Below are 115,343 nucleotides of genomic sequence, written 5' to 3' on the forward strand. Positions count from 1 at the left end.
CAGCTGGGACAAGATCACGCCGGAATTCCCGCGTGCGCCCATCAACAGGCCTTTGGATAAAGTGGCTGCTCTGCTGCCCAAACCCCCGGTTCCGTGATCTTTCAATTCCGTTACGCCGGCGGTCATCGTCAAATTCATATTCGTTCCGGTGTCCCCATCGGGTACCGGGAATACGTTCAGGGAATTGACGTGCTCAGCATGCTCTGTCAGCCGCTTTGCGCCTGCCAATACCATAGCGGTGAAATCTGTTCCAGTTAAAGAACGCTTACTCAATGAAAATTCCCCTTCCTAGCTTGATACGCGTACACCTTGGACTACGATATTCACCTGATCCACTTCGAGTCCAACGATTTCACTTAGTACGTATTTCACTTTGAGCTGTATGTTGTGTGCGACCTCGGAAATTTTCGTGCCATAACTGACTATAATATAAAGATAAATAGCTAATCGATGATTATCCAGGTTCACTTCCACACCCCGGGCCAAATTCTCGCGCCCCAGCAATTCGGCAATGCCGTCCTTCAACTGCTTTCGGCTTGCCATTCCAACCAGTCCATAACACTCCATGGCGGCCGATCCGGCGATCACCTTAATGGCTTCCTCCGAAATATCGATTCGTCCATATTTGGTCGTAAGATTTACAGCCACGCCTATCTCACTCCTTCCATAGAAATTATTATGGACTAAACTATATTGTACTATAAGACCAGAGAGAAATAAATAAAAGAGTCGAACGTCAATAGCTGTTGACGGAGCTTTTTTTACTGTGATATTATATTTAAGTATTGTCAATAACCGTGATATTGTATTGTTAGTGTTATTTTCAAGACAGGTGTATCTGGAACAGGAGGTGTAATGAATGGCTCGCAAATGTTATGTGACTGGCAAGAAGCCAGGCAGCGGTAACCATGTATCTCACGCAAACAATCGCAATCGGCGCTCTTGGGGCGTAAACGTGCAGAAGGTCCGGATCTTGGTAGACGGCAAACCGAAACGCGTATACGTTAGCACTCGGGCTTTGAAATCCGGTAAAGTGACCCGCGTGTAACAGACGGGACGAATTATAGACAAAAAGCACCTTTTCCTATGGAGGTGCTTTTTTACTGCGCTTTTTCCCTTGAAGTCAGCGGCCCAAGCAATCCTTGATGGCGGGAACCGTCAGGCGCGCTCTTCCGCTGCTTGGGGCGGGTTCTCAGGCCCCGCCCGCTAGTTCTTGTGAAACGTGTTCAGTACCGCCTTAACGAATCCTCCCAAAAACTTAGGCAGCTTGAATGTGTAAAATTTCATCGTTCACCCTCCCCATCGTGCTCATGCCTTCACCCATATTCTATGTTTGATGTCATTTACTCGTGTATTCCCGCCACAAAAAAAAAGGCTACATGAGAACCTTCGCTCATGTAACCAATGTATGCGCATCTTGAAGCGCCTATGCCAATCCGGCCAGGCTCTCGCGGATTTCTGCCATCGCAGCACGCCGGTTCACTTGGCCAAACACCGCATTGCCGGCAACCAGCACATCCGCTCCCGCTTCTACAACCAGCGGCGCCGTCGCAGCGGCGATCCCGCCGTCCACTTCAATCCGCAAATCGTTTAAGCCCAGCTCATCCTTCCAGGCCTTCAGCTGCCGAATTTTGCGCAGCGTTCCCGGAATAAACGCCTGTCCGCCAAAGCCGGGATTTACCGTCATCACAAGTACGAGATCGACGTCCTCCAGCACCTCGCGAACGGCCGAAGCCGGTGTGGCTGGATTAATCGCCACGCCCGCCTTAACCCCTTGCTCCTTAATCAGGTGCAGCACCCGGTGCAGATGCACGCAAGCTTCCGCATGTACGGTGATAAGATGCGCGCCCGCTTTGGCAAAGGCCGGGATATATTCCTCGGGCTTCTCGATCATCAGATGGACGTCCAGCGGCAGCTTGGTCTGCGGAGCAATCGCTTGCAGCACCAGCGGACCAAACGTCAGGTTCGGGACGAAATGGCCGTCCATCACGTCCACATGCAGCCAGTCAGCGCCTCCCCGCTCTACGTCAGCGACCTCCTCGCCCAGCTTGGCGAAATTCGCCGACAAAATCGACGGCGCGATATAGATGTTGTTGCTCATGACGTCAATACCTCCGCTTCTTGTCCTTCATCTCTTCATAGAACTGTACATAATGCTCATAACGGCTGGCGGCGATTTCTCCATTGTCCGCAGCCTCTCTGACCTTGCAGCCCGGCTCATGCAAATGGCTGCAGCCGCGGAATTTACAGCCCTCCGCGTAATCGGCAAATTCCCGGAAGCAGCTGGATAACTCCTCGATCCCTAACTCGAGAAAATCCAGCTGGCTAAAGCCCGGGGTGTCAGCCACGTAACCGCCGTTCTCCAGCTCAATCAGCTCGACATGCCGCGTCGTATGACGTCCCCGGCCCAGCTTGAGGCTGATTTCACTTGTCTCCAGCGATAACCCGAGCATCGCGTTAAGCAACGAGGATTTTCCGACCCCCGACTGCCCCGAGAAGACGCTGATCTCCCCAGCCAAACGGGATTTTACCTCCTCGGTTCCCATCCCGGTCACGGAGCTGGTGACAATGACCTCATAGCCGATTGATTCATACATTGCTTTGACCTGGCGAATGATTTCGGGAGTTTCTTCCGCCCCGTCCTCCTCCAGCAAATCCTCCTTGGTGAGGCAGATCAATGCTTGCAGACCAGCGTGCTCGATATGCACCAGAAACTTGTCCAGCAGCTGCAAATTGAGATCCGGCTCCCGCAGGGAGAACAGCAGCACCGCCAGCTTGGCATTGGCGATCGGCGGACGGATCAGCTCGGTTTCCCTTGGCAGGATTTCGTCCACGGTGCCTTCCCCGTTTTCGGTGGGGGAATAGACCACCCTGTCGCCTACCAAGGGAGTAATGCCTTTCTTCTTAAAAATCCCTCGTCCGCGGCACTGGATATAAGCATCCGCTGCCCCGTCCTGTGCCGTCGCCGGCTTCACGTAGTAATATCCGCTTAATGCCTTCACAATCAAGCCTTCAGGCATATCCGCCGGCCTCGCTTTCATATCGGTCTGACTTAATTGCCATTGCCATGTTTGTTTCGTTTACCCGCCTTTCCTTTACCTTGGGCTGCGCCTTGCTCATTCTGGAGCGAAGCCAGCTTACCGGATAAGATCATGCCGGTATCGGGTGGATTATCACCCGAGTTCATGTCCATTGTGTCCTCATCTTCCGTACCGCCTTGATCCGGGAATTGCGGCACAGGTACAGTTCCTTGCTTCGCATCGATGTACGAGATCGGGTAAGTATCCAGCAAGACGCCGTCGCGCGTTACTGTCACGTAACCGTTCTTGTTCGGCGCCAGAACCAGGTCAACCGACAGGTATTGCGGTTTGCCTACCTTTTGCGTGCCCCATTCGCGCCCTTCTCCACGAGCATCCCCATACACGATCGTATATTTGCTGATTTGGCCTTCCTGTGCAGGTGCAGCCGGTACTTGGAACGTATAGTTGATCGCTTCCTGCGGATAACCGGTGCTGATAAACAACGTCACTTTCGAGCCTGGCACCACCAGGTCGTCCGGGGCATAAGGCCACTGTTTCGTTACTCTGCCCGCCTCGACCTCAAAGCTCGATTCCTCTTTGATTCCGTCTTCAGCCAGCACCAGCCCTGCGTCTCGGATCAATTTTTCCGCTTCCGCTTGCGTCTTGTTCACGAGGTCCGGCATTTTCACCTCAGACGGTCCCTTGCTGACCTTCAGCACGATCGTATCCGTCTCGGGATCAAATTCCTCTCCGGCTTCCGGCGATTGGCTGATGATCATGCCTGGCTCAATCTCGCTGTTGTTTTCCTCCACTTTCCGCACGCGGGCCTCGTCTACGCCAAGCTCTTTCAGCTGCTGCAGCGCATCATCATAGTTTCCCGTTAATGCCGGCATTTTTGCCAGCGGCTTCTCCGTGCTCACCTTCAAGTCGATGACTGAGCCTTCCTTGACCATCGTCCCCTCCGGCTTGCTCTGCTCATAGACGATCCCCTCGTCCACGCCTTCTTTGTATTCCCGGGTGATCTCCCCAACGGCAATCCCTTTATCGGTCAGGGTCTGAATCGCCTGTTCCTCGTGCAGATTAAGCACGTTTGGCACCGCGACTTCTGGGACGGTCACCAATTTCGTCACGTACCAGGCAACGCCGGCCAAGGCAAGCAGGACGACCAGCGTCAGGCTGACCCAAAGCGCCGGCTTGCTCCAAGCCTTTTTCTTAGGAGCGCTCTCCCGTTCCTCCACCATCGCCGCTCCGCTGTCGCGGGACAGTTTGGACGGCCCTGCCGCCACACCTTGAGGTTGATGCTGCGGACGGATCGCCGGAATGATTCGCGTGCTGTCTTCGTCATGATCATCTATAAAGGCCAATTTCGATTCCATTCTTCGTTCCGGCAACAAGCAGGTTTCCAGGTCGCGCAGCATCTCTTTGGCAGACTGGTAGCGTTCGTTCGGATTTTTCCGCATCGATTTCAAGATGATGTTCTCCACGCTTTGCGGAATCATCGGATTCACCATACGCGGCTCATCGAATTGCTCCTGCAAATGCTTTAATGCTACGCTGATTGGGCTTTCACCAAGGAACGGCAACCGACCGGTCAGCATCTGGTACAACACGATCCCCAGCGAGTACAGGTCGGATTTCTCCCCAGTGGCTACGCCTTTCGCATGCTCCGGCGAGAAATAATGCACCGAGCCCACCACTGAGCCGGTTTGCGTAATGGTCGCCGACGTGACGGCACGGGCAATCCCGAAATCGGTCACTTTGACGCGTCCGTTTCGTCCAATCAATATGTTATGAGGTTTGATATCCCGGTGAATAATTTGGTTATGATGGGCGTGGTCCAGCGCATCGGCGATTTGCGACGCAATGCGAACGGCTTCTTCAACCTGCAGCGGGGCCCGCTCCTTAATAATTTCGTTGAGATTCTGCCCTTCAACGTATTCCATCACGATGTAATGGATCTCATCTTCTTGTCCAACGTCATACACGCTGACGATATTCGGGTGCGACAAGGATGCAGCAGACTGCGCCTCCCGGCGGAAACGCCGGATAAATTCCTCGTCGTTCACAAATTGTTGACGCAGCACTTTGATGGCCACGTAGCGGTTCAGCAGCAGGTCCTGCGCTTTGTAGACAAGCGCCATGCCCCCTCCGCCGATCCTCTCGATAATTTGATAACGACCGCCCAATTCGTGTCCGATCATGAATTCCACTCCTTTTTGCCCGACCCGGCATCCTCATGTTGTTCCAGCAGGGCAACGCTAATGTTATCGTCGCCTCCTGCGCTTAGCGCCAGCTGGAGCAATCGGTCGGCCCGGCCCTGTAACCCAAGATCTTCTGAGCCAAGCGTCAGAGCCATTTGTTCCGGTGTCACGTAGTTGCTGAGCCCGTCGCTGCAGAGCAGCAAAATATCCCCCGGCTCCAGCGATACCCGGTTCATGTCGACCTCGACTTGCTCATCGGTTCCCAGCGCGCGGGTCACGACATTCCGATGCGGATGCACCGTTGCCTCCTCAGCGCTGATCTGATTGTTCTTGAGCAGCTCGTTGACCAGCGAGTGGTCATCCGTCAATTGGATGAGCTGGCCCTGCCGGAAATGGTAGGCCCGGCTGTCGCCGATATGAGCGATTACGCCGTCGCGGCCTGCAAAGATCCCAGCGACAACCGTGGTGCCCATACTATGGTATTCCACATGCTCTGACGCTTTGCGGAATACGGCTTCGTTGGCGTGAAGAATCGCCTTCTTCAATTCTTCCCCGCAAGCCTCCACCGACAATCCTGTCGGCAGCGCCCCCAAATCCTCGGTAATGGTCTCAACCGCCATGCGGCTGGCAATGTCTCCAGCCTGATGGCCGCCCATTCCGTCCGCGACAATCGCCAGCGTGTATCCCGATTCCAGCTGGTCCACCCATGTGCAGTCCTCATTGACGGAACGGACTCGTCCCACATCACTTACAAAAACACAATTCATCATATTCGCTCACCTCGCACCAGACTCCATGTGCTTCGCCCGCAGTTGTCCGCAGGCAGCGGCAATATCATGGCCTTGCTCCCGGCGGATCGTCACATTGATGCCTTTATCCGCCAGTATGCGCTGAAACTTAAAAATATCGTTACGCGACGTTCTCACGTATTTGCGCTCCGGCACATAGTTGACCGGAATCAAATTGACGTGGCAAAGCATATCCTTGATCACGTCGGCCAGTTCCTCCGCATGCTCCGGCTGGTCATTCACCCCGCCGATCAGCGCGTACTCGAACGTAATGCGGCGGCCGGTTTTGGCGATGTAGTAGCGGAGCGCCTCCATCACGTCGTCAAACGGAAAGCGCCGGTTGACCGGCATCAACTTCGAGCGGAGCGCATCATTTGGCGCATGGATCGAGATCGCCAAGTTAATTTGCGTGTTCTCGTCCGCAAACCGGTAAATGTTCGGGACAATCCCGCTCGTTGATACAGTAATATGCCGTTGTCCGATGTTCAAGCCCTTTTCATGGATCATAATCCGTAAAAATTTCATCGTGGCATCATAGTTTTCAAATGGCTCGCCGGTCCCCATGATCACGATGCTGCTGACGCGTTCGCCTTTGGCGTCCAGAATCTTTTGCGCCTGCACGACCTGGGCGACGATTTCTCCCGGCGTCAGATTCCGCTTCAGCCCCCCTAATGTCGAGGCACAAAACGTACAGCCGACCTTGCAGCCGACCTGGGTGGTCACGCAGATGCTGTTGCCGTAGTTATGCTTCATAATGACCGTTTCAATAGCATGATCATCATGCAGCCCGAACAGGAACTTCACCGTTCCGTCCTTGGATTCCAGCTTCGTAATCTCCTGCAGCGTAACGAACGCAAATTCGTCAGCCAGCTTCTGCCGAAGCGCCTTGGACAGGTTGGTCATCTCATCGAAGGAGCTGACGCGTTTCACGTACAGCCAATCGAAGATCTGTCCGCCGCGAAACGCAGGTTCTCCCTGCGATACGGCCCATTCCTGTAATTCTTCCAACGTATAATCATATATAAAAGGTTTCATTTTCACACACCTGTCCATATCTATTTTGAAAAGTTGCCCACTCATTCTTCCCATTTTATCATAAATTGACTTCCGACTAAAGTCGACCTTCCCGCCGCAGCGGCGCAAAAAGGCCAAGCCCGCCGTTTCGAGCGGCTGCTTGACCTTGTCATGTCAATCCTTCTCTATCAACTTCCTGCGGAGTCGAGCAATATAAAATCCGTCCGAATGGGCGTCCTGAGGCAAAATCTGCAGCCCAGCCTCGACCCGCCCAGCGGCAGCTGCCAAAGCACCGCGCTCCTTCCAGCTGATCGGCTCATCCGCCAGCTCGAATTCCGGATGGCGGCTCAGGAAGGAGGCGACCATCTCGGCATTTTCGCGCGGTTCAATCGTGCAAGTGCTGTAGACGAGCAAGCCGCCCGGCTTCAGCAGCCCGCTCACCGAGTCGAGCAAAGTCCGCTGGACGCCGGCGATCTCCGTCACGTCCTCCGGCTTCTTCGCCCACTTCAAATCCGGCTTGCGGCGGATCACGCCAAGTCCGGAACAAGGAACGTCCAGCAAAATCCGGTCGAAGGAAGCTGCCTTCAGCCGCTCCGCGAGTTGCAGGGCGTCGCCCGATAACGTATCCACGTTGTCCAGCCCTAGCCGCTTGGCATGGTCCTCGATCAGCTTCGCCTTGTGCGGATGGATGTCGTTCGCCAGCACCCGGCCGCGGCCCTCCATGATCTCAGCGATATGGCATGTCTTGCCGCCGGGCGCAGCGCAGCAGTCCAGTACATTCATCCCCGGCTGCGGATCCAACGCTTCGGCAACGAGCATAGAGCTTTCGTCCTGTACGGAAATCAAGCCTTCCCGGTACCAGGAGGTCAGCGCCATATTGCCGCCGCTGTGGACCACAATGCCGTCCGGCGAGATCGGCGAGGCCGAGGCTCGCAGCCCTTGCTCTTCCATGAGGCGCAGCACCTCGTCCCGGCTCGCTTTCGTGCGATTAACCCGAACGCTGACCGAAGGCGGCTCATTGTTGGCACGGCAAATCGCTTCTGCGGCAGATTCGCCGTATTGCTGGATCCAGAGCGCGACCATCCATTCCGGATGGGAATGCTCCAGGGCGATGCGCTGCACAGGGTCCAGCCCCTCCGGCAAACGCAGCTCCTCTTTGCGGCGCAGCACGTTGCGAAGCACGCCGTTCACCATGCCGGAAATCCCCTGATGTCCCTTGCGTTTCGCCAGGTTCACCGCTTCGTTCACGGCCGCATGCGGAGGGATCCGGTCCAGATATTGCAGCTGATAGAAGCTGAGCCGGAGCAGATTTCGCACCCAAGGCGCTAATTTCGCCAGCCCCTTCGTCACAAACTGCTCGAGAAAATAATCGATCGTGTTAAGCCGCTGAATGGTGCCGTAGACCAGCTCGGTTGCAAGACCTGCATCCGGTCCGGTTAATCCGGACCTTTGCAGCGCCCCGTTGAGCAGCAGATTGCTGTAGGCGCCCTCCTGCTCAACGGCGGTCAGCACCTGCAGCGCTACGCTGCGGGCCGACGCAGCCGCCTGATTTCGGCCCCGCCCGCAGGATGAAGGCGTGCCAGACGGCTGAACCGAACCCTGGCCGCGGCTGGCTTGTCCAGCTGCTTTCGCACCGGTTCCAGGTCCCTTGCCTCCGCCCGAGCCTAAACCCGGCCGCTTTCCTGCGCCGCTCATGACAAGACCGTCCCGACTTGCATCACGCCGCCGCGAATGAAATCGCTGGCCTCCATCGCCTTCTTGCCTGCGGGCTGAACCCGAGTCAGCCATACCGCGCCGTCCCCGGTTTTCACTTTGATGCCCTGTGACGAAAGCTCAAGCACCGTCCCCGGCGCTGGTTCAGACGTCGACGCGGCCCCGCCCGCAGAAGTTCCTGCCTCCGCAGGCTTGGCCACCGCCCAAACCTTAAATACCTCACCGTTCCAAGTCGTAAACCCGCCGGCAAAAGGCACCAGCCCCCGCACGCGATCATAAATTTGCCGCGAGGTCGCGCTCCAATCGATGCGCTCATCCTCCCGTGTCAGATTTGGTGCATAAGTCGCTTCCGCATCGTTCTGCGGAATCCGCTCCGCCTTACCCTCAAGGATCAGCGGAAGCTGCTCCAGCAGCAGCCGCGCCCCGGCTTCGCTCAGCTTCTCGAACAACGTCCCCGACGTATCCTCATCGTCGATCGGCACCACCGTCTTGGCGATCATATCGCCGGTGTCAAGCCCCTCGGCCATGTACATCAAGGTGATGCCCGTTTCTTTCTCGCCGCCCATAATCGCCCGTTGGATCGGTGCCCCGCCGCGGTATTTCGGCAGCAGCGAGCCGTGCACGTTCAGGCAGCCGTACTTCGGCAGGTCCAGCACGCCCTTCGGCAGAATTTGCCCGTACGCCGCAGTGACGATCAAATCGGGCTGCAAAGCGGCGACCTCGGCCACCGCCTCCGGCGCACGCATCCGCGCCGGCTGCAGCACGGGAAGCCCATGACGCAAAGCGGCTTCCTTGACCGGCGTTGGCGTCAGCACTTTTTTGCGCCCCTGCGGCCGATCCGGCTGCGTGACCACGCCTACGACGTTGTACCCTTCGCGCAGCAGTCCTTCCAGCGAAGGCACCGCAAACGCTGGCGTCCCCATAAATACGATATTCATCGGGCGCTGTTCACTCCTTCTCTTCACCCTCAGGGGTAATCTCGTACACTCTTTCCGCAATGTCCGTATACAATACGCCGTTCAGATGGTCGATTTCATGCTGGAACGCGCGCGCCAGCAGCTCGGAGCCCGTATAAGTCACTTCGTTGCCATTGCGGTCCAGCCCTTTGACGGTGACGGTCATGGCACGGCGAACATCTCCGCGATACCCCGGAATGCTGAGGCAGCCTTCCGGTCCGAATTGCTCGCCTTCCTTGGACACGATCTCGGGATTGATCAGCTCAATCAGCCCGTGCTCATCGCCGACATCAACCACGATCACCCGCTTGAGGATGCCGATTTGCGGTGCAGCCAGACCTACGCCCTCCGCGTCGTACATCGTATCCGCCATATCCGTCAACAGTTTTTGAATATTAGGCGTAATCTTCTTCACTTCTTTAGCTACCTGATGTAGCACTTCATCCGGTTCCTTAACAATAATCCGAATCGCCATGATGGCACTCCCTTTCCCGTCTTCACTTTCATAGTTTCTTTTGCTCTTTCCCTATTTTATCCCAAATATATGCTAGCGGATGAAAAATGGATCATTTCTTCCGTGCTTACATCAGCATTTGCGGATCGACATCGATACTGATCTGAAGCAATGCATCGCGCCATTGGTCCAGCGTCGCCGCTGCTGTCTCCTGGACCAGGCTCACCGCATCAAGGTCGCCGCGGTATTTCACCATGCACTGGATCCGATAGCGGTTCTTGATACGCGGGATCGGCGAAGCTACCGGGCCAAGAATGTCCAGCGCCGCCGGCACGAACCGGTCCAGGCTGCCGAACCATCCCTGGCGCTGGGCTTTCGCCCGCAGGTCGCCGGCAAAATTCTCAGCCATCCGCAGCAGCAGCGGCAGCTTCTCATGCGACAGCGTAACCAGGATCAGCCGGCTGTACGGCGGATAATGCATCGTCTTACGCGTCTTCAGCTCCTCGCGGACAAACGATAAATAATCGTGGCCGCTGGCGTGTACGATCGAATAATGCTCCGGCATGTAAGACTGGATAAATACCTCTCCGGGCAGCTGGTGCCGCCCTGCGCGGCCGGCAACCTGCGTGAGCAGCTGGAACGTTTTCTCCGCCGAACGGAAATCCGGGAAATTCAGCGCCGTATCCGCCGCGATTACGCCAACCAGCGTCACGTCAGGAAAATCCAGCCCCTTTGCTACCATCTGCGTGCCTAGCAGTACATCGCCTTTTTTCTCGCGGAACGCCTGCAACAGCTTCTCATGGGCGCCTTTTTCGCTAGTCGTGTCAACGTCCATGCGAATAACGCGAATGCCAGGAAACAGCTTGGCCAGCTCCCCTTCCACCCGCTGGGTTCCAGTACCGAAATAACGGATATGCTCGCTGCCGCATTCCGGGCAAACAGACGGTGCGGCTTCCGCATAACCGCAATAATGACAACGCAGGTTGTTTGACTTCTGATGATAGGTCAACGAGATGTCGCAATTCGGACAACTCGCCACATATCCGCAGGTCCGGCACATCACAAACGTCGAATACCCACGCCGGTTCAGCAACAACACGGTTTGCTCGCCGCGCTCCAGGCGGGCGGCAATGCCTTGATGCAGCGCGCGGCTGAACATCGAGCGGTTGCCTTCCTTCAGCTCCTCGCGCATATCGACGATCTGAACGCCGGGCAGCCGGCTGCCAGCCGGACGCTGCTTCATCTCCAGCAGGATCGGGGCAAACTCCCCGAACTCGCCGCCTCCGGAACGCGCCGCGTGGTAGCTTTCCAGCGACGGCGTGGCCGAACCTAGAATCACGGCGGCCCCATGCTGGCGGGCCCGTCTCACCGCCACATCGCGGGCATGGTATTTTGGCGTTTCCTCCTGCTTGTAGGAGGTTTCATGCTCTTCGTCCATCACAATCAGACCAAGCCGGCTGAACGGGGCGAAGATGGCCGAGCGCGCGCCAATCGCCACTTCCACGCGGCCTTCGCGGATTTTGCGCCATTCGTCGTACCGTTCGCCGGTGGACAGGCGGCTGTGCAGTACCGCCACCTTCGCGCCAAAGCGCCCCTTAAACCGTTCAACCATTTGCGGGGTCAGCGAAATTTCCGGCACGAGCACGATCGCCTGACGACCCGAATCGATGCAGCGTTCGATCGTCTGCAAGTACACCTCGGTTTTGCCGCTGCCCGTCACGCCGTGCAGCAAGAACACTTCATGCCGCTGGGCGTCCAGCGTTTCCGCGAGACGGCGGTACACCAGCTCCTGCTCAGGCGTGCGCGGCAGCGGCTCGCTGCGTTGGAAGCGCCGGCCTTGGTATGGATCGCGGAACACCTCGACATCCTCGATGACGGCAAAGCCCTTCTCCGCCAGCTTCTTCACGGTACCGGCGGTCACCTGCAGCGTCGACAGGACATCTTGAAGCGACTGCGGCAACCCAACCTCCAGCAAGTATTGCAGCACTTCCTTTTGCCGGCGCGCCTGCGGGCCAAACGACGCGAGCGCCTCCTGCGCCGCCTGACCGCTGACAGCGGCAGCAACGGTTTTGACCGTCTTCTTGCGCACCTTGTCCTTGATCGCCTGGCTTTCCGTCAGCACGCCCCGGGCCAGCATATCTTTGATGAGGCCGGCAGCCTCCGGATATTTAGCCCCAAGCTGATTCATCGTGACGGTATCGGAGGCCCGGACGAAACGTAAAATTTCCTCTTCCTCAGGCGTGAGCAAATGTGGGAACGTAAAGGCATGGTTTTCGCCTTCTGCCCGTCCATCCGCCCCGGTCAATGCCCCTTCTTCAGCTGCGTCATCCGCCACACGAATATACCGCTCGGTCTTGCCCTTCAGTGCCGCTGGAATCATCGCTTGCAGCGCTGCAATCAGACTGCAGGCATATTTGCGGCTCATCCACTCCGCCAATTCCACCAGGTCCGGCGGCAGCGGCGGCATCATGTCAAGCAATTCCTGAATCGGCTTCATCCGCGCCGGGTCCATCTCCGGCTGCTCATGTAAGGACACGACAAAGCCCTGAACCGTACGGCGCCCGAACGGAACACCTACCCGGCTACCCACCTCGATCCAGCCGGCCATCGATTCAGGGATTAAATAGTCAAAAGGCCGGTCGGTTTCCCGGCTCGGCACATCAACAATCACTTTGGCCATACGGTAGGTCATCGGTCATTTCCCGCCAACCGTTCGGCAGCCAGCTCCATAATCTGCAACGCCACCTCATCCTTGGTCATCTGCGGCACAGATCGAACTAAGCCGGATGCGTCGTAGATGTTCACGATGTTGGTTTCGGAACCAAATCCCGCTCCCTGCACGGTCACATCGTTAGCAACCAGAAGATCGCAGTTTTTGCGCTTCAGCTTATCCATGGCGTGCTGCTCCACATTTTCCGTTTCGGCGGCAAAGCCGATCAGGAACTGCGTTGTTTTTTGCTTGCCTAGGGTCTCCAGGATATCGATGTTTTTTACGAGCTCCAGCACAAGCGAATCCCCGGTTTTTTTGATCTTCTGTACGGCCGCTTCCTTTGGCCGGTAATCCGCTACGGCGGCGGCCTTAACGAGGATGTCGGTATTCGCCCATGCCGCCTGCACCGCCTCAAACATGTCTTGAGCCGACTGTACGCGGGTAACCGGAATGCCGACCGGAGGCTCCACCTGCGTATGCCCAGCGATCAGCACGACCTCGGCACCAAGGCGCTGCGCCGCTTTGGCGATGGCGAAGCCCATTTTTCCCGAGGAATCGTTGGTGATATAGCGAACCGGGTCAATTCGTTCCACGGTCCCTCCCGCGGTGACGACGACTTTTTTGCCGGCCAAAGGCTTCTGCGCGATGCGAGCTTCCCGTGCAAAATAATCCTTCACCACCCGGACGATCGTCTCCGGCTCCTCCATCCGTCCTTTCCCGACATATCCGCACGCCAGGAGGCCTTCGCCGGGCTCGATCATCATGACGCCGCGCGCCGTCAGCTCCGCCATATTGCGGACAACCGCCGGGTGCTCGTACATGTGCACATTCATCGCCGGTGCCAGCATAATCGGCGCCTGGGTCGCCAGCAGCGTCGTCGAGAGCATCTCATCTGCGATCCCCGCCGCCATTTTGCCGATGATATTTGCGGTGGCCGGAGCGACCAGCACCAGATCAGCCCAATCCGCTAAATTAATATGTGCGATGGATTCGGCGTGTTTTTCGTCAAAGGTATCGGTGTATACGAAATTTTTCGATAACGCCTGCATCGTCAGCTCTGTGATAAATTTGGTTGCAGATTGGGTCATAATGACGCGGACCTCCGCGCCTTCCTTCACCAGCTTGCTGCACAAGGATGCCGCTTTAAACGCGGCAATGCCGCCGGTCACGCCTAATAAAACCTTCTTGCCGGTTAACATCGCTACCCCTCGCTTTCCCCAAACGAAAAAAATAACAACCTCGCGGTTGTCGTAAAAAGAAGCCCGGAGGCCTTTCGTATATGCTTTGTTCTCTGAGTTAGTCTGGAATTAGTCTTTGTTGATCTCTTCCGACACTACGTCATCTTGTTTCAGCTTAATGTAGTCCCCGTAGATCTCTTCGAGGGCAATGCCCACTGGCTTGTGCGACTTCGGTTGCTTCAGTTCGCTCTTCTCGCCTTCGCGCAGCTGTCTCGCGCGCCGGGAAGCCGCAACAACCAAAGAGTATTTGCTGCCGACTTTTCCAAGCATCTTGTCAATCGATGGATACAGCATGTTCAAAAACACCTCTTCTTATTTGGACTCATCGCCATATGAAGCGTTAGCTAGCACGACTTTCGGATTCTGCAATGCTCAGCGATGATAATGGATTGTATTCTCTGGCAAGCTAAATCGATCTCGTCATTGACGACGGCGTAATCATAATTCTCCATCAGTCCGATCTCATGGGCCGCCACGCTCATGCGGTGATCGATCGTCGCCTGGTTCTCCGTTCCCCGACCTTGAATCCGGCCTTTCAACTCATCAAGCGACGGGGGAAGCAGGAACACGAACACGCCCTCAGGGAATTTCTCCTTAACCTTGAGCGCCCCCTGAACTTCGATTTCCAAAATGATATCTTTCCCGCCAGCCAGCGTCTCCTCCACGAAATCGCGGGGAGTCCCGTAAAAATTGCCTACGTACTCCGCATACTCCAGAAGCTGATCGTTCTCGATCATTTCCTGGAATTGCTCACGGGTTTTGAAAAAATAATTGACGCCGTTCTCTTCCCCCGCCCGGGGTTGCCGTGTGGTGGCCGAGACGGAATAAACCAGCTCCGGCATCCGCTTGCGCAGCTCAGTGCATACTGTTCCTTTGCCAACGCCAGACGGTCCGGATAATACGATAAGTAACCCTTTAGACATAGCTCTCTCCATTTTATTCGTCGTTGTCTTCTTCCTTGGTGGACAAACGATGAGCGACGGTCTCTGGCTGTACCGCCGATAATATCACATGATCGCTGTCCGTGATGATCACCGCGCGCGTACGCCGCCCGTATGTAGCATCGATCAGCATGTGGCGATCTCTCGCCTCCTGAATGATCCGCTTGATCGGCGCAGACTCGGGGCTGACGATCGATATGATCCGGTTGGCCGATACGATATTACCGAAGCCGATGTTAATAAGTTTAATTGCCATATTCAGGTAGTTCCCCCTAATTTGCTTGACTCACCCGGCGCCGGGTAGATGGCTTACTCGAGATTCGCCGCCTGCTCGCGGATCTTCTCTAACTCGGCCTTCAACTCGACAACCAGGTTGACTAGAGCCAAATGATTGGCTTTAGATCCAATCGTATTGGTTTCCCGGTTCATTTCCTGTATGAGAAAATCCAGCTTGCGCCCTACCGGTTCATAAGCTTGAAGCAGACTGCGGCACTGTTCGAAGTGGCTCTTCAGCCGAATCAGCTCCTCATCGATGTTAGACCGGTCCGCAAACACGGCCACTTCCATCGCAAATCGCTGCTCGTCGTAGTTCCCCTCTAACAGTTCGGCTAGCCGATTTTTCAGACGGCTCCGGTACTCTTTCACGACTTCCGGAGCCAACCGAACCATTTCGCCGTGGATCGCTTCCAGCCGCTGCAGTCGCTCACCCAAATCGGCGGCCAAATGCTTCCCTTCCCGTTCCCGCATACCTAAAAGCCCAATCAGCGCTTCCTCCAAGCCTTCGGTCAGCACCTGTTCCCATCCGGGATCAGCACTGCCGGCCGGGGCTGCTTCCTCGGGCGTCGTCAAGGCATCCGGCAGGGATAGCAAATCTCTGGCGCTTAGCTTCGCGTCGACACCATAGTGCTTGGCGAGCTCACCCGCTGCCTTTAGGTACGCTTCGACGACCGGACGGTTTAATACGTAAGGAAGGGTGCCGGATTCATCGCGTTCTTTACTGATGTATACATCAATGCGTCCCCGTTTGATATGGCGCTGAACCAGGCGCCTTAGTCCGTCTTCGTAGCACGTCCATTCCCGCGGCATCCGCAGAACAACCTCAGCATACCGATGGTTGACGGACTTGATTTCAAATTGGACGACGTAACCGCCATACGATCTGACGGCCCCACCGTACCCAGTCATACTGTGCGACATAGGCATCACATCCGTTACCCTATTGTAATTGATTATGACAACCGAGACAAGTGGGCCGAGTCCCGTTTGGACTTCTCGCGAATATAATTCGTTAAAGCGACATTCATTTCATAGAACATAAACGGCGTCATGAGATAAATTCCGTTAAAATGCTCCATCGCCGTGTCGAGCAGCTCTTTGGCGATCTCGACGCCCATCGCCCGCCCCTCTTCGCCTTGCAGTCCTTCCATCCGCTTGCGGACTTCATCCGACAGCTGGATTCCGGGCACCTCATTATGCAAATATTCGGCGTTTTTGCCGCTGGCCAGCGGCATAATGCCGATGAAGATCGGCACGTCCAAATGCGCCGTCGCCTGCTTGATCGCCACGATCAGCTCCGGATCGTATACTGGCTGGGTCATGATGTAATCGGCGCCGGAAGCGATCTTCTTCTCCAATCGCTCCACCGCTTTGTGCAAATGCTTCACATTCGGATTAAACGCAGCGCCTACGACGAATTTGGCTTTTTGCTTCAAAGGCTTCCCGGAAAAAGAAATCCCTTCGTTCAGCTGCTTGATCATGCGAATGATCTCAAACGACGTCAAGTCGTACACAGAACTCGCTCCCGGCAGATCGCCAAAGCGGGCAGGGTCGCCCGTCACAGCGAGCACGTGGTCGATGCCCAGCGCATCGAAGCCCATCATATGCGATTGTGTGCCGATGAGATTGCGGTCCCGGCAGGCGATATGCACCAGCGGTCTCAAGCCGAGCTGAGATTGGACGAGATGTCCAAGCGCCATGTTGCTCATCCGCGTTACGGCCAGCGAGTTATCTGCCAGCGTGAGCGCATCGATGCCCGCCTCTTTCAAAGCGGCTGCGCCCTCCATGAATTTCCCGATATCCAGGTCGCGCGGCGGGTCCAGCTCAACGATGACGGTATGCCGCTCTTTCACGAGCTCGGTCAAGCTCGGAAGCTTGCGATTCTCCCCGCCGCCGGAAACAGCACCCGTTTCGCTGGAGCCCGCAGGCACCGCATTCGGCTGCTCGTTGAGCGATACGCTAGCGGATAGATGCGGTTCAGGCAGCTTCCGTTCCTTCGCCAGCGGCTGAGCGGCATACCCTTCCAAGGCCTTCGCCATGGCGGCGATATGCTCCGGCGTCGTACCGCAGCAGCCTCCGATCAATCTCGCCCCCAAATCGGCAAAAGCACGGGCGCACTCCCCAAAATAATCGGGAGTCGCTCCATATACATATTCTCCATCGATATAGTCCGCCAAACCTGCATTTGGGAAAACGGACATCGGCACGTTGAGCGGCCCCTCCACGTCGTCCATGACACCCATGATTCCTTTTGGACCGGAATGGCAGTTGAAGCCAACCACGTCTGCCCCTTCTTCAACCAGCGCTCCAAACGCCTGCGGAATCGTAAATCCGTCCAGCGTGCGTCCGATTTGATCGACGGCGAACTGGCAAATGACCGGAACATCCGTCAGCTTGCGGGCTTGTCCCAAAGCGATCCGCATTTCCCCAAGGTCGTAAAACGTCTCGAACAGCAGCGCATCCACCCCTTCGCTCAGCAAGGCAGCAATTTGCTGCTCGAAGTATTTCCCGAGCTCTTGGACGGTGACGTTCGCCCGCTTGCCGCCGCGGATGGAACCAACCGCTCCCGCGACATACGCACGTTCGCCCGCCGCTTGCTTGGCGATCCGTACCGCAGCCCGGTTGATGTCCTCCACCTTGGCCTCCAGTCCGAATTTGGACAATTTATAGTAATTCGCCGAAAACGTATTGGTTTCCAGCAGCCGTGCCCCGGCATCGAGATAACGGCGATGGATGTCGCCGATCACGTCGGGGCGCAGCAAATTAAATTCTTCATAAGAAATGCCGACCGGAAAACCCAACTGGTACAAATACGTCCCCATGGCCCCGTCGCCGACAATAATTTCGCGCTCCAAAGTCGTACGCAAATCCGGTTTCATGCTTCTGCCCCCTGACTGCCGTGATGTTATATCGCTGTATGAATCAATCCCGGCGCAAACTATTATCATATTAATTTATCATAAATCGCTCCGATTGATAAGGTATCGTTCCCAAATATCGCTGGCAGTTATCGTAAAAAAAGCCGGGTCCCCGATCAGGGATCCCGGCAATCGTTCCATCCTAATTTAATGAACCTCTTATATTTCGACGCTGCCTTTGTACACCGCTTCGGCCGGCCCCGTCATGTATACATGATTGTCGCGTTCATCCCATTCGATAAACAGGTCTCCGCCCTTGAGTCCAATCCAGGCGGCACGATCCGTCAATCCGTTCAGTACGGAGGATACCAGTGTGGCGCAAGCACCAGTACCGCAAGCCAGCGTTGGGCCCGCCCCGCGTTCCCATACGCGCATCTCCACCCGCTGGCGGTTCGTCACGGTGGCGAACTCTACGTTGATCTTGCGCGGGAAGTACGGATGTACCTCCAGCTTTGGTCCCCATGTCGTCACATCGAAATTCGGCGCATCATCCACATAGATGACGCAATGCGGATTGCCCATAGAGACGGCCGTAAACTTAAATTCCTGGCCGTTCGTCTCAATCGGCTGGCTCACCACCGGATTCTGATTCAGCGTCGTTGGGATCGTCAGGCCGTCCAGGATCGGTTCGCCCATGTCGACCCGCACCGTTTTGACCACACCGTCCTCGACCTGCAAGGTCACTTGCTGAACGCCTGCTCCCAACGTTTCAATCGTTACGCTGTCTTTATCCACCAGACGGTTGTCGTAGACGTATTTGGCTACGCAGCGAATCGCGTTGCCGCATTGTTCAGCTTCCGTGCCGTCTGAATTAATGATCCGCATTTTGAAATCCGCTTTGTCCGACGGGAGAATAAACACCAATCCGTCTCCGCCGACGCCAAAATATCGGTCACACCACCGAATCGCCAGTTCAGATACGTTATCCGGCAGCTGTTGTTCACCATAAAATACGAGAAAGTCGTTACCTAGTCCATGCATTTTTGTAAATTCCATGCTAACCCCACTCCTGCATCGTTGGATGATAGGGTTAGTCTAGCTTTTGCCAGGTTCAAAAGCTATTGATTTTATGCACGAATATTTGTACTTTTCGCGGTGACAAAGGGACGCGGCCCGCTGCTGCGCCGTTTCCGATTGCCTGACCAGACGCTGCCCGCGCCCATCAGGAAGGTCGGAATGCCAGCGGCCACCAGGGTGATCGCCCACTCCCGCGTGCCAAGCGGTACCGTTTTGAAGATCGGCTGCAGCGGTTCAATGTACATTACGCCAAGCAGCAACACAATCGACGACAGGACAGCGGCAACCAGATATTTATTTTGCAAAATATTACGGTGAAAAATCGACCGCGAGCTGCGGCAATCGAACACATGGATCAGCTGCGCCATGACCAGGGTGGCAAAGGCGACCGATTGCGCTTTGACCAGTTGGGCCGGATCCGATGGCGCATAGCGCAGCGTCAACCAAAACGCGCCCAGCGTGCATACGCCGATCAGCACTCCGCGGCTGATGATTTTCCAACCTAACCGGCGGGCAAAAATGTTTTCGTTTGCGCCGCGCGGCTTGTGCTCCATCAAGTCTTTTTCCGGTTGATCGACGCCCAGTGCCATCGCCGGCAAACCATCGGTCACCAGGTTGACCCACAAAATTTGGATCGGCAGCAGCGGCAGCGGCAAGCCCGCCAGCATGGCGAAGAACATCGTCAGGATTTCGCCGACATTGGAGGCCAGCAAATAACGGATGAATTTACGGATGTTCTCGTAAATGCTGCGTCCTTCCTCGATTGCGGCAACGATTGACGTAAAGTTATCGTCGTTGAGGATCAGCGAGGACGCTTCTTTGGAGACGTCCGTGCCCGTCATGCCCATGGCGATGCCGATATCAGCGGCTTTGATCGCCGGCGCGTCGTTTACCCCATCGCCGGTCATCGCCACCACATGCCCGTTCCGCTGCAGTGCCTTCACGATCCGCAGCTTATGCTCCGGCGACACCCGGGAATAGACGTAGATGTTGTCTACCTGCTTCTCCAGCTCCTCATCGCTCAGCGCCTCCAGCTGCTGGCCCGACATCGAGGTACCGCCCCGCGGCAAAATCCCCAGATCGGCAGCGATCGCTTCGGCGGTCAGCCCATGGTCGCCGGTGATCATCACCGTTTTGATGCCTGCGCGGCGGCAGACGGTAATCGCGTCCCGCGCTTCGCGGCGCGGCGGGTCGATCATACCGGTCAGACCCACGAAGATCAGCTGCGATTCCACTTGATCTTCATGCTCTGCCCCTTCGGTTGGCTTCAAGTCGCGGTAGGCCAACCCAAGCACGCGGAGTGCACTGCGGGCCATTTGTTCGTTGGCCGCTTGCACTTTCTGCCGGAATGTGCCCGTGAAAGGCACCACTTTGCCATCCCACAGGATATAGGAGCAGCGCTCGAGCAGCATATCCGGTGCTCCTTTGACGAGCGCCATTTTGCCGCCTTGATGGGAGACGATGACGGACATCCGCTTCCGCTTGGAATCAAAAGGAAACTCCAGATCGCGGACATACGTTCCGCTTAAGGCTGCCGGCGTCATGCCCATTTTGGACGCCAGCGTCACCAGCGCCCCCTCGGTTGGATCGCCCTTCAGCTTCCAGACCGATCCGCCTGCAGCGGCGTCCTCCTTCGTCTTGCGGCGGCCGCGCTTCTCCGGATCGTCGTCATAGATGACCGCATTGCTGCACAACGCGCTGATCTGCAGCATCCGGCGCAAGCTTTGGTCATTGCGCAAATCGACGGGCACGCCTTGGTCCAGAATATTGCCAACCGGCTCGTAGCCTTCGCCCGTCACTTCCAGCGATCTGCCTTCCAGCCACAACCGGGTTACGGTCATTTTGTTTTGGGTTAGCGTACCGGTCTTGTCCGAACAGATGACCGTAGCGCAGCCCAGCGTCTCCACCGACGGCAGCTTGCGAACGATTGCTTTGCGTTTGATCATGCGCTGCACACCCAGCGCCAACGCAATCGTCACGATGGCCGGCAGACCTTCCGGTATAGCAGCAACAGCAAGACTCACTCCGGCAAAGAACATGCTGGCGGCCGGCTGCCCTTGCAGAATCCCCAGGAGCACCACAACGACGGTCAAGCCAAGCGCCATATAAATCAAAATTTTGCCGAGCTGCTCCAGACGCCGTTGTAGCGGGGTTTCCTGGACCTCGGTATTTTGAATCAAATCGGCGATTTTCCCCATCTCGGTGTCCATGCCCGTGCGGATCACGATCCCCCGGCCCGTACCGCGGGTGATCATCGTGCCCATGAAGCCGATGTTCTTCTGGTCTCCCAGCGGAACGTCACTTTCACTCAGCACCCCCGCATGTTTGCCCACCGGATGCGATTCGCCGGTCAAAGCGGATTCTTCCACGTCCAGGCTGTTCGTAGATAACCACCGGATGTCAGCTGGAATCCGGTCCCCGCTTTCCAGCAGGACGATATCCCCTGGAACAAGCTCTCTGGCTGGAATGTTCTTGACGACGCCTTGGCGCAGCACATTGGCATGGGGCGCGGACAGCTCTTTTAATGCCCGCAGGGAACGCTCCGCACGGAATTCTTGGATGAATCCAAGCACCCCGTTCAGAATGATGATGGCGATGATTGTGACGGCATCCAGATACTCGCCGAGAAAACCGGAAATCAGCGTGGCACCCATCAGCACCAGCATCATAAAATCCTTGAACTGGTTCAGGAACAGCAGAATCGGGGAGATGCGCTCTCCTTCCTGCAGTTCGTTCCAGCCAAATTCCTCGCGTCTCTTCTGCGCTTCTTCATCGGTCAGGCCCTGTTCACGCGTGACGCCGAAGTGTTGCAGAAGCGCATCACTGCTCCACTGGTGCCAGTTTTTTTGTTCCATCCTCCTTAATTCCCCTTCCGTTTATTATGCAGTATCGGCGTGAAGGCTTTTCCACCTAGGGTAAATGTATTCTAGCCAGTCCCAAATTATCACAGGGGAGCCCTTAAGTTTTTGCCCGAAGTATGGCATCATAGAGGAGGGCTTTCTCGTGAAGCCGCCGCTTTCATACAAAAGTTTCAGAACAGGAGATTATCATAAAATGGCACTCGACGGCATCGTAACCCGAGCGATCGTACACGAATTGCAAACCTGCATCGGCGGTCGCATCAATAAAATACATCAGCCCGCGGAAAGCGACCTCGTCTTTCACCTGCGCACGCAGGCCGGCAATAAGCGGCTCCTACTGTCGGCGAATCCGACGTACCCGCGGGTTCATTTTACGGAAGCCTCGTTTCCGAATCCGCTGGAGGCGCCGATGTTCTGCATGCTGCTGCGCAAGCACTGCGAGGGTGGGACTATCGAAGCGGTGACGCAGGTCAGCATGGAGCGGATCATCCATATCGACGTCCGCACGCGCGATGAGCTCGGCGATTTGTCTATCAAGCGGATCATCATCGAATTGATGGGACGGCACAGCAACATCATCCTGGTCGACCCGGCCACCGGTACCCAATTGGACGGAATTCATCACGTGACGCCGGCCATTTCCGGCTATCGGATCGTCATGCCCGGCTTCGCCTATACAGCGCCGCCGGAGCAGCACAAGCTTCATCCGCTCGAAGCGGATCGTGCGGCTTTTATGGCCGCCTGGCAAGCGGCAACAGCCGAAGGCAAAGGCACCGGCAGCGGCTGGCTGGTCGATGCCTTCGCCGGGCTGAGCCCGCTGATCGCCGGCGAAATCTATGCCCGCGCCGGGGTCAGCGGCGTTGCAGCGGAGATCGGGCTGAATCCGGAGGAAGCGGAGCGGTTATGGTTAGCTTTTGACGGATTGATGGAGGAGGTTCGCAGCCAGAAGTATGCCCCCATTACCGGCGAAAACGCCAAAGGGAAAAGCATCTTCTCCGCCATTCGGCTCACAAGCGCCCACGGGGAGATTCGAACCTATCCTTCGATCAGCGAATGCATGGAGGACTACTACGGGGATAAAGCGCTGCGGGATACGGTCAAGCAGAAAACGAGCGACCTGCTGCGCTTCCTGCAAAACGAGCGGAACAAGAACATAAAGAAGCTAACTAACCTGGAGAAAGATCTGAGCGAAGCCGAAGATGCCGAACGTTACCGCATCTGGGGCGAGCTGCTGCTGCCTTCGCTGCATACGATCCGCAAAGGCGACACCAGCGTTGAGTTGGTCAACTACTACGATGAAGCGCAGGGAATGGAGACCATCACGCTGGATCCGCTGCTGACCCCTTCGGAGAACGCCCAGCGGTACTTTAAGAAGTACAACAAATTCAAAAACAGCCTCGCCGTCATCGAGGAACAGATGAAGCTGGCTAAAGAGGAAATTGCTTACCTCGATGGCTTGCTGCAGCAGTTGAACGATGCGACGTTAAGCGATATCGACGAGATCCGCGAGGAGTTGACCCAGCAGGGATATTTGCGGGACCGGGCCAAACGGGGCAAGAAGAAGAAAAAGAACGACCGTCCGACGTTGCACGTCTATACTTCGTCGGAGGGCATCGAAATTTACGTGGGCAAAAACAATCTGCAAAACGAATACGTCACCAACCGGCTCGGCAAACCCAACGATACCTGGCTCCATACGAAGGATATCCCGGGCTCACACGTGCTAATCCGAAGCGACTCATATGGCGATGCGACGTTAAACGAAGCTGCGCAGCTTGCCGCCTATTTCAGCCAGGCGAAGCAATCAAGCAGCGTCCCGGTGGACTGCACCCTCATCCGCTACGTCCGCAAACCAAACGGCGCCAAGCCTGGCTTCGTCATTTACGACCACCAGCGGACGTTGTACGTCACGCCAGATGAACAGCTCATTAAATCGTTGCCGAACACAGTGAAGAACGGCTGATGATTGTTGGCAAAGTCTCAAATGTAAAAGTGCAGTTGAACCCCATCCAAAACCGCCGAATTGAATCAATCAGATGCAAAAGTACAGTAGATTCTCAGCTTCACATGGGGATTTGCACGGATTCACGCCTAACGGACTGCACTTTTACATTTGCCCAATAAAAAACGGTGCTCCAAAAGGGATCATAGATTCATTGACCCTTTGGACCACCGTTTTTTCAGTTTTTCTCAGCCCGTCTGGCCGCCTCCGCCGCCTGTTTCAACCGTTCCACCGTACCCGGCGGTGCCGTGCGTCCACCCAAATCACCGTGAAAAACAACACCCTGCCGCACGCCGTGATAATCGGATCCCCCGGTCACGATAAGCCCGTACTGCTCGGCCATGGCGGCATAACGGATCTCCTCCTCCGCCCCGTGGTCAGAGTGGTACACTTCTATCCCGTCCGGCTTCCCACGCTCCAGGATCGACCGCACCAGCTCGTCGTCCCCGTACAAGCCCGGATGCGCTAACACCGCCGCGCCGCCTCCCTCATGAATCCACGTGATCGCCTCCTCCGGCGATATACGCGGCAGAGAAGCATATCCTGGTTTGCCTTCGGACAAATACCGATCAAAGGCCTCGCGCATATCCGACACGTACCCCTTGCGGACGAGAACATCGGCGATATGAGGCCGGCCCAAGCTTTCACCCGGACGCAGCGGCCGGGCCACCCCAGCCTTCACTTCCTCCATCGTAATCTCAAGGCCTAATTGCTGCAGCTTCGCGATAATTAGGGTATTTCGCTCCTCCCGAACCGACCGAAGCCGGGCCAAGCGCTCCAGAAGGTGTTCATCCTCGAAATTCAGGAAGTACCCCAACACATGGATGTCTTTGCCCCCGGCGCGGGTGCTGATTTCGATGCCGGGGACAACGTCCACGCCAAGCTCCTTCCCGGCCAGCAAAGCCTCCTCAATCCCGGCAACGGTATCGTGATCTGTGATGGCCAAGCCCGTCAGCCCTTTCTCCTTGGCCAGCCTTACGTTTTCCGCCGGCTTATTCATCCCGTCCGAAGCTTGGGTATGTGAATGAAGGTCGTAACGTTCGTTTGCCATATGTGGTTCCATGTTATCCCATCCTTCATTTTCGCAATGTCTTTTACGTAGTTTGCGGATATTCCCGCAGGAAAGTCAAAAACGTCACCGCTGTGACCGGCAACAGCGTCGATTTCAAGTGGATCGAATAAAACATCCGTTTAAAAGACAACCCTTCAATATCCAGCACCTCCAGCAGTCCCAGCGCCTGCTCATGCTTAACGGAAGAAGGTGAAATAATCGTGATGCCAATCCCGGCCTCGACCGCCGATTTTACCGCCCCCGTGCTGCCGAGTTCCATAACAGTACGAATTTGATTGATGTCAACACCGCATCTCCGCAGTTCATCCTCCATCACCTGACGAGTGCCAGAGCCTTTTTCCCGCAGTACAAAAGGGTAATGAATCGCTTCCTCCACCGTTACAGACCTTCTCCCCGACAACGGGTGGCCTGCGGGAACAATTAGCTTGAGCTCATCCTCCATGACAGGCTCGGATACCAAGTCCGGATGTTGAACCGGCGCTTCAACTAACCCGAAACTCAGCTGGTGATTCAGGATCTCCTCGATGATTTGCGTCGTGTTGATCACCTTCATCACGATTGAGATATGAGGGTATCGCTGTCCAAACGGCCCAAGGAGCCGAGGGAGGACGTATTCCCCGATCGTCAAGCTGGAGCCGAGCTGCAGCCGCCCCTCCAGCATCGATGTATGCCGCGACATGGCCTGCTCTGTTTCACGAATTAACTCCACGCTCTGGCGAGCAAACGGCAGCAAAGTTTGGCCGGCTTCCGTTAATTCGATCTTTTTCGTAGAACGGATCAGTAGCTTCGTGCCGAAGTAATCTTCCAGCGATTGGATTTGCATCGTAACCGCAGGCTGAGTCATGTGCAGTGCCTGGGCTGCAGCCGAGAAGCTGCCACGCTGCGCCACCGTATAGAAAATATGAAGCTGGTGATAGTTTAACGCCATCGTCCGGCACTCCCCTTTCTTTCCATTGCAAAGCTCTCCATTAACAATAGCATGCCCGGGCCAACTACATAAAGTGCTAGTCCCATGAATTGTTGCCCTATCAAAAAACGCCTGCCCTACATCCGATGGCTCTTATCACTTCTGTGCCCTTTATGTGCCCGCATATGGTCTTGTTCGCGCCTCTTTTGCACCATTATCCCTTTCGCTCAGAAATTAGGAATTGTGGAAGGAGGTTTTCTAAATGAGACAGTCCCAGAAAGCTGACCCTTCAGGATTAATTGGGGTCAATTGAGTAAGTTGATTTTTTGGGAGTTTTTTCTTGTGTACAGAACATATGTTTGGTATAATTTAAAAAGAGAACATTAGTTCGTAATTTTGGAGTTGGGAAGATTCACATTGGAGGGATCCGACATGGAGTTAGGTATGAATAAAAAGCTGCTTCAACCTATCAGCAGCCGTTTTCAAAGTGAGGCCGACTGTATCGAGGCGATCATCGCTATGAAGTGGCCAGACGGCTTCGTTTGCCCGCGCTGCGCTTATACCAAATGCACCCGTCTGTCCTCCCGACGACTTCCTTTGTTTGAGTGCAGAAGATGCAGCTATCAAGCCTCGCCTTTGGTGGGTACGATTTTTGAAAGAACCCATCTGCCTTTGGTGAAATGGTTTCAAGCTATGGAGCTGTTCCTGCTTCCCGACGGTATCTCAGCGCTGCGGTTGAGTCAGGTGATCCAAGTTGCCTACAAGACCGCGTGGCTCATGCTGCACAAAATCCGCTATACCCTCGGTGAATGTGATGCCCGGGAGCTGCTCTCTGGAGAGGTGAAGGTGAACCGCGATCAGTATGGGACGGATCCCAACCGCTTTCATCCAGCTTCTCAACCTTATGCCACCGCAGTCGTCGCCGGCTGCACGGTCACGGAGTCTGGTGAGCCCGAGCGTGTGAAGATCCAACTGATACCGCATAAAAGAGGAGGCGAGCAATGGGCTACCCGGCACGATCTCGCTACGTTCATCAACAAGCATGTAGACGTCCATACCTCAACCAAGCGGTGGTTCCCTTTCGTTTATCGGATGTATCTGCCCTTACGGAAAGTCGTGAGAGAAGCACGGGACTCTATCAGACGCACGTATGTCGCCTTGGGGATAACGCATTTGCAGGCGTATTTGAATGAGTATACCGTCCGCCGTTACCTGCGCATGTCCTTTTCCGAGGAAGAAATGCGCCAGAACATGCTGCAGATGTGCCTGTCCATTCCAGCAATCTCGTACCGCCAGCTAATCGTAATCCGCCGGATCTCAACCATTGCAGATGCGGCTTAATCGAGATGCTTATCAACATATCTATATTTTTCGCAATAAACCACCCGACTAGCTTTTTTTGCAACGTATTTTTAACTTTATCAACTTCAGAGCATTTCCTGTTCCCAGTTTCTCTTCCTCCATGACCTGACGCAACGGGATAATCGTTAAAAAGGGGCGGAGAAACTACGTTATCCTGCCACTGCCACCCCCGCACTGGGAAGGACGTGAGGGCCATGAGGGACGTGAGGGACGCCAGGGATGCAGGAGACGGGAAGGATGCGAGGAACGGAGGAGCGGAGGAGCGGTGTATTTGAGTTGCAGAAAAATCGGTGAAATCGTATTTGACACAACAGGCTAAAATGTCAAAAGAAGCAGACCGGTTAACGGCATGCTTCTTTCCAAATCGTTCTACGTCTTCTTTCTCATCTTCGGCTTCGGCCTAGTTTCTGTCTTGACCTACTCCCGCAGCTCCTAGCGGTGCTTGCGGCTGTTCTTCATCAGCGTCATTCGCCGGGAATGGCGAAGCCAGGAATAATAAGATTTCAAATCGCGCAATTCAATGGTTTCCGACATCCGTCCAAGAAAGGTAACGATGATCATGCGGTGCATCGGGCGTCCGGCAAGGTCGAACTCTCCGGGAATTTCCGCAAATTCAGCCACCATCACGAGATCGTCATCAATTAAATAGACGTCCTCTTCCTTGCGATAATATGGCGTTATGCGTCCCTGCTTTAAACATTCCCAAGCCCATCCGGCAATCTGTTCAACCCCGACATTATCCCGATCAATTCTGTCCTGGTATCGGAGCTTGGCATGGTTCGTTACTACGATATCGGCAACTCTCTTGTCCCCTAGTTGAATATAGAAGGATTCATAGGTTCTCCAGCGTTCCGTTGCCTTGTCTCTCATGCCGCACCTCTCATTGTATAGGTCTTTGTAAATAGATAAGTAAGTGATTTGCCAATAATTAGGTCTTTTTAACTAAGCTCTTTTGCCTATTATATTACATCATTCCCTAATTTTCTACAAGATTCAAGTGTTTTTTGCCAAAAAATAAGGTCTATAGAACTATAAATCCATAGGAGACAGTATAAACACAAAAAAGCCGCGCAACGAGTAGCTCGCTGCGCGGCTTTGGCATTCGAATCGCTTGGTCTAACCTTCGGTTAGAGTCCGTAGAAGCGGGTTTTGTCCGGGACGTCCTTACTGTATTCGGTTTTAATTTCCCCACGGTAAGACCGCTCAATTTTGCGAACATAGGATAACTTACGGATATTCCGCATCGTCTCTTCCGCCCGATCGGCATTCACATACATAACCACATAATGCATGCGGCGGGATAGATAATGCACGCTTCCGTATTTTTCTAAGTTCCTTGCCGCTTTCAAGTCGCTTACCCATATGATATATCCTGTACGCTCCGGAAACATGACTTTCCCCTCCCGTGGCTTAACTACCTGGAACTTCCGGAAACCAATCTTCCGGAATGATCGGCTGCTTATGCTCTTAGCCGCAGCTGCAACTTCCACCGGCGCCGCATCCGCCTTTCGGATTCGGATCATTGCTTGGCACCTTGATCGTATCGGAAACGGCATAAGCGATCATTTCCGACATCTGGTGGAGGATATCGTCGAGTTCGTTCTCAGCGGCTTTAAACTTCCGAACCGCCTCGAAGCGCTCTAATTCCCGCTCCACCTCGGCCACTTTATCCTTGGCCTCGTGATAATTCGGATGGAAATGTCCAAAGCGCTCGGTTTCCCGGAACAGTTCCTTCTGAGCTTCCAGCTTCTTGACCCATGCCTGAATCTCACTATCTTCTTCCACGCGCTTTTTCCAATACAAATATTCGGAAACGGCGGCGGATTGATTTATCATATCGCCCAATTCATAGGCGTTGATCAGCACTTCGGCCATGTCGACCGTATTCTTCGCGATTACGCTCATGAATTTCATCTCGCTTTTGTGGTTATTGTTCCACCCAACAGGTAGACGTCACTATCATACCACAATCCTTTAGCGAGCAGAAGAGGTTCATCCTTCCTAAGCTCTCATTTGCGTAAGCCTGTTGGGAGAATTAGGCGGATCGCCTGCCAATCTCGGGGTGACAGCAGCACTTCCTCTCCTGGAGTCTCTTTTCCCTGTGCCTCAGATGAGGGTAGCTTACGCACTCTGACTTGCCAATCCGTTTCACTTTCCACGACTGCCAGCGGCACGCAAACAACGCTCTCTCCTCCGATCTGCAGCATCAGCTTGGCAGACCAGGCCAAAGCCCGTTCGATCAGTTCACGGGCGGTCGAGGCGTGATAACGCCGCAATTCCTTCCACCACATGACAGGGATCTCCGACAAACCCGGGAACAGCTCGTCTACTTCTGGCGGACGGGTTTCCGGCTCATAAAAGTGCAGATCCGCTCCTTTATAAATCCAGCCTTGGCCCTTCTGCCCGCTCGGCCCCTCATCATTTGACCAGGTGATTTCCATTTCCGTAAGCTTCGGAAGAATCGGTTCATTGGGGGCTGGAGTGCCCCGGTGAACCGGAGCCAATCGCTCACTTTCTAGAATCTTGATCACTTCCGCCTCGCTGTCCGTCGTTACGAGAAAATGAAGCGGACCAATCCGCTCCAGCTTGCCGGCCAGCGATGGCAAATCTGCAATGCGGTCCGCGGCTTCCGTATCCGCACAGCTGAGCAGTTTCACTTCGGTGAGCGTGGTACGGCCGATTTCCCGCCCCCATTGGAGCAAGCCGTCGCGAACAGGCGCTGGTACACCGGCAGAATGCTCCTCCAGCAGCTGCAGGATCTCCTGCGGCGTACGACCCAACTTGCATGCCTGCTCCAGGCCCGCACGCGTCAAACGGTAGACGCTCATTACGCCTGACGAGGCCAGTTCAGCGCAAGCCTCCAGCTCAAACCGGACCGTAAACGGTACGTCTGGCGGAACCAGCAGCTCGAAATCAGGCTGCACGATCAGCTTCCCTTTCGCCGATGGGGAAGCCGTCGGCGAAGAAGCGTCCCGTTCAATCAGCCAACGGAACATCCGGCCATCCTCCGGATGGCGGCCAAGCTCCATCCAGCCGCAGCCGCACAAAGCTTCAAGCCATCCTTCGATCCAAGCGGCGCGCTCCGGTGACAGATCGCCGCTCTCCACCCCCAGCAGCCCCTGGTCTTGGAGCGAACCCAGCAGTTCCTCCACCGAATACCACGCGCCGGGTTTTAAATCCGGTGCCGTTAGTCGCAAGGCGACATGCTGCAGTCCAACGTCAGCCGGAACATAGCGCTGCAGCTCGCGCATTAGAACGAAGTTCATCGCCGGCACATCCAAGGACAGCCATGCCGCCATTCCCGGGACATCCGCCCGCCAAACCACCCTCTCCTTGGCGATCAGCCCTAGCGCCAGCAGCAGATCCATCACAACCGCAAGTGCGGGAGAATATACGTCCGGATGCGGATAGTTGAGCTGCAGACCTGCGATGTCTTCCGCTTTCAGCGCAATTCGGTCTTCCAACTTGCTGTGTTCCTTCTGGTGAATCGTCCCTTTCGCCGTCATCCGCAGTCCATTGGCGGCAATCCAGGTCAAAGCGCGGAACAAATCCAACGCCAATCCAGGTTTGGCCTCCCGTTCAAGTTCCACGCGCACCGGGTTCTGCTCCCGCAGCTCCGCGTACCCCCATATCTTCCACATCTCTAGCTGGCGGTCGAGCGGGATGTAAAACAGCTTCTCTCCCCAAGCCTTGCGTACCGCAGCGATTTCTCCAGAGCGCAGGAGCACCGGCAATGCAGCGCGAATGTCGGCTCCGCTCAAGCTGCCAGCCGCGGCGGCGTTAGCTTGTTCCAGCCGAAACGGCTGTCCTGCATAACGCCGAAACAGGAGCCGGAGCGCCTCCATCTCCGCTTCGTTTAATGGCTCCCTAACTGGCCCATCTATCAAAGAATCTTCGTAAGCTGGCATTTCCGACCGCCTGCTCATGCTTCGATCCCCTCCTGCTCGCGCCGCACGGCATACTCATAACCCTGCTCCAGCAAAAACAATTGCCGCCGGAGGGCAAATTCCTGTTCGCGGGTGTTCTCCGACACGAGGGTATAAAAATAAGCCCTGCCGCCGTCTCGCTTCGGCCGCAGAATCCGTCCGAGACGCTGCGCCTCCTCTTGACGCGAACCAAAGCTGCCGGAGATTTGAATCGCCACCGACGCATCCGGCAAATCTACCGCAAAATTGGCTACTTTGGACACGGCCAGAACCGGAATTTCCCCTTCGCGGAACGCCTGAAACAATCTGCTCCGTTCCGCCTGCGGCGTACTCCCGGTAATGAGCGGAACGTGGAGTTCCGCGGCGATGCTTTGCAGCTGATCCAAATATTGCCCGATAATCAGTACCTGACGGTCCCGATGCCGGTCCAGCAATCGCCGTACGATCTCGTTCTTATACGGGTTCTCCGCGGCGATTCGAAACTTCTCCCGCCCTTCCGCCCGGGCGTATTGATTCTGTTGTGGCTCGGGCATCGCCACCCGGATTTCCTGGCAATCGACCTGCGCGATAAAACCGCTCTCTTCAAGCGTTCTCCATGGGACATCATACCGTTTGGGTCCGATCAAGGAGAAGACGTCCCGCTCGCAACCGTCCTCGCGAATCAGGGTGGCGGTCAGCCCAAGCCGACGGGTCGCCTGAATATCGGCGGTTGCCCGGAAAATCGGCGCCGGAAGAAGATGAACTTCATCGTAAATGATTAATCCCCAATCCCGTTCTTGGAACAGGGACATATGCTTGAAGCCCTCCTCTTTGCGGGCTCGATGGGTCAATATTTGATAGGTCGAAACCGTCACCGGTTTGACTTGTTTTTTCTCTCCTGAATATTCTCCAACCGCTTCCGGCGGCAAAGTCGTTTTCGAAATCATTTCGGAAATCCATTGACGTACCGAGGTCACATTGGAGGTTAAAATCAGCGTCTCGCACTGGAACCGTTCCATGGCGGCCAGTCCAACTACGGTCTTTCCCGCTCCGCAGGGAAGTACGACAACACCGCTTCCGCCTTCACCAGCCTTGCCGGCAAATGCAGCGACCGCTTCCTGTTGGTACGGTCTGAGCCGAAACGGCCTTCCTCCTTCCAGTTCCTCCCGGAGAGCAAACTTCAGGTTGCGGCCTTGGTGGTAGCCTGCTTCGTCCAGGACAGGATAACCCAGCCGGGCAAGTTCTCGTTTTAAGCTGCCGCGCCATGCGGCCGGCAGATGGAGATGGCGCTTGTCCACCAGGCTCCAAGTCCCCGCCGGTAAATCCAGTTGTCGGGATAACTGCTCCAGAAAACCCTCTTCTTCGGTTCCAACGTACTCCAGTTCCAATCGGTCCGATTCACCTGGAACCGGACGCAGCTTCAGCTGCCCGAACCTTCCCATCCAGTTGCGGATGTCTTCAGCCGCGCCGCTCGGCAGTCCATATCGGGCCATAGACTGAAGTTCTTCCAGCACTCGATCCGCATCGATCCCGCAGGAAGCGGCATGCCATAATGTGAGCGGAGTAATTCGATATGTATGATAATAAGCCGGGCTCTTCACCAACTCGGCATAATGGGACAACTGTTCCCGCGCCGTTTCGAAGCCGGGATGCTCCTTCTCCAGCAGCACCGTTAAATCTCGCTGAACGATACATGCTCCCGTTTCTATCATCGGTTATGCCCTCCTTTAGATCAGCCTCTTGCAACCAGCAAAAAGAGAAGTCCGCCGCCAAGGCTGCGAACCTCTCCCGCTTACTTTCTCTTCGTCATTAATGTACCTGCTCCGAGATTTCGGACAGAGCCTCCCCGGCATTGTCGGCAAAAATATTACGTACCGCCAAATCGCCAAGCGATACGATCCCGATCAAGCGATCCCCTTCGCATACCGGGAGCCGGCGGATTTGCTGCTCGGCCATCAGTTCTGCGGCCTCGTCCACCGACATGTCGCGGGAAGCGGTTTTGATCCCTTTGGTCATCACTTCGGAGACTGCCGTCGAGCCGGGACGCTTCTCGGCGATACCGCGGATCACCAAATCCCGGTCTGTGATGACGCCAATCAGCTTATCTCCGCCTTCAACTACCGGAATGAAACCCGTGTCGTGTTCTTTCATTTTAACCGCTACTTCGTAAACATTATCCTGCGGCGTCACAGTAACGACGTTTTGGGTCATAATCTCGCTAACTTTTCTCAACATAAATCCCTCCTTTGAACATAGCGTGCCAAAGTAGGAATCCGATTATGCGTGTTCGTCCTGATAGGATTCCGCCATCGCCGCCAGCAGCCCCGCCGCATGCAGCATGGCGTCTTCGTCGATATCAAATTTGGGATGATGGTGCGGATACATTGCGCCCTTGCCGGGATTTCCCGCGCCAACAAACATGAAACAGCCCGGAACCCATTGCAAATAGTAGGCAAAATCCTCCGCCGGCATGATCTTCGGCGACAGCTCGGCCCGCAGTCCGAACACCCCCGGAGCCACCTTCGTAAAACGATGGTATTCACCTTCATCGTTCACCAAGCTCGGGTAGCCCATCATATAGTTGATTTGTGCCTTCGCACCGTATGCTTCCGCCGTGCTTTGGGCCAACACATGAATCCGCTCGCGGATGAGCTCCCGCGTCTCCTCGCGGAAGCAGCGGACCGTGCCGGACAATCTGCAGCGGTCGGCGATGATGTTCTGCGCCGTGCCGCCCTGGATCGAGCCGATCGTCACAACGGCCGGGTCCAGCGGATCCACCGAGCGGCTCACCACGCTTTGCAGCTGCAGCACAAGCGCCGAAGCGGCCACCACGCTGTCCACCGTTTTATGCGGCATGCCACCATGCCCCCCGCGTCCCTGCACATCGATGAAGAACTCGTCGGTCGAAGCCATCAACGGTCCCGGTGCGCTCGCCACCGTGCCGACCGGAATCGGCGTCCACAGGTGCACTCCGTAAATAACGTCCACGCCGTCCAGCGCACCTTCCTCGATCATCGATTTCGCCCCTCCCGGGCAAACCTCTTCCGCCGGCTGGAAGATTAGACGGATCTCCCCGCGAAGCTTCGCTTTGGTGCGGCTGTAGTACTCCGCCAGTGCCAGCAGCGTTGCCGTGTGGCCGTCGTGACCGCAGGCGTGCATCACGCCGGGGTGCTGAGAGGCGTACTCGCACGTTTTTTCGTCCTGGATTGGCAACGCGTCCATATCAGCCCGAAGCGCCACCGTTTTGCCGGGAAGCTCTCCCCGGATGCGGGCTACAAGGCCAAACCCGCCGACATTAGTTGTCGTTTCGATCCCCAGCTCCCGCAACTTATCGGCGACCAGCGTTGAAGTCTCCTTTTCCATGAAGGAAAGCTCCGGATAGCGGTGAAAATGACGCCGCCGCTCCACCATGGATGGAAACAAATCGCTTAACAGCTTCTCCTCCATCGTCCCACTCCTCTTTCCACGATCTCGTTTAGCTTATTGTAGCAGAAAACGGGTGACTCGTTCAGATTTACCTTAAGGAAAGCCGCCGATTTGCGAGGTTTTCCCATGCTTGCACAACCGATGGAAACATAATATCATGGGGATAAGTGTGATAACTTTGATGAAAAAAGTTCACATTTGAATCGATCCGTGAACTTTGGACCAATATTTTGAAGGGGGCACTCTTTACAATGATCGTAGAAAATACCGGATTGGACGGACTGCAAAGCGATTTGGCTTACTTAGACGAAGCTGCGGAGAAGGTAGGCTTCATCCGTTGGCAATGGGAATATTACCGCGCTACATACGATTATAAAATTGAATATAATAACAGCGACTATTACCTCCGCATCAATACACGGGTGGTAGAAGGCAAACTGGAACGTCCAGACACGGTACTGGCAATCGAAGCGGTCTATATGGGGCGGGCCACTTTTCCGCACGGCTTGGAGTATGAATCGGAGATTCCTGCGATGGTCATGAAGACCGCCAATCATAAGTTGACGGAATTAAAGGAACTTCTTGAGGCCTAATCGGTAACGCGATGAAAGAAGGCACAGAGAAACCAAGACGCGGAGCCCCCGATTTTCAGTTGCTCATCTTAACCTTGCTGATGGCCGGTTTCGGAATCGTTATGGTGTTCAGCTCCAGCTCCAGCATCACGCTGGTTGATGCCAAATTTGGTTATGACCCGATGTATTTTACGAAACGGCAGATTATATTCGCCTTAATCGGGTTAGTCGGCATGTTCGTGACGATGAATATCCCTTACGAGAAATATAAGAAGCTGTTTATCCCTGTGTTCATCCTGGCCATCATTATGCTGCTGCTTGTACCCTTTATCGGCGGACGCATCAATGGCGCGACCAGCTGGTTCACGATTGGTACGCTCGGGATTCAACCGACGGAGCTTGCTAAAATCACGACGATCTTGTACCTGTCGGCCCTCATCTCCAAGAAAGGCGAGCGGTTCCGGGATCTAAGAACCGGGTATATCCCGGTCATGGTCATCGTTGGTTTTGTCGCCGGCTTGATCATGCTCCAGCCTGACCTTGGCTCTTGTCTGATTCTTGTGGCTACCGCCGGGCTGATTATTTTCGCCGGCGGCGCGAATTTGAAGCACATTCTCGGTTCCATTGGGTTGCTCATATTAGGTGCCAGCATCGTGCTAGGCGTCGAAGCGTTGTGGGACAAGATCAATCCGCCCGATCCCACCGTCGCTGCGAGCAGCGATTATCGGATGGGCCGGATCGAAGCCTTCCTCGACCCATGGCATGATACGCAAGGAACCGGCTACAACCTGATTCAATCGCTCACCGCGATTGGCCATGGCGGACTAACCGGTACTGGATTCGGACAAGGCATTCAGAAGCTGCATTATTTGCCGAATGCGTATAACGATTTTATTTTCTCCGTCATCGGCGAAGAATTCGGGTTTATCGGTACGTTGATCTTCCTGCTGTTTTATATTTATTTCATTTGGCGCGGGCTGCTCGTGTCGCTGCGCTGCCAAAGCACGTTTGGCACGTTAGTTGGGGTTGGGATTATGGGCTTGATCGCTATCCAGGCGTTCGTTAACATCGGCGGCGTCACCAACACGATTCCGGTGACCGGCGTCACCTTGCCCTTCATTAGCTACGGCGGCTCTTCGCTGCTCGTTATGATGGTCTCGATGGGCATTGTGCTTAGCATTTCGCGCGAATCATCTCCGCCATTGAAGCAGGAACGCACCAAATCGGTGATCATCCGCGAACCAACGCCGTTCGAACTGCGCAGAGAAGCCCGGCGCGGTTTATAATTTGAAGCTAACAAAAGAAGACTACGGAGTGATGATCTCCGTAGTCTTCTTTATGCTTACTGCATATGCCAGCAATCCGGTCATTCGAGGCCGAAAGCGAAACTCAGGTATGCTGCAGAAGGTCAAGGAAGGGGCGATCAGATTTCATCGTCCTTAAACGCCACGCCCTCGACTTTCACGTTCACTTCTACAATTTTAAGTCCCGTCATGCTCTCTACCGCTTCTCGAACATTTTGCTGAAGCATCCGGCAAACTTCGTGGATCGGCGTCTCATATAACACGATAATTCGCAGGTCGATTGCCGCCTCCAATTGACCAACTTCGACCGTGACGCCCTTTTGCACATTTTTGCCGCTTAACCGTTTAGCCCAACCTTCGGAAAGCCCCCCGGACATCGCGGCAATCCCCGGTGTCTCTAGAGCAGCCATTCCGGCGATTTTGGCGACAACATCGTCTGAAATCCGAATTTGCCCGCTATCCAACTGCAGTTGTTCGGTCATGGTCATTCCTCCTTCAACCTCATTAATTTCATTGTAAATCGGAAGTCGTATTAAAGCAAATGTAGACCTTTCGATTAATTTTGAGTAAAATTGTTACATTCAGTTTATTGCCAAAAAATGACTAACTCGAGGTGTTCCATGAAAAAGTTTATTTCACCCGCATTGTTGCTGATTTTCTTTGCACTTAGCGCCATGGGGCATTACGCGCACTGGTCAGCAACGTTAGAATTTGTCATCTCCGCGATCGCCGTCATTCTTGTCGCGGGCTTTCTCGGCCGGGCAACGGAGAGCGTGGCGCATTACGCGGGTCAACGCCTGGGCGGCTTCCTAAATGCCACCTTCGGTAATGCGGCCGAATTGATTATCGCCATCATGCTGGTCCGCGAAGGGCTGTTCGACATGGTGAAGGCCAGCATTACCGGGTCCATCATCGGCAACCTGCTGCTCGTGCTGGGGCTCAGCTTGTTTGCGGGAGGCTTAAAGCACAAGGTGCAAAAATATAACGTCACGTTAGCCGGCATGAACGGCTCGCTGATGATCGTAGCGATCATCGCATTGTTCGTCCCGGCGATCTTCCTGCAAACCCACGTGCTGCACGAGGACGATCGTTTCGCGCTCAGTTTGGTTGTTGCCGGCGTTCTGATTGTCGCCTATATCCTCTGGCTGATCTTCTCCATGATCACGCACAAGAACCATCTGGCAGATATTAGCGAGAAGGACGCGGAAGAGCTTCCGCATGAACATGCCCCGGCCTGGTCCAAGGGGAAGTCGATTTTATATCTGGTGATCGCTACCGTTATGGTTGCGTTCGTCAGCGAATGGTTGGTACATACGCTTGACACGCTGACCGCCGATTTCGGTCTGAGCGAGTTGTTCGTCGGTGCCTTTGTCGTTGCGATCGTTGGTAATGCCGCCGAACACAGCGCTGCCATCATGCTGGCGATGAAGAACAAAATCGGGGCAGCCGTAGAAATCGCCGTCGGCTCTAGCTTGCAGATCGCTTTGTTCGTGGCTCCTGTGCTCATCTTCGTCAGCCATCTGTTTGGCAAGCCGATGGATATCGTATTTACCGTCATCGAGTTGGCCGCGATTGGCGTCTCGGTATTTATCGCCAAATCCATCACGCAGGACGGCCAAACCAACTGGTTTGAAGGGGTACTGCTGCTGGCGGTCTATATGATTCTCGGCGTTTCGTTTTATCTCGTATAACCCTCAACAACAAAACAAGCGTATGTCTTCGGCAACTTCCGAAGCATACGCTTGTATTATTTAGCAGCAACAGCAAATGCCTTACTGTTGTCTATTGTTCATGGCTTCATACAGCGAGGCCAAATTACGTTCCAATCTGCTGAGGATTTGTTTACCTACCGTTTCTTGAATAAGTCCGACGCGAATTGCGTAATCTACTTGTCTGGAGAATCCATACATCTGGGTATCCAGCACTTCCTCATAGAGAGGGCAATAACGTGTGGCCAAGTTCTCCATCTGTACTTCGATCAGCTTCTCAATTTTATCTGCATCTTCTTTCAGAAGATTAAGTGCCTTCAGGTTTAGTTGCTCCTGCAACTCAGATGAAGTCATGCTTCTTCCCCCCTATGTCCAAAATCGCCTACCATTCATCTCTAATCTTAATATTAGACGAAATCGAAAGCCAATACAAGAACCTGCTTAAATTAACCTATCTATGAAAAACCGCTGAGTACCGCTGTTCGCAGGCATTAAAAAACACCCCCGACCTAAGTCGGGAGTGTTTCTCATTGACATTAATCGGCAACAACTTTGACGTCCAACCCGTGTTTCGCAAACACTTCGGTTACGGCTTTCTTCGCTTCTTCCGCATCCGGTCCGTGAACGTGAAGCTCATAGCTCTTCGTATTTACGAGCGTGGTGAAGAGGCCGAGGATACTTTTTACATCGATGTACTTATTGTCCGCTTGAAGCACAATGGAAGAAGTGAACTTGCCTGCTGTTTGGGCAATTTCGACTACCGCTTCATTGTTCGTGGCCATAGGATCCCTCCGTCTTTAACATTGGAAATAACATACTTCAATCATACATTGAATCCGCTTTCCTAGCAAGGAGGATTTCTGATTACTTCAGGTTTTCCGGGTTCAATCCCTCAAGCTCAGGCAGCACAAAAATGCCATCCTTACGGATCAGTACATCGTCAAAATAAATTTCTCCGCCGCCGTAATCCGGACGCTGGATCAGCACAAGATCCCAGTGAATCGAGGAACGGTTGCCGTTATCGGCTTCCTCATAAGCTTGACCTGGGGTAAAGTGAAGGCTGCCCGCAATTTTCTCGTCGAACAAGATGTCCTTCATCGGATGCAAAATATACGGGTTGAATCCGATCGCAAACTCCCCGATATATCTAGCCCCTTCGTCCGAATCCAGGATTTCGTTCATCCGTTTCGTGTCGTTGCTCGTAGCTTCAACGATCTTACCGTTCTCGAAGCGGAATTTGATATTCTCGAACGTAACTCCGTTGTACAGCGTAGCCGTATTGTAGCTGATCGTGCCGTTTACGGAATCGCGGACCGGAGCCGTATAGACTTCACCATCCGGGATATTCCTTTGACCGGAGCACTTGACCGCCGGAATGTCTTTAATCGAGAAGGTCAGGTCGGTGCCCGGAGCAACAATCCGGACTTTGTCCGTTCTGTTCATCAGATCGGCCAAGGCATCTTGCGCCCGATCCATTTTGGCATAATCCAGGTTACATACGTCAAAATAGAAATCCTCGAACGCTTCCGTGCTCGTATTGGCCAATTGGGCCATGCTGGCGTTCGGATAACGGAGCACAACCCATTTCGTACGTTTCACCCGTTGTTCGCTATGTACAGGGTGGGAATAAAGCGAATTGTACAGTTTCATCTTATCTTCGGGTACGTCGGACAGATCGTTGACGTTAGAACCCGCACGAATGCCGATGTAACAGTCCATCATTTGCATCCGTTTTAAATCGTATTCCGCCCAGGTTTTGATGCCGTCTTCCGTGGCGTATTTCAATTGCGCACGTTGTACAGCCCGGTCAGTAATCTCAACGAAGGCGTTCCCGCCCTTCTTCCCAACCTCTTCCACGACCGCTTTCAGCAAATCACGTTCATCGCCAATCATTTCGACCAGGACGTTCTCTCCCGGTTGTACATTTACGGAATAACCAACCAGGTTTTCCGCCAGCTTCTGAATTCTAGGATCTCGCATCTGGCTTCACACTCTCCTCAATATTCGTTGTGGGATTTGGTATTACAACCCGTGCCGGCCGTCCAAACACCCCATTGGTTTAACCATTGGTTAATTCTTCTGCTATTGTAGCACGATAGGGTCGGAAAGTCAGCCTAACCTAGGATGTCACTCACGCCTACTGATAACCCTCAAACCGGTTATCGGTTCGCAGCACCTCCCGCTGCGGCACGCCTTTGGGTGACAAATAATTCAACGTCGTCTCCGAGGTCAGCCTGGAAGGTAATCCCGATTTGCGGTCAATCGTCAAATGGTAGACGACGGTCGCTTTCATTTGCTTCAGCATGACCGCTAACTGCTTGCTGCCCGTCGTCCAGATCTGCGACAACTCGTTTCGCAGCTGCTCCTTCTGTGAAGCCGGCACCTGTTCTAATTGCGCCAGCCCGGCCTCACGCGTGAGCTCCATTTCCGACAGCAAGCGATCCTTTAACCGCATGGTAGCTTCGGCTGGATCCATCTCGATCCGAAGCACCTTCGTCCCCCGTGCAGCACCGCTTTCGGAAGTGATCGTTTTCTTAGCGGCCATTCGAATCTCCTCTAGTTGTTCCAGCGGGTTCAGACGGACCACCCCTTGCAGCAGCGCATTGTGGTCATCGGATTGCACCAGCCAGTTCCCGTGCTCTAACCGGAGCTTGGCTTCCCAGCCATTCGGCTCTGCTAATCCCGCCGTTTGCAGATGGCCTGCAGGGTTTCCCGCCCGTTGACCCATCGGCTCGCCTCGGATACTTAATTCCCTATGCTCTTGAAGACGTCCCGTATAACTGAAACTCTCTTCCAGCCCTTGCCCGTTTCCGCGCTGCAAGGCGGCTAAGCCGCGAAAGGTTAACGTGTCACATCCCGCCAGCCCGGACCAGGTGAAGTCAAACCACTGCTCCGGCGTCCTCGCTTCGTTGATCCCGCACGACGCCAAGATTAGCGTGACTAGCAGGCCATAGATGATCTTCCCTAACCGATATTTATACGTTGGCCTTCTCCGTGATATCCCCTTCATATGCAAGCCCCCGCCTGAAAAAATAAACCCGGTTCCCCACCGGATCATTCCTTTTGCTAGTTCTAGCAGTATCCTGCCACAGGGACGGTCACTCTATTCGCAGGTTCGACCGGCAACCCAAAAAAGAACGCTCCCGCCGTCCATATGTCCGGTCGAGAGCGTTCTATACCAATAAAGCAACCATTTACGAGGAGGGGGCGTCCTCTCTGGATCCGACTTGCGTCTGGTTCCGCCCGTTGTTCTTGGCTTTATACAGCGCCATATCCGCCTCATAGAAAAGCGACTCCACGCTAAGCTTCTCATCGCCCTTTACCCACTCAGCGATACCGCATGAGACGGTCACCGGCGGATCGGTATCCATCGCGACGCGCAGCCGAATCGTTTCTGCGATTTGGTAGCTGTTCTCAGCGCTTGCACCGGGCAAGTACACCGCCAGTTCTTCGCCTCCCCAGCGGGCGGCGATATCTGTCTTGCGGATTGAGCTCTTGACGATTGCGCACACCTGCTTCAGGATTTTATCCCCGGTTTGGTGCCCGTACGTGTCGTTGACCTGCTTAAACTGATCAATATCCACGATGATTAAGGAACCGTTCGTGTCTTTCTTCTGGAATTCCTGGATCGCATCATCGACGTAATGGCGGGCGTAAAGTCCAGTCAGCATATCGCGATTGGCCATCCGGCGTACCTCCGCATGCAGCGACGCGTTGGCGATTGCAAGACCGATGTGTGAGGATAAGACCTGAAGCAGCTTGTAATTATCATAAGAAAAAAAGCGGGTCTTGCGGTGCGCCAGCATGATTACCCCGTTCACTTCTCCCCGGACGAACAAAGGTGCGGTGATCAGCGAGCGGGAGTTCGTCTCCTCCATAAATCTCGAGGATACCTTCCCATAGGCTTGAAAGTCCGACAGAATGATCGGCTCCTGCGTGGAATATACCAGCCCGCTGAATCCATAGTTTTTCGGAAAATGCTCCTTCGACAGCCCCGGAACATTGCTGGACACAATCTCGAACGTTTCTGTCTCTTTGTTTAATTGGGAAATACAGCAATACTCCGCCTGAAAAATCGATAGCAACTCTTCGGTTGCAAATTGGAAAACTTCCTTGAGCCGCAGACTTTGATTCAGCCGTTTCGTTAATTCATTGATCAGCCTCAGCTCGTTGATCAGCAAATTCGATTGTTCATACAGCTTCGCGTTCTCAAATGCCGTGCCGGCCGTATCGGCCAGCATGCCGATCAGCTGCAAATCCACATCATCGATCTCCTCACGCTGGATGCGCAAGTGGAAAACCCCGTACACCCCTTGTTTGCCACTGAGAGGTACGGCGATTTCCAAATTTCTTTCGCCTTCTCCCTTCGGATCCACGGTTTCCCTGACCTGCATTCTGCCCTCCATGAAAGCCCTCACGAGCAGCTCATCGCCTTGTCCAAGCAATTGAAACGATTTAACCCGCGGATCGAGACTTACATGATCCTGAGACATAAGCAACTCCAGACGGGCATTCGGATACATGCCGGACACCCGCTCGAACACCTCGGTCAGGACCGAATCCACGTCGATCTTATCATGAAGCTTCTGCACCATTTGAAAAAGCTTAGAGCGGCGCTGCTCCTCCCGCTTGGCTTGCTGCTGGATGCGGACCAAATCCGTAATGAACATTCCCTCAAAGCAACGATAAAAACAGGTTTGAAACAGCCGGGCCGCCATCTTGGCTAACAAGATCGCCTCTGAAGTGCAGCTCTCACGCATGAGACAGCCAAACACCGCAAACAACTCGCCATGAATGCGTGTATACACCGGTACAGCCGCATAAACTCCGTCGGCCTTCTGGGCTGCGATGGCTTTGCGCTCATACAAGCTCTGCTTGATGACCTCTTCCATTCCGCTAGGCCAGGAACGTTCCAGCGGTTGCCGCGGGTTCAACGAATCGGCAAGCAGCTTCTCGCCGCGGCTGCCGGCAAGGAAGAAATCAGCCTCGCCGAGTTCCGGCATATCGCTGATCTGTTTGCGCCATTCCGCAAATCCCTGTTGTAATATGGAATCGATGTAGGGAAAATCGTGGGCGTTAATATCTAGCTGCCGCAGCCAATCGGTATAATCGTTGACATCATCAAGCCGCGGCAGGCCGGAAGCGTTATTCAGGTTCAGCATCGGCTGACCCAAGGATTGATCGGCCATAAAAAAGCTCCTTTATATGCTGCGTTGGAATTGTAACCCTTCTGCGATAAATATTAAACGGACAAGCTCTTGTCCTGAAGTTCAAGCTTGTCCATCTCCGCCATATCCGATCTTGTCTGATATCTCTATTTTACTATCTTCCTTAGGGTTTTGCATTATAAATCCTAAGGTTTAAGGTATTTTTTTGGGACTAAAGCCCTATCGACAAAAATCCACCCATCTCTACAAAATCACTTATTGACTTTATAACCTCAATTCATATAATATATATTGTTGATGAAGACTGGATAGAGTCTTACTTAGGGCGTAACGCATGCGAGCACCCTCTCGGTTTTTGTTGCTGACGGGACAGCGGCTGAACTTTCCTGTCAGGGAGCGTATCATTATCTATCCTTCGCTCAACCAAACAAAACCCGCGCAAGTAGAACCCTAGACGAAATTTAACTAACAAAGGAGTCTACCTATACAATGGCACGTTACACAGGTCCTAAATTTAAACTTAGCCGCCGTCTTGGCATTTCCTTGAGCGGCACTGGCAAAGATTTGAAACGTCCGTTCCCTCCGGGGCAACACGGTCCTAACCAACGCAGAAAAGTAAGTAACTACGGAGCACAATTGCTCGAGAAACAAAAACTGCGCCACATGTACGGTTTGGGTGAGAAGCAATTCCGCACCCTGTTCGAGAAAGCGCAGCACATGCCTGGTATCGCGGGCGAAACGTTTATGATCTTGCTTGAAAGCCGTTTGGACAACCTTGTTTACCGTCTGGGCTTCGCGAACTCCCGTGCTGGTGCACGTCAGCTCGTATCCCACGGTCACGTAACGGTTAACGGCAAGAAAGTAGACATCGCTTCTTACCGCGTAAACGTTGGCGACGTAATCGGCCTTCGTGAAAGAAGCCGTGGTCTCTCTTCCGTGAAGGAAGCTCTGGAGAACCGTACGCATGTTCCGGCTTACCTGGAATTCAACGACACGACTCTGGAAGGCAAATACATCCGTTTGCCAGAACGTTCCGAGCTGTCGCAAGACATCGACGAGAAGCAAATCGTCGAGTTCTACAACCGTTAAGATTCGGAAGCAAACCGACCCAAGTTGTTCTCAACTTGGGTCGGTTTTTTTGTGCCTACCTTTGGCTATTTGGTCATAATGCTGTAATCCGTACACAATTGACTTTCCACCAGTCACTTACATACGGTCACTAACGTTTGGAACAGCTCATTTTGTAAGCGATCATCTTCGATCAGGTGCAAGCGTTCAATATGCTGCTTCGGAAAAATCAATAAATGCCCCTTGGTAGCCGGATATAGATCGAAAATACACAGAACATGTATTGACTCGTGTAGAACCACAGCTTCTCGGGTTTCTAATACATTGCAAAGTATACAATCAACCATCATTAGACCCTTTCTCTGACTAAAAGAGGAACAGTAAAGTTCTGTTCCTCTTTTAGCTGATTATGCATGATTATATGCAAAAATTGGCGAGGGATCTTTATATAGTCCATTCCTCTTATTTTACCGACAACTTGGCGAATTTGCGTTTACCGACCTGGATGATCTCTCCGCCCGCCAGCTCTACTTCCGCATTCGGGTCGCTGATCTTCTCTTCGTTCAGCTTAACCGCACCCTGCTGGATGCTGCGTCTTGCCTCCCCATTTGATGCGGCGAACCCTAGCAACGTCAGCAACTTGATCAGACGGATTTTCCCATTGACCAGCTCAGCGGCAGGAATTTCTTTCTCCTCGATATCCTCCGGCAGCGCACGTTGCTGGAACACCGTTACGAAATGCTCCTGCGCTGCATCGGCAGCTTCTTGACCATGGTACATCCGGACGAGCGTATGGGCCAGTTTCATCTTGGCGTCGCGCGGATGCACGGCTCCCGATTTGAGGCCTTCGGTGAGTTCAGCCAATTCTTCGAGGGACAGGTCAGTCACCAGCTCAAAATACTTCGTCATCAGCTCGTCCGGCACAGACATCGCTTTACCGTAGATTTCGTTTGGCGCTTCATCGATGCCGATGTAGTTGCCAAGGCTTTTACTCATCTTCTGCACGCCGTCCAAGCCTTCGATGATTGGGGTCATGATCGCGACTTGCGTGTCTTTGCCATATTCCTTCTGCAAGGTCCGGCCCATGAGCAAGTTAAACTTCTGGTCCGTTCCCCCCAGCTCGATATCGCTTTCCAGCGCCACCGAATCCATGCCTTGCATCAGCGGGTAGAAAAACTCGTGGATGCTAATCGGCTGACCGCTTGTATACCTCTTCGTAAAATCGTCGCGTTCCAGCATACGTGCCACGGTCACCTTCGCGGACAGCTTCACGACGTCGGCAAACGTCATCGGTGCCAGCCATTCCGAGTTAAAGTTAACTTGCGTTTTTTCCGGGTCCAGAATTTTAAAGATTTGCTGGCGGTACGTTTCCGCATTCCGTTGTACGTCTTCTTCGGTTAATTGTTTGCGGGTTTCCGATTTGCCGGTCGGATCGCCGATCCGCCCCGTAAAGTCGCCGATGATCAGCTGCACCTGATGGCCGAGCTCCTGAAACTGCCGCAGCTTCTGCATAACCACCGTATGGCCGATATGAATGTCCGGCGCGGAAGGGTCCAGCCCCAGTTTAACTTTCAGCGGCTTGCCGGTCACAACCGACTTGATCACTTTTTGCTTCAGCTCATCCTCCGGCACGATCTCCACAACACCGCGGGAAATCACCTGAAGTTGGCGTTCCACCTCGGCTTGCTGGGCCGCGCTTAATTCTTCCCATTTCATTGCTCTTCTTTCCCTCCATATTCGTTAGTCCTGCTTAGAAAACGGAACGCAAAAAAGCTCCTTCTCATCCCAAGGGACGAGAAGGAGCACTCGCGTTACCACCCTAATTAAAACCGTTTGCGGATCCTGCGGCGGATTGCCAGACGAACCGATGACGGTTTTCACTTCATTCACATAACGGGATTTCCCGGTACCGGACTACTGGCGCATTCTACGCGCGTTCCCCCGGACGGCTCCAGACGGTAATTCAAAAGGGATCCGCCCATTCGGTTCGCAGCAACCACCGATTCTCTGAGCGACGGGATTCCGCCTTCTACTGAGTCTTTCTAAGCCTTTGACGATTTGCAATTTAAAATATTATATAACACAGATGCATTCCCAAAGTCAAATCTACGAAAGCTAGGTCATGAGCAGGAACTAGGCTCCATCACACGCCAAAATACGCTGAAAAAACATCCAAATCCCCTTTTTTATGCTATAATGTTGCTGTTTATAAAGGAGGATCATGCATGGATCATGAGAACGACAAGAACTCCGGCAAGCTGCGGCGCAATAACCGGAGCGAAAAAAACTCAAAACCCGCCCGGAAGCGCAAAAAAGGCAGATTAGCCTGGGCGATTGTGGGTTGGCTCGTTCTGTTTGGATTTGCCGGCGTGATGTTTGCCGGTGGAGCCGTATTCGGATACGTATCCTCCATCGTTAAGGACGATCCGGTACGGTCGCGTGCCGACATTCAAGCAAAAATCAATCATAATGAAATGACAGGTTTCGCCTATTTCCGTGACGGCCAGCCGATTGGCCAGCTTCGCTCGGAAGAGGATCGCCGTCCTGTCACCTATAAGGAAATCCCGCAAATCGTGCTCGATGCTGTGATCGCCATCGAAGACAACCACTTTGAGGAACACATCGGGATCGACTTTAAAGGGACGTTGCGAGCGGTTAAGCAGCGGGTGCTTAAAGAGGACGTGCAGACCGGCGGCAGTACGCTGACCCAGCAGCTGGCGCGACGCGTGTTCCTGAACCTGGATAAGACCGAAGACCGGAAGGTTAAGGAAATGCTGCTGGCACTTAGGCTGGAGCGTTTTTTATCCAAGGAAGAAATCATTACGGCTTATTTGAATAAGGTTCCCTTCGGCAACGGTTCGAATGGGTACCAGGTTTACGGCATCAAAGCCGCAGCCAAAGGTCTCTTTAACGTCAGCAATCTGTCGGATTTGAATATCGCGCAAGCGGCCTATTTGGCTGGTCTGCCTCAGCTTCCCTCCACCTATTCCGCTTTTAACGGGAAAGGGGAATTTAACGAGGAGGCATTCGGGCGGGCGGTCAAACGCCAGCAGCTGGTGCTGCAGCGCATGCTTGAGGAGAACAAAATTACGCAAGCGCAATATGAAGAAGCGATGGCTTTCGATATTAAAGGATCGCTGGCCAAGCCAACGAAGAAGGCTTATGACACCTACCCGTATCTGATGCTGGAGACGGAACGGCAAGGCGCGATCGTCCTTGCGATGCTCAACAATCCGGAGATGACCAAAGAGGAGGTTGCCGCCAACTCGGCCATCCTCGAGGAAGCTCGGCAGGAGCTGCTGACTGGGGGATACCGGGTGTACACGACCATCGACAAGAAGGTCTACAACGCCATGCACAAGGTATCGGAGAACGCGGACAATTTCTCTCCGTACAGTGAGAAGAAGGGCCTGGAGCAGGTCGCCTCGATGATGATCGACAACAAGACCGGCGCGATCCTCGGCATGATCGAAGGGCGCGACTTCTACACGGAGCAAATGAACTATGCGACGCAAATGAAACGGCAGCCGGGTTCTACGATGAAGCCTATCGCCGCTTATTTGCCGGCCCTCGAAGCCGGGTTAGTTCAGCCTGCCTCGATCATTGATGATTCGCCGATTATTTTGAAGGACTACCAAAAAGGCTTCCACATTCCTGTAAACTCCAGCGGCGGCTATAAAGGGCTTGTGACCGCGCGGACAGCTTTGAATGAGTCGCGGAATATCCCCGCGCTTAAGGTGTTTAACAATATCGTTGGCATCGACAAAGCTTGGGACTTTGCCAAGAAGCTGGGCATCACTACGTTGGAAGATGAAGACTACAACGCGCAAACCGGCGTGCTTGGCGGCTTGAAATACGGTGTCACCGTTGAAGAACTGACCAATGCGTACAGTGCCATCGCCAACGGAGGGCAGTTTACCGACGCTTATATGATCGAGAAGATTACCGATGCGAAAGGTAACATCGTCTACAAGCATGAGGTTAAGCCGCAGCGGGTCTTCTCCGAGCAAACGGCTTACCTGATGACCGATATGCTTCGCACCGTCATTACGGACGGCACCGGTAAATCGATCAAAAGCGACTTCAAGAAATATGGCAAAATCCCGGTTGTCGGCAAGACCGGAACAACGCAAAACTACGCCGACGTCTGGTTTATGGGTTACTCGCCGGACGTCACACTGGGAGTATGGATCGGGTATCGCGAACCGGTGAACACGTTGTCGGAAGCCGGTAAATCCCGGGCGCGCAAAATTTGGGCGCTCGTTATGAACGAAGTCACCGAGAGCAGACCGGAATTGTTTGCGACCAAAGCGTTCACGAAACCGGACGGTATCGTAACGAAAACAGTATCCGGCTATAGCGGGAAGTTGCCAACGCAGTTGACGCAACAGGCCGGGAAGCTGGTTACGGATATTTTTAATGCTAAATACGTACCAACCGAACCGGACGACGTGCTGATTCGAGCTAAGTACGTGACGTACGAAGGCATCAACTACGTGCCGCTCGAAACGACGCCTTCGGATATGCTGCGTGAGAAGGTTGTGGTGAAGCGCGAAACGCCGATCGAAGTGCTCAAGGAACAGCTGGAGCAGGCGTTCGCCGGAATGTCCGGCAGCCACAAACCGCTGAGCTTCTACCTGCCGAAGGATGCCGGGGAAGATGCGCCTTACAAACCAGATCCTCGCGTCGATGACGGTCAGGCGCCTGCGCCTCCGGCGAATGTCGCCTTGTCTGCAGGCAGCGGAGCAGCTACGATTACGTTTAGCGAAAATACGGAAAAAGACGTGGTCGGCTACCGGTTGTACCGTGCAGACGACGGCGTGACGTTCCAGTATACCGGGAAAGCAGCGCTGGTTGGAGATCCGGCGGTCATTACAGACGATCGATCCGTTGGCTTCACCACCGCGTACTACGTCACGGCCGTTGACGTGGCCGGCAAGGAATCGGCGCCAAGTGCGATCGTCAACGTCTTTGGCGGCGGCGTATTCCCGGGCGGCGGCTCGACGCCGGATACGCAAAACGAGACGCCGGGCGGTAACGACGGCGGCATCATCGGCGACAATGGCAACAACGGTCCGCTTCCTGCATCACCAGCTAACGTGAGCGTGAAGAAGGACGACCGCGGATTCACGGTGAGCTGGGACGCGAACGGTGCTCTCGACCTGGTGACGAGCTACAACGTCTACGTGTCCGATGCCCAAGGCGGCACCTACACGAAGGTCGCTTCCACCTCGGACCCGCACTTCTCGTTCAAGACCGACTCCAGCTCCGTCTGGATCCAGGTCACCGCCGTCAACGTGCTGGGCGAATCCCCGCCGTCGGCGCCGGTGCAGTATAGTAAGTAATATAAAAGCAGCAGGTGTGGGCCTGCTGCTTTTTGGGTGCTGCTCTTTCTTGTGTGATCTTGTGCTCGTGGGTGCTCCTATTTCATCGAACCGTGAAACGATGTTTCCTTAAGGCTGTCCGTATAAATATATATGATTTTTCGAACATAATTCGCTGCAAACTACCCATTTGGTGGAAATATATTCGATTTTTCACATAAAATCTCAAAGTTCGGGCTTCAAGGGAGCGATTATATATGAAATTTCATATAGAATGGGCCAAATCCGCCATATTTGAGCGAATATATTCGATTTTTCATATATATTTCCGTTTCGGCGAAATACTCACACCCCCATTCCACACGACAAATTGGGATAATAACAATCCTTTATTATTTGTGGGAAACAAGGGAACACCTCCTAGACTTCTCGCTCTTCCCAACCTAATGGAGGAATAAAGTAAGCATCGTACTGCTCTTTCGCCAAGTCCGTTAACTTCTCCTTCCACTGCCAGTACTCATCCAGATAACTTTCCCCCTTCCCCATTCGCCAAAATAAGCTGGTTGGATCCTCTTCCGGAAAAGCCACCCAAGGAGGTAATATAAACAATGCTTCTTCTGAGCCGGATAATTTTTCGCGAGTTTCCATCAGGATTTTGCCGAGCCAATTTGCCCCAGACCCATCGCCGTTGTCACCCCAAAAGCGGTCATTCCTCGTATGTTCAATTAGCAAGCAATCTCCCGTAGATACTAGCAATCCCCTCAGTTCAGGATGCTGTTGGAATTTCGCCTCCACTGCTTGTCGCATGATTTTCAACTTCACTTGCTCCCAATCACTTAGAAGCGGCCGGGATCGATCTCTCCCCATCTGTGCAGCTTGAAAAGGGGTTTCCGCTTGTCTAATCGCTTCCTCATGTTCACTCCCCGCAAACTTCTGTGCCTGAAAAATAATGCTCCGACGTTGGCCAGACCTTATCATTTATCTCAATTGGATAAAGAGCAAAGTTGGTAAATTGTCCATAGGGACGATTTGTTTCGTAAAATCGGATCACTTTCTGATCCGCACGGACTTTCAACAACTCATTTCGGATGGACTCCGCCTTTTTTAACATTTCCTGTGCAATCCTTTGGATGTCATCCCTGTCTTCACCTCATCTCTCCGGCAAAGAATGTACTGGGGTGAATATCGATGGTTGTCAGCCTTCGTGCCCCTATTCTGATTCAATTTTCCAATTGAACATATCTTTAAAATCTTCGAAACAGCTTGGACAAACCCAATAGTATTTGTCTTCCGTTGCGTAACCTTTATCACATTCCTCAGGGAATTTTTTTCCAACAAAACTCACAATGGTCATGATCCCATGATTGATTCATAAGTAGGTAATTTTGAAATACCATCTTCTTACCCAATAAGTACTTTGCTTGGTTTCTTATGCGCCAATCGTTCTGATGGCTCACTATGATCATCACTTTCCTCATGTATAGGTGAATATTTGCATCACCCACTTTGGATAATTCTCCGTATCAAGGCTTACCATGAAAAAGTGTCTTAGCTATTTTATGAAATCTTTAATGATTACCCTCTACTATGCTCTTAAAAATTTTCGGCGGAATCGTATAATCCAGATTAATGGTATGAATGCTCTTTTGATAACGGGATATAAAGCCTTCAACATAACGGAATAATTCCTCAAAATAGCCCTCCACACTTGGATTGATACGGGTTTCATTCCAACTAAGGTGATACAAGCCCCAATCAAACAAACGTCTTACTTCTGTCTCAAGCTTAGTCGACACAACTTCCGTTCCTCTTCCACCTGGAACTTTTAGTTTTAGAATTATGCTATCCAATTTCATGAGCATTCTAATAAGCTCTAGTGCATCCTCGGCGTACACATATACATTTTGTATTAAGGCATCGGGCCATTTCGTCATCAGATCTGCTCTCACATTTGGAGGAAGGTTTAAATAATATTCCTGATTTTTATTCCAATACACCTTTCTAATAACAAGAGGTGACTCCTTCCCGCTCTCATCAAGAAAGTTACGGTATTCGGAAAAAAACGACCATGAAATGATACTGTCTGCGGTCCATACTCTGCATCTTAACACCTGTTCCAAGGTTTTCTCTTCAGATAATTCATTCTCTTTACAGTACATAAAGATAGGTTCTTCCGTTAAATAATGCACCATAGCTTCTTGTCTTAACAAAAATAGCGGAGTGATTTTGGAACACACTTCTTCACTATGAATGGAATTACAGCTTCCTTTCACACTTTGACTCAAATTATGACTTCCCCCTTGGAATTGATACACTTGCATTTTGTAGATGATATTATTTATGAAAAGAAAAATGAATACACTTTGCATAACACTGGTCTGTTTCTTCTCTTTTGTCTAATTACGGACAATAGTATACTTCTTCCATGTTTACTTCATCACCTCTTGTATAACTGTCATATCGTCATCGTACTGGATAAGTTCGCGATGTTGGCGCCATGAAGTTAGTAAGTAATGAAAAAGCAGCAGGTGTACTCACGCTACTTTTTTGTGTGATCCTGAGCATTTCATAAGCCACTAAGTCCACATCATATCGATCCGCATCAACAAATTTAGTTAATAGCAAGCCTTATAGGCTTAGGTTGAACCAAGTCATTACACCACGAAAACGATGTTTCCATAAAGGCTGTCCGTGTTGATCCAAACACCAGATGTACGATTCTGGCTTTCTTTTCTTGACTTCAGTATACAGATATACCTGATTTCTTTGATCCAATATCGGATTAAATCAACAACTCATTTCGGATGGACTCCGCCTTTTTTAACATTTCCTGTGCAATTCTTTGGATGTCGTCCATGTCTTTACCTCATCACTCTGATTAGCAAAGTACTTAGGAAGTGCGTGATGACAGCTACAGTAGGTAATTAGTACAAGAGCAGCAGGTTATGTCCCTGCTGCTCTTTCCCAGGGTGCTTTGAGAATATCGATGGTTGTCCGTTGTCGTCCCCCTATTCTGATTTAACTTTCCAATTGAACATATCTTTAAAATCTTCGAAGCAGCTTGGACAAACCCAATAGTATTTTTCTTCCGTTGCGTAACCTCTATCACATTCCTCGGGGAATTTTTCCAACAGAACTCACAATGGTTATGATCCCATGATTGATTCATAAAAAGGTAATTTTGAAATAACATCTTCTTACCCAATAAGTACTTTGTTTGGTTTCTTAAGCGCCAATCGTTTGGTTCAATCATTGTGATCACGTTCCGTTTCATTTGTTACCACAGATCCAACGGATTAAGTTCTCATCAGCCAATTCTGGATTGTTAAGGCCAACTGTGGTCATTTTGATTGTGCGAGTAATTCCTTGGCAATTTCGGGTATGTCGTATTCAATGAGATCTTTATTTTTTAGTTGAGCGAGCCTGTAAAGTTCCTCTTTTAAACTAGAGATAATCCCGGTGTCAAGTTTCCTAATTAAGTGCCACAAAATATTTTGTATCCAGTCGTAATCATTAGATTCTAATATGTCTTTTAATGATGGAATTAAGTCTTGGCCTAGTGGAATTAACAATTCATCAATAATTAAGGGGGCTACAGGCCAGTTTATATCCTTAGTCCATTCTAATATTTCCGGTAAAATCAACTTTAGTTCAGCCTTAGATAAAGTTTTTAGTAATTTAATCGAATCGTAATCACTTTTGTCTTTAGGTAAATAATTTGCAACATCCATTTATTAGTACATCCTCTTTCTTATAAATATTGTTTTTTTCACTACTTTAATCTTACTGAAATGCTCTGTAGTATTTTAGTTAAGTAGTAGGGTTCACTACCATTGTTTTTTACTGCGTCTCTTGAAGACATCCAAATTTGATGTTCAATTGGATCTTTAGCAAGAATCAGTATATGATTAGGGTTTTTGGGATCACTCTTTACAGTAAATACTCCTGTCTTTTTAACCAACTCTATAGAAGTAACAGTGAAACTTTTCCAATCTTTACTTGCTTGTTTAAAATAAGATAGCCCGTTTGCATCTATTACTGGCCTTGGTGTCAAGTTTACATCACCGCCATTTCCACTCCTAAAAATTAGAGAATGTTTATCATTATTAGTTTTAGTAGAAGAAGAGGTGGCTTCCAACCCTAATATAGTCGCTAATCCTGCTGCTTGGATAACCTTACTTAGTAAAGATGATGTATTACCGCTTATCGGCAATGCGACTTCATTTTTAATTATGGTAATAAAATTATTGGTTTCTTTAGAAATCGAGTTAGCATAGTTAACTGCAGCCTGCTTTTGATTGTTATAGATATTAATAATTTCCGAATACGACTTTCCTTTATTTGCATAATATAATGAATCCGGTACGTATTTGTTATTATTTGCTGGATTACTACATTGCCCTGCATGCGAATATGTTTTTCCATTCACTACTGATTCACACCAATAGCCGGTTGGATCAATATTATTCAACGGTTTATTCTCAACATACGTATACAAATTCAAGCTCAGCGGATTTGTTACGCTGCCTTCATACGTATCCTTACTTATAAACCGTCCTGTCGCAGGGTCATAGTACCTTGCCCGCAGGTAGTACAGTCCAGTTTCCTCATCCTGCATTTCTCCAGCGTACTTGAAGACGTTCTGGATTTGTTCTTCCTGATGGAGGATATTTCCCCACTCATCATATTGGTAACTGTTAACCGTGTTGCCTGCTTCGTCAACGATTTGCACCACGTCACCGTGGCCGTTGTAAACATAATAATACTTTTTGTTTGTTACAGCATCTCGTTTGGCCAACAGACGGTCCGGACCCCAAACATAGTTCGCCAAAGCCTGATTGTTACCATTTGCTTCTGTTATCACCTTACCACTGTTATTGTAAGCATACCGAACTTTTTCTGTCACAGGTGGAGGAGTTTGACCAGAAGCATCTGCAGGTTCTCTTGACGTCGTGGTCTTAGATAACCGCAGCCCTTGCATCTCATACTCAAATTCGGTTGTAACATTTTCTTTGGTTACACTTTTCAGCTGATCCCAGACATTAAAGGTGTAGGTCTGCTCATTAGTGTCTTCAATAAGACTGTCACCTTGCAAGGTTTTGCGGTTTCCGCGTGCATCGTACGCATATACGATCATTTGGCCAGACGGGCGTTTGACTTGGGTTAACCGATCCAACTTGTCGTACTGGTAAGTGGTTGTCCCGGTCGAATCCGTCACAGATATGATATTTCCATTTGCATCGTAAGCATACTGGAATTCAGACAACAAAGTGGCGCCTTTTTTGTTCGTTACTTTGAGCAGTCTACCAATTCCATCATAGGTGTAATCAGTGATTAAATAGCTACCATCCGAGAGTCTAGGATAAGTGACTCGCTTCAGTTTACCGTCCGGTTCATAGGTATACTGCGCATTGGCATTTTCCGCGGCTGTGACTTGATAAGAACCGTTAGTTTGAACACGATTGATCCTGGTCTTATCGTAGCTGTAATGCGTAAAGTAATCAAACGCGTCAGCGACGTTTTTTAGACGATTCGCATCGTCGTATTCGTGGCGAACGATGGTAACCACACCGTCATACACGTTGGCTTTGTAGGTCTGAGAACCATAGAAGTTGTAACTGTTGTATATGGTCATGAAATTCGATCCGCTGCGTTGTTCTTCCTGCCGTGAAGGTCCAAACAGCGTAAATTGATATATATTCTTGAGTGTGGTCGAACCCGCGACTTTCGCAATGTTTCGGCCGATATCGTCATAAAGGTAGTTGATCAAGTTGTTGTTCGCGTCCTTGCGGAGCGTAATCTGCCCCAGTTTATTACGGGAAAAGGCATCCTGATTGGCAGCCGGATCAGTACTCGTTTTCAGGAATCCCGTCTCGTCATAAGCTTTGGTCGTTGTCCAATTTCTCGTGCCGTCGGTCTGTGTGGTTGATTGCAATTGCCCCAGTTTGTTGTATGCATAGCTGGTGGTTTGATTTAATGCATCTTGCACCGCAGTCAACCGGCTAAGCTTGTCATACTGATAACGGGTCGTATTACGATTCGGATCTGTATATGCCATCACATTACCTAAGTAATCATAAGCAAAATCCTCTTGGACTACGTTTGTCGTACGATTTGGCCAGTTAGGAAATGCCTTTAATGTTATCTCTCGTCCCCATTGGTCGGTGTAAGACTCAAGTACATTCCGCTTCAAAGTATCCTGGGGGTTACTGCGGAAGGCAGCGAGATCGCTGGCAGCAACCAAATAGGACGTCGTTTTCCGGTCAATCAGGTCGTAATCGCTTCGATACAAGTTACCGAACGGGTCAATCGCTTCAAAGGCACGTCCCCATGGATCATAGTCTGCCGTCGATACATTGCCGACGGTGTCGATCACGTATTCTGGCCGGGCCATAATATCATAGTGGTATTGGGCCAGAACTAACTCGCGCATCGTATAGTTGTCAAGTTGACCGATTAATACGGCATTTCCGAACCCATCGTAAAATTCGTGTTTAATGTTTTCATAATTAACCGCGTTATCATTTAAGCGTGTCGACCTCGTATAAGAATCGATCCGAGTCGTGATCAGGTATTTATTTTCATCGTCAAAATATTCCGGGCTGTTATCTACAGTTTGATCATGGTATTCGATGACGTCTTCAATCTGATAACGCTCACCATTTTGATTGTTATTCACCGGATAAATCGTTTTGGTCAAACGCCCATACACATCATATTGATATTGCGTCGTTTTGTTATCTGCGTTTGTTTCTGAAGTCATGAGTCCAAGTAAAACGTTATATGTTCGTTGAACTGCTGTTTCGGTAATTTGCCCAGAATCATTGGTATAATAGGATTTTATTGAAGTCGGAAATAATTGATATGAACCGCTCTGACTGTAATAAGCGACAGTTCTTGCTGTTTTACCATTTTCCAATGGGATTAAAGTTTCCAAGGTTCTACCGTCAGCAGCCTGCGTGAAATTATAGGTTGTGACTTCGCCATTTGCATTTTGCTCCGTTTTTAGGCGGCCCTGAGCATCATACGTATAAAGTTCGGTTAATACCGTACCGGCATCTTTATAGTATTGGATCTTGGTTGGTAGTTTGAAATTGGCATCATACTCATAGGTCGTCGTGTGTTGTGTGACCATTGCAGCATCATTAAGCTGAGTCGCCGTTAACGGACGCGTTTCGCTCTGTAGGTCGCCCCAACTATAATATTTATAGGTTTGGTACAGCTTGTTCTCCCGGGTTCCACTGGTTGTTTTTGTTTCAACTTTCGTTGGCTTATACTTGAATGCTGTATCATAGGATTGAACAGTTTCGGTGATTTTCTCTCCGTTTGATGCTGTATGCTCGGTCATCAAGAGCTGCTTCTTCCCGTTAAACGTAGTTCTAATTTTCAAGCCATCCTGATTCAACGACTCTGAACCGAAACGATAGCTCTCCGGGATAACCTCTTCGACTTTATAAGTTGGGTAACCGGTGACATCACCGAAATACGTGTAATCCAATTTATTATACAACCCTTGAGCATAGATCCCTTTACTTGGGTCATCATAGTTATAACGGTTCAAGCCATCAAATCTAGATGTAACTTGAAATGCTTGATATGCCCCTTCCCCACCCCAGTTCCGGGTAATAACCTGATATTCATAGAAGGATGTAGAATGAGGGTACATCGCATACTGCAGCAAATAAACTGCAGTCCCCGCCTCTGAACCGCCTAATGATTTACTTATCGCACTGAATTTTTCAGAAGCCAAATAGTAGTTGTAGTAAGTGTTATAACCATTTAAGTCCGTAACTCGATACAAGTAAGGTTCATAACGTTTACCTATCAATGTCCCGTTTTCAAAAATGCTGACTTCTTCCCTCTTCTTGGCATAAGTGATTGTTTTCTTCTCCGTCGTGGAGGGATGGCTAACGGTTATCGTGATGTTCTCGGTCATATTCTGCTTGTCGAAATTAGGATCACTCAAGTTACTCTGATAAGCAAAATCAATATTGCGTCCAATCGAATCCACGATTTTCGATATTACTGGGTAATTTTTTCCGTTCATCAAGCGATTGACATGTGTGAATTTAATCTCGTTTCCAAAACGATCCTTAATTCCTAATAGTCTTCCATCAGAGCCAAAGTAGGTTTTCTTTTTGTTCTGATCCACAAGCACATAAGTTGAAGTCATTTGACCGTTCGTATAAGTTGAGTCTCTTAAAAGCTCAACATCAGTACGACCGTAGTCCTCCAGTTTGCCTTTATTACTGGCGTCAAACTTCACAACATAGGCTGCACCAGTACCATCATGGTAATGAATATATGACCCCTCGATTTGCAAAGAAGGGAATGCCATCGACCAACCTCCGCCTAAGTCGTAACGTTGTCGGCTATAGGAGTTTTCATCAGGATAAATTTTCGTTGTGGTCGTATACGAGTTCTGCACATACTGAACCGTTTTATACTCGATGTTATAGTCAATGTATCTTCTACCGCTGTCCGGTTGATTTTTCAAATAATGATCTGCAACGTTATACGCTGAGGTTTGATCGGCATAATAACCCGGAAAATACGTTGCGTATTTATTTGTCGCGATATCCCAATAGAGCAGCGTTACATAATAACCTGCTCCGGAACCGACGGTTTGGGACGAACCGGAAGTAACGGTTACTCGCTTTGTACCCACTTCGGCCTGACTGGAGTTGTACAATCGTCCCAAAGTTAAATCCAGGCCATCCTTCCCAGGAAGAGTTAAGTCAATCTCAGAGAGCGTAAGAGTTCCAGTCGCTGGATCAATGGTTTCGCTGACGCCGCTGCGGTCAGCTAGATTTGGTTTATTCGATTCATTGACTAGTTTTGGGGTTACAAGCCCGTTAAGCACCTTTTCCAGTTGCTTATTATCGATTTGGGCATGAACGCTGGGGGCACTTGCTTGCGAGCCAATAATAAAAATCAAAATAGCCACTACAATATTCTTGAAGCATGATATGGCTTGTCTCATCAAAATACCCCTACTCCTTCCCTGCCAAAGCTTGTTTACTAGCCTCTTTCGCAGCTTGTAACTGACGGAGAAGCTCCGTTTCAGAAATGCCTGTTTCCTTGGATAATGAACGAATTCGCTCAAGGGTATCCGTATCTACAGAAGATGTTATTGTCTTAGCATTATTGGTTTGCATCAGTTGTTTTTCCGATTTCGATTGATAACTGGCGACAGCTTTTTCCCCTCCGGTTTTGTAGGCACCAAGCAACTCAGCCACTGTTCCTTTTCCGGTGTCGTATGCAATGAGCAAATTCAGGATATCCTCATCTTTTAATTGTTCCTTTTTGAATTGCGCATACGGTTGAGGATGAGCTTTGGCTAACTCGTTAAGTTGCTTCTGCTCCATCTCCTGTACCAAAATCACCTCTAACTCATCCCAATCTAGTCCGCTGTCTGCTTTGCGTTTCGCCAGTGCTATCGGATCTATGAACTGCTTATTCGCTAACTCATCTAATCGATACAAATCTTCAATTGCGTATCCCTCCGAAAGGAGTTGTTCCATCTGATCTTGAGTTACTTGATAAAGATCTTTGGCATCAACATCCACCGCCAACGACTTCGTTATACTTGGGTTAACCTTGGGCTGAATTTCCACACTTTCATACACAACTTGTTCTTCACTTTGGAAATTCTCAAATGGGGATAGATCGTTATTAAGCTCCACTGTGATTGACGGTTCTTGATTCGGTACCTGAACGATGTGTTCAGTAGACGGTCCCCCGTGAAGAGCTTGATTCCATTGTTCTACGACCTCCTCGGCAAAGCCGATCGTTCCCGGGCCAATTAAGGAGGCCATTAACCCCGCGCAAAGCGGCAGTGCTAGCCATTTACGATTTGCTTTGTTCATCTTCATCCTTCTTTCACCCCTTTATGGATTTAACTGCGTTTTTACCGTCGTACGTTTGAGCAAATTCCCGTTTCGGTCGTAATCATATTGAGTTTGATAGCGATAGAGCCCTTGCTCATATTCCGTCCGGACTAGCCGGTTCGCATCGTCATAGGTGTATTGTTTAAGGGGGGAAATACTCCAACGCAATCGGTAAGGGTCAGAGCTAATCGGCATTCCATCCGCCACTGAAACCTTGAGATATATCACAGAATTCTGAACCAAATAAACCGAAAGATCGGTGTCTTGGCCATTAACAATCTGCTTAACGGCTAGTGGTTGCAAATTTGCATCGAACAGGTCCAGTCTGTACTTAGTTCCGTTAGGCGCTAACAATGTCAAGAAATAAGTATTGCTTTGTCCAACCGATAATTTATAAAAATCTCGATCAGTAGAGCTTGAGATATACGATTCATAGAGCTGGGAAACATTCATGACGGTTGCTGTTTCCGGTGCATCGTTTGGTTCATAGGTATCAAGTGACGATACAGAAAGGTACATCGCGTCAAGACCCAAAGAATAACCAGCACTATTTGCATTTTTATCTGTCACTTCAAAACGTATCGTATGTTCCGCTTTATCATCTAATCTGATCGGTAAAGTTACTACCGAATCCGTACGTTCCTCAATTTCATATAAATCCAAAGTCTGCGTTACAGGCTCGCCATCAATCAGGATCTTGATGATTCCACCTTCCGAAGACTTCTCCATTCTTAGCTCTAGATCGTAAATTCCTTGTGTTGCAGTGAATGGAAACTCCACAAAGTCACCTAATTGATCGGCAGGATAGTTAGCAAGCAAACCCGCACTAAATTGGCTGTTTTCCAACAAATTTAGGGCTTCGCCAGTATTGGTTACAGCTGGCATATTTTCAAATTCGTACACCACTTTTCCTGAGAGTGTGCTTACAATGATACTTTCACTAAAATCAGATACAGCTGAGTCCTCAGCAACCGTCCTCATTTTGAGCGAATAGCTAGTACCAGGTGTTAACCTAGTCAAGGTATAAAAAGTCTCGTTTCCAGGAACAGAAGCAGCTAATACGTCATTCATGTAAATTTCATAGGTTACACTTGTGGTGGTAGGCACATCTGTCGAAACTTTCCAAGACAAATTGATCGTTGTATCCGATTGGACATCTGATCTAAGCTGAGTGGGTGGACTTAGTGGTATAGCTACAGGCTGAAGGGTTGAAGCTGATAAGGCCTCGCTATAATCTGATAAGGAATTGTCCTGCCCCTGCGCCCTAATCTTAAAGATGTAAGTTGTTGCTGGAGCCAACCCGGTGACTGTAAAGTTGTATTGATCACCGGTAGCTGTCCCTACTAACTGGTCGTTACAAAAAATCTCATAGAGTTTAATTGTTTCGGAGATTGAGACGATCTGCCATTCCAAATGAATCTCTGTATCCGAAATCGTTCGTGCGTGAAGTAGGGTAGGTGTTGGGATTGTTGTAGTTTCTGGGAGCGGATCTTGTGGATTTATGTCTGGTTGTGCTTCTTGAGGGTTTTGAGTCGGGTTTTGTTGAGGAAACTCGGGCGCGTTTTCGGTCTGAGGATTGGATTCGAGTCGCTCCTCACCTAATGGCAGCTCCTGCGTACCCGTTTCTTTCACTGAAATTGCTTTCTGGCTTTTTGCTGCTATAGTAGTAATTTGTCGTACTTTTGACTTGTCCGCAAATACGCTGGTGGACGATAGCGTCAATAGAACGATAACTAAAACAACAGCTATTCTCCTAGCAAATACTGACAAATAACATCACCCTTTCTGTAATATATTTCCTATAATATCATATTATATTTTATTTAGAATACTATTCTTCCATTGGGTTATAGTGTATATTAAATAATTTGGGATAATTTCACTATTTAATAAATATTTTGTATTTCAATTGTTAAAATATTTGCATTTGTAGGAAACAAAACTCGTCAAAATATATATGATTTTTCGAACATAATTCGCTGCAAACTACCCATTTGGCGGAAATATATTCGATTTTTCACATAAAATCTCAAAGTTCGGGCTGCAAGGGAGCAATTATATATGAAATTTCATATAGAATGGGCCAAATCCGCCATATTTGAGCGAATATATTCGATTTTTCATATATAATTCCGTTTCGGCGACAGAGCCGCGCCCCCAGCCCAGCCCAACCCAAAGGCGTATACCCCTCTCCTCAAATCATAACCACCCGTCCAACGGGTGGTTTGCTCTTGGGGTATAACCCCTTGTTGCCAAACTGCGCCTAAAGGCGGCGCTAGCCTGCTCTTTTTTGTATTCCTGCGCTCTTCGACGTCCTATTTCATTTCATAGGCCACTAAGTCCACATTCAAATCGATCCGCATCGACGAATTTGGTGAAGCGCAAGCCTTCTAGGCTCAGGTTGAACCAAGTCATTGCACCGCGAAAACGATGTCTCCATACGCTTGACGTCAGCAGGATCTGACTGATCCCGCTTAACGATTCAACATTAACAAAGTCCTATTGACATGATCATAATATAAATGAAATATAGTATTGTAGCCATTTATTGTTTTTACAGGAGGCACCTATTGTGAGCCAAAAAAATCCTCGAATGATTCAATCCGTCCAGCGCGCCCTGGATATCATCAACTGCTTTGATTCCCTGCACGTCCAACTGTCGCTAACGGAGATCAGTCAGAAGCTGAATCTGAACATCAGCACGGTACACGGCCTGATTAATACGTTAATCGCATACTCATATATCGATAAAAATCCGGACAATGGCAAATACAGACTGGGGCTGGAGTTTTTGCTCAAGGCGAATCTGGTATCACAGAGTCTGGATTTGAAGGAGATTGGACATCCTTATTTAACCGACCTGACAAAAAAATATCACGAAACCTCTCATTTATATATATACCAGCATGAGCAGATTTTTTGCGTGGATAAAGTCGAATCGCCCAACAATTACTTCATCATCAGTTCCAGAGCCGGCCATAAGCTGCCCCTCCATGCTTCTGCCTCAGGGAAAGTGTTCCTGGCCTACATGTCCGAGGCTGAACTTCAAAATTTCCTGAGCAATAACAAACTGACAGCGCTCACCGACCATACCATTACGGACAAAAAAAAGCTCCTCAGCAACCTGCAACAAATTCGGGAGCAAGGCTTCGGAATTGAGAATGAAGAGATTGAAACAGGCGCTTACAGTATCGCCGCTCCGATCCGGGATGCCTCACACCGCATCGTCGGCACGATCAGTGTAGTGGGCTCGATCACACGAATAAAGGGGCAGGAGAGCGAGATTCGAGCCGACCTGCTAGAAGCCGCAGCTGCGATCTCCGGCCAATTCGGGTACCGTGTTCATTCTTTTACAGAATAAATAGCATACACGCGCAGAAGCAGCCCTTGCGATTTCCCGCATTCCGGATACATCAGCCAGAGACTCGGCGTCCGGATTATAATTGGTGTTTGTGTTTATGTCATACGTATCGGTTTTGCCTACCGCGTCGGTAATACATTCAATTCCGGCGAAGCTGATCCCGTTCTGCTCCAGGAGCGCTTCATACTTGGCAATCAGCGGGCTGGATCCCTCGATTACCTCGAACTTCGTTCTTTCAGTCGCGCAAGCAGTGCGTCATCTATGGCATGGGCGTTGCGCTGATTCCTAAAATCGCCGTCAAGGATCAGCTTATTCAGCATGCACTATCCAGCTTCTCCGTTGCTCGGGGAGAGCTGCAGCCATTTTATTCACAGATTGTATTATCCAAGAACAAACATATCACCGCACCGATCAACGATCTCACCTCGCTGCTGACGGTACATGAGTTTGCGGCCGGCTAAAGGCGGTTAACATTGAAAAAGACCTTCCGGCCAGACTGGTCAAAAGGTCTTGATGGTACGGCAGAATAGAGAATCTACTTCGCGAGAAGCAGCAAAGCATGATACAGCACCTCGGCTCCCAGCCCGCAATCCTCCTTGGAGCTCCACTCCTGCGGATGATGACTGATTCCATTCCGGGAACGCACAAAGATCATCCCAAGCGGCCATAGGCCGCTAAACTGCATCCCGTCATGGCCGGCGCCGCTGACCAGCTCCGGCAGAGGGTCCGGCAGCCCGGCAAGCTTCCCGGCAGCAGCGATCGCTTCCTTTACCTCCGGAGAGCTCGGAGCCGGCGCGACTCTTTGCAGCAACTCAAGGGTGAGCTCCGTGCCATGCTTTCGGCACACTTCGCCCGCGTAATCCCGGATGCGGCCTTCCAGCATATCCCGCTCGGCCTCTTCCACGTCCCGCAAATCCAGCGAGAACTGTACTTGCCCCGGTATAACATTGACGCCTCCGGGCAGGGTCTGAATTTTGCCAATCGTGGCCACGGCATTCGGAAATTTCCGGGTCTCTGTATAGATGTAGCTCATGAGCTCTGTTGCCGACTGCAGCGGATCTCTGCGCAGGTTCATCGGCCTCGCGCCCGCGTGACCGGCCTGGCCTTTGATCGTGAACTGCTGCCACAACGGTCCGGCAATTCCGGTTACGAGGCCGACAGGCTGACCGATACTCTCCAGCACGACCCCCTGTTCAATATGAAGCTCGACGTATGCCTTGACCTGATCCGGCTCTCTAGCCGCCTCTTGCACCCGCTCAGGCGCCAGGCCGGCCGACCTCATCGCCTCGGCAATCGTAATGCCGTCCGCATCCGCATGTCTCAAATTTTCGGGACGCAGGGTGCCGGCGACAGCGCGGCTGCCGATCATGCCGAACCCGAATCGGGAGCCTTCCTCATCGGTGAAGGCGATCACCTCAATCGGATGTGCGGTAGCGATGCCCTGCTCCTGCATCGTCTGAAGCGCCTCTATGGCGGCCAGCACGCCCAAAGGACCGTCAAACTTGCCCCCGGACGGCACCGTATCGATATGTGATCCTGTCAGCACAACAGGCGCTGCCGGGTCGCTTCCTTCCCGCCGTCCGATCAGATTGCCTGCCGCATCCTCGCGCACGGCAAGGCCCGCTTCCTTCATATAGCGTGCAACCTGTTCCTTGGCCTCACGCTCCTCGGCGGTAAACGAAAAGCGGGTGACTCCCCCGCTCTCCTGCGCGCCGATCTCGCCAAGCTCCATCAGCCGCTTCCACAGGCGTCCGGCATTAATGATCATCGCCCTCGCCTCCGGCCTTTTCCTTCTTATCGGCGTCTGTATTGTTCTCGTTGTCTGCTTCATTCATTTTAAATCGGAAATGGCAGTGCCCGTCCTTGAGCAAATATTTATCATGCTCCACTTCAAAATTCGGATTATATCCTCTCGCAATGGCCGGATCGATCATTTGGCAGTACAGAATGCCGTACTCCTCCATGCCGTCCTTCTTCCACTGGTCGCCAAACGCGCAGCGGGTAAAGTTCTGCTCGATCTCTAGCGGATGGTACTCCGTCACATATTCAAACAGGTCGCTGCGTCCCATATCGTAATTCGGCAGGTAGCTGTGAATGTCATTAGGCTGTCCGGCCGCAGCCGCACGCCGGGCGATATCTCTGCCCCGCTCCTCACCGAATGTGCGAACCCCTTCGCGAATGGCGTCTTTGCCCTCTTCGCCGAAGCGGTCAACAACCGCCTTCGAGAGATGAGCAAACAGTTTCGCCATAATAGTATACGGATCTACCGGCTCCAGACTTTCATCATGATCAATTGTCGTATTGGATTGCTTGTCTGTCGATTGTTGTCCCATTATGAATACCTCCCAGGTTCAAAAGTGTGTCGGTGTCTCTACCTTCTACCTTAGCCTTAGCACCATTATCCCTTATGATCAGGTTGCAGGCCAAGCTCTGTCTTTTCACTTCTCCTGGCGCCCCTGTCTTTGATACTCGTGTCTCATCTTTGATTCTCGTGTCTCATTCCCGGCGCGCCATTGATCTCGCATCTTGGAGAGCTGCTTCCATATGCAAAGAAATGTCCTTCTTCCGAGTTTGTCGGTCTCCTTGTTGCCTGATCAAACGGGATATTGTGCAAAGCATACAGCAATAGCGAGTATTTATGTCCTACAAAGGCTCAAGCTGACTTAGGTGCTGATAAAAGTTAAGTTATATAGTTGCAAGCTTAATGTTTTGTCGTCCCCAAGTACACAGATTTGACAACGTTGTTGTTTCTCAAGTCCGCCGCTGCGCCATGCACGACGATCCGGCCCGTCTCCATCACATAGCCCCGATGAGCCGTTGCCAGCGCCATGCGGGCATTCTGCTCTACCAACAGGACGGACACGCCCTCTTCGTTAATTTGCCGGATGGCGGCAAAAATCTCCTTCACGATCAGGGGAGCCAGTCCCATGGACGGCTCATCCAGCAGCAGCAGCTTCGGTCTGGCCATCAATGCGCGGGCAATCGCCAGCATCTGCTGCTCGCCGCCGCTCATCGTTCCGGCCAGCTGCTTCTGCCGTTCCTCCAGCCGCGGAAACAGCCCGTACATTTTTTGAATATCGGCGGCAATCTCGGCCTTGTCGCGCCGAACATAAGCGCCAAGCCGCAAATTCTCCAGCACGGTCAGATCGGGAAACACGCCGCGCCCCTCGGGAACCTGGGAAATGCCCAGCTCCACAATGCGATGGGGCTCCAGCTTGGTGATGTCCCGTCCTTCAAACCGGATGCTTCCCTCCGCACGTTTGATCAAGCCGGAAATGCTGCGCAGCGTCGTTGTTTTGCCGGAACCGTTCGTTCCAATCAGCGCCACAATTTCTCCGCTGTATATATCCAGATTCAGCTGCTTCACCGCCTGAATGACGCCATAATTCACCTGCAATCCCTGGATTTCCAGCATCTTTAGTCCCTTCTGGCCGGCATGTTGTCTCTCCGTCATCGTTCCTCGACCTCCCCGCCCAGATATGCCTCGATAACATTCGGGTCGTTCTGAATCTGCGCCGGATTTCCCTCCGCAATCTTCACCCCATAATTCAGGACAACGATGCGATCGGAAATGTCCATCACCAGGCCCATGTCATGCTCAATCAGTATAATCTCGATGCTGTACTGGCTGGACAGACGCTTGATTTTCTGAATCAGCTCGGCCTTCTCGACAGCGTTCATTCCGGCCGCCGGCTCATCCAGCAGCAGCACCTCGCAGCCAGTCGCGAGCGCGCGGGCGATTTCAAGCAGTCGCTGCTCACCGTATGGCAGACCGCCTGCGAGTATATCCAGCTTGTGCTCCAGACCGACGATGGCCAGCTTCTCCACACAGTCCTGCACAATCGCCTCACGTCTGCGCTGGAGTGCCGCCTGGGATTTGAAAATGGCCGAGAACATCCCCTCTTTATTGCACTCGGCATGGGCGACCAGCACATTCTCCAGCACCGTCATGTTCTTGATCAGTCTCGTATTCTGAAAAGTTCTTGCCAGACCGAGCTCTACTCTCCGGTAGGGCTTGAGCTTGTTAATCACGGCATCCTTGTAGCGAATCGTGCCAGAGGTCGGGCGATAGATGCCCGTAAGCAGATTGAACAGGGTCGTTTTTCCCGCCCCGTTCGGGCCGATAATCGATAAAATCTCGCCGCGGCGTACCTCCAGGTTAATGTCGCTCAAAGCCGTCAGGCCTCCGAAATTCACCGACACGTTGTTCAGTTCGAGTACCTTCTCCATCATTTGTTCCCAACCTTCTTCACGTTTCCGTAAAAGTTACGTTTCCGGTATTGCTCGCCCCAGAATCCCGAAGGCTTGAATATCATCATTAGCACGATGGCCAGGCCAAGCAGAATCATTCGATAATCGCTCACATATCTCAAGATTTCGGGTGCCGCCACCAGAATGACCGCACCAAGCACAGAGCCCGGCAGACTTGCAGCTCCCCCTAATATGACCATCGCAAGGATATTCACAGAATCCAAATACCGGAATGCATCTGGACTGACATACGAAATATAGGTCGCCCAAAATGCACCGGCGGCACCGGCGAAAAATCCCCCGACGGTAAAGGCCAGCAGCTTGTAATAATTCGGACGGATGCCGACCGATTGAGCCAGCGTTTCATCTTCGCGTACCGTCAGCAGGCTGAGGCCGACGCCCGAATGCACCAGTCTATGGATGACAACATAAGTGATCAGCACCAGCAGCAGAATCAAGTAGTAAAACTCCAGCTTGTCCCTGAACACAAAGCCGAAGAGCGAAGGCGCCGGAATGCCCGGCAGGCCCATCGGGCCACGGGTCAGATCGACCCAGCCGACAAAAATAAGCCGGACAATTTCTCCGAAGCCGAGGGTCACGATCCCTAAATAGTCCCCCCGCAGCCGGATGACAGGACTGCCAAGCAAGAAGCCGAACAGCCCGGCAATGGCAGCCGAGGCGGGAAGCGCGATCCAGAAGGACAGATGGAAATGCAGCATCAGCAGCGCAGCGGCATACGCGCCGATCCCGTAGAAGGCCGCATGCCCAAGCGCAAACTGCCCCGCATACCCGATAATGACGTTAAGGCTCAAGGACAGCATGGAAAAAATACCGATCATAATGACAACATGCAGCAAATAATCATTGACCAGCTGAAGCACAATCGGAAGGACAATGGCCAGCACAGCCGCGGCGGCCATGGCCGCTTTCTTGTTCATACCTATCACCTATACCTTGTTGATCTCTTTGCTGCCAAGGATGCCCGAAGGTCTGATCAGCAGTACAATGATCAAAATTGAAAATGAGATAACGCTCTTGTATTGGGTCGAAATATAAGCGCCGCCGAGCGTTTCGACGAGACCAAGCAGCACGCCGCCCAGCATCGCGCCCGGGATGTTTCCGATTCCTCCGAGTACCGCAGCCGTAAATGCGTTAATTCCTGCCATATACCCCATCGTCGGATAAACCGCGTTGTAATAAATGCCGACCATAATGCCGGCGCATGCTGCCAGCGAAGAGCCGATGGCGAAGGCAAGGCTGATCATCCGGTTCGTATTGATCCCCATCAGTGCGGCGTTGGTCAAGCTCATCGAGGTCGCCCGCATCGCCGTCCCTGTTTTGGTCCGGGTTACGAACAGTTGCAGACCCAGCATCAGCAAGATGGACAGCAGCAATATCAAAATTTGGATTTCAGAAAATGTGATGCTTCCGAATGTGTAAGTCCGGCTGCCAAAAGCGGTCGGGAAAGGATGCATCTCCGTCCCCCACAATTTCTGCGCCAGGCTGACCAGGAGCGTGGACACACCGAGAGCGCTGATCAGCGGCACGATCCGGTCCGCCAGACGCAGCGGCCGGTAGGCGAGCCGCTCGATAAGCATGCCAATTCCCGCCGTAACGGCAGCGGATAATAAGAAAGCGAGATATAAAGGAAGCTGAAATTCCTGCATAAAAAAGAGTCCCAGAAAACTGCCGATCATAAAGATGTCGCCATGCGCAAAGTTAACGATTTTCAGTATGCCGTACACCATCGTATATCCGAGTGCGATCAAGGCATAAATGACACCGATGGTCAGCCCGTTGGTCAATTGCTGGAGGAACATGCGTAACACCCCTTCAAAGCCGAGGAACAGGAAAACGAGCTTTCCTGTTCCAGGTTCACGTAATGACTATTATTTATAAAGTTCAAATTTGCCGTCCTGAATCGTCAGCCGGGACGGCTCTGTAATAACGTCCCCATTCTCATCAAAACTGATAACGCCCGTGGCGCTGTTGTAATCTTTCAGTGTTTCCAGGTAAGACTTGATTGCTTCACGATCTGCGCCCTGCTCCTGGATCGCCTTGATAATGACCGAGGTTGCCACGTACGAGTAAGCAGCATACGTATCCGGCTTGCTGTTGTACTTGGCCTGGTACTCCTCATTAAATCGGGTCGCTTCGGCATTGTCGCCGCCCGGATAGAAGAATCCGATCAGCTTGAAGCCTTCCACAGATTCCTTGCCCAGATCAAGCAGCGCTTCAGAATACAGGCTGTCGACACCGATGAAATCAACGTCCAGGTTCAGCTTCTTCGCCTGCTGGGCGATCAGCGCCGCTTCATTATAGAAACCGCCGATAAAGATGGCGTCCGGCTGCTTCTCCTTGATCTTGGTTAGCACGGTGCTGAAGTCCTTATCGCCCGGATTGAAAGCCTCAGCAGCCACAACCTCGATGCCGTTCTCCGGCGCCGATTGCTGGTAAACATCAAGCAGCCCGAGTCCGAAGTCAGATTGTTCATAGATGAGAGCTACCTTGCCGTAGCCCAGTTCCTTCGACCAGCCGGCTAGGTAGTCGGCCTGGAACGCATCGGTCGTAATAACGCGGAAGGTATATTCCCCGGCATTCGTCACAGCAGGAGCGCTGGAAGAAGGCGATACTTGAACAATTTTGTTCTTGTTGTATATCGGTGCCGTTGCCAGCGTCGCCGAGCTGTTGAAATGGCCGACCACGCCTAGAATGCTCTTGTCGGTTACGAATTTATTGGCGACGTTCACCGCTTCGTTCGAATCTCCCTTGTCATCCTGAATTACAATTTCGATTTGCTTGCCGTCAATGCCGCCAGCCTCATTGATCTGTGCAGCCGCCAGCTCGGCGCCGTTCTTGAATGCTGTTCCATATTGGGCCTGCGTGCCTGAGATCGGTGCTGCTAGACCGATCCGGATCGTATCCCTGTTAGCTTGGGAATCGTCGCTTGCTCCACATCCGCTCAGCAGCCCTGCTGCCAAGCCGGTGATCGCAAGTGCGGATAAAAATCGTTTCATTGTAATCCCCCTTAAAGATGAATTAATCCTATGAGTTAAGTATGGCTTTATTATAATGAATCGTTTTGAAATTGCAACACAAATTTTTGTATAGTCATATAAGTTTCGATAATGTCAAATAATACAGCAGGCTGCAAATGCCCTTAGTGCCATATTGAATGATCTGGATGATTGTAGTCTCGGGCTGCTGCTCAGCCTTCTTTCCAGCCAGCTCGACAATGCTTCGCTGATCGTAACAGCCGGTTGGCTTCTGTTCGCAGGAATCGTGCTCTTCTCTGGGAGCTTGTATGCATAAGCTTGACCGGCATCCGGAAACTGGGGGCCATTACGCCGCTTGGCGGCCTCTGCTTTCTCGCGGGTTGGCTGCTGGTGGTCATACAGGCGTTCCAGGGACATGATTTCGTCCATAAACTGCTGAATATTACTTCGGATCCCGGCAACGGTATGGTAGAACACATTGTTAATCACATCGGATTTCAGCCATTTTCATAGACCTTCAACAAGGTTGAGTAAAGGTGTATGTCGATTTCGTATAGCTCAGCTCTTGACGATGCATCATTTTCGAGACACCACGAAGCGAATAGATATAACCAAATTTCAATTGATCGTCGTATCCGATTGGACTTCTGATCTAAGCTGAGTGGGTGGAGTCAGTGGTGTAACTGCTTGCTGAAGTGATGAAGATGATAAGGCCTCGCTATAATCTGAAAAGGAATTGTCCTGCCCCTGCGCCCTGATCATAAATGCGTATGTAGTTGCCGGTGCCAACCCCGTTGCCGTAAATTTGCTTTGGTCACCGGAAACGATCCCGACCAACTGGTCGTTACAATAAATCTCGTAGAATTTAATCGTTTCGGGGGTTGAGATGATCTGCCATCTAAATGAATCTCTGTGGGAGAAATTTACTATTGAATAAATATTTTGCAATTCAATTATTAAACACCAGCATTTGTAGGAAACAAAACTCGTCAAAATATATATGATTTTTCGAACATAATTCACTGCAAACCACTCGATTGGCGGAAATATATTCGATTTTTCATATAAAATCTCAAGTTTTGGGCTTCAAGGGGGCGATTCTATATGAAATTTCATATAGATTGGGCCAAATCAGCCATATTTGAGCGAATATATTCGATTTTTCATATATATTTCTGTTTCGTCGAGAGAGGTCACGCCCCCAACCGAACCCAACCCAAGAGCGAATCCCCTCTCCTTCTCAAACACAAAAGTCCCCTCAAGCCTCAGCTTGAAGGGACTTTCTATTTCTATCCTTAATCCTCAATCGTCGACAAATCGCCGGCTGGGAGGTTGAGCTCCCAGGCTTTGAGCACGCGGCGCATGATCTTGCCGGAGCGGGTCTTGGGCAGTTTGTCTTTGAACTCGATTTCGCGCGGAGCGGCGTGGGCGGACAGCCCTTCCTTGACGAATTTGACGATTTCCGCCTTCAGTTCCTCGGACGGTGTGAAGCCCTCGCGCAGCGAGATAAACGCCTTGATGATCTCTCCGCGCACCGGATCCGGCTTGCCGATAACCCCTGCTTCCGCTACAGCTGGGTGCTCAACGAGCTTGCTCTCGACCTCAAACGGACCAATCCGTTCGCCGGAGGAGTTGATCACGTCGTCGATCCGGCCCTGGAACCAGAAGTACCCGTCCTCGTCCATGTAGGCCGTATCGCCGGAAATATACCAGCCCGGGATGCGGAAATACTCCTCATACTTCGGCGCGTTGTTCCAGATGAGCCGCATCACCGACGGCCATGGGGTGCGAATCGCCAGGTTCCCCATCCGATACGGCGGCAACTCCTTCCCATTATCGTCGATAATCGCCGCCTGAATGCCCGGCACCGGTCTGCCCATAGACCCCGGTTTGATTGGCATCGACGGATAGTTGCAGATGAGCTGGCCGCCCGTTTCCGTCATCCACCAGGTGTCGTGGATGCGCCGGTTGTACACCTTCATCCCCCAGCGAACAACTTCTGGATTTAACGGCTCACCGACCGACAATACGTGACGCAGCGACGACAGATCATATTGCTTAATGATATCCTGTCCTGCACCCATCAGCATCCGGAACGCAGTAGGCGCGCTGTACCAAACGGTGACTTTGTACTTCTGAATCGTTTCGTACCAATCCGCCGGGCTGAAGCGACCGCCGCGCACGACGTTGGTCACCCCATGCAGCCACGGGGCAAAAATACCGTAAGATGTGCCGGTTACCCATCCAGGGTCCGCCGTACACCAGTAAATGTCGTCTTCTCTCAGGTCCAACACGACATTGCCGGTATGATAATGCTGAATCATTGCGTTATGCACATGGTAAACGCCTTTAGGTTTGCCGGTTGAACCTGACGTATAATGCAAAATTAAGCCATCTTCGCGGTTCACCCACTCGATTTCAGCCTCAGGGGATGCGGCTTCCATCTCCGCCTTATAATCTACAATACCGTCCCCAGCCTTCACATCGTCGCCTACAACGATGATCGTCCGCAGCGTCGGCAGCTCTTCACGCTTCACCCGCGGCAGCAACGCCGACGTCGTGACGAGCACAACCGCGCCGCTGTCCTCCAAGCGATCCTTGACCGCCGTTTCCATAAACGCCTCAAACAACGGACCAACAACCGCACCAACTTTAAGCGTGCCCAATACACTCACATAGAGCTCCGGCGTCCGCGGCATAAAGACGAAGACCCGATCCCCCTTCGTGATTCCGTATTTGCGCAGCACGTTAGCAAATCGGTTCGTCAGCCCCTGCATGTCCTCGTACGTATACGACTCCTCGCGTGTCGGATCGCTGAACAACAGCGCTACGCGCGAGCCCTTGCCCGCATCGACATGGCGGTCGATCGCCTCGTAAGCCATGTTGACTTTGCCAGTGACGTACCAGGAGAACTTCTTCTCGACATCCTCCCACTTAAAGTTCTTATACGCCTCTTCGTAGTTGCCCATATTGGACGACGGAACGCCCGATGAAATGACTTCCCCTTGCAGTTGACTCATCGTTTCATCCTCCCTTAATCTTTGGAAATCTCCAAGCAATAGATCAAAGTTTATGAAAACGGATACATAGCAACGTAAGTTGAAAGCTTTGTTCAGCGTCATGGGTGAGGGCATCCGTTTTGATCGAAAAAGCAACGACAGAACTTAAACGATTGAGGTGGTTTTCGAGGACAACGATCACATCAGCGGACTGAAAATGTGAAAATTTTATGTCGGAGAACATTATAGCACACGTTTTCGCGCACAGGCTACACTTTTCATTTTTTCTTTTTTCTGTTATAAGTGAGGGGAACGAGCAAAGGAGGCGGTTCCATGGAACATAAAAAAACGTATATCCGCCACACCCTGCCCCATCAGCAACGTGAGATTGTTGTGGAAGGACCCGTATCCCCTTCCCATCTCCAAACCTTAAAAATGCATCCCGATCTGGACGCATTCCGCAAGCCTGCAGATCAACATGCCGCGCTGGTGGAAATTGCCGGACTTCCAGAGGGACGTATCATCCTGGCCCGGGAGGATTCGACCATTGTAGGATACGTCACCTTTCACTATCCCGACGAGATGGAGAGGTGGTCCCAGGGCAATATGCCCGACCTGATCGAGCTGGGAGCCATCGAAGTGGCCGACGACTATCGGTCGCTCGGAATCGGATCGAAAATGATCCGCACGGCATTTGAAGACGAACAGATGGAGAAATACATCGTCTTTACGACCGAATATTATTGGCATTGGGATTTGAAAAACAGCGGGCTATCCGTATGGGAATACCGCAGCATGATGGAACGGCTGATGAAGACGGTCGACATGGTCTGGTATGCTACCGACGACCCGGAAATTTGCTCCCATCCGGCTAACTGCTTGATGGTGCGGATCGGTAAGGAGGTTCCTTTGTCCTCCGAGGAGCAGTTTGACCGGATTCGTTTTCAGCAGCGTTTCATGTACTGACAGTTAAAAAGGAAGGCGTGATGAATCCATGCCTGGAAGCGCTTTATTTGTCCACCATGAACAGGCGATGAACTACCGGTTTCACGACGGCCATCCTTTCCATCCGATCCGGCTGGAATTGACGATGGACTTGCTGCAGGATCTGGGCGCGCTAACGCCGCAGCAAATGCACCTGTCGCGCCCGGCAACCGACGAGGAATTGCTATGGATCCATCAGCCGGCGTACGTTGAAGCGGTTAAGCAGCTGAGCCGCCCGAATCCTGAGGCGGACTGGATCACGCGCGGCGAGCAGTTCGGGCTGTTGGACGAGGATACGCCGTATTTTCCCGGCATGCATGAAGCGGCAACCTGGGTCGTCGGAGGAACGATTACAGCCGTAGAGACCGTGCTCTCCGGCTCCACAACCCACGCCCTGCACCTCGGCGGCGGCCTGCATCACGCCCTGTCGGCTAAAGCCGCCGGCTTCTGCGTCTACAACGATGCTGCAGTGGCTATTGACTATGCCCGCCGCAAGTACGGCGCACGCGTCCTGTACGTCGATACGGACGTCCACCACGGAGACGGGGTGCAGTGGAGCTTCTATTCAGACCCCGATGTTTGCACTTATTCCATCCATGAGACGGGAAAATATTTATTCCCAGGCACCGGCTTCCTGACGGAGCGCGGCGAGCATCAAGGCTATGGCGCCTGCATGAATCTGCCGCTCCAGCCTTATACGGAAGACGCCTCCTGGATGGAATGCTTCGAGGAGTCGATCCGGCGATTAGCCGCGCATTTCCGGCCGGATGTGATCGTCAGCCTGCACGGCTGCGATGCCCATGCGCTGGACCCGCTGTCGCATATGCACTGTAGCATGGCGATCTACCGCGATATGCCGGCGATCCTGCACGAGCTGGCCCATACGTATTGCGAGGGACGCTGGGTTGCGATGGGCGGCGGCGGTTATGATTTATGGCGGGTCGTCCCGCGGGCGTGGAGCTTGCTGTGGCTGGAGATGAGCGATCATCCGTTGATCGCTTCCCTGCGCCGCAACCCGCTGCTTCCGCTGCCGCAAGCCTGGATCGACCGCTGGCAGCCGCAGACCCCGTTCCAGCTTCCTGCCGCTTGGCTTGACGACCTGTCCCATTGGGAGGGCATCCCCCGCCGGGCGGAAATTACAGCAAAAAACCGCGAGAGTCTCGCGGTCGCTTTACAGGATTATCCCTAATACTCAGGTGGGGCTGGCTGAACCCCGCCTGAGTTTTTATTTTTTCAGCTCACCCACATGCTGGACCATGTCATTGAGAATGGCAAACGAACGCTGGGCCGCCAGCGCGGTAAACTCAGCAAAATTCACATCCGCAGAGCCGTCCGCCTTGTCCGAAATGGAGCGGAGTACAATAAACGGCACCCCGTTCCGTTGGCATACCTGGGCGAGCGCCGCCCCTTCCATTTCGACGCAAGCGCCGTCCAGCTCCCCGTATAGAACCGAGCTAACAAATTCCGGATCCGCGATAAACTGGTCGCCGGACAGCACCCGTCCGACCCGATATTGATGGTCCGTGCACTGTCGGGCGCAGGCCTGATCTGCCAAGCGGATGAGCCCGGGGTCAGCCGGAAAGTCGGAGACGTCCTGGTACGGCGTAATGCCGCGCGCAAAGCCCAGCGGCCGCACGTCCATATCGTGCTGCTGGCAAGTTGAAGAGATGACGATGTCACCTACGTTCAGCTCGGGATGCACTGCTCCAGCCACCCCGGTAAACCAGATCGTATCCGCTCCAAAACGGTCGATCAGGACTTGCGTTGTGGCTGCGGCATTCACTTTGCCGACGCCGGATTTACACACCACCACGTCCTGCCCATGGAGTACGCCCTTGACGAAACGTGCCCCAGCCGCGTCAACCGCCTCCTGGTGCTCCACCTTTTCGAGCAGCAACGCAATTTCTTCATCCATGGCCCCCATCAGGCCAATCGTATTGTACATGGTTCATTACTCCCTCCGATACTCCCGTTCATCCGTGCGGACAAGTTGTATCGCCCTGTATTTCCTCAAAATGCTCAAAAAAGCTCCTTATGCAAGGAGCTTTTTGTCCGTTGTTAACCTTTTTCATATATATCTATGTGTTACATATCTCTCTAAGCCGAAACACCTATAGCAACCGAAGCCTTACAGGTGGCTAACAGACAAGCGTAAGATCGTCTCGTGCGGCAAAATCACCCGAGGGTTCTCAACCGTTTCCTTCTTCATCAGCTTCGTCAGTAAACGCATCGCTACCGCACCAAGGTCGTACATCGGCTGAGCGACCGTCGTCAGCTGAGGACGCACCATCGAAGCCATACGGATGTTATCCACGCTGATGATCGAGAAATCATCCGGCACCTTCAAGCCTTCGTCCTGAATGCTGTGGATGGCGCCAATCGCCATTTCATCCGTTGCGGCGAAGATCGCTGTCGGCCGTTTCTTCAGCCCCAGGAAATACTTCATCGCTTCCACGCCGGATTCATAACGATAGTTGCCGATCCGCACCAGATCCTCTTGGTACCGAATGCCCGCTGTTTCCAACGCACGCTTGTACCCCTGGAATCTGGCATAGCCGTTCGCCGGATCCTGCAACGTTCCGCTAATCATCGCGATTTCGCGGTGCCCATGGCGGATCAGCGTGCTAACTGCGTCAAACGCTGCGGCTTCATGATCAATATCCACGGATGGATATTGGCCGTTCTCGTCACTCGTTGCGCACAGCACAATGGGTACCGCAGACGTCTGGAACGCTTGAATATGCTCCTCCGTTACGGTTCCGCCCATGAACAGGAGCCCGTCCACTTGCTTCTCGAGCAAGGTGTTGATGACGCGAATCTCCTTCTCTTTCCGTTTGTCGGCATTACACAAAATAATGTTATAGTGATACATGTTCGCAATATCTTCGATGCCCCGAGCGATTTCTGCAAAAATCGAATTCGAAATATCGGGGATAACCACGCCTACAGTGGTGGTCTTCTTGCTGGCAAGCCCCCTGGCTACGGCATTGGGCCGGTAGCCTAACCGTTCTATCGCTTCGTAAACCTTTTTCCGGGTCTGCGGTTTCACATTCGGATTGTTATTGACAACCCGGGAAACCGTGGCCATCGAGACGCCTGCTTCACGTGCCACATCATAAATGGTAACCGTCACATTCTTCTCTCCATTGCCAATAGATTTTCACTCATTCATCCGGTAAAGATCCAGAGCTTCAATTAAATTTATGATACGACAAAATACTACTTAATGCAATGATAACGCTTCACTCAGCGCAAAATCTCTTCCAACGCCGACTTCGTGATCTTGGAATGGGACGTGTGCCAAACGGCTTGTCCATCTTTAATCAGGATCGCTTGTGGGGATTCATGCTTGACGCCAAGCCGCTCGGCTGCCTCGTTAGATACGTCTCGGTTCTCGATGACGTAAATCAGCCCGTATGTAACGTCTTCGCGCGGAGTCCCGTTTAAATAAGCCTCCGCTTCCTTATGCGCCCCGGCACTGATCGGGCAGCGGGTACTGTGCTTGAATAGCAACAACGGCTGGTTTGAGGAGCGTTCCAAAGCATCGTTCAGCTCCTGGATCGATTGTATTCTCATCCATTTGGACATGACAACTCATCCCTTTTTGTTCGAATAAGAATCTCCAGATGTTCTGTTGATATCTTAACAAAAAGAGAAATGAAAATACAACTTTTATTTACAAAATGATTTGCAAAAATCGAGTAAAATCGTCAATTAGCCTTGGAAAGTTGTCGATTCTTGACATATTTAGACAATTGGGATAGACGTTTGGAGATTTCGTTCATCCAGTCCAGATCGCCCAGGTTCTTGGCTCCGCCGTACAGATCCAGCAGCATGTTGATTCGTTCTTCGCATTGCTGCTCCAGCAGACCTTCAAAGGATTCGTTATCCGTCCCGTCCCACTGACGATAGATGCTGAAGATCAAGTCAGCCAGCTCGTTCCGCTCGGTAAAATAAATGCGGCCGCTCGGCGGCTCCTTCTTGAGCTCGGTCAGCAGGTCCGTCAAATTCGACTTCACCTCGGGAAGCACCTCGTAGAAGTCGCAGTCTTCACACTCGTAAATTGGAACGCGCTCGATTTCATAGATTCCTTCAAAAATGACCAGCCTGAAGCCCAGGTTCATCATTTTCCCGCACTGACAGTGCTTACGCACAGTACCACCTCATCTTAGTCCTCTGCATTTTTAGTTCCGATGATTTTGTTAGATATAAGTAAGCCCTTCGTATCGGAGCCTCCGCTGCCTTAGATTGCTAGAATATTCCACACCGCTCTTTGCAGCTCGTGACTTTTGACGTGCACCGATAGACGTTTTTGATAGGATATGGTTCTTATTCGACCCGTCTGCGAGAATCTCCTTCTGTTAGCAAAAGGCACTTTAAATTCCCATATTTGGAAGGCTTTCAGAAGCCGCCGGGCATAGGAATAGTCATCATTTTTGATACAATTAAAATATTGAATCGAATTTTCGTCAAGTACCATAAAAGACAGGAGGAGTTGGATTTGAGATTAATTGGCAAAAAGATCGTTGCCTTAGTAGATGAAGAGTTCGAGGATTTGGAGCTATGGTACCCTATTTACCGCGTTCGCGAAGAGGGAGCGGAGGTGCATCTGGCCGGCCCGGTGAAAGGCAAAAAATACATCGGCAAATATGGCGTCCCCGCCGTAGCGGAATTTGCCTTCGAGGAAATCGATGCCAGCGCATATGACGGGATTCTTGTCCCCGGCGGCTGGGCGCCGGACAAGCTTCGCCGCTACGACAAGGTGCTCCAGCTCGTCCGCGAGCTGCACCAAGCGAAGAAGCCGATCGGGCAAATCTGCCACGCCGGCTGGGTGCTCATCTCCGCCGGGATCTTGAAAGGCGTGACCGTAACATCCACGCCAGGCATCCGCGACGATATGCGAAACGCCGGCGCGATTTGGGTCGACGAGCCCGTCGTCGTGGACGGACACATCATCTCGGCCCGCCGCCCGCCGGACTTGCCGGCTTACGGCAAAGCGTTCGTGGATGCGGTGGCGAGTCAGCGGTAACGGTGTGTGTGAGGCAGTGAGTGAGCGGGTGCGGTGTGAGGTAGAAGCGTGTGGTGCAGTGCGGTGTGCGGTGACGGTGTACGGGAGCCACGTGCGCTAACGGTGCGCCGAAGTGGCGTGTAGATGCCGTGTGTGGAACGGCATGCGGTGCGGTGAGCGGTAGTGGCGTGCGGCAGTGATGTGCCGCTCCCCCGCCGGCACCCTACTATGGTTAAGCAGTCGGGAGCTGTGGCACCAAGCACGGAGCAGCAGCTAGTGGCGGACGGATACTATCTACACCTGCAACTAACCTTCACCTGCTTCCGCCAAGTGTAAAAGTGCAGTCTAATCCCTTCGAACTTCCCGAATTTCGAGATTCAAATGCAAAAGTGCAGTTCAGATCGGCTTAAAAGCTCGTATTAGGCCCGATTTCCTCAATATCTACTGCACTTTTGCATTTCAACTAGCCGTTCGGGGCATGTTCGACAAAAACCGCCTGCACTTTTACATCTCAGCGAGGGAAGTTAGTGCGGAGTGAGTGCGAAGCTAGTGCAAACAAGCGAATCGAGCGCGAAACGAGCACGATGCGAGCAGAGCCAACGCAAAGCGAGCGAAGCCATCGCCGAAGCGAGCGCGAAGCATTGCAGCGCAACCGCACGCCAAGGCGCAGCATAAACAAAACAAGGCCGTCCCTGGTGTCGATCCTGACCCGAAGGGACGGCCTGTATTGTTTATTTGCCCAAACGCTCTTGCTCCAGCTCGTGCGCGTAGCGGACCAGCTCGGCTTCGACCTGATCGCTGGTCGGTAAGCGGTAGCAGGCTGCGCCCACTTCTTTGCTCTCCCGCGAATCGGAGTTCAAGATGCGGTGCTTCACCCGCAGCAGCGCCTGCGGCGACATGCTTAGATCGGTGACGCCAAGGTACAACCATAACGGCACCGCTTTCTCGTCCCCGGCCATTTCGCCGCAGACGCTCACGGTGATCCCGGCATCCTTGGCCGCTTGCACCGTTTGACGCAGCAGTCGCAAGACGGCCGGATGGAACGGATGATACATGTGGGCGATCTGCTCGTTCATCCGGTCAACGGCGAGCACGTACTGTACCAGATCGTTGGTGCCGATACTGAAGAAGTCCACCTCTTGGGCCAGCAGATCGGCAATCGCCGCCGCGGCCGGAATTTCAATCATAATGCCGACCTGAATATCGGGGTCGTAGGCGATTCCTCGCCGGGTTAAATTCTGCTTGGCTTCCTCCAGGATCGCATTCGCCTTGCGGATTTCCTCCAGCGAGGAGATCATCGGATACAGGATTTTCATTTTGCCGTAAGCGCTGGCGCGCAAAATAGCGGCAAGTTGAGTTTGAAACAGCTCGCGGCTATCCAAACTGATGCGGATTCCGCGATAACCCAGCACCGGGTTCTCCTCTTCCTGCAGCTCGAAATATTCCAGCTGCTTGTCGCCGCCGATGTCGAGCGTCCGGATGACGACCGGATGCGGACCTGCCTTCTCCGCGACCTGCCGGTACACTTCAAATTGCTCATCTTCCCCAGGGAAAGTGGACCGGTCCATATATAAAAATTCCGTGCGGAACAAGCCAACGCCTTCCGCGCCGTGCTTTAAAGCCAGCTCCAAGTCCTTCACGGAGCTGATATTACCGGCGAGCCGCATGCGTACGCCGTCCTTGGTCACCGCTTCCACTGCAGCCAGCAGCTGCAGCTGTTCTTTGCGGCGGCGCTGCTTCTCCGCCAGCTCCGTATACCGGGCGATGATCTCCGGCTCTGGATTCAGATATACGCATCCTTCGTCGCCGTCGATCACCAGCAGATCGCCCGTTTGTAACGGCTCGGTCAGCTTGTTCTCCAGCCCCGACACAAGCGGAATGCCAAGGGCCCGCGCCATGATCGCCGAGTGCGACGTTTTCCCGCCGGCCATCGTGACCATACCCAAGACGTTGTCCGGGTTCAAATGGACCAATTGGGAGGGGGAAAGCTCCTTCGCCACCAAAATATACGGCTGCGTATCCGCCGGCAAGGTGATGTCCGGCGTCCCCAGCAGATGCTTCAGCAGGCGATTGCCGACATCCTTGATGTCGAGCGCCCGTTCTTTCATATATTCGTCATCCAGCAGGTCAAACATCGTGACAAAATGATCGATCGCTTCCTTGACGGCGACCTCCGCCGCCTTGTATTGGCGTTCGATAATCCCCTGGATCTCGCTCATAAATACGGGATCCTCCAGGATCGCCAGATGGGCATCAAAGATACCGGATTCCTCCGCACCCACCGTCTCCTTAATCTCGTTCTTCATCACTTCGATTTCGGTTTTGGACGTGCGAATACCTTCGTACAACCGCTCGAATTCCTTGGCGAGATCCACCTTCTCCATTCGGCGATCCGGTACGTCCCATTCCCAGGCGGGCAGCACAAAAGCTTTGCCGATGGCGACTCCCCCTGCTGCTCCGATCCCCTGTATCATGTAGTGACCCCCTAGTCCTGCTTGTAAGTTCCTAACCCAAGGCACTGTTCATTCTTGAACTTTCTCTATAGGATGCCCTCTATCTATTTCATTATGGTAATCCTAGCCCCTTAAATTTGTCAAAGAAAAAACGCGCAGCCCAAAAAGGGCCCTCCGAACTCGGACGGGTCCTCTTGGATAGGCTTAGCTTAACTGCGTTTTCCGATCAGAATGCTATCTTCGACCTTGATGCAGCGGTCCATAATGACGGTCAGTCCGCCTTTCGAGGCGATCTCATAAGCTTCTTCGCTGAAGATCCCCAGCTGCAGCCAAAGTACGCGGGCCCCGATCTTCACTGCTTCCTCCGCGACCGGCGGCGTCTGCTCACTGCGGCGGAATACGTTGACAATATCAACCGGCTCCGGGATATCCGACAAGCTCGGGTATACCTTCTCCCCCAGAATTTCACCGCTGACCATCGGATTCACCGGGATAATGCGGTAACCATTCTGCTGTAATGCTTGAGCAACCATATACGAAGTCCGGTCAGGTTTGTCTGACAGACCCACGACGGCAATGTTACCGGCGTTTAACAGAATCTCCTTGATTTCCTCACGGCTTGGATTCGCAAATGCCATTTTGGCCATCCTCCTTTGTCGGCGCCGGCCCAGCCAGCGCCTTGCCTCTTAGTTCAAGTTTATTCTACCCGTTCGATAGATGCACCAAGCGAAGTGATGTGATCAAAAAATTGCGGATACGATTTCGCCACATGATGCGCATCCTTAATCACCAGCGGCTCCCGGCAGCGAAGGCCTACGACGGTCAACGCCATGATGACGCGATGGTCATAATGCGCATTGATTGTCACGCCGCCTTCGAGGCCTGACGGACGCCCGTGTACGATGATTTCCGACTGGCGTTCTTCGACGTTCGCGCCGGCTTTTTTCAACTCGGTCAAAAAGTCGGTGATCCGGTCGCATTCCTTGTAGCGTAAATTTTCCACGTTATAGAAACGGGACGTCCCATCGGCGAACACCGCAGCCGCTACCATCGCCAGCACAGCGTCGGTTGCCGCGTCGCCGTCAAATTCCACCGGCCGCAGACGGCCATTCCCTTGAACGTGCACCGTACCGTCCTGATGCGTCAGCGGCACGTCCATCATCTGCAGCACGTCCACCACGGCACGCTCGCCCTGCTTGCTGTGCTCCGCCAGCCGGTGAACCTTCACGTCCGACTTCGTCACGGCTGCCGCAGCCAAAATCGCCGCCGAGCCGGGATAGTCGCCCTGCACGGTATACGTCTTCGCCTGATAGCTTTGCCGTCCTGGCACGCGGAAATGCATATAATCGTCGCTGGCATGGATCACGATCCCGGCTTGCTCCAGCACTTCCAGCGTTTGCCCTACAACGACCTTCGATTTCAGATCGTTGAGCACCTCGATTTCGCTGTCTTCATCAAGCAGCGGCGTCAGGAACAGCAAAGCGCTCAGGTACTGCGAGCTGACCGATCCGGATACGCGGATCTTCCCGCCCTTTGGCGCGCCGCCGCGAATGGTAATCGGCAATTTCCCTTCGTTATGGCTAACTTCCACTCCAAGCTGCCCCAAGGCGTCGATCAGGTCATCATGCGGCCGTTTGCCCAGCGAATCCGGATACGTGTTCACGAACGTCACCTCCGGGCAGAGCGACGCGATTGCCATCAGGAAACGGAGTACCGCCCCGGCATTCCCAACGTTCAGCTCCTTGACGTCCTTCGGCCGCCGTCCAAAGCCGGTGATGACGATCTTCTCCTCGTCCTCTTCCAGCACCGCGCCCAAATCGGCGATGCAGCGTCGCATGGCGTCGCTGTCCTCGCTGTGCGCCGGGTAATAAACCGTGCTTGTCCCTTCCGCCAAAGCCGCAACCAGCAGGTAACGGGTTGTATAGTTTTTGGAGGATAATGCTCCGATTTCGCCCTTTAACTCCGGCGTAGGCCTAACGATAACGTCCATAGTGTTCACATTCCCCTTTGTTGTGATTAATCAAGAACCGCGGTAATGCGTTAAAATTTCAGCCGCCACTTGCTCCGCGCTTTTCCCCGAAGTGTCTACGGTCAGATGGGCAAAAGCATAAGCATCCTTCCGTTCCTCCAGCAGCGCGGTGATCCGCTCCTTCGCGCCTCCGGCCAAGAGTGGCCGGCCCGGATCCTCCCCGACCCGCACGAGAATCTCGTCGGCCGTCGCTTGAAGCGCCACCACCAGACCGCCGTCCCGCATCGCCAGGCGATTCTCCTCGCGCAGTACCGCACCGCCGCCGGTGGCCAGCACAATCCCTTGCTCCTGCAGCGTTCTCCGCAGCGCCGCGGACTCAAGATCACGGAAATAAGCTTCTCCTTCGGCCGCAAAAATATCCGGAATCGACCGCCCGGCCTCCATGGCAATCCGCTGATCGAGATCAACGAGCTTTAAGCCGGTTTCGGCGGCCAGCAGGGAGCCGACGGTTGTCTTCCCCGTTCCCATCATGCCGATGAGCACGATGTTATAATGCAACATTTTATCACCTGCTTGCTCTCCATAGATCCTAAAGGCACTCGCTCAGAGTAAACTTTTTCATATCATAACACAGGCTGTCCTATTTTCACCATGAAAAAAGAAGCCGGAAGGAACGCTTTCGTCCCTCCGGCCTCGGGTTGAACCTAACCTGTAGTTTAGAACCATTGATGGTGGAAGACGCCTTCCTTGTCCACGCGTTTGAACGTGTGCGCGCCGAAGTAATCGCGTTGCGCTTGCAGCAGGTTCGCCGGCAGGCGTTCCGTACGGTAGCTGTCATAGTAGGACAGCGCGCTGGCAAAGCCAGGAACCGGAATTCCGTACGCCACGGCGGTGGAAACCACGTTGCGCCATGCGTCCTGATAGCTTTCCACGATATTTTTGAAGTAAGGGTCGAGCAGCAGGTTCTTCAGCGCCGGGTCACGGTCATACGCTTCCTTGATGTTATGCAGGAACTGGGAGCGAATGATGCAGCCGCCGCGGAAGATCATTGCGATGTTGCCATATTTCAAATCCCAGCCGTATTCTTCGGAAGCGGCGCGCATTTGCGCAAACCCTTGGGCATACGAAACGATCTTCGAAGCGAACAGCGCTTTGCGCACGTTCTCGATAAATTCCTTCTTGTCGCCGCTGAACGCCGGTTTCGCTGGTCCGCTCAGGATTTTGCTGGCGGCTACGCGCTCTTCTTTCATCGCCGAGAGGAAACGGGAGAATACCGATTCGGTGATCATCGAGAGCGGTACGCCAAGGTCGAGGGCGCTTTGGCTTGTCCATTTTCCAGTACCTTTTTGACCGGCAGCATCCAGAATCACGTCGACCATCGGTTTGCCGGTTTCTTCATCGTATTGAGAGAAGATGTCGGCGGTAATTTCGATCAGATAGCTGTCCAGCTCGCCTTTGTTCCATTCGCTGAAAATTTCGTGCAGTTCCTTGGCATCCACGCCCAGCACGTCTTTCAACAGATGATAAGCTTCGCAGATCAGCTGCATATCGCCGTATTCAATGCCGTTATGCACCATTTTTACGTAATGGCCGGCTCCGTCCGGACCAATATATGTACAGCAAGGATAGCCGTTTACTTTTGCGGAAATCGCCGTCAAAATCGGTTCAACCAGCTTATAAGCGGATTCTTGTCCACCCGGCATGATCGCAGGCCCTTTCAAAGCGCCTTCTTCACCGCCGGATACCCCGGTGCCGATGAAGCGGAATCCTTTGGCTTCCAGCTCTTTGCTGCGGCGTTGCGTATCTGGGAAGTGCGCATTGCCCCCGTCGATGATGATGTCGCCTTGATCCAGGTAAGGCAGCAGCTGTTCAATCGTAGCATCGGTCGCCGGACCAGCTTGTACCATAATTAAAATTTTACGCGGCGATTCCAACGAGTTCACGAACTCTTCAACGGAAAACGTGCCGACGAGGTTTTTCCCCTTGCCCTCGTTGTTAAGCAGGTCATGCGTCTTCTCAGGGGAACGGTTATATACGGACACAGTAAAGCCCCGGCTTTCAATATTCAGGGCCAAGTTCTTGCCCATGACGGCCAAGCCGATGACGCCGATTTGTTGTTTTGACATGGTCTCCATCCTTTGCACACTATTTTTTTCAATATTATCATTTTAACTCTTTTGTGTACAGAAGTGAACCCTGGCCGTTAGCCCAAAAAACAACCCCCAACGCCGTGGGAGCCAAGGGCTTGCCATTCGATTTTAGGTTGTGGGTACTCCTTTAGGATGAGCCGTTTCCATCATTACCATTCAAGCTGCATTAGTTCCATTCTCAGCTTGCGCAGCCGCTCTTTGCAGGCGTCCGAGGCTTCGGTGTCCCCCTGTTGGATGGCCTCGAACAACCGCTCCAGCTCGGCGTCCAGCTCCTTCTGCAGCTGTGCCAGCCGTTCCTCTGCCGCTTCGGATGCGAACACTTCAGCCATTTGCGCCATGTCGACGATGGGCCCTTTTTGAAAAATAACCCGATGCTCCATCCCCGAAATTTCTACCAGCCGAATCACTTCTCCAAATAAAATGTTCTCGACTAAGATCTGACGATCCCTAATCCGTTTGACCACCGCATGACCGCGCAGGTCGCCGATCAGCTTCTCCAGCCATTCCGCCAGCTTGACATCCCGGATGACATAATCGCCTACCAGCTTGTATCCTTTGGCGAGACGCTGAAACCGCAGCTTGGTCAGCTTGCGTCCGGTGCGGACGGAGATGATGAAGAGCGATTCGTTTTCGCTCCAATATAAAGAATACCCGTCTTGGATCAAGTCGCGGATCAATTGTTGTATGTGCCGGCGGTCGAATCGGAGTTCCAGGTTGCAGTATTCCACTTCGTAACTTTTGTTCACGGCACTCCCTCCTAACGGTTTACCATATCTTATACTTCATCTTATGTAATGGAACTTGGTTTATTGATTATTTTTGCCCCGTTCAGGCCGGAGTTGCCGCGGAAAATATGATATACTAGTACCGTTGCACAGCGAACCTAATCAGATCCATGCCGAAAGTTGGAGGTACTGCACGATGGCCTTTGAAGGATTTACGACACAAGATTTCGACGCCCTTACCGTCCCGAGTCTGGAGTCCCGAATGGAAGCGATTATAAGTCACATTAGACCTAAATTGGAGACGCTGGGTGCGGAGATGGCCCCCTACCTGTCCGCTTTATGCGGAGAAGAGATGTTCCCGCATGTGGCCAAGCATGCCCGCCGGACGGTGAACCCGCCGAATGACACGTGGGTCGCCTGGGCGGCCAGCAAGCGCGGGTATAAAGCGTTGCCGCATTTTCAGGTCGGGATGTTCTCCACGCACCTGTTTATCATTTTCGCCGTCATTTATGAGAGTCCCAATAAGGCCGTGTTTGCCAATTATTTAGACAAGCATGCGGCGCAAATTAAGAAGACGATCCCGGACGGGTTCTACTGGTCCCTGGATCATATGAGCCCGGACGGCACACCGCATCGGGAAGCGGATACCAAGCAGCTGAAGGCCTGGGCCGAGAAGCTGAAGACGATCAAGAAGTCCGAAGCCCTGTGCGGATTGCGGCTGGAGCGGAACGACCCGATCGTATCCGACGGAACCAAGCTGATCCGCACGGTTGAAGAGACGTTCCAAACGCTGTTGCCTTTGTATAAAGGCGCGTTTTGAGCTTGGAGCAGAAGTAACCTAACGGACACCAGAGACGCTAATGACTGTCCTAAGCGACTTCCCGTTGGCTAACGGACTGAGGAGGCCTTATTCAAGGAATAAGCAGCAATCCGGCTGCCCATGTCCCTGGATAAGGCCTCTGGTGTCCGTTACAGCGGGAAATGACCGGGAAATCGGCCAATAAGGTCACTACGGTCCGTTACACACATGGATGGCCTGCCTTCTGGCTTGCACTTCAAGCCTCCCTGACCTTATGGGTTGGGGGAGGCTTTTTGCGTGCGGACGAGGCCGAGGTGCAGGAAGAAGAGCAGCGCCATCGTGACCGCGCTGGCTAGGAACGGTGCGGCCGGGCCAAGCAGGTCCCACATTTTACCGGAGATGATCGGCCCGACAACCATGCCGGAGCCCTGGATCGTCAGAAACAGGCCCCAGATCGTCCCTTTTTCCCCGCTTGGGATCATTTGCGCGATCATCGTATTCCATGTCGGGAGGATTAACGCATAGCTGCATCCAATTAGGATCACGAACGACCAGACCAGGGCGACCTCCCGCGTCATCGCAAACAGGCCGATCGAGAGCGCCGCCAGGGCGAAGCCGATATGCAGAAACCAACGCGTCCCCATCTTGTCGACCAGCTTGCCCACGGGGATCAACCCCAGGACGGTAATCCCGCCGCCGATGACCAGCATGGCGCTGAACGTCTCCGGCGACAAGCCCAGCTCCGTCCGGACGTACAGCGTGATGACCGGCGTCAGCAGACCGACGGCGAATGATTGCAGGAACAGCGCCGGGTATAACAGCGGACTGACGTGTAAATGCGTGCGGATATGGTGAATCGAAGCACGCAGTTGACGCCACATCCCTCCGATCTTGGCGGAGGGGGAATGGCCGGGGACGGCAGCTTTGGCCGTGCCCGCGGCGGTGGAGCCGCCCGATTTTCCCGGCAACATCAACGACACCAGCAAGACCAGCGCCAGGCATCCGAGCAGGAACCAAAAGATCGGCTGATACGAATCATTTAAGAAAAAGTTGATCAGAACAGGCCCCAACCCGGTTCCACCAAGGCTGGAAATTTGGATGACGCCCATCGCCGTCGCGAAGTTGTTATTCTCCTCCGTGACCGCAGTGATGCCCATCAAGACGCAGGGCCAGAGCGGCGCAGTCCCGATGCCGAGGAGCGCGCAGCCAAGCACGAGAAACCCCATGGAGGGAAGGAACGCGATCATCGCTACAGCGCCTAGGGTGATGAACAAACCCAAGCTCATCGTCCGGCGAAAGCCGATCCGTTCGATCAGCCAGCCTGCCGGGCTGCGAAATAGATTATCCCCGATATACTGCATCGAAAAAGACAACCCGATCGCAAACGCGCTTAGCTTCAGCACATCCCCCATATAGACCGGCAGGATGGATACGATGAGCGCCCCCTTGACGAACTCCACCAAAAACATGATAAGCCACAGGCTGGCGAACGTGGGATTCAGCAGTTTTTTCCTTGCGATGCCGCTTGTCAGTTCCACGAAAAAGCCCCCTCTCCTGGTTTCCGATCACCGGTTCTCTTACATTTTGTCCTTTTTTGTCGGCAAATTAACCCATGTTCCGTCAATATTGCGTAAAAACCAGCGGGTTTTGCTTGCATTCCAGACGCATTTTGCTATACTCAAGCTTGTTTGAAAATTATGTAGATGAAAGGCAGGGATGGCCCGTATGGATCATCAAAGCACGCCGCTCTTCACTGCTCTCAAAAAGCATGCGGCCGGCAATCCCGTTCAGTTTCACATTCCTGGGCACAAGAAAGGGCTCGGCACCGATAAAGAATTCCGAGAGTTCATCGGCGATAACGCCTTGTCTATCGACTTGATCAACATCGCCCCGCTAGATGACTTGCACCAGCCAACAGGCGTCATTCAAGAGGCGCAGAAGCTGGCCGCCGACGCCTTTGGCGCGGACTACACCTTCTTCTCGGTACAAGGGACCAGCGGAGCCATCATGACCATGATTCTATCTGTTTGCTCTCCGGGAGATAAAATTATCGTCCCGAGAAATATCCATAAATCCGTGATGTCGGCCATTATATTCGCCGGAGCGAAGCCGGTGTTTGTCTCGCCGGCGCAAGACCCGAATTTGGGTATCGACCACGGGATCACAACGTCCTCGGTCCGCCGCGCGCTGCAGCGTCATCCCGACGCCAAGGCGGTGGTGGTAATCAACCCGACGTATTTTGGCGTTTGCGCCAACCTGAAGGAAATCGTCGATTTAGCCCATAGCTTCCATGTACCGGTGCTGGTGGATGAAGCGCATGGGGTGCATATTCATTTCCATGAGAAGCTGCCGATGTCCGCAATGCAAGCGGGCGCCGATATGGCAGCGACCAGCGTACACAAGCTGGGCGGCTCGATGACGCAAAGCTCGATTCTGAACCTGAACACGAAGAACGGGTACGTGAATCCGCAGCGCGTGCAAACGATCATCAGTATGTTGACAACGACGTCCACTTCCTATCTGCTGTTGGCTTCCCTGGATACAGCGCGCCGCAATTTGGCGCTGCACGGACGGGAAATGGCTGAACGGGCGATGGAGCTGGCCGAATATGTCCGGTCGGAAATTAACCAAATCGAAGGCTTGTACTGCTTCGGGCGGGAGATTTTAGGCGGAGAAGCAACTTATGATCATGATCCGACCAAACTGACGATCCACGTCCGCCACTTGGGGATTACCGGCTATGAGACGGAAAACTGGCTGCGCAAGCACTACAACATCGAAGTGGAGCTTAGCGACATGTACAACATCCTGTGCCTGATTACCCCAGGGGATACACAGGAGACGGCCGATATTTTGCTGACCGCGCTGCGGGAGCTGTCTAAAACCTATTATAAGGAAAATAACGCAAATGAGCTGATCGTCAAGGTCCCGGAAATCCCGCATTTGTCGTTGATCCCGCGGGATGCGTTCTATGCGGATACCGAGGTCATTCCGTTTAAGGAATCGGCTGGCCGGATCATTGCCGAATTTATTTATGTGTACCCGCCGGGGATTCCGATTTTGCTTCCGGGTGAGGTCATTTCCCAGGACAACATCGACTACATCCTCGATCATGTCGAGGTCGGCTTGCCGGTGAAAGGGCCGGAGGATCGGTATATCGACAAGGTTAAGGTGATTGTTGAAGCGGATCCGATTTTTTAGTCCAAATCGAGTAGGATGGGGACTATCCCCATCCTTACCCAATGTACGGAAATGGCCGCAAGGCCTATTTGAGTGCCATTGTTGACGGATATGACAACTCTGTTGTTTCATGGGTGCTCAGCCATTCCAATAACAATAAGCTTGTTATGAATACGGTAAAGAAAGCTTTTAAAAGAAACCCGAATGCTATGCCGCTCTTGCACAGTGATCGCGGCTTTCAATATACTTCGCTGGAATACAAACAACTTCAAAAGAGATACAAGTTTACAACAAGTATGTCCCGTGTAAGTCGATGTTTGGACAACCAACCCATTGAACGATTCTGGGGTACTTTTAAAGCAGAAAGCTTTTATCTGGAAAAGTACGATACGTATAACAGTCTCCTTCGTAGTGTAAGAACTTATATCCATTATTACAATAATTTTCGATGCACCGAACGACTATACGGCTTATCCCCTAACGAATATCGACGAGCAGCTTAACTAAGAAAATAATCCCCTCAGTCTTGATAACCGAGGGGATATTGAATACTGATGATTTTGTTTTTTAGTCTGTCTACTTGACAGGGAGCACTTCAGATTCCTGGCTGGCCTAAGAGAGCATACAAAGCGCTCATTCTCAATAAATTATTTTTTACTATCTACTATATTGTTTAACTATTTTACCGTCCTTTTTTGATATTAAAAAAGTAGCTATCGGCACAGATGCTTGATCAAAAAAGATTACTTTGTAGCATCGTATATGTTTACCTTCCTCAGTAACAGTATAAACTTCATTTGTTTCTACAAAATATTCTGTTTCTAAAACAGTATATTTCTCTTGAAATTCATTGAGGGCTATATCATTAGCTGTTTCTAGTGTGATGGTATTTGAACAACCTGCAAGTAAAATCGGAAATGCCAATAAGCAAAATAGAAGTCGCTGCATAAAATTAAACTCCATTAACAACTGACATACTGATATTTCCCCAATTGTTATAGTACATTTGATTGCGAGCATTTTCTAAACTGGTTGCTGCATTTTTGCTATACTGTAATCTCGAATAAGTACCATATGCTGTTGAAGTTAACCCTGCAAATAGAGATAATGCTCCACCATAATTGAGGACGATTGTAATCCACCCTGCCGGACCTGTTCCCCAACCAACTACTAGCAACACGAAAGAGGATAATGCCGAGGCCCAGCCTAATACCTCATAAAAAGTATTTGATTCCATATAATCAACTACATTTGTTTCGTAATCATCAATGTATGATCGAAAAGTATTGAAAGCAGAGGCGTTTTTGCTATCTCCTATAGTCGTACCTACATATTTAATGTACTTTTGACTTTGTGCAGACAAAGCTTGTGCTACAAAATTACCATTAGTGAACTCGTAGTTGTAGTAATTGTCATATGCGCCTGCTCTGTCTAATGCTTGAATCTTCATTTCATTTTTTAACTTATCAATTTTCATTTTCAAATCTAAAAATTGTTGCCTTGTAAAACCCTGAACTTGCTCATATTTCACATCTACTAACAATTTACTTTTTTCTTCAATATTCTTTTCTATTGCTAGAGCTTCAGTTGAGTTAATTTCAATGGGGCCGTTCTGTGATTTATCCCTAGTTCGATTTACTGAAATAGTTGTCAATTCATTTTTGTTAAATCTCAGTTCTCCTGTCTTCTGTTCTGCAAGCCCTGTCCGATAGTCATTAGAAAATTCTTGTTTTAATATTAAACTATATTGGTAGTTATCATTTACATCATAATAATCTTCAACCGCTGAAATTTTTGTACTAATAAAATTTACTGAATTCGTTATTTCTGTTATGGATTCGACCCTCTTATATCCAGTCTTTTCATAAATATGAAATTCATTTGGATCCTCTGAGTAGGTATCAATAACAAATGCTTCAGTAGTAATGTGTTTCTTCTCTTCTGTTGATTCGGCATGAACGCCGGAAAATGAAGAAACGAAAAAAGAACAAATACAAGCGGGATAATAACGTGCCTACTTTTCCTCATAATAATACCTCCCTAATTTATATCCATATATAATGGGATGACCTAATATATGGTAATTTTACTATACCTTAAATTTGGAAATATTGGAATAATTATTTTAATTTTTTGTTCTTTTTTGATCAAAGTGGTATGTGCTCTTGGGGTAAAACCTTCTGTTACCAAACTGCATCTAAACTCTACCCTTGCATCAAGTGACTCTATATAATCTCCACTCCTTTGATTTTCATAACCCCTTCAAAATTTCGATCGTCTCCCTTCACTTGATCATGATCTCTTTTCGTCTATACTTCGGGTTTTGAACGCAGCCCGAACATCTCAATGATCTTGTTTTTCACAATCCCCAGATCTCTCTCCCGCATAAGTGGGTAGTTTTTTGCTTCAAAGGTGTCGTAAAAACTCATCAACCTAGAACTATACAAAAAGCCCCCCGCTTCCGGGGAGCTCTTAGCTTCTATACCAGGTGATCCGCCGCAAATTAGGCTTCATCCATTTGGGCGACAAGCTCGTTGTAAGCTTCTTCTACCTGTTTCCATTCCTGTTCGTCTTCGATATTGTAAAGCACCATTTCTTCGTTCTCTTCTTCCATGCGGAGAATGATGCCGTCCGCTTCCGGATTGTTGCGCTCGAGCAGCAATGCGTACACTTTCTCGCCAACGTCGAACGTCTCGACAAGAACCATCTCTACGTCGTTCCCTTCTTCGTCGGTCAGCGTCAACACAAACTCTTCATGCTCATGATCATGGTCATGATCGTGGCCGCAGCCGCATGCTTCGCCGTGTTCGTGATTGTGGTCGCTCATGAAATTACCTCACTTTAAGTATGTTTTAATGGACTGAAGAAGGGTCTCCCGCTTCGTTCCTCCCGTATCGTAACACTTTTGGTGGGGACAGGTCAATTTTCGTGAGCGGATGCCCGTGTTGTGCTCGGTTGTGCGGTTATTTCAGAACGTTAATGCTTTTCTCCGCAACGAGCACGAAATCTGATCCGTTAGACGGTTTCATGTAGAACCCTACGATGTAGCGGCCCGATGTCTTGAAATCATACGTGTAGTCCTTGGTCCGGAACCAGAAGTTATCGCGCTGCTCTTTGATTTCATCCGTCTGGATCTCCTTGGACGTCCCGTCCGGGGCCGTGATGGACACCCGCACTGCCGAGATGTTCGTGCGTAAATTATCAATTTGAGAGAAAACGTTAAACTTCAGCTTCCCCGTCTTCTTCACATCGCCAAACACATTGTCATCCGCGAATAGAAACATATGGACATTGGGTTTATAATAATTCACCGTTTTGGTGCTGTCATTAAATTCAACTAAACCTTCGAGATTGCGTACGGGTACATAGGTTTTGCCGTCTATAATATATCCGCCGTCTTCCAGCTCGCGGCCGTTCAGCATCAGCTTCACCTTGGTGCTCGCGGCGTCGGCAAAGAGCAGGGAACCTCCCATAAGAGAGAATGCCACCACCAGTAATGCAACTCTTCTCCATTTCATGAATGTTGACCCTCCATTTGATTCCTGTTGATGTATAGTTATACTCGCTGGTTCCGGTCAAGTTGCGGTGTTGATGGGAAATGACGGCATTTTTTTATAGAGCGAGCCTAACCTTTTGTTTCGGCTGGAAATTGTGTACAGTTAAAGAGGTGATCCATACTTGACCTAAGGGGGAATGCCTGATGGCTTTACGACTACAAATGCTGGGGACGGGCGGAGCGTTTGCCAAAAAATATTTTAATAACAACGCGCTCCTCTATGCCGGTGACTTCACCCTGCTCATCGATTGCGGAATCACCGCCCCCCTGGCGCTGCACACGATCGGCAAGTCGGTGGAGGAGATCGATGCCGTGCTGATTACCCATATCCATGGCGATCATGTTGGAGGCTTGGAAGAGCTGGCTTTTCGCCGGAAATTTGGTTCTGGACGGAAACCCATCCTGTATATTGCTGAAAATTTGGTGGAGCCGCTATGGGAAAATACGCTGAAAGGCGGGTTAAGCCAAGACGGTGTAATCCACTCGCTAAACGACGTGTTTGACGTGCGTCTATTAAAGGAAAGCGAGCCTGCACAGCTTGCCCCTGAGTTAAAAGTGGAGCTCATCCGAACGCCGCATATCCCGGGTAAACCCAGCTATTCGCTTTATATCAATGAGGAGATTTTTTACAGTGCGGATATGACGTTCGAGCCGGAGCTCTTAATGAGGCTTGTTCGTGAGCGGGGGTGCCGCCGAATTTTTCACGAGGTCCAACTTACCGGGAAAGGTGAAGTTCATACGACGCTGCAGGAGTTATTGTCCCTGCCAACCGAGATCCAAAGCCAAATCCTGCTGATGCATTATAGCGATGATATGGAATCCTTCCGAGGCGCTACGGGGAACATGGACTTTCTGCGTCAGCACGAAGTCTATACGCTGTAACAAAACAACCCTGCGGGTATGCTTACCTGCAGGGTTCTTTTTCTAAATATAGGATATGGATCAACGTTATTCGAAGCTAGGCAAGTTATCCAAGTTGTTGGACGGATCTCCATCAGCATCGCCGCGGATATACATCTCTCCGTCCCGTCCCTTAAACACATTGACGCCGGCGATCGCACCTGCCTTCACTTCCTGCAGGGCTTGCTGGTAATCCAGCACGCGGCCGCTGGACGTCTTGAACGCGACCAAATTCCCGTCACCGTTCTTCCGCACGGCAATAAACGTTTCTCTGGTATTCAGGGCCATCGGCTAGCTCATCTCCTCTTCATTAAGATTAGATCTAGCTTGCCCCAAAACCTCCAAACCTATGACCTTTACGATTTTAACGACTTGACCATCCGGACGTGCGGAATACCGGCGTCATCAAACGGTTCAGTCGAGATTGTCTCATAGCCGAGTTTAGCATAGAACCCTTCGGCATGGCATTGAGCATCCAGCACCGACTTCGTGAGACCGAGCTCCCGTGCCAGCTCCTCTAAGGCGAGCAGCAGGATTTTGCCTACGCCTTTCGAGCGGTACGGCTCACGTACGGCGATCCGCTGCATTTTGGCGGCATTGTCTTTATAGTAAATCAATCTGCCTGTCGCAACATAGTCCCCTTCCAATTCGATCAGCACATGATGTACATCCGGGCCAATCTGGTCATACTCATCAATTTCCAATTCAACGGGGACCTTCTGTTCCTCGACGAACACCTCTTTGCGGATGTCCAGGCATTTCTGTAATTGCTCCTCATGATCGACATGAATGATTGTTGCAGCCGACACTTCGTTCCCCTCCCACCATTGCTTGTCTGTTGGATCATCTAAACTGCATCATTATACAAAAAAATCATTTTCATGTATAGTTGTCTCATGGACATCGATGGAAAGGAGCTGGCTTAGGGGTATGGTCATGGGCGTAACAATCGCCGCTGCGGTCGTCATCGCGGTTTTGCTGATTGCCTCCATGTTTTACACGACGAAGAAAGGCTACTCCCGCAAATGGGACGAGGAAGACTAAAGCATTTATTCCGTGGAATACACATCCTCTACAATCGTAGGCGAATACACGCCGTCCGACACGGATGGCCCAAACGGCCAAGGGAATGCGCCGGCCTGCCGGCTTAGGGTCTCCGCGTTTGGCGCCATGCGGCAGGCGCTGGTCAGGGCCAGCAGCAAGACGGCCCCCGCGACGGCAACCCAAAGGGACCGCGGCCGTTTCGTCTCGCTCTTCGGCGACGAGATTTGATCATTGCTGTTGTTATGATGGTTAAGGCCAATATGGCGGTGATGGTGGTTCCAACGCATGTTCACTTCTTCCTTTCGTTACGTGGTGCCTGTCTGTCTGATATATGCGTGTCATGGATGTATGCAGTGCTGACTGTATGCGCGTCTTGAATGAAATGCAGCGTCGTGACGTCATGCGCCTTACCACTCGGACACGCATTCCTCCACCATTGTTGACAGAGGACAGACACCTTATACTCTAGGAAAGTGTTGACAAGAACCCCACCGCCTGATAAGATAATTTTTGTCTTCACTATAAGTTTGATCTGCTAGCTCAGCTGGGAGAGCACCATCTTGACAGGGTGGGGGTCAGTGGTTCGAGCCCACTGCAGATCATAGAGAAAATCCCTTAAAGCATAAGCTTTAAGGGATTTTTTATTTTCTCTTTTGTCAGATTAAGATGGCCTCCGATTCGAAGATAATATAGTATATAACTGGTATTTACTGTATAATAGGGAATAGCCAAAGGGGTGGTCCTTTTGAAAAAAATCATGTACGTTTGTTTGATCGTTGTTCTTCTGATGCTAGCTGGCGGTTGCGGAACTGGGGCAAAGAACAATGATATCTCACCCATTGCTGAGGATGTCGAGCAAACTCCCGGGACTTCGCCAGGCTTATCCATAAGAGATGGTGTAGCCGTATGGGACCCAGGCTCAGAGTGTTGCAAATCTTTTGAAGATACCTTGAATGAAGTGCCATTTGAGGTTTCTATTCCAAAAGTTCCTTTTCCGATTACCCATCAGTCTGCCGATATCGTCCCAGCTAACTTTGACTTGATCCAATTGACCTTTGCTAATGAAGAGCGAGGAGAGCAACTGATACTGGCTGTTTCAAATTCGCAGGTAAAGTCCAAACCGGATGGTAAAAAGGGGCCAAAATTAAGTGATGGCACACAAACCTGGATCCAAAGCACACCAAGCTTAAGCGGGCTCTATTGGAGAAAGCAAGGATTAACCTATGCCTTAGGATCGAACAAGGTGGAAGATGGTAACTTTGTTCCTTTGTACAGTATTTCTGAACTCGTTCAGATTGCTAACTCTATTGTCCAACCTCCCCACCTCTAACGGACCGTACCGACCTTATTTGTTCATTTCCCGGAGATTTCCCGAGCTAACGGACTCAAGTGACCTTATTGGGCAAAAATACTCATCGATTCAACGCAACAGACCCGAATAAGGTCTCTGAGGTCCGTTAAAACGGGTAGGCTTGCGTCCGAACCCAAATAACGGCTCTGGTGTCCGTTAGCGCAGCCGAGATGCCAGCTAGCAGCTATCAGCAAACCGCAAACACGCTACCTTCTACCATCTACCAGCCAACATCAAACAGCTAGCATCTACCAGCTATCAAATATCCGCAAGCAGCAAACGGCCTCTTGCTTCTTGCCTTTGTTCCGTCGCGCCATAGCACCGCACAAAAAACACCCGCCCCTAAAGGTGCGCGTTCTCGTTAAAGTATGTTACTGTTCACCATACGTCCACCCGATTTCCAATCACCTGCTACCCCCGCGGATACTCCACCCGAAACTGTGCGGACTCCATCCATTCGCCGCGGGTAAAGTCCCGACCGCGTACGAGGACATGGTCGCGATAAACTTCGACGTAGAAGCCTTGGCTGCCGTCCTTGTGTTCGTCTTCGTCGGTCCACAGGTCGGCGACCGAAGCGGCATTGAACATCACCGGCCCTCGCCCTCCACACCATAAGAAGTGTGAGAGGCATCCAACTCCCAATGGGTATGCCCCGTAAAGAGAATCGCCTGCGGGTGACGGGCCAGCACGGCACGGAGATCCGCATCCTGCACAACGCCGTACCAGCGCTGCGCTTCGTAGGAGCCGGCGACCGTGTTAAGCAGCGGCTGATGCAGGAAGACGAAAACCGGGCGGTCTGCCGCAGCGTTTTCCCCTAACTTGTCATCGAGCCAAGCCAGCTGCTTCTCCGACAACGAGCTAAACAACTCCAGCCCTTCTTCCGTTCCAAGAAAAATAAAATGATACCCATCAATCCAATGATCATGATAAATGCCCTCCGCCCCGGTACCGCGCAAAAATTGTCCCAAACGCGCCTCCCAGTTCTCCAATGCGACATCATGGTTGCCCATCGTCACATATAGCGGAGGCACTGCTCCGCCAAACCGATGCCAATTTCGGTTCCACGCTTCGTATTCATCCGGAAATCCGTGATCCGTCACGTCTCCCGCATGCATGATGCCAACGCTTCCCGTGCCATTTGCCGCGATATCTTGCAGCGCCCGCTCCAAGTTGACGTTATGCGTATGCTGCTCATCTGCTCGAACATGCGTGTCGGTAATAACCCTGAAACGAAAGCAAAAGCTCCTCGTCCCGCCGTCCTTCCCCTGCCTGCTGCTCATTGCGATCAACCATTCCCTTAGCCTCCCTTACCACTCATATTCAATCCGACAACACCGAGGACAATCACGCCAATCCACAGGATCGAAGATAGCGACAATTTCTCTGGGACAGGATGACTCCCGCCAAAGAAATCAGCACGATGTCCACCCCTAACCATACCGCATAAACGGTACTTACCTTAATATACTACGACATCCTGTTTTCGAGGATCGGCCGTAAGAGCAAAAGCAACATGAGCTATGCCGTGCGTTCGAAACGAGCTGGAAACTCCCGAAGAGGAACGCAAACGGTGCCTGGAGGATTTGCACAAGCTCAAGGTTCACCCTTCCATGGATAAAAGCACCGCCAACCAGCCAAACTAAACGGACAGCGCCGACAGGAAGCTGCGAGTTTCCCCGGACGGACAAGCGCTCAAGTATAGTTGATGGAGGCACGTAGAACCGATGGTCAAAATCAAACTGGGAGCAGCGCTCACCATCGCCCTTGCCGCTGCGCTGCTCGCCCCTGCAACAGAGGCATCCTCCCCGGTTCATGGCAAGCAAAGAAGCTATTATGAGGAACGCGGGGACATTGTGTGGGAAGTGCCGACGCAAGAAAAATACATCGCCTTAACCTTTGATGACGGACCGGATGAGCAGCAAACTCCGAAAATTCTCGAGCTTCTAGAGAAGTATCATGCGAAGGCGACCTTCTTTGTTGTGGGCGACCGGGTGAATCGATTCCCCGAAATCGTCAAAATGGAACAAGCCGCGGGCCATGAAATCGGCAACCATTCCTATCACCATCCTTCCTTTCATCGGCTGGCGCTACCGGCCTTGAAGGAAGAAATGGCCATGACCCAGGAAGCCGTATTCGAGACCACCGGACGTAAACCGGTCCTCTTCCGCCCCCCGGGCGGATATTATAATGATGCCATTGTCGAGCTAACCAAACATAACAACCTGCAGATGATCCTCTGGTCCTGGCATCAGGATACGAAGGACTGGACGTCACCCGGCGTACGCAGAATCGTGCGCAAGGTGCTGGACAACGCCCGCAACGGTGATATTATCCTGATGCATGATTACGTGTATAACAGCACGCAGACGATCGAAGCGTTAAAGGTCATTTTGCCGGAACTGCAAAGCCGGGGTTATCGCTTCGTCACCGTATCCGAACTGCTGACGCATAAAGTTACGCCGGATCATCATATTAAGGTTGACCACTAGACTTCATTGGAAAGGAGCAACACAGATGGATAAGGAGCAGAATACCCTGCCTTCTGGGGAAGGCTCCGGCGTGGATCCGATTCCCGTTCCGAAACACCCTACCTCGGCCACCGAGAAGCTCGAAGATTTGGTTGGCGAGATGATGGAGGAATGGACGGAAACCTTTACGGGTGAGGCGGAAGAAAAGAATCAGAGCAAGGATCAAGCCAAATAAGTGAAATCCACCAAACATGCAGCAAGACGGGGCTTCAGCCCGCCTTGCTGTTTTATATTAAAATTTATTTTCTCAATTTTTGATATTTGTGATTTAAATCACATATATAGTGAAATAAATCACATATAATAAAGACATCAAAGATGATCATCCGAAAAACAAAAAACCAACGATAAATAAGAGGAGTGGTTCTTATGTTTAACAATTTCCTGAGAACAAACAAAGTGGCGATGTGGCTCCTGACCGTTATCCGCGTCTACCTGGGCTACCAATGGATCGAAGCCGGCTATCATAAAATCACCGGCGGCTTCGATGCCGCAGGCTTCCTGACCGGAGCGATCGCGAACAGCACTGGCGACCATCCGGCCGTACAAGGCTGGTGGGCAGCCTTCCTGGAACACTTTGCCTTGCCGAATGTCGGACTCTTTAACTTCCTGGTGCCTTACGGCGAATTCCTGGTTGGCCTGGGGCTGATCCTCGGTACCTTCACCACCTTCGCTGCACTGATGGGCTTCGTGATGAACGCCGCGTTCCTCTTCTCGGGTACGGTAAGCACCAACGCGCAAATGTTGATCCTTGAAGTACTGATTCTCGTCGCTGCAGCTAACGCTGGTAAAATCGGCCTCGACTACTACGTGATGCCTTACCTCCGCAAGTTGTTCCACAAAAAAGGCGATGCCGGAACGCAAGCCCCGACGCCTAAGCAACCGCTGAACGTTAAACACACGGCGTAAGCGCCGCACATATAAAGAAGAAAGCCCGCCATCCGGCGGGCTTTCTTCTTTATTCATTATATTCTGTTTCGGCCCACGGCGCCCCAAGCACACAGCTCGGCGATCACCGCACCCGCGAGAAAGCCGCCAACAATGTCACTGGCATAATGCACGCCCAAGTACAAGCGGCTGACCCCAATCAGCAAAATGATCAGCAGCACCACCACCGCCCAAATGCGATTCCCCACCCTACCGGAACGAAGCAGCAGCAACGCGATCACCCCGAAGAAAGCGGCGGAGATCATCGCATTTCCGCTGGGAAAGCTGTACCCGTCCGGTACAACGAGGCTGTCCCACATGTCAGGACGTTCACGAGTGTATAGAGCTTTCAACACTTTGTTAAGCAGCCACCCGCCTGCCAGGCTGATCGTCAGCCAAAGGGCATAACGTCCGTTCCGCAGAACCAGCAATGTCCAAATGAGGGCAATCCCCAGCACCACAACAAAACCGGTGGTTGTTCCCAACTCGGAGATCGCTTTGACCGCCGGAGTGATGCTGTCATTGCGCAGCCCATAGAAAAAGTCCCCGATACTGCGGTCAATCGAACGCAATCCCTCCGTATGTAGCAGCCCGCCCAGCACCACAAACAAGGCAGCAAGCAGGACTGGCAAAAGCCATTTTTTCATCAAAAGTTCCCCTCTCACCTGCATTCACCTGAACCAGATCATTGTACTGGGAACCGGAGGTCCCGGCAACCCTTATTTCCAATTTCATGCTTCCACGGCTTCGCAAGGAAAGAATATCCGCTAGACCCGCATTAATATACTTACTATACTTATATATTGACTAAGTCGAGAGCCTTGGACTACAATGCAGTAGAATTCATCATAGAATAGATAGGTGATTCAAATAATGGAACAATACGCTTATCACGTATTATTATTTTATAAATTTGTCCGGATCGAGGATCCTGCCGCCTTCACTGCCGAGCATCTGCAATACTGCAAAGAGCTGGGGATCAAGGGACGCATCCTGATCGCCGCCGAAGAACATCACGGCTTCTGTTCGGAGGCGTGCCGGGAAGCCGCTCTCGTCGTCCCGCAAAGCTAAGACCGCCGGAACTTATCACCCGAGAGGGAGTGTCACGCATGAATGCCAAAAGAGACCTTTCCACCCGCGAGCGGATTCTTCATTTAATGAAAACCGCCGGACCTCTGAGTGCCAAAGAGCTTACGACAGAACTGCAGATCACGGAAATGGCGGTGCGCCGCCATCTCGGCACGATGGAACGCGACGGGCTGATCGAATCGAAAATGATTCGGCAGACGGCAGGACGGCCCACTGCTGTGTATGGGTTAACCGAGCTGGCTGAGGGGCTTTTTCCCAAGAGATATCATTCGCTTACGCTGGATCTGCTGGACGAACTGGCTGAGGAGAGCGGCGAAGACATGGTAGACCGCCTGTTCGATCGCCGTAAGGAGAAGCTGAGCCGTAAATATATGTCCGAGATGCAAGGGAAATCGCTGACTGAAAAAGTACGCACGCTCTCGGAGATTCAAAACGACAATGGATATATGACCGAGCTTCAAGAAACCGATCACGGCGAGTATGTCCTGATGGAGCATAACTGCCCGATCTCGCAAATCGCGAACCGCTACAATCATGCCTGCGACTGCGAGCTGAAATTGTTTGAGTCGCTGCTGGATGCCGATGTCGAACGCACGGAATGCTTGGCCCAACAAGGGAGAAAATGTGTGTATGTGATCCGCCAGCGCGAACGCTGAGGAGATCCGCCTATAGAAAAAAGCAGCCTCATGGCTGCTTTTTTTGGTTATATATCATAGACGGCTAACTCGTCCTCAATGGCTTGCTTCACGAGCTGGATACACTCCTCCGTCGTCTTGGCGGAGACGCGTTTGCCGTTCACCAGTGCATACGGTCTAAGCTTACATAACCCGCATAAACTAAGACAGTCCTGCCGCATCACGGCAATTTCGGGGTATTCTTCTTCCAGCTTCTCCAGCTCAAGCGCGCTCATCAGGTTGCTGTCGCACACCTCAACGATAACGATGCCCAACCCCATGACGTCTTTTCACCCCAAACTTGTAGGCTTATGATGCTTGAACCCTCATTATGAAATTCACGAACTGATTTGTCAATGGCTGCGAACGATTTAACATACTTAATATACATCTATGTTGACTAAGTCGGAGTGCGGATTTATAATTAGTTTTGTCGGAATTACTACTACATATTGGAGAAGAAAGGATGGATTTAGAAATGGCACATCAATTACCTGCATTGCCTTACCCGAACAACGCGCTTGAACCTCATATCGATGAAACAACGATGATGATTCACCATGATCGTCACCATAATACGTATGTAACGAACCTGAACGCAGCTCTGGAATCCGCTCCAGAATTGCAATCCAAATCCGTTGAAGAATTGATCAGCGATCTGGACAGCGTTCCTGAAAGCATCCGCACTGCTGTTCGCAACAACGGCGGCGGCCATGCGAACCACTCCCTGTTCTGGGAAACGATCGGCCCGAACGGCGGCGGCCAACCTTCCGGCAAGCTGGCTGAAGCGATCAACAACGAGCTGGGCGGCTTTGACAAATTCAAAGAAGAATTCACGAAAGCAGCTACCACTCGCTTCGGCAGCGGTTGGGCGTTCCTGGCTGTAGATGCTAACGGCAAATTGTCCGTTTACAGCTTGCCGAACCAAGACTCCCCGCTGATGGAAGGCAAAACGCCAATCCTTGGCCTGGACGTATGGGAGCATGCTTACTACCTGAAATATCAAAACAAACGTCCTGACTACATCGCCGCTTTCTTTAACGTCATCAACTGGCCTGCAGTTGAGAAACGTTACGAAGCAGCACTGAACAAATAAGTCAGCGTGTTGGCGTAACGCCTGCACGAACGCGAAAGGGTGTCCACTGGACCGGTGAACCGGCTCTGTGGACACCCTTTTTTTTCATCTAGCCTAGGCCCCTATCCTCTCCGAGCAACAGACTCCCGGACAACCAACGTGGGCGGGATTTGCCAGTGAATCTTCTCGCGGGAACGCCCAAGGTCTGACAGGAGCAAGCTAATTGCGGCATCACACATGCGCTCCTTCTCCACCCGCATCGTCGTCACATTTAAACCCTCGCTGTTGACATAGGGCAAATCGTCAAATCCGGCGATGGAGACATCCTCCGGCAATCGCTTGTTTCGCGTCTTCAAGAGACCGGCCAGCAAATAAGCAATACGATCATTCCCGCAAAAAAACGCCGTCGGCCACTCCCCTAACCCATCCAGAAAATTCGCGATTTCTGCCGCGGTGTAATCATAGCCCTTGGACGTCGTCAAGCAGGCCGCCTCCCGAATGATCAACCCCTGCTCCTTCATCGCTTTCTCAAACCCAAACCAGCGCTCCTCATGACTGGTCGACAGGTTCGTCGGCCCGATAAACCCGATGTCCCGGTGGCCGGCTTCAATTAAGTGTGAGACCGCTGTATAGGCCCCCTCCTGATTGTCCGAGGTGACGGCCGGACAAGGCAGATCGTGGTAGTAGGAATCCATCAGCACCAGCGGCGTGTCCAGCTCCCAAATGCGCTTCGCATACGCCCGGTCCACAATCCCAAACAGAATCACTCCCCGGTACGGAATATCGGTGAACGGTCCCGGCAGCAAACGCGCGGCTTCCATCTCCCGATCAAGCGGGGTGATGACAGCGTTGAGTCCTTTTTTGCGCGCGCTTCGTTCCAATCCCCAAATCATATCGTGAAAAAACTGAAAATGATCATTATCCTGATAGCTCATGATCCGTTCAGGAACGAGCACCAAAATATTCGCTTGTCCGCTCTCTTGGTGCGCGTAAGGTCCGTACCCCAGCTCACGCGCGGTTTCCTGCACGCGGCGGCGCATCTCCTCGCTGACGCCCTTTTTGTTCATTAGCGCCAATGACACCGCATTTTTAGAAATTTGCAGACGGTCAGCGATATCCTGCATCGAGACTTTCTTTTTACGGCCCATTCTTTTCATTCCTTTCGAATCGTGCTACACTTAACCTACATGGTACTTTACAAATATTTATTTTGTCAAGTTTGTCAAGTTGTGAATCTTCAGTTCCACAGGAGGAATGAACGTTGAGTTATGCAATTGGTATCGACATCGGGGGCACGAAGACGGCCATCGGGTTGATTGGCACGGACGGTGAAGTGCGGACGAAGGTATCGCTGCCAACCGATCAGACGGTGGGGCCAGAGGTGATGGTCGACCGGATGGCCGCTGCAATCCAAGATATCCTCACCGCCCAAGGCATCGCAGAGTCCGAGCTTTTAGGCATCGGCGTTGGAGCTCCCGGCCCATTAAACACGAAGGAAGGGAAAATCGCCGAACCGCCGAATTTGCGGGGCTGGTGGAACTTCCCGATCGTCGACTCACTGAAGCGCTACTTCAGTCTGCCGATTCGGCTGGAGAACGACGCTACCGCTGCGGCCCTTGCGGAAAAATGGCTTGGCGCTGCCAAGGATGCCGAGCACTTCGTATTCATCACGATCAGCACGGGCATCGGCGCCGGGATCTACTCCCACGGCAAGCTCATCACTGGAGCAAGCGGGAATGCCGGCGATGTCGGCCATATCGTCGTGGATCCATCCGTTGGTACCTGCGTGTGCGGGCAGAAGGGCTGCTGGGAATTTGTCGCCTCCGGCACCGCGGTCGCAAGACAAGCCTCTGAGCTGCTTGGCCGTGAGGTTTCTTCTAAAGAAGCTTTTGATTTGGCGGCGGCTGGGCAACCTGTGATTCAGGAGCTTGTAGCCAAAGTCTTCGAAAATATCGGCGTTGGCTGTGTCACCTTAATTAATACGTTTGATCCGGAGAAGCTGGTCATCGGCGGCGGCGTCTCCCAGGTTGGCGATCCGTTGTTTAACGCGGTGCGCGACTACGTGTCCAAGTATGCGCTGAACCCTTCGGGACGGCAAACCCCTATCGTTCCCGCCGCGCTTCATCAGGACGCCGGCTTGATCGGCGCCGCTGCCTTAATCCATATTCCATACTGATCTATAGAGACAAAAGGAGTCCGATAACGATGAATGAACCGATTTTTTTGCAGCCGATTTTCCAAGAACGCATTTGGGGCGGCACCAAGCTAAGAGATTTGTTTGGCTATGACATCCCGAATGACCATACCGGCGAATGCTGGGCCGTATCCGCTCACCCGAACGGACAGAGCGTAGTGAAGAACGGACCGTACCAAGGCATGAAGCTGGGGGAATTGTGGACCTCCCATCCGGAGCTGTTCCGTTCCTCGTCCAAGGTGTTCCCGCTGCTGACGAAAATTCTCGACGCCTCCGACGACCTGTCGGTACAGGTGCATCCAGATGACGAGTACGCCGGCAAACACGAGAACGGGGAGCTGGGCAAAACCGAATGCTGGTACATCGTAGATGCCGAACCCGGTGCTGTAATCATTTACGGACATGAAGCCAAAACAAAAGAAGAGCTCGTCTCGATGATCGAAAACGGCGAGTGGGATCGCTTCCTGACGAAAGTGCCGGTTAAACCGGGTGACTTCTTCTATGTTCCAAGCGGAACGCTGCACGCGCTGGGTAAAGGGATCGTCGTGCTCGAAACGCAACAGAGCTCGGATACCACCTACCGGGTATACGACTATGATCGCCGCGACAAAGACGGTAACACCCGTGAGCTCCATCTGGAGAAAGCGATCGACGTGACTACCGTTCCGCAAGCGTATGAACCCATTTCTTATGAAACCACGGTACGCGGCGGCCTGACGGTCACTTCCTTCGTCTCCAATTCCTTCTTTACCGTGGAAAAATGGAACGTCTCCGGCGAAGAAACCGAGGTTGCGGCAAACGAGAAATATACGATCTTCAGCGTGCTTTCCGGCAGCGGGAAGCTGACGGCAGGCGGACAAAGCTACGATCTGGTCAAAGGCGAGCACTTCATCTTGCCAGCGGGCTTTGGCCCTTACCGCTTAAGCGGGGAGCTCGAAATGATCATGTCCCACGAATAATTTCATGCAAAAAAGGACGGAAGCGCTCATCGATCACGATGGTGGCTTCCGTCCTTTTTACCTATCGCTTCCTTCTAAATTAAGCATGAACATACCGATCGTTTAAAATCCGCATATGGTGCTCCGCATGCCCGGCGATGTTATAGGCGATGGCACGGGCAGTGGCCGGATAATCGGCTACGTTCCCCATGTGGGCCCATGCTTCGTCATCCAGCTGACGAACCAGCGCCAACGTGGATTCCCTTACGATCTCGAAGCCCTTTACGATCTCCTCAATCGACTGACGGTCAAACCCGGCATGACGGGCGAACAATTCCTCGTCGAAGCCTGGAAGCGGCGTCGTATCGCCGCGTGCGATCCGCAGCATACGGTATTGCATTACCCGTTCCGTATCCGCGAGATGGCCGATGACTTCCTTAACGCTCCATTTTCCTTCGGCATACCGGTAGTTTGCTTGCTCTTCACGAATACCTGCCCACTTCTCTCGGAGCCGCTTCGGCTGCTCCTCCAGAAACTGAGCCAACTCCCCCTCAGGCGCCATCTGAATGTAAGGTTCAAAATGCGGTGCGTATTCCCCTGTCTGCGGTCGAATCAACATCTCCAACATTCCTCCTTCATGAACGTAACCAACCCTACTCCTCGTCTTCCCACACTTCATCCATTAAAGCGCGGATATGACGGCTTCTCTCTTCCGTTTCCCGCAGGTTGGGAACCCATTTCGTGCCGTTCCATTCCACGACATCTCCCGGTTTGACCTTGGGATCCACCTGGGAACGCGGGACATGACGGAGCTTCCCGTCCGATTCCAAGATGCATAAATCGCCCTCAAAGCCTTCCACGATGTGGCTCATCTCCATCCTACCTTTCCGTTCGTGATTCGGTAGCCCTCGCCGTCGCTGGCGAATTCCACCGTACCTTGAAGATCGTTGCGATAGACCTCTACCTGCTGCTTGGACAGCCGATCCAGGATCGTCTTTGTAGGATGTCCGTAAGAATTTTCTCCCACCTGGATCACCGCGTATTTTGGCTTCACTGCGTTCAAAAACTTGGCCGTTGTTGAAGATTTCGAGCCATGGTGCCCTACCAGCAGAACGTCGGCGCGCAAATTCACTCCGGATTCTAGCATTGCCCGCTCGCTTTCCGATTCGGCATCCCCGGTTAACAGAAAAGAAGTGCGGCCATACGTCACCTTCACAACGGCGCTCATGTTGTTATTGTCGTCGGTTACGGTCACCGGGGCGATCATACTCACCTTCACCTGCTCGTCCCAGCCCAGCTCCAGACCTGCTTTGGCGGTCTTCACCTTCAACCCTTTGCCCCGAATGGAGTTCAGCAGGGACTCATACGTCTTCGTATTGGACTGGATCCTCGGCATATAGATTTCGCCGATGTCCAAACGATCGATCACCCGGTCCAGCCCGCCGATGTGATCCGCATCCGGATGCGTCCCAATCACAACATCCAAGCGGTCCACTCCATAAGACCGAAGGTAGTCCAGCATTGCCTGCTCCCGGTCATTGTTACCGGCATCAATCAGCATCGTATGCCCGGAAGGGCTGATCAGCAGCTGTGAGGCCCCTTGTCCCACATCCAGAAAAATCACGCGAAGCTGACCGTCTCCTTCCACTTCGGAAGCAACGGAGGTGTTCTCCGCCAGCCGTCCCGCGACTTCTTCCCAGTTCGCCGGGCTGCAGCCTGTAAGAAGTATGCTTAACCACACCAAAAATACGCCAACAACTGCCCAACATGTCTTCTGCCTAATCATTGATGTTAATCCTTCCCAGAACATTTGTTCTAATTATAGAGGATGATCCAGCCTAAAATCAATCAAAATTAAGTAAATTGTGCAAATAAAAATTAGCTCACCTATAAAAAAGGAGCCTGCCTTCTCAAAGGCAGACTCTAGTCAATCATGTTCTATCTTATTTCACCGAAACGCTGATAGATACCTTCTTGCCGCCATACTCGGCTTTGATGGAAGCGGAGCCCTTGGCGATCGCCTGAATCTGACCAGCCGACACTTTAGCAACGTTCGCCTTGGAGGTGGTCCATTTCGCGCTGCCCGTTACCGTGGCGACTTTGCCGTTATCGTAGGTTGCCGTAAGAACGAGGGTTTTGGCCGCACCAGGAGCCAGCTGCAGCTTCTTCTCGCTAACCTCCAGCTTCACCAGCTTCGGAACCACGTTCACTTTTACAGTAACGACATTGCCTTGGTAAGAACCGGTTAACGTCGCGGTCCCCTCAGCGACAGCCTTCACCGAAGAGGACGACACCGTAGCGACGTTCACATCGGAGGAGACCCAGCCCATTTTGGAGGACAGGGTGACTTTCTTGCCGTCTGCATAATACCCCGTCACCTTGATCGATTTCGATTTCTTGATGTTAAGATCGATCGTTTGCGGCTCTACAACAATCTTGGTGATTTTCGGTTCAATGGAGACCGATACATTGATGGTCTTATTCTCGAAAGTTCCTTTCAGCGTGGCCGAGCCTTTGCTGAGACCTTTCAGCTTCTTCCCGTCCGCTGTCGACTTCAGCACTGCATTGGAGCCGGTAACGGTCCATTCCACGCCGGCCGGGTTCGTTTGCTCCACGCCGTTCTCATAGACCACCGTGATTTCCGGCAGCGCATTTTCCTCGCCGATGACGAGGTCCATTGAAGTTTGCGTGGCAAGCAGAGTCAGAACCTTTTCCTTTACATTAACTTTAACCTTCACTTCGGTTCCGCGAATTGGGAAGTCCGCGTTCGGAGTCAGTCCTGTTCCGGCTTCCGTGAGTTTCCCGGTCAACGTAACTTCAGCAGAAACTACCGAGTCATCCAGATACTTCGTTATGATCTTTCCATCCTCTACTACAGCGATATCCTCTTGGCTCGAAGTCCAAGTGATGGCATCGCTGAGATCGATGGATTCTCCGTCCAGCTTCGCACCGGTCACCTTCGGCAAGCTCGCCGATCCTCCAACATAGACATCCAGTTGCTCTTTCTCGACTTTGAGCTCGGTCACCGTAGGAAGTACCGTGACTTTGAAGCTCTTGCTCACGCCTTGATAGCTGGCTTTAATCGTAGTTGATCCCGCCACTTTGGCCGTAACAACACCGGTGTCACTTACAGTAGCAACTAATTTATTGGAAGAAGTCCATTCGGCGTCATCGCTGACGTCTTGGGTTTCGTTTGCTTTCACTCTCACCCCGGCCTCCACCGCCAGCGTTTCCCCGATAAACATCGTCTGATCGCCGGACGGGGTGAGCAGGATCGCTTCATACGGAGCTCGTACATAAATGTCGACTTTGGCTTGCTCGCCGTAATAGGTTGCCGTAATCGTCGCTTTCCCCGTCGATACGATCTTAACCGTTCCGTCTTCTACCGTAGCTACACTGGTATCCGAAGAACTCCAGGTCGCTTTTTCCGTAACGTCGTTTGTCGTATCCGGGTTGCTCTTCAGCACCGTTTTAACCTTAAGCTCCACTTCCTTATCGGCCATGATCAGCTCAAGGTCTTCTTTTTCCTTAATCTCCGTGTCGGTCGTTCCAACCGTCTTGTATAATTTCAAGCCGGAGTACGGCGACGTCACCTTCGCTTTGAAAGAAGCCGTCAGGCCGGCATATTTAGCCGTAATCGTCGCTTCCCCTGTACCGGTTAACGTAATTTTCCCCTTCTCAATGGTCAGTACACTCGCATTGGAGGAAGTCCAATCCGCCTCTTCCGTGACATCCTTAGGTTCAATGGACTCGTTGTCCACCTTCGCCTTGGCGGTAACAGTCAGATCGGATTCAGGAGTGTCCAGACTATATTTTCCGTCTAATTTGTAGTCCAATGTTAATGCGGTGTAGGTGTCTGTAACTTTAATCGTAATGGACGAAACCGACCCGACTTCGGTAGTTGGGTTTTTATATTCCGCCGTGATGATCGCAGTACCGCTCTTCAGCGCAGTGACTAAACCGCCGGCACTAACCTTGGCTACGGTATCATCTCCGGACGTCCAAGTTACGGTAGAGGTCACATCCTTGGTGCCGCCTCCTTCCAAGCCAGCAGTTACTTTAAGCTGCTTGGTTTTACCAACGCCGAGTTCAACGGTCGTACCTGCTCCATCAATATTAATCTCCTTGATGTCCCCGGTTGCTGCAAATGCGCCCGTTGGAGCAAGCACCGAAAGGAGGAGCGTCAAGACGAGCATCCAATACGTCATCTTCCTGTTAGCAATCATTGATTCCTCTCCTTTGTTCTCATTGCTAATGTACCGGAACCTTTTTCCAGTCCTCTCCCATTTTATATCGACATTTAGTAGATATTTCGTAACGTTTTTCATCAAAATAATCCATTTGTCCTATAAAAAATAGAGCGCATTCGTCAATCGAATGCACTCTACCTTAATTAGATGCCGAGGACCGGGCTCGAACCGGTACGGTAGTCACCTACCGCAGGATTTTAAGTCCTGTGCGTCTGCCAATTCCGCCACCCCGGCTTGTTCAAAAATTCCGTATTTATGATTATATACAGAATTTCAATCAATATCAACCCAAAATTCAAGCCGCCTTTATCCGATAAACTATTCAGTTAGGAAATATGGTAAGTTAAGGTTAGTAGTGCGGAAGATCGGCTCGAATTTCAGGAAAGGTGAGGTTAGCATTCATGCACGAATTGAAGATGGCGGTTACGCTGGGCCATCAAGTGGTCATCCAACTGCATGACGGACAAATGATGACCGGACTGCCGAAGTGGGGTTCAGCGCCCGACAAAGTACATCTGCGCACAACAGAAGGGGCCGTCTGGGTTAAGCTCGACGAAATCCAACACGTGACGCGAATTATTCCATTTGGAAAATCTTTTTAATTAAATCTGCAACCTTTTCCAAAACCCTTGTCTAGGCCAGAGAAAGCTTTGCTGCCGCAGGGTCCTTTAAAGATGTAAATCATTGACCACTAGCCAAGGCGTTCAGCTGATCGTCAACCTGCTGGGGTTAAAGTCCGAAGCTCCTGTGAACGCGAGCGATTATTTTGTTCTTGTCAAGAATGATGCCTGGTATGCCCCTGCGTTCTCGATTGCTCAAAATAACGGGTTTGATCTTGACGCCAACGTGAATCCGGACAAGCCTATGACGCGCGAGGAGTTTACCCATCAGCTGATTTTGGGGATGGAGAAACATGGCGATTTGCCGATGATCAATATTGACGGAGACCATCTCACCGTTTCTTATCAAGGTACGGTTCAACTTGCGCTCGTGCTCGGGATCGCCACGCTGGATGCGAACAATCAATTCCATCCGGGAGATCTGATACCCGCGCTGAAGCTGCTCTCTTGACCTACAATGCGGCGGAATACTTGGCCGCACACCCTGCTCCGTTTCCGTCTCCGGACAGCAAGTAATCGCCTATTTGATAAACTTGGAAGGACCGCCTCGTGCGGTCCTTTTTTGATTTCCGTAAAACCTTAAATTTTAATAAAATTCACTGAATCGACAGATTTTTGCAATTTATTTCAGAATTTAGGGAGGATTTACAAAAACGGACATCGAAAATATAATTACCGCTTGAATTTGGTGCAGAAATGTGACAGTTTACGGAAGATGTTTAGCCGCTCACCAGTCGAAAGCGGACGGATGGCATTGATACCTGGACCTAGGAGTTGTTCGCCATGGAACTCATCCTGAAAATTGAAGAGCTCCGGATGGAATTAAACCATCTCGCCCGAAGTAAACGTCTTGCCGATCGAGAAATGATCATGGTCAGTCAGCAACTAGACAAATTGCTGAATGAGTACCATCGATTGATGATCCAGAAGCAAGTCAAATGATCTGAGGGGGCCGTGGCAACGGCTCCTTTCTTCTGCCCAGAAACTGGAACTTTCGATAAAGATCACTCGTATTTTCTACTATAATAAATAATAATGTTCGCGCACAGGAGGAGGAAGTTCTATCATTCAGCGACCAAAGATTGTCCATGACGGCAAAGAGCTTGGGCAAGCTTTTTTTCACCTCATGATTTGGAGAGGCTTGAATCTTATTACCCTTGGAAAAGTCTCGTTTATTCGCAAAAAAATTGCCTACTATAAAACGCTCAATAGGAATCTTCGAAACCTTGATTTTAATTGAATCATAACCACCCGTTGGACGGGTGGTTTGCTATATTTCGATCAAATCTTTCCTCACTTGATTATAGATCTCTTTCCGTCTATACTTCGGGGTGAACACGATATGGTATTTGCACATCCACTTCGTGTGAGCTAAACTATAGCTCTTGTTTGCCATCTAAGACCATTCCTTTCTTGAATTGAGCCTGAACATCTCAATTTTTTGGAAATGGTCTTGTTGGTCAAACCTTCGTTCCCTCCACCCGCATAGCGGGTGGTTTTTTGTTTCGCACGCTTCGCGTACTCAACTGGCTAAAGCCGTAATAAAAGAGCCTGCGGGGTTCGCAGACTCATGGTATAATATGGCTTGTACAACTGAACTTGGGTGGGAAGTATCGCCTCCGGATCGGAGGTGATGCCAATGAATTTTTCGTTATCAGAAGTGATTATGCTCGGGATGTTTCTTCTCGCACTACTCACCTATCTGAATAAACGAAAATAACCCGCCCAGGTTAGCGCCGAGGGAACGGGTTATTTTCAGCTTGTTCTGGAGGTTTCCCACCCAAGTGTTGTACAGGGAGTCGGCTGGCACCGGCTCCTATTTCTATTTTTATCTTAACATATCGTATCATATACCTCAATTACATGTGATACGAAAATGGAGCAGCACAAGTGCTTTTTAACATTTCGTTTCACCGTCCTTCTAACTCAATTCTACGAGCATCCAAGGCTTCTTTAGCCATCACCGAAAAATTACTTTGATTATTGTGGATTGTCAACAGTAAATCAGACAACTTTATTAAGGGCTTCTTGACGATACTGAACAGGTGTCAGGTATCCCAGTGTTCCGTGAATCCGATGCTTGTTGAACCAGTTGATGTAATCGTACAGTTCCACCTCTAGATGAAGAAGGCTGTGGAAGCTCATCTGGTTAATGAACTCCGTTTTCATAATTTTATAGGTAGCTTCAGCCACGGCATTGTCATAGGGACAGCCTTTCATGCTGAGAGATCGACCGATTTTAAAGGTCTCCAATAGCTCGTCCATCTTTTCGTTTTTAAACTCACTACCGCGGTCCGTATGAAACCACTGGATTTGACGCAGATCACCTTGTACGGTAGAGAAGGCACGGGAAATCAGAGCCGCATCCTTGTTTGGGCCCGCACTATGCCCGATGATTTCTCGATTGAACAAGTCGATCAGCACACAAATGTAATGCCACTTGTTTTGAACCTTTACATACGTTAGATCGCTAACGACGAAGCGCTTTGCTTCTGTCTGCTCAAACTCACGAGCCAGCACATTTGCCGTCTTTGCTTCATTGGAGGCCGCTTTGTGGGGCTTATACTGAGCGATCGTGTAGGTGGAGACCAACCCCTGCTCCTTCATAATGCGGCCAATGCGACGTCTAGATACAACTATTCCTTGTTCCTTTAGCTTGGCTTTAATCTTGCGCGTGCCGTAGGCTTTGCGGTTCTTGTGGAAGATCTCCACAATCGTTTCTGTTAGTTCATCTTCCTTCGCTCGTTCCTTTGCTTCATAGTAGAACGTACTCTTTGCAATTTGTAGGACGTCGCACATTGCTGATACCGAGTATTTATCACGGTTGTTCTGGATGATAGCTACTTTCGTCCCATGATCAGCGCGGCTTGCTTTAAAATATCGTTCTCCATCTTAAGTCGTTGAATCTCTTTACGTAAAGTGATGAGTTCATTTTCTTCGAAAGAGCGATTGTCCTTCTCCTTGAAGGAGCCTGTGGTCTGGGCTTGCTTGATCCAGCGGTCTAAAGCAGACGCAGTGAGGTCATATTCCTCCACAATCGCTGCGCGGGATTTCCCGTTTTCATAGAGCTGCACCATTTGCTTTTTGAACTCGGTTGTAAACGTGCGTCGTGGTTGTTTAGGCATTGTTGAGATCCGCTCCTTAACATGATAGGTCTATTCTACAAGCCCTTATTTTTATTGTCCAACTAAGTGTAGCCGATCCATTGTCAAAAATGGAATACAGGAATTTAAAATCATCAAGATTCATTTCTCTAAGTATTCGCTCCCACCACTTTTCAAATTACATGATCGAGGCCGACTAACCCCCAAATCAACAGATCAATTATCGGACAACTCTATCAATACCAAACAAAGCAAAAACCCCTTGCGTAGCAAGGGGTTTCGCACTTATGGGCCCTACAGGACTCGAACCTGTGACCAATCGGTTATGAGCCGACCGCTCTAACCAACTGAGCTTGTGGAATCGTATTTCTTAGTATTTCTATGTTTTGTTACTTCGATTTA

109 protein-coding genes, 3 tRNA genes, 4 pseudogenes and 1 other annotated feature (1 of these 117 only partly in view) are annotated in these 115,343 nt (G+C 51.7%); of the genes and pseudogenes, 32 read left to right on the forward strand and 84 right to left on the reverse strand.

Annotated features, from left to right (window positions below; genetic code table 11):
• Together U9M73_RS08740 and U9M73_RS08745 are read right to left on the reverse strand one after the other, a co-directional pair.
• A protein-coding gene (locus tag U9M73_RS08740; protein ID WP_323076869.1) for a DAK2 domain-containing protein crosses the window boundary here: on the reverse strand, positions 1-273 show its beginning. The gene continues 1,503 nt to the left of window position 1, outside the view; 273 of the gene's 1,776 nt are visible here — the first part of the coding sequence; the start codon lies at positions 271-273; the stop codon falls past the left edge of the window.
• Between the two features lie 15 nt (positions 274-288).
• Positions 289-648, reverse strand: a complete 360-nt coding sequence (locus U9M73_RS08745; protein WP_009225260.1) for an Asp23/Gls24 family envelope stress response protein — start codon at positions 646-648, stop codon at positions 289-291.
• A 211-nt stretch (positions 649-859) separates the two neighbouring features.
• On the opposite strand from U9M73_RS08745, the gene rpmB reads away from it, so the two are divergent.
• Positions 860-1,048 (forward strand): 50S ribosomal protein L28, encoded by a 189-nt coding sequence (gene rpmB, locus U9M73_RS08750; protein WP_009225259.1) that lies wholly within the window; start codon positions 860-862, stop codon positions 1,046-1,048.
• 158 nt (positions 1,049-1,206) lie between these two features.
• Here rpmB and spoVM read toward each other — a convergent pair whose 3' ends face one another.
• The 18 genes from spoVM to U9M73_RS08840 all read right to left on the reverse strand — a co-directional run bounded on the left by spoVM (position 1,207) and on the right by U9M73_RS08840 (position 22,101).
• Positions 1,207-1,287 carry a stage V sporulation protein SpoVM gene (spoVM, locus tag U9M73_RS08755; protein WP_036621610.1) on the reverse strand — a complete coding sequence of 27 codons (81 nt, stop codon included), beginning with the start codon at positions 1,285-1,287 and terminating at the stop codon, positions 1,207-1,209.
• 139 nt (positions 1,288-1,426) lie between these two features.
• Positions 1,427-2,101 (reverse strand): ribulose-phosphate 3-epimerase, encoded by a 675-nt coding sequence (rpe, locus tag U9M73_RS08760; protein ID WP_323076874.1) that lies wholly within the window; start codon positions 2,099-2,101, stop codon positions 1,427-1,429.
• 4 nt (positions 2,102-2,105) lie between these two features.
• On the reverse strand, positions 2,106-3,020 hold the full coding sequence (gene rsgA, locus U9M73_RS08765) for a ribosome small subunit-dependent GTPase A (protein WP_009225257.1): 915 nt from the start codon (positions 3,018-3,020) through the stop codon (positions 2,106-2,108).
• Positions 3,021-3,052: 32 nt separating this feature from the next.
• Positions 3,053-5,221: a Stk1 family PASTA domain-containing Ser/Thr kinase gene (pknB, locus tag U9M73_RS08770; protein WP_009225256.1), complete on the reverse strand. Its 2,169-nt coding sequence runs from the start codon at positions 5,219-5,221 to the stop codon at positions 3,053-3,055.
• Positions 5,218-5,991 carry a Stp1/IreP family PP2C-type Ser/Thr phosphatase gene (locus U9M73_RS08775; protein ID WP_009225255.1) on the reverse strand — a complete coding sequence of 258 codons (774 nt, stop codon included), beginning with the start codon at positions 5,989-5,991 and terminating at the stop codon, positions 5,218-5,220. Before U9M73_RS08775 ends, pknB begins: the two co-directional genes overlap by 4 nt.
• A 6-nt stretch (positions 5,992-5,997) precedes the next feature.
• Positions 5,998-7,044: a dual-specificity RNA methyltransferase RlmN gene (gene rlmN / locus U9M73_RS08780; RefSeq protein ID WP_009225254.1), complete on the reverse strand. Its 1,047-nt coding sequence runs from the start codon at positions 7,042-7,044 to the stop codon at positions 5,998-6,000.
• 153 nt (positions 7,045-7,197) lie between these two features.
• Positions 7,198-8,718 carry a 16S rRNA (cytosine(967)-C(5))-methyltransferase RsmB gene (gene rsmB, locus U9M73_RS08785; protein WP_323076880.1) on the reverse strand — a complete coding sequence of 507 codons (1,521 nt, stop codon included), beginning with the start codon at positions 8,716-8,718 and terminating at the stop codon, positions 7,198-7,200.
• On the reverse strand, positions 8,715-9,674 hold the full coding sequence (fmt, locus tag U9M73_RS08790; protein WP_036645260.1) for a methionyl-tRNA formyltransferase: 960 nt from the start codon (positions 9,672-9,674) through the stop codon (positions 8,715-8,717). The genes rsmB and fmt overlap by 4 nt, the downstream gene beginning before the upstream one ends.
• A gap of 10 nt (positions 9,675-9,684) precedes the next feature.
• Positions 9,685-10,167: a peptide deformylase gene (def, locus tag U9M73_RS08795; RefSeq protein WP_009225251.1), complete on the reverse strand. Its 483-nt coding sequence runs from the start codon at positions 10,165-10,167 to the stop codon at positions 9,685-9,687.
• A gap of 106 nt (positions 10,168-10,273) precedes the next feature.
• Positions 10,274-12,838, reverse strand: coding sequence for a primosomal protein N' (gene priA / locus U9M73_RS08800; protein WP_323076882.1), 2,565 nt, complete (start codon positions 12,836-12,838; stop codon positions 10,274-10,276).
• A complete protein-coding gene (gene coaBC, locus U9M73_RS08805; protein WP_260070893.1) occupies positions 12,835-14,055 on the reverse strand; it encodes a bifunctional phosphopantothenoylcysteine decarboxylase/phosphopantothenate--cysteine ligase CoaBC in 1,221 nt (406 codons plus the stop codon). The genes priA and coaBC overlap by 4 nt, the downstream gene beginning before the upstream one ends.
• A 108-nt stretch (positions 14,056-14,163) precedes the next feature.
• A complete protein-coding gene (gene rpoZ / locus U9M73_RS08810; RefSeq protein WP_036645258.1) occupies positions 14,164-14,388 on the reverse strand; it encodes a DNA-directed RNA polymerase subunit omega in 225 nt (74 codons plus the stop codon).
• 50 nt (positions 14,389-14,438) lie between these two features.
• The gene (gene gmk / locus U9M73_RS08815) at positions 14,439-15,017 is read right to left on the reverse strand and encodes a guanylate kinase (protein WP_016311614.1); all 579 of its coding nucleotides are present in this window, start codon (positions 15,015-15,017) and stop codon (positions 14,439-14,441) included.
• A 13-nt stretch (positions 15,018-15,030) separates the two neighbouring features.
• Positions 15,031-15,291, reverse strand: coding sequence for an extracellular matrix/biofilm regulator RemA (gene remA / locus U9M73_RS08820; RefSeq protein ID WP_009225246.1), 261 nt, complete (start codon positions 15,289-15,291; stop codon positions 15,031-15,033).
• 53 nt (positions 15,292-15,344) lie between these two features.
• Complete coding sequence (locus tag U9M73_RS08825; RefSeq protein WP_009225245.1) at positions 15,345-16,232, reverse strand: YicC/YloC family endoribonuclease; 888 nt, start codon at positions 16,230-16,232, stop codon at positions 15,345-15,347.
• A gap of 32 nt (positions 16,233-16,264) precedes the next feature.
• Positions 16,265-18,190 carry a bifunctional homocysteine S-methyltransferase/methylenetetrahydrofolate reductase gene (locus tag U9M73_RS08830; RefSeq protein ID WP_009225244.1) on the reverse strand — a complete coding sequence of 642 codons (1,926 nt, stop codon included), beginning with the start codon at positions 18,188-18,190 and terminating at the stop codon, positions 16,265-16,267.
• 198 nt (positions 18,191-18,388) lie between these two features.
• Positions 18,389-19,225, reverse strand: a complete 837-nt coding sequence (gene dapF, locus U9M73_RS08835; protein WP_009225243.1) for a diaminopimelate epimerase — start codon at positions 19,223-19,225, stop codon at positions 18,389-18,391.
• A 71-nt stretch (positions 19,226-19,296) separates the two neighbouring features.
• A complete protein-coding gene (locus U9M73_RS08840) occupies positions 19,297-22,101 on the reverse strand; it encodes a calcium-translocating P-type ATPase, SERCA-type (protein WP_260071666.1) in 2,805 nt (934 codons plus the stop codon).
• Positions 22,102-22,300: 199 nt separating this feature from the next.
• Between U9M73_RS08840 and U9M73_RS08845 the strand changes: the two genes are divergently transcribed.
• On the forward strand, positions 22,301-24,070 hold the full coding sequence (locus tag U9M73_RS08845; RefSeq protein ID WP_323076890.1) for an Rqc2 family fibronectin-binding protein: 1,770 nt from the start codon (positions 22,301-22,303) through the stop codon (positions 24,068-24,070).
• Positions 24,071-24,287: 217 nt separating this feature from the next.
• On the opposite strand, the gene U9M73_RS08850 is transcribed toward U9M73_RS08845, so the two are convergent.
• Together U9M73_RS08850 and U9M73_RS08855 are read right to left on the reverse strand one after the other, a co-directional pair.
• On the reverse strand, positions 24,288-25,172 hold the full coding sequence (locus U9M73_RS08850; protein ID WP_260071664.1) for a PHP domain-containing protein: 885 nt from the start codon (positions 25,170-25,172) through the stop codon (positions 24,288-24,290).
• A gap of 31 nt (positions 25,173-25,203) precedes the next feature.
• Positions 25,204-26,109 (reverse strand): selenium metabolism-associated LysR family transcriptional regulator, encoded by a 906-nt coding sequence (locus U9M73_RS08855; protein WP_009225239.1) that lies wholly within the window; start codon positions 26,107-26,109, stop codon positions 25,204-25,206.
• Positions 26,110-26,520: 411 nt separating this feature from the next.
• Here U9M73_RS08855 and U9M73_RS08860 point away from each other — a divergent pair, with 411 nt between their 5' ends.
• Positions 26,521-27,429, forward strand: coding sequence for an IS1595 family transposase (locus U9M73_RS08860; protein ID WP_323076892.1), 909 nt, complete (start codon positions 26,521-26,523; stop codon positions 27,427-27,429).
• Positions 27,430-27,882: 453 nt separating this feature from the next.
• Here the strand turns inward: U9M73_RS08860 and U9M73_RS08865 are convergent, their stop codons facing one another.
• The 7 genes from U9M73_RS08865 to U9M73_RS08895 all read right to left on the reverse strand — a co-directional run bounded on the left by U9M73_RS08865 (position 27,883) and on the right by U9M73_RS08895 (position 34,802).
• Positions 27,883-28,320 (reverse strand): hypothetical protein, encoded by a 438-nt coding sequence (locus U9M73_RS08865; RefSeq protein ID WP_009225237.1) that lies wholly within the window; start codon positions 28,318-28,320, stop codon positions 27,883-27,885.
• Between the two features lie 257 nt (positions 28,321-28,577).
• On the reverse strand, positions 28,578-28,841 hold the full coding sequence (locus U9M73_RS08870) for a YlbG family protein (protein ID WP_009225236.1): 264 nt from the start codon (positions 28,839-28,841) through the stop codon (positions 28,578-28,580).
• A 76-nt stretch (positions 28,842-28,917) separates the two neighbouring features.
• On the reverse strand, positions 28,918-29,355 hold the full coding sequence (locus U9M73_RS08875; RefSeq protein WP_036645300.1) for a YlbF/YmcA family competence regulator: 438 nt from the start codon (positions 29,353-29,355) through the stop codon (positions 28,918-28,920).
• Positions 29,356-29,459: 104 nt separating this feature from the next.
• The gene (locus U9M73_RS08880; RefSeq protein ID WP_323076895.1) at positions 29,460-31,376 is read right to left on the reverse strand and encodes a helicase-associated domain-containing protein; all 1,917 of its coding nucleotides are present in this window, start codon (positions 31,374-31,376) and stop codon (positions 29,460-29,462) included.
• Positions 31,373-33,067 carry a DNA repair helicase XPB gene (locus U9M73_RS08885; protein ID WP_009225233.1) on the reverse strand — a complete coding sequence of 565 codons (1,695 nt, stop codon included), beginning with the start codon at positions 33,065-33,067 and terminating at the stop codon, positions 31,373-31,375. The genes U9M73_RS08880 and U9M73_RS08885 overlap by 4 nt, the downstream gene beginning before the upstream one ends.
• 97 nt (positions 33,068-33,164) lie before the next feature.
• Entirely contained in the window at positions 33,165-33,587 is a 423-nt protein-coding gene (locus U9M73_RS08890) for a CBS domain-containing protein (protein WP_036645298.1), read from the reverse strand.
• Between the two features lie 45 nt (positions 33,588-33,632).
• Positions 33,633-34,802 (reverse strand): M20 family metallopeptidase, encoded by a 1,170-nt coding sequence (locus U9M73_RS08895; RefSeq protein WP_009225231.1) that lies wholly within the window; start codon positions 34,800-34,802, stop codon positions 33,633-33,635.
• Between the two features lie 230 nt (positions 34,803-35,032).
• Here U9M73_RS08895 and U9M73_RS08900 point away from each other — a divergent pair, with 230 nt between their 5' ends.
• Both U9M73_RS08900 and ftsW read left to right on the forward strand, forming a co-directional pair.
• The gene (locus tag U9M73_RS08900; protein ID WP_009225230.1) at positions 35,033-35,374 is read left to right on the forward strand and encodes a YugN family protein; all 342 of its coding nucleotides are present in this window, start codon (positions 35,033-35,035) and stop codon (positions 35,372-35,374) included.
• A gap of 11 nt (positions 35,375-35,385) precedes the next feature.
• Positions 35,386-36,639: a putative lipid II flippase FtsW gene (gene ftsW / locus U9M73_RS08905; protein WP_323076897.1), complete on the forward strand. Its 1,254-nt coding sequence runs from the start codon at positions 35,386-35,388 to the stop codon at positions 36,637-36,639.
• Positions 36,640-36,776: 137 nt separating this feature from the next.
• Here the strand turns inward: ftsW and U9M73_RS08910 are convergent, their stop codons facing one another.
• Positions 36,777-37,139 (reverse strand): Asp23/Gls24 family envelope stress response protein, encoded by a 363-nt coding sequence (locus tag U9M73_RS08910; RefSeq protein WP_036645252.1) that lies wholly within the window; start codon positions 37,137-37,139, stop codon positions 36,777-36,779.
• A gap of 138 nt (positions 37,140-37,277) precedes the next feature.
• On the opposite strand from U9M73_RS08910, the gene cax reads away from it, so the two are divergent.
• Positions 37,278-38,348 carry a calcium/proton exchanger gene (gene cax / locus U9M73_RS08915; RefSeq protein WP_009225227.1) on the forward strand — a complete coding sequence of 357 codons (1,071 nt, stop codon included), beginning with the start codon at positions 37,278-37,280 and terminating at the stop codon, positions 38,346-38,348.
• A gap of 81 nt (positions 38,349-38,429) precedes the next feature.
• Here cax and U9M73_RS08920 read toward each other — a convergent pair whose 3' ends face one another.
• From U9M73_RS08920 to U9M73_RS08940, 5 genes are all read right to left on the reverse strand, one after another.
• Positions 38,430-38,720 (reverse strand): Fpa/YlaN family protein, encoded by a 291-nt coding sequence (locus U9M73_RS08920; RefSeq protein WP_009225226.1) that lies wholly within the window; start codon positions 38,718-38,720, stop codon positions 38,430-38,432.
• Positions 38,721-38,902: 182 nt separating this feature from the next.
• Positions 38,903-39,148: an HPr family phosphocarrier protein gene (locus U9M73_RS08925; RefSeq protein WP_009225225.1), complete on the reverse strand. Its 246-nt coding sequence runs from the start codon at positions 39,146-39,148 to the stop codon at positions 38,903-38,905.
• Between the two features lie 82 nt (positions 39,149-39,230).
• Positions 39,231-40,346, reverse strand: coding sequence for an aminopeptidase (locus U9M73_RS08930; RefSeq protein WP_009225224.1), 1,116 nt, complete (start codon positions 40,344-40,346; stop codon positions 39,231-39,233).
• 157 nt (positions 40,347-40,503) lie between these two features.
• A complete protein-coding gene (locus U9M73_RS08935; protein WP_323076899.1) occupies positions 40,504-41,376 on the reverse strand; it encodes a hypothetical protein in 873 nt (290 codons plus the stop codon).
• 184 nt (positions 41,377-41,560) lie between these two features.
• Positions 41,561-43,555 (reverse strand): sensor domain-containing diguanylate cyclase, encoded by a 1,995-nt coding sequence (locus U9M73_RS08940; protein ID WP_260071658.1) that lies wholly within the window; start codon positions 43,553-43,555, stop codon positions 41,561-41,563.
• Between the two features lie 468 nt (positions 43,556-44,023).
• On the opposite strand from U9M73_RS08940, the gene rpsD reads away from it, so the two are divergent.
• Complete coding sequence (gene rpsD / locus U9M73_RS08945) at positions 44,024-44,623, forward strand: 30S ribosomal protein S4 (RefSeq protein ID WP_009225221.1); 600 nt, start codon at positions 44,024-44,026, stop codon at positions 44,621-44,623.
• A 113-nt stretch (positions 44,624-44,736) separates the two neighbouring features.
• Here rpsD and U9M73_RS22170 read toward each other — a convergent pair whose 3' ends face one another.
• Together U9M73_RS22170 and tyrS are read right to left on the reverse strand one after the other, a co-directional pair.
• Entirely contained in the window at positions 44,737-44,952 is a 216-nt protein-coding gene (locus U9M73_RS22170; protein WP_083791500.1) for an HIT family protein, read from the reverse strand.
• Positions 44,953-45,064: 112 nt separating this feature from the next.
• Positions 45,065-46,318, reverse strand: coding sequence for a tyrosine--tRNA ligase (tyrS, locus tag U9M73_RS08950; RefSeq protein ID WP_323076900.1), 1,254 nt, complete (start codon positions 46,316-46,318; stop codon positions 45,065-45,067).
• 69 nt (positions 46,319-46,387) lie between these two features.
• Positions 46,388-46,656: a binding site (T-box leader), on the reverse strand.
• 171 nt (positions 46,657-46,827) lie between these two features.
• Between tyrS and U9M73_RS08955 the strand changes: the two genes are divergently transcribed.
• On the forward strand, positions 46,828-49,947 hold the full coding sequence (locus U9M73_RS08955) for a transglycosylase domain-containing protein (protein WP_323076901.1): 3,120 nt from the start codon (positions 46,828-46,830) through the stop codon (positions 49,945-49,947).
• 399 nt (positions 49,948-50,346) lie between these two features.
• Here U9M73_RS08955 and ybiA read toward each other — a convergent pair whose 3' ends face one another.
• The 6 genes from ybiA to U9M73_RS08985 form a co-directional block, all read right to left on the reverse strand.
• Positions 50,347-50,904: a riboflavin biosynthesis intermediates N-glycosidase gene (gene ybiA, locus U9M73_RS08960; protein ID WP_232228354.1), complete on the reverse strand. Its 558-nt coding sequence runs from the start codon at positions 50,902-50,904 to the stop codon at positions 50,347-50,349.
• A gap of 590 nt (positions 50,905-51,494) precedes the next feature.
• Positions 51,495-52,211, reverse strand: coding sequence for a hypothetical protein (locus U9M73_RS08965; protein WP_127576415.1), 717 nt, complete (start codon positions 52,209-52,211; stop codon positions 51,495-51,497).
• Between the two features lie 1,056 nt (positions 52,212-53,267).
• The gene (locus U9M73_RS08970) at positions 53,268-53,657 is read right to left on the reverse strand and encodes a DUF5071 domain-containing protein (RefSeq protein ID WP_028539437.1); all 390 of its coding nucleotides are present in this window, start codon (positions 53,655-53,657) and stop codon (positions 53,268-53,270) included.
• A gap of 41 nt (positions 53,658-53,698) precedes the next feature.
• Positions 53,699-58,909, reverse strand: a complete 5,211-nt coding sequence (locus U9M73_RS08975) for an RHS repeat-associated core domain-containing protein (protein ID WP_323076902.1) — start codon at positions 58,907-58,909, stop codon at positions 53,699-53,701.
• A gap of 10 nt (positions 58,910-58,919) precedes the next feature.
• Positions 58,920-59,801: a hypothetical protein gene (locus U9M73_RS08980; RefSeq protein WP_127576417.1), complete on the reverse strand. Its 882-nt coding sequence runs from the start codon at positions 59,799-59,801 to the stop codon at positions 58,920-58,922.
• A 15-nt stretch (positions 59,802-59,816) separates the two neighbouring features.
• Positions 59,817-61,586: a fibronectin type III domain-containing protein gene (locus U9M73_RS08985; protein WP_323076904.1), complete on the reverse strand. Its 1,770-nt coding sequence runs from the start codon at positions 61,584-61,586 to the stop codon at positions 59,817-59,819.
• 802 nt (positions 61,587-62,388) lie between these two features.
• Here U9M73_RS08985 and U9M73_RS08990 point away from each other — a divergent pair.
• Together U9M73_RS08990 and U9M73_RS08995 are read left to right on the forward strand one after the other, a co-directional pair.
• Entirely contained in the window at positions 62,389-63,177 is a 789-nt protein-coding gene (locus U9M73_RS08990) for an IclR family transcriptional regulator (protein WP_009225218.1), read from the forward strand.
• Positions 63,178-63,443: 266 nt separating this feature from the next.
• Entirely contained in the window at positions 63,444-63,638 is a 195-nt protein-coding gene (locus U9M73_RS08995) for a hypothetical protein (RefSeq protein ID WP_323076906.1), read from the forward strand.
• 74 nt (positions 63,639-63,712) lie between these two features.
• Here U9M73_RS08995 and U9M73_RS09000 read toward each other — a convergent pair whose 3' ends face one another.
• The 7 genes from U9M73_RS09000 to U9M73_RS09030 all read right to left on the reverse strand — a co-directional run bounded on the left by U9M73_RS09000 (position 63,713) and on the right by U9M73_RS09030 (position 70,445).
• On the reverse strand, positions 63,713-64,945 hold the full coding sequence (locus U9M73_RS09000; protein WP_323076907.1) for a Zn-dependent hydrolase: 1,233 nt from the start codon (positions 64,943-64,945) through the stop codon (positions 63,713-63,715).
• Positions 64,935-65,510 carry an L-2-amino-thiazoline-4-carboxylic acid hydrolase gene (locus tag U9M73_RS09005; protein WP_009225215.1) on the reverse strand — a complete coding sequence of 192 codons (576 nt, stop codon included), beginning with the start codon at positions 65,508-65,510 and terminating at the stop codon, positions 64,935-64,937. Before U9M73_RS09005 ends, U9M73_RS09000 begins: the two co-directional genes overlap by 11 nt.
• A 368-nt stretch (positions 65,511-65,878) precedes the next feature.
• A complete protein-coding gene (locus tag U9M73_RS09010; protein ID WP_323079102.1) occupies positions 65,879-66,592 on the reverse strand; it encodes an ABC transporter ATP-binding protein in 714 nt (237 codons plus the stop codon).
• A gap of 35 nt (positions 66,593-66,627) precedes the next feature.
• The gene (locus tag U9M73_RS09015; protein ID WP_323079103.1) at positions 66,628-67,407 is read right to left on the reverse strand and encodes an ABC transporter ATP-binding protein; all 780 of its coding nucleotides are present in this window, start codon (positions 67,405-67,407) and stop codon (positions 66,628-66,630) included.
• Positions 67,407-68,366 carry a branched-chain amino acid ABC transporter permease gene (locus U9M73_RS09020; protein WP_028539446.1) on the reverse strand — a complete coding sequence of 320 codons (960 nt, stop codon included), beginning with the start codon at positions 68,364-68,366 and terminating at the stop codon, positions 67,407-67,409. Before U9M73_RS09020 ends, U9M73_RS09015 begins: the two co-directional genes overlap by 1 nt.
• 9 nt (positions 68,367-68,375) lie before the next feature.
• Positions 68,376-69,248: a branched-chain amino acid ABC transporter permease gene (locus U9M73_RS09025; protein ID WP_028539447.1), complete on the reverse strand. Its 873-nt coding sequence runs from the start codon at positions 69,246-69,248 to the stop codon at positions 68,376-68,378.
• A 69-nt stretch (positions 69,249-69,317) separates the two neighbouring features.
• A complete protein-coding gene (locus tag U9M73_RS09030) occupies positions 69,318-70,445 on the reverse strand; it encodes an ABC transporter substrate-binding protein (RefSeq protein WP_323076909.1) in 1,128 nt (375 codons plus the stop codon).
• 184 nt (positions 70,446-70,629) lie between these two features.
• Here U9M73_RS09030 and U9M73_RS09035 point away from each other — a divergent pair.
• Positions 70,630-70,823, forward strand: a pseudogene (locus tag U9M73_RS09035) (DUF423 domain-containing protein); the annotation flags it as partial.
• 18 nt (positions 70,824-70,841) lie between these two features.
• Here the strand turns inward: U9M73_RS09035 and U9M73_RS09040 are convergent.
• Positions 70,842-70,967: pseudogene (locus U9M73_RS09040) on the reverse strand (IS630 family transposase); the annotation flags it as partial.
• 752 nt (positions 70,968-71,719) lie between these two features.
• Entirely contained in the window at positions 71,720-73,444 is a 1,725-nt protein-coding gene (gene acsA, locus U9M73_RS09045) for an acetate--CoA ligase (RefSeq protein WP_028539931.1), read from the reverse strand.
• A gap of 312 nt (positions 73,445-73,756) precedes the next feature.
• Between acsA and U9M73_RS09050 the strand changes: the two genes are divergently transcribed.
• Positions 73,757-74,389, forward strand: a complete 633-nt coding sequence (locus U9M73_RS09050; RefSeq protein WP_009225207.1) for a GNAT family N-acetyltransferase — start codon at positions 73,757-73,759, stop codon at positions 74,387-74,389.
• A 28-nt stretch (positions 74,390-74,417) separates the two neighbouring features.
• The gene (locus U9M73_RS09055; protein WP_028539932.1) at positions 74,418-75,596 is read left to right on the forward strand and encodes an acetoin utilization protein AcuC; all 1,179 of its coding nucleotides are present in this window, start codon (positions 74,418-74,420) and stop codon (positions 75,594-75,596) included.
• 36 nt (positions 75,597-75,632) lie between these two features.
• Here the strand turns inward: U9M73_RS09055 and U9M73_RS09060 are convergent, their stop codons facing one another.
• From U9M73_RS09060 to U9M73_RS09075, 4 genes are all read right to left on the reverse strand, one after another.
• Positions 75,633-76,352, reverse strand: a complete 720-nt coding sequence (locus U9M73_RS09060; protein WP_009225205.1) for a 5'-methylthioadenosine/adenosylhomocysteine nucleosidase — start codon at positions 76,350-76,352, stop codon at positions 75,633-75,635.
• A 183-nt stretch (positions 76,353-76,535) separates the two neighbouring features.
• On the reverse strand, positions 76,536-77,540 hold the full coding sequence (ccpA, locus tag U9M73_RS09065) for a catabolite control protein A (protein WP_009225204.1): 1,005 nt from the start codon (positions 77,538-77,540) through the stop codon (positions 76,536-76,538).
• 113 nt (positions 77,541-77,653) lie between these two features.
• Positions 77,654-77,995, reverse strand: a complete 342-nt coding sequence (gene ytxJ, locus U9M73_RS09070; protein WP_009225203.1) for a bacillithiol system redox-active protein YtxJ — start codon at positions 77,993-77,995, stop codon at positions 77,654-77,656.
• Positions 77,996-78,117: 122 nt separating this feature from the next.
• On the reverse strand, positions 78,118-78,561 hold the full coding sequence (locus tag U9M73_RS09075; protein WP_009225202.1) for a hypothetical protein: 444 nt from the start codon (positions 78,559-78,561) through the stop codon (positions 78,118-78,120).
• 347 nt (positions 78,562-78,908) lie between these two features.
• Here U9M73_RS09075 and U9M73_RS09080 point away from each other — a divergent pair, with 347 nt between their 5' ends.
• Positions 78,909-79,436, forward strand: coding sequence for a type 1 glutamine amidotransferase domain-containing protein (locus U9M73_RS09080; RefSeq protein ID WP_323076912.1), 528 nt, complete (start codon positions 78,909-78,911; stop codon positions 79,434-79,436).
• Positions 79,437-79,949: 513 nt separating this feature from the next.
• Positions 79,950-80,090, forward strand: a complete 141-nt coding sequence (locus U9M73_RS09085; protein WP_157273436.1) for a hypothetical protein — start codon at positions 79,950-79,952, stop codon at positions 80,088-80,090.
• Positions 80,091-80,146: 56 nt separating this feature from the next.
• On the opposite strand, the gene ptsP is transcribed toward U9M73_RS09085, so the two are convergent.
• The 6 genes from ptsP to U9M73_RS09115 form a co-directional block, all read right to left on the reverse strand.
• Positions 80,147-81,889, reverse strand: coding sequence for a phosphoenolpyruvate--protein phosphotransferase (gene ptsP / locus U9M73_RS09090; RefSeq protein WP_323076913.1), 1,743 nt, complete (start codon positions 81,887-81,889; stop codon positions 80,147-80,149).
• A gap of 188 nt (positions 81,890-82,077) precedes the next feature.
• Positions 82,078-82,506 (reverse strand): CoA-binding protein, encoded by a 429-nt coding sequence (locus U9M73_RS09095; protein ID WP_009225199.1) that lies wholly within the window; start codon positions 82,504-82,506, stop codon positions 82,078-82,080.
• A gap of 59 nt (positions 82,507-82,565) precedes the next feature.
• Complete coding sequence (gene aroA, locus U9M73_RS09100; protein ID WP_009225198.1) at positions 82,566-83,858, reverse strand: 3-phosphoshikimate 1-carboxyvinyltransferase; 1,293 nt, start codon at positions 83,856-83,858, stop codon at positions 82,566-82,568.
• Between the two features lie 30 nt (positions 83,859-83,888).
• Positions 83,889-84,398: a shikimate kinase gene (locus U9M73_RS09105; protein ID WP_323076915.1), complete on the reverse strand. Its 510-nt coding sequence runs from the start codon at positions 84,396-84,398 to the stop codon at positions 83,889-83,891.
• A gap of 155 nt (positions 84,399-84,553) precedes the next feature.
• Entirely contained in the window at positions 84,554-85,963 is a 1,410-nt protein-coding gene (gndA, locus tag U9M73_RS09110) for an NADP-dependent phosphogluconate dehydrogenase (protein WP_323076917.1), read from the reverse strand.
• Between the two features lie 173 nt (positions 85,964-86,136).
• On the reverse strand, positions 86,137-86,733 hold the full coding sequence (locus tag U9M73_RS09115) for a hypothetical protein (RefSeq protein ID WP_323076918.1): 597 nt from the start codon (positions 86,731-86,733) through the stop codon (positions 86,137-86,139).
• 175 nt (positions 86,734-86,908) lie between these two features.
• On the opposite strand from U9M73_RS09115, the gene U9M73_RS09120 reads away from it, so the two are divergent.
• Positions 86,909-87,532 (forward strand): YktB family protein, encoded by a 624-nt coding sequence (locus U9M73_RS09120; protein WP_323076920.1) that lies wholly within the window; start codon positions 86,909-86,911, stop codon positions 87,530-87,532.
• Positions 87,533-87,783: 251 nt separating this feature from the next.
• Here the strand turns inward: U9M73_RS09120 and U9M73_RS09125 are convergent, their stop codons facing one another.
• Positions 87,784-89,049, reverse strand: a complete 1,266-nt coding sequence (locus U9M73_RS09125) for an MFS transporter (protein ID WP_009225193.1) — start codon at positions 89,047-89,049, stop codon at positions 87,784-87,786.
• 187 nt (positions 89,050-89,236) lie between these two features.
• Here U9M73_RS09125 and U9M73_RS09130 point away from each other — a divergent pair, with 187 nt between their 5' ends.
• Entirely contained in the window at positions 89,237-90,712 is a 1,476-nt protein-coding gene (locus tag U9M73_RS09130; protein ID WP_323076921.1) for an aminotransferase class I/II-fold pyridoxal phosphate-dependent enzyme, read from the forward strand.
• A 41-nt stretch (positions 90,713-90,753) separates the two neighbouring features.
• The gene (locus tag U9M73_RS22180) at positions 90,754-91,194 is read left to right on the forward strand and encodes a DDE-type integrase/transposase/recombinase (protein ID WP_127576356.1); all 441 of its coding nucleotides are present in this window, start codon (positions 90,754-90,756) and stop codon (positions 91,192-91,194) included.
• Between the two features lie 154 nt (positions 91,195-91,348).
• On the opposite strand, the gene U9M73_RS09135 is transcribed toward U9M73_RS22180, so the two are convergent.
• From U9M73_RS09135 to U9M73_RS09150, 4 genes are all read right to left on the reverse strand, one after another.
• Positions 91,349-91,639 (reverse strand): hypothetical protein, encoded by a 291-nt coding sequence (locus U9M73_RS09135; RefSeq protein WP_036645237.1) that lies wholly within the window; start codon positions 91,637-91,639, stop codon positions 91,349-91,351.
• 4 nt (positions 91,640-91,643) lie between these two features.
• Positions 91,644-92,345: a hypothetical protein gene (locus tag U9M73_RS09140; protein WP_323076922.1), complete on the reverse strand. Its 702-nt coding sequence runs from the start codon at positions 92,343-92,345 to the stop codon at positions 91,644-91,646.
• 849 nt (positions 92,346-93,194) lie between these two features.
• Positions 93,195-93,518 carry a DUF1292 domain-containing protein gene (locus U9M73_RS09145; protein ID WP_009227121.1) on the reverse strand — a complete coding sequence of 108 codons (324 nt, stop codon included), beginning with the start codon at positions 93,516-93,518 and terminating at the stop codon, positions 93,195-93,197.
• 136 nt (positions 93,519-93,654) lie between these two features.
• Positions 93,655-94,209: a stalk domain-containing protein gene (locus U9M73_RS09150; protein WP_009227122.1), complete on the reverse strand. Its 555-nt coding sequence runs from the start codon at positions 94,207-94,209 to the stop codon at positions 93,655-93,657.
• 182 nt (positions 94,210-94,391) lie between these two features.
• On the opposite strand from U9M73_RS09150, the gene U9M73_RS09155 reads away from it, so the two are divergent.
• Positions 94,392-95,129: an MBL fold metallo-hydrolase gene (locus U9M73_RS09155; RefSeq protein WP_323076924.1), complete on the forward strand. Its 738-nt coding sequence runs from the start codon at positions 94,392-94,394 to the stop codon at positions 95,127-95,129.
• A 66-nt stretch (positions 95,130-95,195) separates the two neighbouring features.
• Here the strand turns inward: U9M73_RS09155 and U9M73_RS09160 are convergent, their stop codons facing one another.
• The 3 genes from U9M73_RS09160 to U9M73_RS09170 form a co-directional block, all read right to left on the reverse strand.
• On the reverse strand, positions 95,196-95,435 hold the full coding sequence (locus U9M73_RS09160; protein ID WP_323076926.1) for a DUF3892 domain-containing protein: 240 nt from the start codon (positions 95,433-95,435) through the stop codon (positions 95,196-95,198).
• Between the two features lie 68 nt (positions 95,436-95,503).
• Complete coding sequence (locus tag U9M73_RS09165) at positions 95,504-95,956, reverse strand: GNAT family N-acetyltransferase (protein WP_009227125.1); 453 nt, start codon at positions 95,954-95,956, stop codon at positions 95,504-95,506.
• Between the two features lie 240 nt (positions 95,957-96,196).
• On the reverse strand, positions 96,197-96,478 hold the full coding sequence (locus U9M73_RS09170; RefSeq protein ID WP_323076928.1) for a hypothetical protein: 282 nt from the start codon (positions 96,476-96,478) through the stop codon (positions 96,197-96,199).
• Between the two features lie 242 nt (positions 96,479-96,720).
• Between U9M73_RS09170 and U9M73_RS09175 the strand changes: the two genes are divergently transcribed.
• Positions 96,721-96,793 (forward strand) — tRNA-Val (locus U9M73_RS09175).
• A 143-nt stretch (positions 96,794-96,936) separates the two neighbouring features.
• Positions 96,937-97,521 carry a hypothetical protein gene (locus U9M73_RS09180; protein WP_009227128.1) on the forward strand — a complete coding sequence of 195 codons (585 nt, stop codon included), beginning with the start codon at positions 96,937-96,939 and terminating at the stop codon, positions 97,519-97,521.
• 432 nt (positions 97,522-97,953) lie between these two features.
• Here the strand turns inward: U9M73_RS09180 and U9M73_RS09185 are convergent, their stop codons facing one another.
• The 3 genes from U9M73_RS09185 to U9M73_RS22185 form a co-directional block, all read right to left on the reverse strand.
• Positions 97,954-98,133 (reverse strand): hypothetical protein, encoded by a 180-nt coding sequence (locus tag U9M73_RS09185; protein ID WP_311202309.1) that lies wholly within the window; start codon positions 98,131-98,133, stop codon positions 97,954-97,956.
• Positions 98,130-98,822 carry a metallophosphoesterase family protein gene (locus U9M73_RS09190; protein WP_323079104.1) on the reverse strand — a complete coding sequence of 231 codons (693 nt, stop codon included), beginning with the start codon at positions 98,820-98,822 and terminating at the stop codon, positions 98,130-98,132. Before U9M73_RS09190 ends, U9M73_RS09185 begins: the two co-directional genes overlap by 4 nt.
• A 64-nt stretch (positions 98,823-98,886) precedes the next feature.
• Positions 98,887-98,970, reverse strand: a complete 84-nt coding sequence (locus tag U9M73_RS22185; RefSeq protein ID WP_407673976.1) for a hypothetical protein — start codon at positions 98,968-98,970, stop codon at positions 98,887-98,889.
• Positions 98,971-99,266: 296 nt separating this feature from the next.
• On the opposite strand from U9M73_RS22185, the gene U9M73_RS09195 reads away from it, so the two are divergent.
• The 3 genes from U9M73_RS09195 to U9M73_RS09205 all read left to right on the forward strand — a co-directional run bounded on the left by U9M73_RS09195 (position 99,267) and on the right by U9M73_RS09205 (position 100,979).
• The gene (locus U9M73_RS09195; protein WP_323076929.1) at positions 99,267-100,031 is read left to right on the forward strand and encodes a polysaccharide deacetylase family protein; all 765 of its coding nucleotides are present in this window, start codon (positions 99,267-99,269) and stop codon (positions 100,029-100,031) included.
• Between the two features lie 25 nt (positions 100,032-100,056).
• Positions 100,057-100,245: a hypothetical protein gene (locus U9M73_RS09200; RefSeq protein WP_323076930.1), complete on the forward strand. Its 189-nt coding sequence runs from the start codon at positions 100,057-100,059 to the stop codon at positions 100,243-100,245.
• Between the two features lie 194 nt (positions 100,246-100,439).
• Positions 100,440-100,979, forward strand: coding sequence for a DoxX family protein (locus tag U9M73_RS09205; RefSeq protein ID WP_009227132.1), 540 nt, complete (start codon positions 100,440-100,442; stop codon positions 100,977-100,979).
• A 56-nt stretch (positions 100,980-101,035) separates the two neighbouring features.
• Here U9M73_RS09205 and U9M73_RS09210 read toward each other — a convergent pair whose 3' ends face one another.
• Positions 101,036-101,644 carry a phosphatase PAP2 family protein gene (locus tag U9M73_RS09210; RefSeq protein WP_323076931.1) on the reverse strand — a complete coding sequence of 203 codons (609 nt, stop codon included), beginning with the start codon at positions 101,642-101,644 and terminating at the stop codon, positions 101,036-101,038.
• A 226-nt stretch (positions 101,645-101,870) separates the two neighbouring features.
• On the opposite strand from U9M73_RS09210, the pseudogene U9M73_RS09215 reads away from it, so the two are divergent.
• Positions 101,871-102,026, forward strand: a pseudogene (locus U9M73_RS09215) (oxygen-dependent tRNA uridine(34) hydroxylase TrhO); the annotation flags it as partial.
• Positions 102,027-102,106: 80 nt separating this feature from the next.
• On the forward strand, positions 102,107-102,742 hold the full coding sequence (locus tag U9M73_RS09220) for a helix-turn-helix transcriptional regulator (protein ID WP_323076933.1): 636 nt from the start codon (positions 102,107-102,109) through the stop codon (positions 102,740-102,742).
• Positions 102,743-102,789: 47 nt separating this feature from the next.
• On the opposite strand, the gene U9M73_RS09225 is transcribed toward U9M73_RS09220, so the two are convergent.
• Positions 102,790-103,041 (reverse strand): YuzB family protein, encoded by a 252-nt coding sequence (locus U9M73_RS09225; protein WP_009225662.1) that lies wholly within the window; start codon positions 103,039-103,041, stop codon positions 102,790-102,792.
• Positions 103,042-103,238: 197 nt separating this feature from the next.
• Here U9M73_RS09225 and U9M73_RS09230 point away from each other — a divergent pair, with 197 nt between their 5' ends.
• Complete coding sequence (locus U9M73_RS09230) at positions 103,239-103,856, forward strand: superoxide dismutase (RefSeq protein WP_036645681.1); 618 nt, start codon at positions 103,239-103,241, stop codon at positions 103,854-103,856.
• A gap of 101 nt (positions 103,857-103,957) precedes the next feature.
• Here U9M73_RS09230 and U9M73_RS09235 read toward each other — a convergent pair whose 3' ends face one another.
• Positions 103,958-104,983 (reverse strand): LacI family DNA-binding transcriptional regulator, encoded by a 1,026-nt coding sequence (locus U9M73_RS09235; RefSeq protein WP_036645650.1) that lies wholly within the window; start codon positions 104,981-104,983, stop codon positions 103,958-103,960.
• 113 nt (positions 104,984-105,096) lie between these two features.
• Here U9M73_RS09235 and U9M73_RS09240 point away from each other — a divergent pair, with 113 nt between their 5' ends.
• Positions 105,097-106,011 (forward strand): ROK family protein, encoded by a 915-nt coding sequence (locus U9M73_RS09240; RefSeq protein WP_009225659.1) that lies wholly within the window; start codon positions 105,097-105,099, stop codon positions 106,009-106,011.
• 29 nt (positions 106,012-106,040) lie between these two features.
• Positions 106,041-106,988 (forward strand): mannose-6-phosphate isomerase, class I, encoded by a 948-nt coding sequence (gene manA / locus U9M73_RS09245; protein ID WP_323076935.1) that lies wholly within the window; start codon positions 106,041-106,043, stop codon positions 106,986-106,988.
• Positions 106,989-107,067: 79 nt separating this feature from the next.
• On the opposite strand, the gene U9M73_RS09250 is transcribed toward manA, so the two are convergent.
• The 5 genes from U9M73_RS09250 to U9M73_RS09270 form a co-directional block, all read right to left on the reverse strand.
• Positions 107,068-107,586 (reverse strand): DinB family protein, encoded by a 519-nt coding sequence (locus U9M73_RS09250; RefSeq protein WP_323076937.1) that lies wholly within the window; start codon positions 107,584-107,586, stop codon positions 107,068-107,070.
• Positions 107,587-107,620: 34 nt separating this feature from the next.
• Positions 107,621-107,839: a DUF3006 domain-containing protein gene (locus U9M73_RS09255; protein WP_260071952.1), complete on the reverse strand. Its 219-nt coding sequence runs from the start codon at positions 107,837-107,839 to the stop codon at positions 107,621-107,623.
• The gene (locus tag U9M73_RS09260; protein ID WP_323076941.1) at positions 107,836-108,753 is read right to left on the reverse strand and encodes a ComEC/Rec2 family competence protein; all 918 of its coding nucleotides are present in this window, start codon (positions 108,751-108,753) and stop codon (positions 107,836-107,838) included. The genes U9M73_RS09255 and U9M73_RS09260 overlap by 4 nt, the downstream gene beginning before the upstream one ends.
• A gap of 157 nt (positions 108,754-108,910) precedes the next feature.
• Positions 108,911-111,193 (reverse strand): Ig-like domain-containing protein, encoded by a 2,283-nt coding sequence (locus U9M73_RS09265; protein WP_323076943.1) that lies wholly within the window; start codon positions 111,191-111,193, stop codon positions 108,911-108,913.
• Between the two features lie 172 nt (positions 111,194-111,365).
• Positions 111,366-111,451 (reverse strand) — tRNA-Leu (locus U9M73_RS09270).
• 167 nt (positions 111,452-111,618) lie between these two features.
• Here U9M73_RS09270 and U9M73_RS09275 point away from each other — a divergent pair.
• The 3 genes from U9M73_RS09275 (at position 111,619) to U9M73_RS09285 (ending at position 112,779) form a co-directional block, all read left to right on the forward strand.
• Entirely contained in the window at positions 111,619-111,819 is a 201-nt protein-coding gene (locus tag U9M73_RS09275) for a hypothetical protein (RefSeq protein ID WP_036645641.1), read from the forward strand.
• A gap of 82 nt (positions 111,820-111,901) precedes the next feature.
• Positions 111,902-112,288 (forward strand): hypothetical protein, encoded by a 387-nt coding sequence (locus U9M73_RS09280; RefSeq protein WP_323076944.1) that lies wholly within the window; start codon positions 111,902-111,904, stop codon positions 112,286-112,288.
• Between the two features lie 332 nt (positions 112,289-112,620).
• A complete protein-coding gene (locus U9M73_RS09285) occupies positions 112,621-112,779 on the forward strand; it encodes an aspartyl-phosphate phosphatase Spo0E family protein (RefSeq protein WP_323076946.1) in 159 nt (52 codons plus the stop codon).
• 331 nt (positions 112,780-113,110) lie between these two features.
• On the opposite strand, the pseudogene U9M73_RS09290 reads toward U9M73_RS09285, so the two are convergent.
• From U9M73_RS09290 to U9M73_RS09300, 3 genes and pseudogenes are all read right to left on the reverse strand, one after another.
• Positions 113,111-113,233: pseudogene (locus tag U9M73_RS09290) on the reverse strand (transposase); the annotation flags it as partial.
• Positions 113,234-113,841: 608 nt separating this feature from the next.
• A protein-coding gene (locus U9M73_RS09295; protein ID WP_157274695.1) for an IS3 family transposase occupies positions 113,842-114,962 on the reverse strand; the annotation gives its coding sequence in 2 pieces (ribosomal slippage) (positions 113,842-114,713 and positions 114,713-114,962; 1,122 coding nt in all).
• Positions 114,963-115,229: 267 nt separating this feature from the next.
• Positions 115,230-115,295: transfer RNA gene (locus tag U9M73_RS09300), tRNA-Met, on the reverse strand.
• Between the last annotated feature and the right edge of the window lie 48 nt (positions 115,296-115,343).

Origin of the sequence: Paenibacillus phoenicis (assembly GCF_034718895.1) — a bacterium.
GTDB classification, from domain to species: Bacteria; Bacillota; Bacilli; order Paenibacillales; family Paenibacillaceae; genus Fontibacillus; species Fontibacillus phoenicis.

Coding starts and splice junctions, on each gene's coding strand:
- U9M73_RS09030 (WP_323076909.1), bottom strand. CDS start 70,445: ATGAAACGATTTTTATCCGCACTTGCGATCACCGGCTTGGCAGCAGGG.
- aroA (WP_009225198.1), bottom strand. CDS start 83,858: ATGGACGTTATCGTTAGGCCTACGCCGGAGTTAAAGGGCGAAATCGGA.
- U9M73_RS08980 (WP_127576417.1), bottom strand. CDS start 59,801: ATGAAGATGAACAAAGCAAATCGTAAATGGCTAGCACTGCCGCTTTGC.
- U9M73_RS08830 (WP_009225244.1), bottom strand. CDS start 18,190: ATGAAACCGGATTTGCGTACGACTTTGGAGCGCGAAATTATTGTCGGC.
- U9M73_RS09195 (WP_323076929.1), top strand. CDS start 99,267: ATGGTCAAAATCAAACTGGGAGCAGCGCTCACCATCGCCCTTGCCGCT.
- tyrS (WP_323076900.1), bottom strand. CDS start 46,318: ATGAAATGGGAAGAATTAAGCGCGGCCCAGCAAGCCGAGGTGGAACGC.
- cax (WP_009225227.1), top strand. CDS start 37,278: ATGAAAAAGTTTATTTCACCCGCATTGTTGCTGATTTTCTTTGCACTT.
- coaBC (WP_260070893.1), bottom strand. CDS start 14,055: ATGTTAACCGGCAAGAAGGTTTTATTAGGCGTGACCGGCGGCATTGCC.
- U9M73_RS08885 (WP_009225233.1), bottom strand. CDS start 33,067: ATGATAGAAACGGGAGCATGTATCGTTCAGCGAGATTTAACGGTGCTG.
- U9M73_RS08875 (WP_036645300.1), bottom strand. CDS start 29,355: ATGAGCGTAATCGCGAAGAATACGGTCGACATGGCCGAAGTGCTGATC.
- U9M73_RS08775 (WP_009225255.1), bottom strand. CDS start 5,991: ATGATGAATTGTGTTTTTGTAAGTGATGTGGGACGAGTCCGTTCCGTC.
- U9M73_RS08910 (WP_036645252.1), bottom strand. CDS start 37,139: ATGACCGAACAACTGCAGTTGGATAGCGGGCAAATTCGGATTTCAGAC.
- U9M73_RS09050 (WP_009225207.1), top strand. CDS start 73,757: ATGGAACATAAAAAAACGTATATCCGCCACACCCTGCCCCATCAGCAA.
- U9M73_RS08930 (WP_009225224.1), bottom strand. CDS start 40,346: ATGCGAGATCCTAGAATTCAGAAGCTGGCGGAAAACCTGGTTGGTTAT.
- rpe (WP_323076874.1), bottom strand. CDS start 2,101: ATGAGCAACAACATCTATATCGCGCCGTCGATTTTGTCGGCGAATTTC.
- U9M73_RS09130 (WP_323076921.1), top strand. CDS start 89,237: ATGGATCATCAAAGCACGCCGCTCTTCACTGCTCTCAAAAAGCATGCG.
- U9M73_RS08935 (WP_323076899.1), bottom strand. CDS start 41,376: ATGAAGGGGATATCACGGAGAAGGCCAACGTATAAATATCGGTTAGGG.
- U9M73_RS09015 (WP_323079103.1), bottom strand. CDS start 67,407: ATGGAGAAGGTACTCGAACTGAACAACGTGTCGGTGAATTTCGGAGGC.
- U9M73_RS08970 (WP_028539437.1), bottom strand. CDS start 53,657: ATGGATGTTGCAAATTATTTACCTAAAGACAAAAGTGATTACGATTCG.
- rsmB (WP_323076880.1), bottom strand. CDS start 8,718: ATGAGCGGCGCAGGAAAGCGGCCGGGTTTAGGCTCGGGCGGAGGCAAG.
- spoVM (WP_036621610.1), bottom strand. CDS start 1,287: ATGAAATTTTACACATTCAAGCTGCCTAAGTTTTTGGGAGGATTCGTT.
- U9M73_RS09230 (WP_036645681.1), top strand. CDS start 103,239: ATGGCACATCAATTACCTGCATTGCCTTACCCGAACAACGCGCTTGAA.
- U9M73_RS08880 (WP_323076895.1), bottom strand. CDS start 31,376: ATGAGCAGGCGGTCGGAAATGCCAGCTTACGAAGATTCTTTGATAGAT.
- rpsD (WP_009225221.1), top strand. CDS start 44,024: ATGGCACGTTACACAGGTCCTAAATTTAAACTTAGCCGCCGTCTTGGC.
- manA (WP_323076935.1), top strand. CDS start 106,041: ATGAATGAACCGATTTTTTTGCAGCCGATTTTCCAAGAACGCATTTGG.
- U9M73_RS09200 (WP_323076930.1), top strand. CDS start 100,057: ATGGATAAGGAGCAGAATACCCTGCCTTCTGGGGAAGGCTCCGGCGTG.
- U9M73_RS08895 (WP_009225231.1), bottom strand. CDS start 34,802: ATGGAGGAGAAGCTGTTAAGCGATTTGTTTCCATCCATGGTGGAGCGG.
- U9M73_RS09010 (WP_323079102.1), bottom strand. CDS start 66,592: ATGCTGGAAATCCAGGGATTGCAGGTGAATTATGGCGTCATTCAGGCG.
- U9M73_RS22170 (WP_083791500.1), bottom strand. CDS start 44,952: ATGATGGTTGATTGTATACTTTGCAATGTATTAGAAACCCGAGAAGCT.
- U9M73_RS09060 (WP_009225205.1), bottom strand. CDS start 76,352: ATGTACAATACGATTGGCCTGATGGGGGCCATGGATGAAGAAATTGCG.
- rpoZ (WP_036645258.1), bottom strand. CDS start 14,388: ATGCTGTATCCATCGATTGACAAGATGCTTGGAAAAGTCGGCAGCAAA.
- U9M73_RS09160 (WP_323076926.1), bottom strand. CDS start 95,435: ATGGCCCTGAATACCAGAGAAACGTTTATTGCCGTGCGGAAGAACGGT.
- U9M73_RS09265 (WP_323076943.1), bottom strand. CDS start 111,193: ATGATTGCTAACAGGAAGATGACGTATTGGATGCTCGTCTTGACGCTC.
- U9M73_RS09205 (WP_009227132.1), top strand. CDS start 100,440: ATGTTTAACAATTTCCTGAGAACAAACAAAGTGGCGATGTGGCTCCTG.
- U9M73_RS09275 (WP_036645641.1), top strand. CDS start 111,619: ATGCACGAATTGAAGATGGCGGTTACGCTGGGCCATCAAGTGGTCATC.
- rlmN (WP_009225254.1), bottom strand. CDS start 7,044: ATGAAACCTTTTATATATGATTATACGTTGGAAGAATTACAGGAATGG.
- U9M73_RS09210 (WP_323076931.1), bottom strand. CDS start 101,644: ATGAAAAAATGGCTTTTGCCAGTCCTGCTTGCTGCCTTGTTTGTGGTG.
- rpmB (WP_009225259.1), top strand. CDS start 860: ATGGCTCGCAAATGTTATGTGACTGGCAAGAAGCCAGGCAGCGGTAAC.
- U9M73_RS08900 (WP_009225230.1), top strand. CDS start 35,033: ATGATCGTAGAAAATACCGGATTGGACGGACTGCAAAGCGATTTGGCT.
- U9M73_RS08920 (WP_009225226.1), bottom strand. CDS start 38,720: ATGACTTCATCTGAGTTGCAGGAGCAACTAAACCTGAAGGCACTTAAT.
- U9M73_RS09155 (WP_323076924.1), top strand. CDS start 94,392: ATGGCTTTACGACTACAAATGCTGGGGACGGGCGGAGCGTTTGCCAAA.
- U9M73_RS08995 (WP_323076906.1), top strand. CDS start 63,444: ATGGGCGTTGCGCTGATTCCTAAAATCGCCGTCAAGGATCAGCTTATT.
- U9M73_RS09005 (WP_009225215.1), bottom strand. CDS start 65,510: ATGGGACAACAATCGACAGACAAGCAATCCAATACGACAATTGATCAT.
- U9M73_RS09190 (WP_323079104.1), bottom strand. CDS start 98,822: ATGAGCAGCAGGCAGGGGAAGGACGGCGGGACGAGGAGCTTTTGCTTT.
- U9M73_RS09150 (WP_009227122.1), bottom strand. CDS start 94,209: ATGAAATGGAGAAGAGTTGCATTACTGGTGGTGGCATTCTCTCTTATG.
- ptsP (WP_323076913.1), bottom strand. CDS start 81,889: ATGATACAGGGGATCGGAGCAGCAGGGGGAGTCGCCATCGGCAAAGCT.
- ytxJ (WP_009225203.1), bottom strand. CDS start 77,995: ATGTCCAAATGGATGAGAATACAATCGATCCAGGAGCTGAACGATGCT.
- U9M73_RS09120 (WP_323076920.1), top strand. CDS start 86,909: ATGGCCTTTGAAGGATTTACGACACAAGATTTCGACGCCCTTACCGTC.
- U9M73_RS09285 (WP_323076946.1), top strand. CDS start 112,621: ATGGAACTCATCCTGAAAATTGAAGAGCTCCGGATGGAATTAAACCAT.
- U9M73_RS09260 (WP_323076941.1), bottom strand. CDS start 108,753: ATGATTAGGCAGAAGACATGTTGGGCAGTTGTTGGCGTATTTTTGGTG.
- U9M73_RS08855 (WP_009225239.1), bottom strand. CDS start 26,109: ATGGCGTTAAACTATCACCAGCTTCATATTTTCTATACGGTGGCGCAG.
- U9M73_RS09255 (WP_260071952.1), bottom strand. CDS start 107,839: ATGAGCCACATCGTGGAAGGCTTTGAGGGCGATTTATGCATCTTGGAA.
- U9M73_RS09095 (WP_009225199.1), bottom strand. CDS start 82,506: ATGGCATTTGCGAATCCAAGCCGTGAGGAAATCAAGGAGATTCTGTTA.
- U9M73_RS08955 (WP_323076901.1), top strand. CDS start 46,828: ATGGATCATGAGAACGACAAGAACTCCGGCAAGCTGCGGCGCAATAAC.
- U9M73_RS08865 (WP_009225237.1), bottom strand. CDS start 28,320: ATGAGAGACAAGGCAACGGAACGCTGGAGAACCTATGAATCCTTCTAT.
- priA (WP_323076882.1), bottom strand. CDS start 12,838: ATGACCTACCGTATGGCCAAAGTGATTGTTGATGTGCCGAGCCGGGAA.
- def (WP_009225251.1), bottom strand. CDS start 10,167: ATGGCGATTCGGATTATTGTTAAGGAACCGGATGAAGTGCTACATCAG.
- gndA (WP_323076917.1), bottom strand. CDS start 85,963: ATGTCAAAACAACAAATCGGCGTCATCGGCTTGGCCGTCATGGGCAAG.
- U9M73_RS08870 (WP_009225236.1), bottom strand. CDS start 28,841: ATGTTTCCGGAGCGTACAGGATATATCATATGGGTAAGCGACTTGAAA.
- U9M73_RS09235 (WP_036645650.1), bottom strand. CDS start 104,983: ATGGGCCGTAAAAAGAAAGTCTCGATGCAGGATATCGCTGACCGTCTG.
- fmt (WP_036645260.1), bottom strand. CDS start 9,674: ATGAATATCGTATTTATGGGGACGCCAGCGTTTGCGGTGCCTTCGCTG.
- U9M73_RS09170 (WP_323076928.1), bottom strand. CDS start 96,478: ATGCGTTGGAACCACCATCACCGCCATATTGGCCTTAACCATCATAAC.
- U9M73_RS08975 (WP_323076902.1), bottom strand. CDS start 58,909: ATGAGACAAGCCATATCATGCTTCAAGAATATTGTAGTGGCTATTTTG.
- U9M73_RS09145 (WP_009227121.1), bottom strand. CDS start 93,518: ATGAGCGACCACAATCACGAACACGGCGAAGCATGCGGCTGCGGCCAC.
- U9M73_RS22180 (WP_127576356.1), top strand. CDS start 90,754: ATGTACGGAAATGGCCGCAAGGCCTATTTGAGTGCCATTGTTGACGGA.
- U9M73_RS08860 (WP_323076892.1), top strand. CDS start 26,521: ATGGAGTTAGGTATGAATAAAAAGCTGCTTCAACCTATCAGCAGCCGT.
- ybiA (WP_232228354.1), bottom strand. CDS start 50,904: ATGATAAGGTCTGGCCAACGTCGGAGCATTATTTTTCAGGCACAGAAG.
- U9M73_RS09225 (WP_009225662.1), bottom strand. CDS start 103,041: ATGGGGTTGGGCATCGTTATCGTTGAGGTGTGCGACAGCAACCTGATG.
- U9M73_RS09000 (WP_323076907.1), bottom strand. CDS start 64,945: ATGATCATTAATGCCGGACGCCTGTGGAAGCGGCTGATGGAGCTTGGC.
- U9M73_RS08850 (WP_260071664.1), bottom strand. CDS start 25,172: ATGGAACCACATATGGCAAACGAACGTTACGACCTTCATTCACATACC.
- U9M73_RS08925 (WP_009225225.1), bottom strand. CDS start 39,148: ATGGCCACGAACAATGAAGCGGTAGTCGAAATTGCCCAAACAGCAGGC.
- dapF (WP_009225243.1), bottom strand. CDS start 19,225: ATGGAATTTACAAAAATGCATGGACTAGGTAACGACTTTCTCGTATTT.
- U9M73_RS08940 (WP_260071658.1), bottom strand. CDS start 43,555: ATGGCCGATCAATCCTTGGGTCAGCCGATGCTGAACCTGAATAACGCT.
- U9M73_RS08840 (WP_260071666.1), bottom strand. CDS start 22,101: ATGGAACAAAAAAACTGGCACCAGTGGAGCAGTGATGCGCTTCTGCAA.
- U9M73_RS09135 (WP_036645237.1), bottom strand. CDS start 91,639: ATGCAGCGACTTCTATTTTGCTTATTGGCATTTCCGATTTTACTTGCA.
- ftsW (WP_323076897.1), top strand. CDS start 35,386: ATGAAAGAAGGCACAGAGAAACCAAGACGCGGAGCCCCCGATTTTCAG.
- U9M73_RS09220 (WP_323076933.1), top strand. CDS start 102,107: ATGAATGCCAAAAGAGACCTTTCCACCCGCGAGCGGATTCTTCATTTA.
- U9M73_RS09025 (WP_028539447.1), bottom strand. CDS start 69,248: ATGTTCCTCCAGCAATTGACCAACGGGCTGACCATCGGTGTCATTTAT.
- remA (WP_009225246.1), bottom strand. CDS start 15,291: ATGGCAATTAAACTTATTAACATCGGCTTCGGTAATATCGTATCGGCC.
- pknB (WP_009225256.1), bottom strand. CDS start 5,221: ATGATCGGACACGAATTGGGCGGTCGTTATCAAATTATCGAGAGGATC.
- U9M73_RS09055 (WP_028539932.1), top strand. CDS start 74,418: ATGCCTGGAAGCGCTTTATTTGTCCACCATGAACAGGCGATGAACTAC.
- U9M73_RS09105 (WP_323076915.1), bottom strand. CDS start 84,398: ATGTTGCATTATAACATCGTGCTCATCGGCATGATGGGAACGGGGAAG.
- U9M73_RS08845 (WP_323076890.1), top strand. CDS start 22,301: ATGGCACTCGACGGCATCGTAACCCGAGCGATCGTACACGAATTGCAA.
- U9M73_RS09020 (WP_028539446.1), bottom strand. CDS start 68,366: ATGAACAAGAAAGCGGCCATGGCCGCCGCGGCTGTGCTGGCCATTGTC.
- rsgA (WP_009225257.1), bottom strand. CDS start 3,020: ATGCCTGAAGGCTTGATTGTGAAGGCATTAAGCGGATATTACTACGTG.
- acsA (WP_028539931.1), bottom strand. CDS start 73,444: ATGAGTCAACTGCAAGGGGAAGTCATTTCATCGGGCGTTCCGTCGTCC.
- U9M73_RS08825 (WP_009225245.1), bottom strand. CDS start 16,232: ATGTCGCACAGTATGACTGGGTACGGTGGGGCCGTCAGATCGTATGGC.
- gmk (WP_016311614.1), bottom strand. CDS start 15,017: ATGTCTAAAGGGTTACTTATCGTATTATCCGGACCGTCTGGCGTTGGC.
- U9M73_RS09250 (WP_323076937.1), bottom strand. CDS start 107,586: ATGTTGATTCGACCGCAGACAGGGGAATACGCACCGCATTTTGAACCT.